The organism is Paracoccus saliphilus (assembly GCF_028553805.1).
GTDB lineage: Bacteria > Pseudomonadota > Alphaproteobacteria > Rhodobacterales > Rhodobacteraceae > Paracoccus > Paracoccus saliphilus.
Genome location: NZ_CP067141.1, coordinates 113,316 through 228,658 on the forward strand (window position 1 = coordinate 113,316; position 115,343 = coordinate 228,658).

Genomic DNA, 115,343 nt, shown 5'->3' on the forward strand with positions numbered 1-115,343 from the left:
AATAGCCTAGCAAGAAACCGGCGACGATCGTGGCCAGCCATGCCCGCATCGGATAGCTTGGCAGTTTCTGGGACAACCCGCCGCTTCGCCACGCGGCCACGACAAAGGCACCGGCGATGATCCCGATATTCGTGAGCGAGGTATAATCGGTCAGGATGCTGGATTGCAGGATTTGCTCGGATCCCCCGGCTCTCCAGAATGCCGATCCGGACAGGTCGCCGCCCAGGGCAGTGAATCCCTTGGCTGCCCAAAGGCCCAACCCGTAGACCACGCCCCAGGGCTGCCCTGCAATCACCAAATTGGCGATAGCCAGGGCGGCAAGGGCGATGGCCGCGATCACCAGACGTCGCGGCAGGCGCCGGGTTCCGGGCTTGCCCAGCCACAGGAACAAGCATGCCACCGCCGCCAGTGCCGCAAGGGTCACGATCAGTCCCGACCAGCCGGACAATGTCAGGATCGGCAGCGCGCCAAGCCCGGTCCACCAGATCAGGTGATAGGCTCCGGCGAAGCTGCCGATGGCAAAGAAGGGCAGTGCCAGCAGACCGACGGGATTGCCCGAACCGGCATTCACCAATGTCCCCGAGCCACAGCCCAGCACCACCTGCATCGCCGCGCCGAAGATGAAGGCGCCGCCGATCATCGCCCAACCGATAGGGGCCTGTGCGCCGGTCAGCTCGCCCGGATGGGCGGCCAGAAGCGGGATGGCGACCGTGGCGACAATCCCGATGGACAGAAGCTGCGCGACAATGCCCGCCGGTTCGCGGCGCAGGATCATCGCGCGCCACGGCCCGGCGAAACCAAAGCGCAGCCCCTCCAGCGCGATGCCGAAGCCGAGGCCGATGGCCAGCATCATCCCGTAGCGCGCACCGGCGAACAGGGCGACAAGCGCGATGCAGACCAGCGCCACCAGAACCAGCCCGCCACGTTTGGCAAGAATGTCGAGGGCCGGGCCTCCCCGGCCTTGCGGGATCGTCGCCTCGCTCATCAGTTGCGCCTGAACTGGTTCAGAAGGTTCTCGAGCAGGCCGGGCACATTGGCCATCTCGTTGCCGCTGGCCGAATATTCGACCATGGATCCGGGATACAGCTTGACGTTGTCGATCCCGGCCAGTTCGGACAGGGCGAACCAGTCGGTCGCGGCCCAATGCCCGGTATTGCAGAAGGACACCACCTCGTCGCCCTCGCCGATCCCGAGCGAGGCTTTCAGCGCATCGACATCATCGACCCCGCTGATCGCGGTCGCATCCGGACGGAAAAAGCTGGAATGGGACAGGTTCTGCGCCCCGGGCACGGTTCCGGGGCGTTCTGCCGCATTATGGGCCTTCTTGCCCTCGTAGAATTCGGGCGGCCGGGCATCGACCAGCACCGCGTCGCGATCGCCCGCAACCACATCGGCCACATCATCGGTCAAGGCCGTCCAGCGATTGTCCCAGGTAATGTCCAATTCAGAGGGTGTCACCCGGACCGGCGATTTGCTCAGCGGCAGACCGGCATCGGCCCAGGCAGCCGTGCCGCCGTTCAGAACCGACAGCTCGGAGAAGCCCGAGCTTTTCAGTGTCCAGTAAACACGCGCGGCGGCGCCGAAATCGCTGTTGGTGTCGCCTTGGGACATGATGACAATGGGGCGGTCCATCTCCAGTCCCAATTCCTCGTAAGTCGCTTCCAGCTCATCCTCGGGGAGGAGTTGGCCGGGGTTCTCGGCCGGGCCGCGGAACAGCGCATAGGGCGCCGAGACCGCGCCTTCGATATGTCCTTCGGCATAGGCCTCGCCCCGGATGTCGAGGATGATCGGCTCCTGTTCCTTGAGGACGGCATTCAATTCGGCAGCCTCGACAACAGGGCCGAGCTCGGCAGCGGCGGCGGCAGTCACGCTCATCCCCGCGAGACCGGCCAGGCAGATGAATGTGAGTGCTTTCATCGGATGTCTTCCTTTGCCTTGTGTTCTCTCTATCAGTTCGGCAGGAAATCGGGCGTTTCAAGCGGTGACGCGTCCTGACGGCCGTGGTGATCGAAAACAGGATTTCACGCGCCATGCAATGGCAAAGCGGTTCATGCCGCTGGCACGAATTCCACGATAACCGAGTTTTCCGGAATGCGGAGCCAGCAGGAATTCCGTCCTTATTTCAGAACCCGTCGCGATACCTCGCCCACGCGCTGGCACGGCCTAGTCATGATCGCCATGCCTCTCATGCCACAGGCCCCAGCATGTGCCCAGGATCACCAGAAGCGCCCCGATCATCGTGCTCCAGGTTGGCTGTTCCAGGAAGAAGATCGCGCCGATCGCGGTGGAATAGATCAGCCGCAGGTAATCGACCGGCGCCAGCGCCGTGGCCTCGCCGACCCGGAACGCCATGAAATTCAGGCTTTGTCCCATGGTGGACAGCAATCCGATGCAGATCAGCAGGATCCATTGCCCCGGCGTGGGCGGCACCCAGTTCAAGAAGGTCGGTACCGCGAGGATCAGGCCCACGCCAACGGCCTGATAGGTGATGACGGTGGCCAGCCTTTCCCGTTGCGCCAGTTTGCGCACGATCACCATGATCAGCGCGACCGCCCCGGCCGAGAACAGCGCCAGCAGGACATAGCGGTCGATCTGCGCGCCGGTGGGATCGGTGATGACGATCACGCCGACGAAGCCGGCGAATATTCCGGTCCATCGATGACGCCCGACGATTTCATGCAGCAGCAGGATGGCAAATATGGCCACGAAGAAGGATCGCGAGAAACTGATCGCCACGGCATCGGCCAGTGGCAGATGCACCATGGCGGTAAAGCCCGCCACCATCGCGATGGATGACAATGCGATCCGCAGCAGGTGCAGATAGGGCGTATCGGTGGCAAAGGCCCGGCGCGGATCGCGCAATATGCCCGGCATCATCGCCGCGGTCATGACCATCTGCCGCAGGAACAGGATCTGGATGACCGGGATCGTCTCGCCGACGGTCTTGATGAGCGCCGTCATGATCGTCAGGACCAGCCCGGCCATCGCGATCCATACGGCCCCTTGCAGGTTGCCCGGCAAGAGCGCCACCCGGCGCTGCACCCGCCCCACCATATCGTCAGTGACGGCCATTCCACTCTCCGAGAGCCGCCGATTGCATCCAACAAGAATCCAATCACGGCTGATGCAAGCATCACGCCTGCAAGCTTAATCAGGATTTGCCCGTTCTTACGAGGTCGCATGGCAGCCTGCAAGTCGGATTGTATACATTCAGGTGAAAGGTGCGCATATGGCACTTTGCCGCCCATGACTTCGCGTCTATATTCGCGTCATGATCAGGAGGTGAGATGGCAACACGCGGGCTGGAAGTGACGCGCGATATCCGCGAGGGCATCGCCGACGGGCGGTATCCCGGCGGATGCCGGCTCAGCGAAGTCGAGATGGCGGCGCGTCTCGGGGTTTCCCGGACCCCGGTGCGCAACGCGCTGTCGGTTCTGGCGGCGGAAGGGCTGCTCGATTACACCCCCAATGTCGGCTATACCGTGCATCGCTTCACCGTCGCGGATATCGAAGAGATATTCCGGGTCCGGATCGAACTTGAGGCCCTTGCCGCCCGGTCAGCTGCGGAAAACGGGCTCAGCCCGGCGCAGGACACAGCCATGCGCGAGTCTCTCGACCGGACGGCGGATCTGGTGGGCAAGTCATGCTGGAATGACGACATTCGCGCGGCATTCCTTCCGCTCAACCGCAGCTTTCACATGACCGTCCGCGAGGCGGCGCAGAACGCGTTTCTCACCTCGATGATCCACAAGACCAACGAAGTGCCGTTATTCGATCTGATCCGCTGGCATCGCTTCACCGCCGAATTGCTGCGCCAGTCGCTGGACGAGCACCGGGAGCTTTTCGACGCGCTCTGCCGCCGTCAGCCCGAACGCGCCGCCCGCATCCAGGCCGAGCACACCTATCGCGCAGGCCGGCGCATGGTGCAGAACTGGTCGCGCACCGGCGCAATGGCCGGCAACCCGACGACTCAGGAATCCCCGTCTGACGCGCAGCTTGGCATCCCGTTTTCGAAGAAATCCTCGGGCACATAGCGGGCCTCGGTGACGATCACGTTCTGCTCGGGAGCCCAGGTCATGTGACGTTCCCAGTCCAGCTTGCCGTCGGGCGTCACCTCCAACACGCGCCCGCCCTCGGCCTCGGTCAGCAGGATATGACCATCCGGCAGGACCTGATGCTTGCCCCGGCGCCAGCTATAGAACGGCAGCTCGTCCGATCCGGTGAACAGCGTTTCGACCTCTTCCTCGCCGGGACGGATCGAAAGGATTCGGCTCGCGCCCGAACCGGTGGCGTTGTCGTAAACCGTGATCCGGCCATCGGGCTGGAAATCGGGATCATGCTGCTTGAACCATGGTCCATAATGCCACCATTTCACGCGCCCGGTTTCCGGATCCACCACGCTGATCATGTTCAGTTCGCGCAGGCTCAACAGCACGTCGCCGGGCTCGAACATCGGGAAGGCATCGGCCATCTCGGCGCGCAGTGGTTCGGCATCGTTGGGATGGAACGGATCGCCCAGATAGGTGACCTCTTCCTCGGCATTTTCCGGCGTGCGTGTCCGGATCTCCAGCATCGCCTTCTGTTCGATGTTCTCGCCCTCGACCATCTCCGCGCGAAGACTGACACTGCTCAGGGTCTCGCCCGTATTCTCGTCGAGCCGGACGATATCGTCATCGCGCAACGTCACGAGACGCCCCTCGCCATCGCGGTTGATGCTATGGTGGAACCGGTCGTTCTGCGTCCAGATCGGCTGGCCGCAGGCATCGATGCGGGTGATAGCCTGCCCGCCATCGAAGGTCAGCGCAAGCGAGCCGTCCTCGAAGACCTCCATGCCGTGCAGCATCACGTTCTGGGGTTTGCGCTCGGTATCATACAGATCGTAATGCACGGGCCAGCGATGCACCTCCTGCCCCGCGCCGTCGTAAAGGCGAACGGTATGAAAAGGGCCGTCCTGCGTCTCGTTCAGCCCGGCAATTAGCGTATAGCCCCCGGCGCTGCTGCCCTCGGGCTTGCCTGACAGCCCGCGCTCGGGATCCGGCTCGCCACCGACCGGCTTGACCAGGTGCCGCGTGGGTTCAAGGCCGATATCGTTCTTCCAGTTTTCCGCGACCTCCTTCACCGTGCGATGCGCCAGACCGATCTGCGGTGCGGGAAACCAGTTCCACCAGGTGGAAACGGTGCCATAGATCATGGCGATGATGGCAAGCGAGACAATGGAAATGGCGGGACCGATGCGGTCAGAGAATTTGCGTTTCAAGGCTCGGTATTCTTTCTTTCATGGATAGCGACGGATCAAAGTGCTCGCGCCAGCAGCGCGGCATGCAGTTCCTCCGCGCGCCGTAGAAGTTCGGCAGAGGCCCCGGAAAGCTCGGGGGGCGATTTCGGGGCACGGAACATGCCGCTGGCCGACAGCAATGCCTTCGGATCCTGCAGTTCCAGCGCCTCGGCCAGACGCGGCAATTGCTCTTGCGGGTTACTGCTGAGTGCCGCGTGATCGACGAAAACCGCATCTGCCGGCGCATGTTCCAGGACGTGGGCATAGGCGGCGTTCCAGTAACGCAACCAATAGTCGGTGGTCCCGGCCTCTTCCGCGCTTTCGGGCGCGCCGGGAAAGGCGATCGGGCGCAAAGCGGCGCCGAATTCGAAATGCCCGATTCCTTCCATATATTGCCGTGCGAAACGGTCGCGTTCATGCAGATCGACAAAGCGTTCATGCTGCCGCATCAGCGAGACGATCTGCGAGGCCGGATCGCGCACCGGGATCACCAGCCGGGCATCCGGGAAAGCGGTTCTCAACAGGGGCAACCGGGCGATGTTGGCGTTGTTCTTCGAGACATAGCGGAACGCGCCGGGCTTGCCCGTCACGATTTTGCGCATGTGGCGGGACAGGAAGGCCTCGAATTCGGCATTGCGGTCGGCCTCGTCCCAAAGCGCGATGCGGCCCCCTTCGTAATGGTCGCGCCAGAAGGCCATCCAGACCATTTCCTCGAATGCTTCGGGGCTGTCGAAATCCACGTCGATACCATCGCCATGCGCGCGCTCGGCCTTTTCCCCGGTCTTGCGGAACAGGCCGGAAAAGCGCCCCCATAGCAGCGGCGACAGGGTGAAGGGCATGTTGCGATAGGTGGCCGAGGCGAATTCCGGCTGCCGGACCAGCAATTCCAGCAAGATCGTCGTGCCCGCCCGTGGCAGCGAGGTGACCAGCACCGGCCGCTCGGCCCGCGTATTCGCGATCTTGCGCCGCCACAACCGGTCCTCGATCCCGGCCAGGCCTTTTTGCAGCCCCGGAGAGGAAAAGGCCTGGTTATGCAGCGCCTGGTCGAGCGCCGAATAGGGCACCTCGTCGCGCGGGGCATCCCCGGTCCGCCCGGCCCCGGCATCTTTCCCGCGCAATCGGCCAATCGCGATCCACAAACCTATACTGCCAAGCGAGGACCACAGGATGAAGGACCAGCTCAGCGCGATATCCATCGCCTCGCCGATGCTGAACAGGCCAAGCAGATCGCCACCGACGACAAAGACCGCCGCCGCCAGGCACCCCACCGCGGCGATGACCAACAGGATGACGCTGCTCTTGACCAGCGAGAAGGTGGCCCGCCGGACCTGCCGCTCCTTGATCTCGTCGCTCAGATCCGGATCGGTGATGGTGCCGAGCGCTTCATGGGCGGTCTGGATCGCCGAACTGGCGCGCTGCTCGACCTCCAGCAGGCGCAAAACGGCGATCAATGCGATCACGCCCGCAACAAGCGCGACGACAGCCATCATCGCGGGTCTTTATTGTCATCGACGGGCTGATTCTTGCGAAGCAGCCGTTTCAGCGGATACCAGACGAAACCGACCACCGCCAAAAGCAACACGGCGATGACCGCGATCATGGTGCCAAGCGCGGTCAGACCCGCCCCCGGCCCGACATAGGCCAGCGCGGGGGCGGCGTTGAGCACGGTTGCAAGCCCCGCAATGGCCAGGCCCCATGTCGTTCGAGAGGAAAGTTGAGTGAGCATCGGAGGAACCTTTCAGGAGATTGTCTTCCCAAGTGGCTGTTACGAATAATGAAGCAACAGGGTTCGTCGAGGCCCGTTCCCTCTTTTGCCGGATAGGAGTGAAGACTGGCGCATCTCTGCCTAAATTCGTCGGCAATTTGCTGCGCAGATACCCTGTCAGCAAGGAACGGATCACCACAAGGTGACCTGCCGGGGCTTGATGAAATGATCTTGAAGCCCACCCGCATGGGCCGGGCGATCCGCTTTTCGCGCCGATCACGCCATGCTGTCACGGGTGAGAAGCGCAGAGGATCGCACGCAATCGGGAATATCCGCGACCGGACATCCCGGCTTGATATCATGTCACGCCTCGCGCCCCGCCATGAGGCGCAGGGGCGTATAGGTGATGACCGTCTCATCGCGTTGATTGACGATGCGGTTGCGGGTCCTGACAAGCCCGCGCCCGGCCTTTTTCGCGGGCCGTGTTTCGGTGACCTCGATCTCGACATGGATCGTGTCACCCTGCAGCACCGGGCCCTCGACATTCATCTCCATATGCAGAAAGGCCAATCCTGTCCCCTGGGCGGTCGCGTTCAGCACCAGCCCCTCGGCCAGCGACAGGACCAGCGCGGCGGGTGCAGGCCGACCGGGTATCGCGGAATGGGCGGCACGATACTCGGCATCGACGAACAGGGATTCCAGCATGCCCGCCGAATTCACGAAATTGACGATATCGGTCTCGGTGATCGTGCGACCGAAGGTCCGGAACCTGTCGCCGACCGTCAGGTCGTTCCAGTGGAATCCCTCACCAAGCAGTTTCATTCGAGGCTCCTTTGCGACTATCGATACAGGGCCGCCATCCGACGATTGCCGGATGGCGGGAATCGCAGATGTCAGTTAGACGAAGCAGTTTCGTCCCCTCCGGCATCCTGCTGTGCCAGCGCGTCGCGGAACGCCTGTAGCACCTCGGAGCCGGGAAGGCCCCGCCCGTCTAGATCCTCGGCCCATTTCTCACCGATGGTGGACATCCGCTCTCCGATCTCGGCCATGTCATCCTCGGGCAGCGATACGAACGTCACCCCCGCATCCGCCATGGTCTGCTTGTCCTTGAGGTCAAGTTCCTCGGCAGCCTTGCAGGCCGAGCCGATGACCTCTTCCGCGGCATCGGTCATCGCCTGCTGGACTTCTGGCGAAAGCTGGTTCCAGCGATCCTCGCTGATGACATAGCTGGCCACGAATGACCCGAAATTCATGCCCTCCGTGCCATAGGCGAGTGCCGGTTCCAGCTCGTATGGCAAGGCGCTGGAATGCGGGAAAAGCACCCCGTCGATGGTGCCGCGGGTTAGCGCCTCGCGGGTTTCGGGGGCCGGGATGTTGACCGGCGTCGCATCCATCAACTGCACCGCGATTTCCTTGGTTCCGCCAGTCGCCCGCAGCTTCATTCCCTTGAAGCTGTCGATATCGGTGATCTCGCTTTCGGCGGTGAAAATCTGGTAGGGCGAAAGGATCATCACCAGCAGCATCCTCACATCTTGCGGGGCCAGTTCGGCCTCGTCCAGAACGCCGCCGGGCCTGGCAATGGACCAATAGGCCTCGGTGCCCTGGCAGGAAGAATTGAACGCCTCGGGCAATTCGCCGACTGCCGAAAGCGGCAGCTTGTCGGCGACATAAGAAACCCCGACATAGCCGATATCGACGGTATTGCTCTGCGCCAGCGACAGAAGATCTTTCGACTTGCCCAGTTGCTCGGCCGGGTAATATTCGAATTCGACCTCGCCACCGGTCAGCTCGGTGACCCTGTCCATCCAGACCTTGGTCATGTTCTCGGCGATATAATGGCCGACGGGGAAACTGTCGGCGACCCGCAGGGTCTCGGCCATGCCAAGCGACGGGATGACCATGGCAGCAGCCATCGCGGTCAGTGTCAGGGTCCTCGTCTTTCCGATATTCATCTCATTCCTCCTCCTGTTGAATTCTCGCGGTCCCGGCCGGCCTCACATGGTCGAGGGCAGCCACAGCACCAGGCTCGGGAACAGCACCAGCAGCGCGATCACCAGCAGATGCGCCCAGACATGCGGCATCACGCCCCGGAACAATTCGCCCAGTGGCCGCCTTGTATAGCGGGCCACGACGAAGACATTCATGCCCATCGGCGGGGTCACCATGCCGACCTCGGCGGTGACGATGACCACGACGCCGAACCAGACCGGGTCAAAGCCAAGCTGCGTGATGACCGGCAGCATGACCGGCACGGTCAGGATCAGGATGGCGATCTGGTCCATGAAGAAACCGAGGATCAGGTAGCCGATCAGGATGATCGCCATGATCAGCAGAGGCGCAAGGCCAAGCCCGCCGATCCAGCCTGCCAGCTCGTTCGTGACCCGCGACAAGGTCAGGAAATAGCCGAAGACATGCGCGCCAAGGATGATGAACAGGATCATCGCCGTGGTATGCGCGGTATTGCGCAGGGCGATCAGCAGGCTCTCCAGGTTCAGCTTGCGCTCTCTCGCGGCCAGCAGCATGGCGACAAAAGCGCCGATCCCCGAGGCCTCTGTCGGGGTCGAGATGCCCGAATAGATCGCGCCGGTCACCGCCAGGAACAGGATCAGCATCGGCCCCACATGTTTCAGCGAACCGATTTTCTCGCGCAGGGTATAGGCTTGGCCTTTCGGGGCAGCGGCAGGGTCGATGCGGACCAGAACGGCGATGGTCAGGATGATCGCCATGGTCACGATGAAGCCAGGAACGACCCCGCCGATCAGCAGGTCGCCCACCGGCAGATCCGCGATGATGCCGTAGAGGATCAGGGCGATGGATGGCGGGATCAGCATCGCCAGTGTGCCCGAGATCGCCACCGCGCCGCCGGCCAGTTTCGGATCATAGCCCTGCTCCATCATCGAGGGGATCGAGGTCGAGGCCAGGGTCGCCGCCGCGGCGGTGCTGGAGCCCGAGATGGCGCCGAAACCGGCCCCCGCGATCGCCGTGGCCATGGCCAGCCCGCCACGCAACCGGCCGACCCAGATGCTGGCCGCCCGGAACAGGTCTTTCGCCACCCCGGACAGTATCACGAACTCGGCCATCAGGATGAACATCGGGATGGTGATGATCTCGTAGGAGCTTGCCGTGGACAACGGAGAGGTGCGCAGGATTCCCGCGACGAAATTCCATCCGCCCAGCAAATACAGCCCGATGGCCCCGGAAACCGACATGGCGAGCGCGACGGGTAGCCCGGTGACCAGGAACAGCGCCAGCAACAGCAGGACCAGTGTGACGGTCATAGGGACTGCTCCTCGTCATGCGGGCCTGCTTCATGCGGCTGCGGCAGATCTGCCAGTTGCCGGCCGCTCCAGCAGGAGAGCAGGTGCTGCAACCCGCGAACCAGGCAGCGCAGGGTGATCACCCCCGCCCCGATCACCACCATCAGGTAAGAGGGCCATGTCGGCCACGGAACCGTCGCGCCGATCAGGTCGCCGCCCTTCCATGCCGATGCCAGACGGTCCCCCGCCTGCAGGGCGATGATCAACAGGATTACCGTCGCCAGCAGATAGCCGAGCCCCTGCGAGGCGTGCATGAAGCGATGCGGCAACCTGTAAAGAAACATGTCGATGGCGATATGGCCATGCTGCTTCATCGTGTCCGACAGCGCCAGGAAGAAGGCCCCAACCATCAGGTAGCTGCCGATCAGGTCATAGGACCAGGTCAGCGGTTGCCGGAACAGGTAGCGCATCGACACATCCGCCACCACAACCAGCATGATGGCGCCGATCGCCAGGCCGGACAGCAGGACCAGCCCGCGCTCTATGCCGGTCAAGACCTTGTCCAGCGGGCCGTCCCTGTCTGCGATCATCATGACCCGCCCTCCCCTTCATCCCCGGCAATGACCGCGCCGGATTGCAGCAGAGCCTCGATCCGCTCGGCGGACAGCCCCCATTCGGCCAGCACCGCCTCTCCGCTTGCTCCCGGTCGCTCGGGAGGGGATGGCGTGGGAGCGGGCGTGGCCGAGAAGCGTGGCGCGGGCGCGGGTTGGACGATCCCGGCGATTTCGACATGATTTTCCCGCGCGGCGTTATGCGGGTGAAGCGCCGCCTCTTCCTGCGACAGGACCGGCGCGACGCAGGCATCCAGTCCTTCGAACCGGGCAACCCATTCGTCCCGGTCATGCTGCCTGATCCGCCCGGCAATCGCCGCCCGGGCCTTGATGCGGGATTCGGGCGAGCCGTCCCGCGGTGCGTCCGCCTCGTCCAGCCCAAGACCCTCCAGCAGGATCTTGCGGAACTTCGGTTCCAGCGCGCCGACCGACAGGTATCGCCCATCCGCGCATTCATAGACCGAGTATTCCGGCAAGCCGCCATCGAGGATATTCGTGCCGCGTTCGCCCTTGTGAATCCCCGAGGCACGCAGCCCCGTCATCGCCGTGCCCAGCAATGCCGCGCCATCGACCATCGCCGCGTCGATGACCTGCCCCTGCCCCGCCTCCTTGGCGTGCAGCAGCGCCGCCAGCATGCCGATCACCAGCATCAGGCTGCCACCAGCGTAATCTGCCAGCAGGTTCAAAGGGATCGTCGGCGGCTGCCCCTCGCGCCCGATCATGTCCAGCAGCCCGGTCAGAGCAAGGTAGTTCACGTCATGCCCCGCCCGCGGGGCCAGCGGCCCGGTTTGCCCCCAACCGGTCATGCGCCCATAGACAAGGCGCGGATTGCGATCCAGACAAGGTTCGGGCCCAAGGCCAAGCCACTCCATCACGCCGGGCCGAAAGCCCTCGATCAGCCCATCCGCGCGGGCGATCAGATCAAGAGCGCATGCCACCGCCTCGGGATTCTTCAGGTCCATGGCGACAGAGCGGCGGCCCCGCGCGGGCAGCTCGAATTCCGGCGGCCGTTCGATCCCCAAACCCGAGGCTTCCGGGCGCGTGATCCTGATCACCTCTGCCCCCATATCGGCCAGCAACATGGCCGCGAATGGAGCCGGGCCGATCCCTTCCATCTCGATGATGCGCAACCCGGTCAGCGGTCCCCGACTATCCATGGATATGGCTCCTGTTTGCATCCCGCATCTTGGCCGCCTCCCCCGCTGCGCTCAGTATGATTTCGGCAGGCCGAGCACGCGTTCGGCCAGGTAGGACAGGCAAAGCTGTGGGCTGACTGGCGCGATCCGCGGAACAAAGGCTTCGCGCAGGTAGCGTTCGACATGGTATTCCTTGGCATAGCCGAAACCGCCATGCGACATCACTGCCGTCTGGCAAGCCTCGAACACCGCCTCCCCGGCCAGGTACTTGGCGGCATTCGCAGCAGCGCCAACAGCCGATACCGGGGCCCCGCTGTCATATTGCCATGCCGCAGACATGACCATCAGCCAGGCCGCCTCCAGTTCGGCCCAGCATTTCGCCAGCGGATGCTGGATCCCCTGATTTTGGCCGATGGGGCGGTTGAAGACGATCCGTTCATTGGCATAGCGCGCGGCGCGCTTGACCGCGAGCATGCCAAGCCCGACCGCCTCCGCCGCGATCAGCACGCGCTCGGGATTCATACCATGCAGGATATATTCGAAACCGCGCCCCTCCTCGCCGATCAGGTCATCGGCGGGGATGCGGAAATCCTCGAAGAACAACTCGTTCGAATCGACCGCCTTGCGGCCCATCTTCTCGATCTCGCGCACCCGGATACGGTCGCGGTCGAAACGGGTATAGAACAGGCTCAGCCCCTGTGTCGGCCTGGACACCTCTTCCAGCGGGGTGGTCCGGGCCAGCAGCAGGATCCGGTCCGCCACCTGCGCGGTCGAGATCCAGACCTTCTGGCCATTGACGACATAACCATCGCCATCACGAATGGCGCGAAGCTTCAGCTGTGTCGTGTTCAGCCCGGTATTCGGTTCGGTCACGGCGAAACAGGCCTTCTCGCGGCCCTCGGCCATCGGCGGGATCATGCGCTGCTTCTGCTCTTCGGTGCCAAACACCGCGACGGGGTTGAGGCCGAAGATATTGATATGCACGGCCGAGGCGCCCGACATGCCAGCGCCCGATTCCGCGATCTCGCGCATCATGATCGCCGCCTCGGCAATGCCCAGGCCCGAGCCGCCATAGGCCTCGGCCGTGCAGATGCCCAGCCAGCCATCGCGGGCCAGCGCCGAATAGAGTTCATGCGGAAACTCGCCAGAGCTATCCAGCCCGAGCCAATAATTATCGTCGAATTGCGAGCAGATCGCCGCGACCGCGTCCCGGATCGCTTCCTGTTCCTCGCTATATGAAAAATCCATGCCGCTTTCCCCGTGACCTGTCTTATTCGCCGGTGACGCCCAGTTCAGCAGAGGCACCCAACGCCCCGCTTTTTGACAGCGCCTCGATCTCGTCATCCGCGAAACCGGATTCGCGCAGTACCTCTTTGCCATGTTCACCCTGCCTCGGGGCGAGCCTCTCGGGCCGGGCCGGTGTGCGGCTCCAGCTTGCCGGAACGGCCATCTGCCGGATGCGCCCTTCGCTCGGATGATCCACCATCTCGAAATAGCCGGTCGCCTGCAGATGCGGATCGTTGAGCATCCCCTCGAAATCATGGATCGGCATCGCGGGCACATCCGCCTGTTCCAGCAGCTCCATCCATTCGGCGGTCGAACGGGTTTCAAAGATCCGGGCCAGCTCGGCATAGACCTCGTCGATATGGGCCATGCGGGCGGTGAAATTGCGATAACGCGGATCGCCTTCGGGCAGGTCGGGGCGGCCGATCGCCTTGAAGAACCGCCGCCAGTGGCCATCGGTATAGATCAATGCGCAAATGGAACCGTCCTGGGTCCGGTAGGGCCGCCGATCCGCCGACAAGTGCCGCGCATAGCCACCGCGGTCCAGGGGCGGATCGAAGGTCAGTCCGCCCATGTGATCGCCCATGACCATGTTGACCATGGTTTCCAGCATCGGCACATCGACGCGCTGTCCCAAGCCGCTACGGTCCCGTTCGACGAGAGCGGCAAGGATGGCATTGCTTGCGGCCAGTCCGACGATCCGATCGACGATGGCCGAGGGCACATAGCGCGGCTCTCCGTCATTGACGCGCGAAAACAGGTAGGGAATGCCGCAAGCCCCCTGGATCAGATCGTCATAGGCGGGGCGATCGGCATAGGGGCCGGACTGGCCATAGCCGAACATGCCGGCATAGATGATGCGCGGATTGACCGCCGTGACCTCGTCATATGACAGGCCCAACCGCGCCATCGCCCTAGCCCGGACGTTATAGACCAGCACATCGGCGTTCTCGCACAGGCGCAGCAGGGCCTCGCGGCCCTCGGGCAGTTTCAGGTTCAATGTGATCGAGCGTTTCGAGCGGTTGGCATGCAGGAACATCGGCCCCATTCCCGCGTGACGCGACGGCCCGACCTGGCGCATGACATCCCCGTCGGGACTTTCGACCTTGATCACATCGGCACCGAAATCACCAATCATCAGCGTCGCGTAAGGCCCCATGAGAACCGAGGTCATGTCGATGATACGCAGCCCGTCAAGTGGACCCATTGCGAGCATCCCTCCCTGTCGAAATTGATATTTAGTCCATATATAAAAACCAACTGTTCACTGTTATGAACGCTAGACTTTGGATCAACCCTCTGTCAAGCTTTGATTGTCCGAGGATTTCCCGCTCTTCAGTTGACGGATACAGCCATCTGGCGCATGGAAATTCATCAGTTATGAGGAATGTCGCAACGATGCCGACTATCGTGAAACAGGCAGCTAACGTCCTTGATCTGTTCGAGTTTTTCGCCTCGACCGGGCAACCGGCAAGCCTTGCCGATGTCGCCGAGCATTTCGGCTGGCCGAAATCCAGCACCTTCAACCTCATCACCACATTGGCGGAGCGGGGATTTCTCTATGAACCCCGGCCCCGCCAGGGCTTCTATCCGACGCCCCGATGGCTGAGCCTGGCGCAAGAGATCGCCCATGCGGAACCCTTGCCGGAAAGCCTGCAGGATCTTTTGCGGGAGCTCGCCCGGCTCAGCGCCGAAACCGTCTGGCTGGCAGGCTCCGCAGGCCAGCATGCCGTCTTCCTGTCTGTCATCGAATCCCCGCAGGCGATCCGCTATACGGCGCAACCGGGCAAACGGGTTCCCATGCACGCGACCGCGACCGGACAGGCCATCCTGAGCCAGATGCCGGATCAAAGACGCGCGGCATTGTTGCGGCATGCGACCTATGAACGCTTCGGTCCCGGCACACCGATGACCGCCAGCGAGGTCGATGGGATCATCCATGAATCGCTCGCCCGCGGCTGGTTCATGAGCGCGTCATCCTACAGTCAGGATCTCGGCGGGGTCTCGATCCCGCTTCCACTGAACGATCGCATGCTGTCGGCCACGGTCGCCGGTCCGTTGTTCCGGATGGACACCCGCATGGAAGAGACGGCCGCCCAGATGCAGGCGGCCATCAAACGGCATTTCGGCAAGGATTATTTCGACAGGCACCTGTCGACCTTGCGGCAATTGCCCTAGGCGATACGATGCGTTGGCGAAGGCCTACCTAGGGCAGTCCGAAAAGGACTTACATATATCTTTGTCACAAAATCCCCATTTCAGTAAATCGACGAGCTTCACTTGTCAGCTATGGTTTATCCGCTAGACTTGTCGGCAAAGTAGTCATTTGACCGACGCGGACTATATATCTGCGGATTACGATTGAGAGGGAAGCTCATGGTATACTGGCCTGGTACCAGTGGAGACGACTGGTATGCCGGAAAAAACGGCGCAGATTTCCTGAAAGGATTGGATGGAGAGGATACGCTCAAGGGGCTCGGTGGGGACGATAAACTCAGCGGAGGTTCGGGTGCTGATTTTCTTCGAGGTGGCGCTGACAATGATACTCTCAATGGCGGAGATGGTAATGACACCCTCTGGGGAGGGACCGGCGGGGATCGGCTGATCGGCGGGAAAGGCCAGGATATCCTTTTGGGGGGGGAAGGCAATGACACTCTCCGAGGTGGCCCTGGCGCGGATAAACTCGGCGGTGGATTTGGCGATGATGAACTCTACGGAGGTAATGGTGCTGGCACCGATACTCTCAGCGGCGGAGATGGTAATGACACCCTCTGGGGAGGGACCGGCGGGGATCGGCTGATCGGCGGGAAAGGCCAGGATATCCTTTGGGGGGAAGAAGGCAATGACACTCTCCGAGGTGGCCTTGGCGCGGATAAACTCGGCGGTGGATTTGGCGATGATGAACTCTACGGAGGTAATGGTGCTGGCACTGATACTCTCAGCGGCGGAGATGGTAATGACACCCTCTGGGGAGAGACCGGCGGGGATCGGCTGATCGGCGGAAAAGGCCGGGATATCCTTTGGGGGGAAGAAGGCAATGACACTCTCCGAGGTGGCCTTGGCGCGGATAAACTCGGCGGTGGATTTGGCGATGATGAACTCTACGGAGGTAATGGTGCTGGCACCGATACTCTCAGCGGCGGAGATGGTAATGACACCCTCTGGGGAGGGACCGGCGGGGATCGGCTGATCGGCGGTACCGGCATTGACCTGTTGTCCTATGCGAATGCCGCGACGGCAGTTGCTATCCGCCTGTACAACAACACCGCGTCGGGCGGTGACGCCCAAGGCGATGTGATCTCGGGCTTCGAGAATGTCACCGGCGGTAGCGGCAATGATACCCTGGCTGGAGATGATCAGGACAATGTGCTGATAGGCGGTGCCGGAGGCGATTTGATCGAGGGTAATGGCGGTGCCGATACGCTTCGTGGCGGTGCAGGTATCGACAAGCTCACCTATGGAGATGCCATAGCGGCAGTGGACATCCGCCTATATAACAACACTGCCTCGGGCGGTACCGCCCAAGGCGACGTAATCTCTGGCTTCGAAAATGTGACCGGCGGTAGTGGCAATGACACATTGCACGGAAATGGTGATGCCAATGAGTTGATTGGCAGTATCGGGAATGATCGCCTTAGCGGCCGAAATGGCAATGATCGCCTTTTCGGTGGCGACGGCAATGACACGCTTTGGGGCGGTGAAGGTGCGGACAGGCTAGACGGTGGTGAAGGCATCGATTTGCTCTCATACTCGGATGCCGTGACGGGAGTGGCCGTTCGCCTTTACAATGGTACTGCTTCGAGCGGGATTGCCCAAGGCGATGTCATTTCCGGCTTCGAGAATGTGACTGGCGGTAGTGGCAATGACACGTTGTACGGAAATGGCGGCATCAATATCCTAGCTGGTCAGGCAGGCGGTGATCAACTACATGGTCTGGAGGGCGATGACCGTCTCTTTGGTGGTGGAGGCGATGATGATCTCCACGGAGGTCATGGGGCTGACATCGTGCGAGGCAATGCAGGCGACGATACGATCTTTGGTGGCGTCGGCGATGACACATTGTACGGCGATGCAGGCACTGACCTGTTGTCCTACTCGAATGCCACGTCGGCGGTAGCCATCCGCCTGTACAACAACACCGCGTCGGGCGGTGACGCCCAAGGCGATGTGATCTCGGGCTTCGAGAATGTCACCGGCGGCGGCGGCAATGATACCTTGGCAGGAGATGACCGGGCCAATGTGCTGACGGGCGGTGCCGGAAACGATCTTATCGAAGGCAATGGCGGTGCCGATACGCTACATGGTGGCACGGGTGTAGACATGCTGACTTATGGGGATGCCACGGCAGCAGTGGCTATCTACTTGTACGACAACACCGTCTCGGGCGACGCCGCTCAAGGTGACGTAATTTCAGGTTTCGAGAATGTGAGCGGCGGTGGTGGTAACGACACCCTGCACGGCGATGATCACGCCAATATTCTAGTTGGCAACGGAGGAGATGACGACCTCGAAGGAATGGAAGGCGATGATCGGCTTTTGGGCGGCGACGGTACCGATACTCTCTATGGTGGGGGCGGTGCAGACACGTTGGATGGCGGTGCCGGTGTGGACAAGATATCGTATTTAGAGGACGATGTTGGGGTGTCTGTAAACTTGAGTAACGGCACTGCATCAAGCGGTGACGCAGCCGGAGATGTCATATCGAACATCGAGAATGTAGACGGCGGCTTCGGCAACGACACACTGGTTGGTGACGAAAACGCCAACTCTCTGAATGGTCGGAATGGGAACAACTTCCTCAATGGGCTGGACGGCAACGACACCCTCTACGGCTCGCCGGGTAATGATACTCTTTTTGGAGGAGGTGGTGACGACATCCTTCACGGCTCGGGCGGAAATGATGTATTTCAGGGTGGCGAAGGCGATGATCTCATGCTCGGCGGCGGTGGCAACGACACTTTTATATTCACCAACGGTAACGGTGAAGACTCGATTCACGGGTTTGATTCGAATGATGCCGAAAAGATCGATTTGTCGGGGATTGATGCGATTACAGGGTTTGCCGATCTGGTAAACAATCATTTGGTAGAAACGTTCTTTGGTGACGCTCAGATCGTTTACGGACAAAATTCGATCGAGCTACTGGCGGTGGATTTCGATTCCTTTGGCGCAGATAAGGCCTACAGCGTGAATGACTTCATCTTTTAACGGGATTGAACTCTTTGCCTCGCATCGGGTCCACTACCCCCGTCGATCACTGCACAAATTAAACGCCTACCATATTCGTACAGTCCCTCGAAAAGTAGTTGAGCAGTTCCCGCATTTTCTGCCACCATAACTACTACGCTGGCATAGCTCTGGGCACGTCAATTCCCGCCATTTACCACATACAGAAATATGATAAGTTTGAGTTTGTCAGGTCAGAGGGTTGGCGTTTTCAGCAAAAGTGGATGTCAGTTTCGCGACGAGAAATGCGTTAAAATAAAAGGTTGCACCGCAAATTGAAACCTGCCGCTTCGTCGGTGAATATGGTGCAGGAGTGATGCAGCCGCAGATAGCTTGCCGGGCAATCGGGACTGACCGGCCCGTCCAGCGCCGCCGACAGGGCGGCTGCCTTGGCCTCGCCCACAGCAAGCGTCAGCAGGCTGCGCGCCGACAGGATCTGCGCGGTGCCCATTGTCACTGCCTCACTCGGCACCGACTCGCCTTCCGCGAAGAAGCGCCGGTTCGCCCGCCGTGTCTCATCGCTCAGCCGGACGACACGGGTGGGCGCGTCGATGGACGTGCCCGGTTCGTTGAAGGCGATATGGCCATTATGACCCACCCCCAGAAGCTGCAGATCGACCGGCCCGATCCGGTCCAAAAGCGCCGCATAGTCGCGCGCCGAGGCTTCTGCGTTCTGATCGCCGCGCGGGATGAAGCTTTGCTCGTGCGGGATGTCCACGTGGTCGAGGAAATGCCGCGCCATATAGCTGTGATAGGAATTCGGGTGATCGGGCGGCAGGCCCATATATTCGTCCAGGTTAACTGTTCGCACCCGCGCGAAGCTCAGCCCTTCGCGATGGGCGCGGACCAGATGCGCATAGACCGGCTCCATCGTGCCGCCGGTGGCCAGGCCCAGAACGGCATCGGGCCGGGTCGCGACCAGTTCCGCAATCTGCCTTGCGACCGCGGCGGCGGCAGTCTCGGCATCGGGCATCAGCTTGAGGGTCAGGGAACGGCTTACGGTCATGCTGTCCGCTTCAAGGATATGGCTGCAAGATCGACCGGCACCTGCCGGCGGGTGAATGCCTTGCCATCCGCCGTGAACAGATGGGCATCGGCGGGATCGAAGCCCAGCATGATGTCTTCTCCCGGCGCGCAGCGGGCGGTGCCGTCCGTCACCATGCAGAGCGGCAAGTCTCCCGGCGCGAGCAGATAGACGACAGAGCTGCTGCCCAACCGTTCCACCACATCGACCCGGCAGGGCAACCCGTCATCGCCAGGGTGCAGGTCGTCGGGACGAATCCCCAAGGTGACCTCGTCGCCCACCGATGCCCCGTCCGGGTCGACCGGAACCGTCACGCGCGGACCGTTTTCGATCTGCACGGCGATGCCCTCGGCCTCGATAGCCTCGATCCGGGCGGACAGGAAATTCATGTTGGGATTGCCAATGAACCCGGCGACGAAACGGTTCGCGGGGCGGTGGAACAGCTCCAGCGGCGTGCCGGCCTGTTCGACATATCCGGCATTCAGCACCACGATCCGGTCGGCCATGGTCATCGCCTCGACCTGGTCATGGGTGACATAGATCATCGTATTGCCAAGATGCCCATGCAGCCGCGACAACTCCACCCGCATCTCGCCGCGCAGGGCGGCGTCGAGATTGGACAGCGGCTCATCGAACAGAAAGACCGACGGCTCGCGCACGATGGCCCGCCCGATCGCGACGCGCTGGCGCTGGCCGCCCGACAACTCGCCGGGGCGATGATCGAGCCGCTCGGTCAGTTTCAGCACCTCGGCGGCGCGGTTCACCTTGGCCTCGACCTCGGCTTGCGGCAGCCCGTCCACGCGCAACGGAAAGGCGATATTCTCGAACACGCTCATATGCGGATAAAGCGCGTAGGACTGGAATACCATCGCGATGCCGCGCTTGGCCGGAGGCAGCTTGTTCACCACCCGCCCGTCGATTTCCAGCGTGCCCGCGCTGATATCCTCGAGCCCCGCAATCATCCGCAGCATGGTGGATTTGCCACAGCCCGAGGGGCCGACGAAGACGGTAAAATCGCCGTCGCGGATATCCAGATCGGTCGGGTGGATCACCCGGGCCGAGCCGAAATCCTTGGTCACTCCGTTCAGTTTCAAATCGCCCATCGGCTTCTCCTGCAGGGGAAAGGCGGGGGCGGCTTGCGCCCCCGGCCATGGTTTCACGCGGGTCTCAGTCCAGGGCGCTCAGATCTTCCTGGATCCGGGTCGCGGCCTCTTCCGGGGTCAGTTCCCCCAGGACCACGCCCTGGATATTCTCGATCGCGATATCCTGCATGCCGACGAAATCGGTCATCAGGGGCTCGGGCCCGCCGGTCGGGATCGCGTCGATAAAGGGCTTCCAGGTCGGATCCTCCTCGATCAGTGCCTCGGTATCGGCACCAAGACGGATCGGCGTCCAGCCGCCCTCCTTGTCAAACTCGGCCTGGCGTTCCGGCGCGGTCAGATACTTGATCAGGTTCTGCGCCGGCTCTTCCAGCCCGGTGCCCTTGAACACCACGAGACTGTCGGTGATCAACAGAGTCGAATGTTCGCCCTGCGGTCCCGCCGGAATCAGCGAGACGCCGAAATTCACGCCCTCGGCCTTGCCGCGACCGGCCGCGTAGGTGGTGTACATCCCGATCTGGCCTTCCTTGAACAGCGGCTCCAGCCCGCCCCGTTCATAGGCCAGCGGCCCTTCCTGCGAATATTTCGCGAGCTCCTGGTAGAAGGTCAGCGTCTCGACATTCTGCGGGCTGTCGAAGACCACATTGCCATCGGCATCCACGACCTGTCCGCCATTCGAATAGAGGAAGTTCAGGAATTCGTGGAAGGTGTTATCCATATCCGCCGCGGGCAAGCCAAAGCCCGCCGCATCGGTGTTTTCCGAGATCGCCTTGGCGGCGGTCAGCATCTCGTCGAAGGTCTGCGGGCCTTCAGGCATGTCCAGCCCGGCCTCGGCAAACAGATCCTTGTTCCAGAACAGCCCCTTGGTCGAGAATGCACGCGGCAGGCCCCAAACCTCGCCACCGATCTGCACCGTCGAGATCACCGAGGGTTCATAGCTGGACAGTTCTTCTTCGGACATCGCGATCGGAACGATCTGCTCGCTGGAGGAGAGCTGCTTGAGCACGCGCGAGCCCATGTAGGCGGCGGCGGGCGGCGTTCCGGCGGCGGCGAGCGTCAGGGTCTTGGCCTGGCATTGCTCCCATGGCAGGTATTCGACGCGGACGGTGTAATCCGGATTCTCGGCTTCCCATTCCTCGATATGTTTCTGCTGCACCGGCGCTTGCGGCTCGGTATCCGAGCCGCAATTGACGATATGCAGCTCTTCTGCCGCCTGCGCCGCCAGTGGCAGGGCCATCAGCGCAGTGGTGGCAAGGATGATTGAACGAAATTTCATTTGCTTACTCCCTAGTTGGACCTTGGATCATCATTCCTTCACCGCCCCGGCGGTCAGCCCGGCGACGATGAATCTTTGCAGGAACACGTAAAGCACCAGTACCGGCAACACGCCGACCAGGCTTGCGGCCATGATCTCGTTCCAGCGGACGGTCTCATGACCGAAGAACTGGAACAGGCCGACTGGCAGCGGGTTCAGCTCGTTCTTCGAATTGAAGGTCAGCGCAAACAGGAATTGCTGCGCATAGGCGGTGATGAAGGTGGTCACGGCGACGACGACCATCCCCGGCACGGCGAGCGGCAGGATCACCCGGCGCATGGTGTAAAGCCTGCTGGCACCATCGACATAGGCGGCCTCTTCCAGCTCGGCCGGGATGCGCATGAAATAACTGCGCATCAGGAAGATGCCTGCGGGCACGGTAAAGGCCGCCCCCGGTACGATCATCGCGGCATAGCTGTTCAGCAATCCGGCCGCCAGCATCAGCTTGTAAAGCGGGATGATCAGCACCGCCGCCCCGACCATCGACACGACCAGGAACACCCCGAGGATGCTGCCACGCAGTCTGAACTCGAACCGGGCGAAGGCATAGGCGGCGGGGATCGAGCAGAACATCGACAGGATCGTCACCGCGACCGCGATGCCGAAGCTGTTCGCGATCCAGCGCAGCAACATCGGCTGCGCTGACCAGATGGTCACGTAATTCTCGAAGCTCATCCCCTCGGCGATGAAGCGGTAGGGAATGCGGAACACCTCGTTCAGAGGCCGCAGCGAGACCATGAAGGCCTCGACAAAAGGCGCCAGCATGAAGACCAGGAACAAGGCCATTCCCGCGTAGATCAGCACATATTCCCACCAGCGGTAACGATTGATCATTTCGCACGTCCTTTCCGCGTCATCCGCAGCAGCATCGCCAGGTAGACCGCCGAGAGAACCGACAGGCAGATCAGGATCATCACCGCCCGCGCCGCGCCCTCGCCATAGCGGAAGCGCGAGATGGCAGTGCGATAGGTGTCGATGATCATCGTGGTGGTCGCGCCGCGCGGACCGCCCTCGGTCAGGATCCAGATGATGTCGAAGCTGTTGAAGGTCCAGATCGTCGACAAGAGCGCCATTGTGGCGATGGACGGCATCAACAGCGGCAGGGTGATCCGGCGGAAACGATAGAAGCGGCTGGCCCCGTCGGTCCATGCGGCCTCGTACAGATCGGTCGGCACGGTCTGCATCGCCGCCAGCAGATAGAGCGCAACCAGCGGCGTGCCGATCCAGACATCGGTGACAACGGTCGAGATGAAGGCCGCCTGCTTGTAGGCCAGGAATTCAAACGGACCGCTGAACAGCCCGATCCGCTGGCCAAGCCCCGAGATCATCCCGAACTGGCCATTGTACAGCCAGGCCCACATGAAACAGCCGACCGCGATGGGCACCACCCAAGGCGGCATGATCAGCACCCGGAACAACGCCCGCCCCGGCACGGCGGCATTCAGCAGCACCGCACCCAACAGCCCCAGGATCAGCTTGAGGCTGACCGACAGCGTCGTCCAGATCAATGTGCGGCTGATGACCGGCCAGAAATCGCGGTTGAAGAACTTGGTATAGTTCTCCATCCCCACATATTCCTGCGTGGGCCGCATCGAGGCGTCAGTGAATGACAGCCGGAATGTCTCGATGATCGGCCATGCTGCGATCAGCCCGACCAGCAGGATCGCCGGGATCAGCAGCAGGTAGGGAAAGGGATCGCGGCCGGTTTTCATACCGCGCTCCTTCCGGCCAGGGCATCATCCAGGCGCGCCCAGAACTCCTCCAGATCGACGATGCGGCCTTCCTTGCGCGCCCGGTCCATGGCCAGCGCGGTCACCCCCGCTTCCAGCGCGTCGGTGATCGTCAGCGGCAAGGCGGGCAGACGGCCAGTGTAATAGGCGCAGAGATCCTCGGCCATGGCCTGATCGGCGCCGTAATGGCCCTTTTGACTGCCATCCGTGCCAATGGCGGGATTATCCTGCAGCACGGCATTGTCATCCGAACGCGTCAGCTTGAAGAAATTGCGGATGAAATCGCCCTCGGCCATGCCATCGGTGCCGATCACCGCGAAACGGCGAAACTCGTCGGGGACATTCATGTTGGTGTGAAAGGACAGCGTCGCGCCGCTTTCATATTCGACCAGCGCGGTCTGGTAGTCGATCAGATCGCCCTCGCCCGAAAACGCATCCCCTGCCCCGCCCCAACGCGGAGCCATTTCCTGCAGATAGGCGGGCGGGGCTGCCGGGCGGCGTTCGGGCAGGTATTTTTTGCGCCCGCCGAAACTGACCACGCGCGCCGCCCGCGCGCCCGCGACGCCCTGGTAAAGATCAAGATCGTGGCAGCATTTTTCCAGCATGAAACCGCCGGACTTGGCGCTGTCGCGCCGCCAGTCCCGCATGAAGAAACTGCCGTGATAGGGACCGATATGCTCGGCGGCCTCGATGGACATGATCTCGCCCAGATGGCCCTCGGCCTGCGCCGCCCTGACGGCGCGATAAAGCGCCGAATAGCGCAGCACCATGCCCACCCCGACGCGCGTCACCCCGTCATGGGCGGCGAGCAGCCGGGCAAGCTCCAGCGTCTCGTCCAGCGAGATCACCACGGGTTTCTCGGCGAATATATGCGGCGTGTCAGAGGCCAGCGCCAGCCGCAGATGATCCAGGTGCAGGTAATTGGGCGACCCGATCATCAGCAAATCGAACTTATGCGCCGCCAGCATCTCGGCCGGATCGGTGTAAACCTGTGCAGGCGCCGCCTCGGCCAGCCGGTCCTGATGTCCGGGACCGGGATCGGCCACCGCCAGCAATTCGAATTCCGGGCAGGCCGCCCGCATTCTTGGCAAGAGCGACGCGATCCTTGCGCCCAATCCGATGATTCCCGCCTTCACGTGACCTCCTCCCCTGTTTGCTCCATGGCGGTGCGCAGTGCCCGGATCTTCGCAACCGAAGTCTGCGCCCGCTCTGACGCGATCCGCAGCCGCCCACCCATGTCCTGATCGACCCGGACCTCGCTGCAAGATCCATGCAGCTCATCCGCCCCGGCCCGCAGCAGCCTGGCTGCATTCCCGGCATCGATACCGCCACCCGCCAGGATCGTGATCCGCCCGCGCGCCTGGCCCGCCAACCGTGCGATATTCTCCGCCCCTTCAATGGCAGATGGCGCGCCGCCCGAGGTCAGGATGCGGCAAAAGCCCAGCTCGATGGCGGTTTCCAGCCCTTCGTCCGGATCCGGGGAAAGATCAAAGGCGCGATGCAACACCATCGGCAGATCCCCCGCTGCATCCCGCAAGCCGGCGATCGCATCGCGATCCAGCCGCCCGTCCGGATGGGTGACGCCCAGCACGATCCCCGCAAGTTCGGCATTCCGGACCGCTGCGATATCCGCCTTGGCCACTGCCAGTTCTTCGGGTGAATAGACAAAACCGCCGGGGCGCGGTCGGATCATGGCGAAAACCGGGACCGCCAATTCCGCCGCCGCCGCAATCAGTCCGGGCGAGGGCGTCAGCCCGCCAAGCGCAAGCGCCGAGCACAGCTCGATCCGGTCGGCACCGCCGGAAACCGCCGCCGACAATCCATGCGGATCATCGACGCACACTTCCAGCAAGGGGGTCTTGGAGGCCTTGGGCATGTCACCTCGGCTGTTGCATTTCCAACAAGGCAACAGCAAAATATTCCTCGTGTAAAGATATTTTTTTCAGCTTTGCTAATATTGAATTGTGCTTATTTTAGTTTGACAAACATTACCGGACACATAACCATAGGCCTTGCGCAAACCTGAAAGACACGCCCATGCAACTGGCCAGCGACACCAAGCCGCTCAGCGGCGCCGCCCTCTGGGCCGCGATTTCCGCCGCGCAGGACAGCATGCCCGCAAAACTGCGCACCATCGCCGGTTTCGTGACCGAGGAACCGGCAGAGTTCATCCGCATGACCTCGCGCGAGATCTGCACGAAACTGGGCACCTCCGAGCCGACGCTGATTCGCTTTTGCCGAAGCCTTGGCTTTGCGGGGCTCGCGGATTTCCGGATCGAGCTGGCGCTGGCATTCGCGGCGCAGGGCGCGGCGGCGTCGGTTCACCCGCAGATCGCCGACCGCCGCCTGTCCAACCCCGATGGCAAACGCCGCATCGCCGAGGCCGCCATCGGGTTGCTTGCCGAGGACAACGCGATCCTGATCGATAATGGCACGACCGTCGAGGTGCTGGCCGAATTACTGGGCAGGCGCGAGGATGTTCCGGCCCTGTCGGTGATGACCTCGGGGCTGATGGTGGCGCAACAGGCGCTGCGCAACGGGCGGCATCGGGTGATGCTGACCGGCGGGGTGATCCGCGCCTCGACCGGCTCGCTGTCGGGGCGGCTGGTGGAGAACAGCCTGAACGGCATGAATTTCAGCAGCTTCGTGATGGGCGCGGACAGCGTCGATCCGGATGGCGGACTGTCCACCTATTCCGAGGACGAGGCGCATGTCACCCGCGCCATGGTCGAGGCCGCCTCGCGCGTCATCGTGCTGGCCGACCACACGAAATTCCGCGGCGCGCGCCTGCACCGCATCTGTGGTTTGCGGCGCATCGCCATTCTGGTCACCGACCGGAACCCGGGAGAACACATCCGCACGGCGCTGGATGCCGCCGGTATCAGGCTGGTGGTCGCTGACGCGCCGGCCTCTGACAGCAAGGACTGATGATGAACAGCTTCACCTCCCAGGAAATCAACGCCCAACCCGAGATCTGGCGGGAATGGGCCGCGCCTCTGGCCAGCCGGGCCAATGAGATCCGCGAATGGATTGCCACGCGCGCCCCGCGCGAGATCTGGCTGTCGGGTGCCGGGACCTCGGCCTATATCGGCGAGGCATTGTCGCGGCAGGTGACCGGCGATGGCCCACTGTTGCTGCTGCTTGCGACGACCGATCTCGTGGCCCGCCCCGGTCTTGGCGCGAACCGTCCCGGCCCAACCCTGGCCATGCAATTCGGGCGCAGCGGCAACAGCTCGGAAACTGTCGGGCTGATCGATCTGCTGGACGCGCATATGCCCGCGGCGGACCGGCTGAACATCACCTGCAACCCCGACAGCGCCCTTGCCACAAGCCAGGGCCCCGGCCCCGGAGAGACGCAGGCGATCACCCTGCCCCCGGCGACGCATGACCGGGGTTTCGCGATGACCTCCAGTTTCACCACCATGTACCTGACCGCGCTAGCCTGCCTGGATGCGGGTTTTGACGCGGGCACGGCCCTGCCCGCCCTGTCGGATGCCGCCGCTGCGATCCTGCCCGGCCTGTGGTCGCTGGACGCGCCACGGCCCGAACGGGCGATCTTTCTCGGCTCGGGCGAGTTGACCGGCATCGCGCGCGAATCGGCGCTCAAGGTGCTGGAGCTGACGGCGGGGCGCACCTTGACGCAATGGGACAGCACATTGGGCTTTCGCCACGGCCCCAAGGCGGCGGTCGATGACAATACGGCGGTATTCGTGATGATCCATCCCGACCCGCAGACCGCCCGCTACGACATGGATCTTGCCGCAGAGATCCGCAGCCAGTTCCCGGATATCAGCGTCACCACCATCGGCGGAAAGGGTTGCGATATTGCCCTGAACCTGACCGGCACGGCGGGGGATGCGGTGCTTTACGTCCTGCCCGCGCAGGTGCTGGCGCATCGCTGGTCCGAGGCTCTGGATCTGCCGGTGGACGATCCCTTTGCCGGGCGGAACCTGACGCGGGTGGTTTCGGGCGTGAAACTCTATGGATGGCAGAGATGAATTGCGGTGCCATCGACCTGGGCGGTACCAAGATCGAGGCGCGGCTCTTCGACGACGCGATGGCGACGGTCGAGACCCGGCGCATCCCCACGCCCCGCGACAGTTTCGACAATTTCATCGCTGCGCTGGCGGGTCAGATCCGCTGGCTGGAGCAGCAGGCAGACGATCCCGCCCTGCCCGTCGCCATCTCGATCGCCGGGGTGATCGACCCGCAGACCGGCATCGCCACGGCCTCTAACATTCCCGTCTCCGGGCGCGGCATCGCCAAGGCGCTGCATGCCGGGATCGGGCGCGACCTGCCGCTGATCAATGATTGCATGGCCTTCGCCTATTCCGAGGCGCATGGCGGCGCAGGCGACGGCGCGGCCTCGGTCATGGGCATCATCCTCGGTACCGGAGTCGGCGCCGGGATCGTCCAGCGGGGCCACCTGCCGCATCGCCATGCCGGGCTTGCGGTCGAGATCGGCCATATCGGCATGCCCGCCCGCGCGCTGGCCCGCCACGACCTGCCGGTCTGGCAATGCGGCTGCGGGCGGGTGGCCTGCCTAGAAAATTACGTCTCCGGCACCGGGCTGCGGCGGCTGGCGGAATGGGCCGGGCTGGCCAATCCCGATCCCGAAAATGTGGCCGCCTCGGTCTCTGACGATCCCGTCGCGGCGAGGGTCATGGATATCTGGGCCGATTTGGCGGGCGAGATGGTTTATACCGCGCAACTTCTGCTGGATCCCGAGGTGATCGTATTGGGTGGCGGGCTGTCGAATATCCCCGATGTGCCGCAGCGGCTGACCGATGCGCTGACCCGGTTGCGGCTTGGCAATTCACGGCTGCCCGCGATCAGGCGCGCGGTCCATGGCGACAGCGCCGGCGCCCGCGGCGCGGCATTGATGGCAAAGGCATATCAGACATGAGCGATCTTCTCACCCCGATCATCCAGGCCATGCGGGCGGGCAACGGCCCCGCGCTTCCCTCGGTCTGTTCGGCCCATCCCGATGTCATCGCCGCCGGGCTGCGGCAGGCGGCGGCGCATGACATGCCCGCCCTGATCGAGGCGACCTCGAACCAGGTGAACCAGTTCGGCGGCTATACTGGCATGACCCCCTCCGATTTCATCGGCTTCGTGAAGGGTATCGCAAAGGCGCATGGGCTCGGCCATGTGCCGGTGATCCTTGGCGGCGACCATCTGGGCCCGCAGGCGTGGCGCGACCGCCCGGCCGATGAGGCGATGACCCTCGCGGCCGAGATGATCCGCGCCTATGTGGCGGCCGGTTTCACCAAGATTCATCTCGATTGCTCGGAAGGTTGCGCAGGCGAGCCCGCGCAACTGGGCGACGATCTGGCCGCCGCGCGCGCGGCGCAACTGGCCGCCGTGGCAGAAGGTGCCGCCACCGACCCGCAAGCGCTGACCTATATCATCGGCACCGAGGTCCCGCCCCCCGGTGGCGCGCGTCATGACGGCGAGGGCATCACGCCAACACCGCCGGAGAACGCCGCCGCCACGCTGGAGGCGCATCGCCGCGCTTTCGAGGCCGAGGGCGCCGGTGCGGCATGGTCACGGGTCCGGGGTCTTGTCGTGCAACCCGGACTGGAATTCGCTCCGGCCAGCCTGTTCGCCTTCGACCGGGCGCAACCGGATCGGCTCAGCCCGGTTCTGGGCGACAATCCCCGGCTCTGTTTCGAGGCCCATTCGACCGATTACCAAGACGCTCCCGTCTATGCCGATCTGGCCCGACGCAATTTCGGCATCCTCAAGGTTGGCCCCGCGCTGACTTTCGCATGGCGCGAGGCGCTCTACGCGCTCTCGCATATCCGCCACTGGCTGGATGGTAGCCCGCATATCTCCGGGCAAATGGAAGCGCTGATGACCGAGGACCCCCGCCACTGGCAGGGCCACTATCACGGCGACGATACGCGGCTGTTGCGCCATTTCGGCTATGCCGACCGGATCCGCTATTACTGGCCCAAGGCGCAGGACGCAGTCGAGGATCTATGCCAGGCAATCGACCGCGCCGATCTGCCGACCCCGCTGATGCAGCAATACCTGCCGCAAGCGACGCTGGACCGGGCGGCAGGGATCGACCTGCCCCGGTCCCGCGCGATCCTGCAATCCCATGTCGAAGAGGCGCTGGCAGATTACTACCCGGAGGCCAGATGCTGATTGCCGCGGATCAGATCTGGATCGATGGCGGGCTGCAAGCCGGACATGCCATCGAAACCGACGGCGAGGTCGTGACGGCATGCCGCCCATTGGGGGGTGATACGCCCGACGCGTATGTTCCCCTGCTGATGTCCGGCTGCACCGATCTGCAGGTGAATGGCGGCGGCGGCACCTTGCTGAATACCGATCCCACCGTCGCGGGGATCGAGACCATTGCCGCCGCCCATCGCAAGCTTGGCACCGCGCGGATCCTGCCCACATTGATCACCGATGCGCCGGAGGTGATGGAGGCCGCCGCTGACGCCATCATCGCCGCAAAGGGACGGCCCGGCATCATGGGCATTCACCTGGAAGGCCCCCATATCGCGCCCGAGAAACGCGGCACCCATGATACCCGTTTCATCCGTCTGCTCGATGATCGGACCTTGGCGGTCCTGCGGCGATTGCGCCAAGCGGATGTGCCGGTGCTGCTGACATTGGCCCCTGAACGCGCCAACCCGGTACTTTTGCGCGAGGCGGCGGCGATGGGGGTGGTGCTGTCGGCGGGACACAGCATGGCAACAGCCGCCGAGGCGCGGACGGCGCTGGATAATGGCGTCACCATGTTCACCCATCTCTACAATGCAATGCCACAGATGAATTCGCGCGAGCCGGGGATGATCGCCGCGGCGATCCTGTCGGATGCCTGGTGCGGGCTGATTACCGACGGCATCCATGTCAGCCCCGAAATGCTGCAAGTGACACTGAATGCCCGGCCCCGCCCCGACCGCTGTTTCATCGTGTCGGATTCCATGCCGACAATCGGCGGGCCGGATCATTTCAACCTCTACGGCATGGATATCCATGTGCGGGACGGTGCGCTGGTGAACAGCGAAGGCTCGCTGGCCGGGGCGCATATCGACATGATCACCTCGATCCGGCGGCTGGTGCGGATGACGGGTATCGCGCCGGACCGCGCCATCGCGATGGCCACCGATATTCCCTGCGCCGCCATGGGCTTCGCCCCGCTGCGGATCGCCCCCGGCATGCCGCTGACGGATCTGGTCGCGCTGGATGACGGCTTGCGTCTGATCGATATCCCTGGCACCGAGCCATAACCGGGACCGGCCGGAATCCGCGTCACGCCATCGCTGTCCAAAGGCGGAACCGTTTCGTTCGGTGATTTTCACGCAACAGCCCCATCGCCTGCATGCAGTCCAGCTGCCGTTCAACTGTCATGTGACTGAATCCGGCGGTATCCAGGCCATGCACAGGGCCACTCGACGCGCGAACATCGAAGCAGACAATTCGTGCGCCCATATTGTTCCAGAGTTAGGCTATACTGCCCCAATCACGTAACCATAACATGAGACTCCTTCCCAACCTCCAACACAGAGTTGAGGCGTTTCGCCGAAATCGGAGCATTTGCAACAGGTATCAACGGTACATCAATCGCGTGTTCAGGCTGTCCAGAACACTGGCCTGTACATCTAGGACATAGCCCTCACCGCTTGGGCAGGCATAAACATCGAAGCGAGCCATCAAAACTGCCTATATCGCTCCAGAGGCAGGCCATGCCTGATCGGCCCATATTTTCGAACTGGCAAGCGCCTTGGCGTTTTCGCGCAGCCATGTATCTGCCTTTGCCTCGGCAACGGCAACGGCAACGGCACGGCGTAGCCCTGCTTCCGCCGCTTGTGAAAGGTTCACACCAAATGATCTGGCTTCATGGAGCAGAGCTTGGTCTAGTGAAAGATCGGTTGGTCTTCTGGGCATGGATTGTGGCGGCATCAACGGACCTTTCTATCATGCGCATGATATATGCACATAGAAGATAGGGCTATGCTGATACCATGATGTTTTCCGGCCACCTAAATCAGGCCATGCAGCAGCGAGCCGTTTGCATCATCGGTATGCGGACCGGAATCGTCATCCGTGACCGGTTGCCCTATGAATGTGACATTGGGGATCAAGGTTCCAAGCAACCCATCGCTCCCTTCCAGCGTCTGGCCGATTGCGGCGAAGATATCCGGACCCTCGCTGCTCTCCGTTTCTGCCGCGATTGCGGTTTGCGAAGTATCCGCCTGAGTCGTGGACACCGTATCGACAGCCGTTTCGACGGTATCGGCGACCGTCGTTTCTTCGTCACCACTCGAAGTGCCTCCAACGAGGCTTCCGACGGTGTCGGTCAGACCACCCAGAAGGCCGTCCTGACCGGTGAGACCGTCAGCGACATTGGCCACAGTGTCGGAGACTGTCTCGACCGTATCGCCAACCGTATCGGTAACGCCCTCCAACACCCCGTCATCGCCCAGTACGGCGTCCGTAGCGTTGGCCAGGGGCGCGGATGCGGTATCTGCGACCGTGTCGACGGTATCGGTTGCCGTCGCCCCTTCATCACCATCGCCAGACAATGCACCGGCAAGGTTCTCGACCGTATTGGTCAATCCGCCCAACAGCCCTTCCTGACCGATAAGGCCGTCAACGACATTGGTTACGGTATCGGAGACTGTCTCGACCGTATCGCCAACCGTGTCGGTAACGCCCTCCAACACCCCGTCATCGCCCAGTACGGCGTCCGTAGCATTGGCCAGGGGCGCGGATGCGGTATCTGCGACCGTGTCGACGGTATCGGTTGCCGTCGCCCCTTCATCACCATCGCCGGACAATGCACCGGCAAGGTTCCCGACCGTATTGGTCAATCCGCCCAACAGCCCTTCCTGACCGATAAGGCCGTCAACGACATTGGTTACGGTATCGGAGACTGTCTCGACCGTATCGCCAACCGTGTCGGTAACGCCCTCCAGCAGCCCGTCATCACCCAGCACGGCATCCGTAACATCGGTTAGCGTTGTTGATACGGCATCGACAGTCGTGTCGACAGTGTCAGCGACCACCTCTACGATATCTCCGGCTACATCGTCTACGCCCCCAACAAGACCACCGACCGCATCGGTAACCCCCCCCAGCAGGCCATCTGTCCCGACGACAGCATCCACGACTGTGACAACAGTATCGGTGACCGTTTCCACCGTTTCTCCGACGCTGTCGACGACTTGATCCACTACACCATCTTCTCCCAGGAGATCGTTGGCCAGATCGGTAACAACTTCCACAGTTCCCCCTACGACCTCTCCAACGCCATCCAATACACCGTCATCACCGGTCAAAGGATCAGTGATGGTGTCGACTGTATCCGCTACGGTATCCTCTGCGGGCTCGGTCACGTCGCCTTCAGGGCTGTGTGGTGTTTCGGAACCGTCTGCAACATCATCCGGGGAGGAAGGCTGACTTGTTGCCTCGGGCGACTCTTCGCCGTTCTGTGCGGTATCTGGCGCATCGTCCTCGGGCTCAGAGTCCATGATATCTGCAGGATCAGTTGGTGTGATATCGGGGACGGCTGTTATCGGCGCCTGGCCATCTCCATCATGGGAAGTGTTTGTCTCTCCGTCTTTACTGATAGACAGGCTGGCGATCGGATTGGCCGAGGCTAATTGGACATGCCCTCCCCCCCCTGCCCCGGCAGATGGGGTCATGTCTTCAGGCGAGGTTTCGATTGCCGCCATCTCCGTTTCGACCGGAATGTCCGTCGCGGAGACCTCAATCTCTGGGCCTTGTACAACCTCGACATTGGCAGCCGTCACGTTCTGTATGGGCAGCTCCACGTTTTCTGCCGGGGGAGGGGGGGGCGTATCCTCGGCCAGATCCTGATCCTTGGCCTCATCCATATCCGGATCAGGGGCTGCGCCGGCCTGAGCCGTTGCGGCCTCGGCCTCGCTTTGCTGCAGCAGGGTCATGCCAAGGCCGACCGCACCGGCGGCCAGGGTTACCAGGCCAGCCTCGGCCGAGGTCCCAGTGGTTTGCCCGTTGGGGTTTCGAATTTCCATGCGCTTGCGAGCTTCGGGACGTGCTTTCATGTCATCATTCGCCATGATCTATTCCTCTCGAAAGGCATGGGTGATTTCATCCAGTAATGGGCCGAGCAAATAGCTTACCACAGTGCGTGACCCCCTGGGGATCACGACTTCGGCGGGCATTCCCGGTCGCAACGGAACTTCAGCCTGTGCGATATCTTCGGTCTTCAGCCCCACCCGAATAGAGAAATAACTGGTGCCTGATTGGCTATCGGTTACCTTATCGGCTGAAATGCTGAGAATTTCGCCTTGCAATTCGGGTCGCTGCTTGCGCGGCACACCAGTCAGACGGATATCGGTCATGTCTCCTACAGCGATGCCGTTGATATCCGATAGGGGCAGGCGCGCCTCGACAATGATCGGATTGTCGTCGGGCACAATATCCATGAGTTTCTGCCCTGGTTGAATGACCCCGCCCTCGGTAAACACCGAGAGGCCGACGATCTGGCCACTGACCGGCGCACGGATCCGGCTACGCTCCTCGACAAAATAGGCAGCATCGAGCCGGGGTTGCGCCTCGGCCAACGCAGAGCGGGTGCTGCGCAACTGGTCGGTGATTTCACTGACCCGTTCATCTTCCAATCGTGCGACGGCAAGCTGCGCCTCGGAAATCTCCTGCTTGGCGCTGGCGATCTCGGCAAGGCGCGCGCCTTCATCGCCCATCACATTGGCGACTGCCCGCTCCAGTTCCATGGTGCGGTTGCGCGATGTCAGTCCCGATGCCTGCAGCTTGCGCGAGGTGGCCAGCTCCTCTTCCAGCAGGCTACGCTGCTGCGAAAGTCCCTGCAGCTGTGCCTCGAGACCGCTGATCTGTTCGTGCAGCTGCGATACGCGAGAGGTGAGCATGTCGGTTTCCGTCTGGAATTTGCGGGCCCGTGCCTGCAACAGTGCATCTTCATTCGCGATAGCTTCGGCCACTTCCGGCTGATCGCTCTTCTCGGCGGACAGTTTGTCGAGGCAGGTAATCGGGTCGCTCTTGTCTCGCTCGCATTCCAACCGTGCTTGCTGGGCCTGTAGCGCAATCACTTCGGCTTGGGCGATGTTGCGTGACGCGCGCGCTTCGGTTTCATCCAGCTCGATCAGCAATGCGCCACGGGACACCGTCTGACCTTCGGCAACATGCAGTTGCGTGATCACACCACCATGCGGATGCTGGACGGATTGGCGCTGGGCCATCACTTGGAGACTGCCCTCAGCCAGGGCCGAACTGGCCAGCGGAGCAGAGTTGCCCCAGACCAACACGGCCAACAGAAAGGCAGCCACAACGCCAAACCCCCAAAGTGCTGGGCGCAACGGATTGCGGTAATCGGCCAGCTTCGGGGGGGCGACGAGATTGCTCATGCACTCTCCCCCAACTTTTCCAGGGCACCGGCCAGCATTTCCTCGGGGGGGCCCAATCGTCTGATGCGCCCGCCATCGAGTGACAGGATGGTATCCACCGTTTCCAGAACTGCCGGCTGATGGGTGATGACGACGATCGTGCTGCCCTGCGCCTTCATTACAAAGAGTGCTTCGCTGAGCGCGCGTTCACCAGTGATATCCAGATGCGCATTCGGTTCGTCCAGCACGAGCAATCGCGGCTTGCCCAGAAGCGCGCGGGCGAGGCCAAGACGCTGACGCTGGCCGCCTGACAGGCCCAGCCCGCCCGGGCCCAGCAAGGTGTCATATTGCTTGGGTAGATCGAGGATCAGGTCATGGATTCCGGCCAGCTTGGCCGATTCAACGACCTGCTCGATCGGAACATCCTGGAAACGTGCGATGTTCTCGCGGACGGTTCCTGCGAACAGCCCGACATCCTGCGGCAGATAGCCGACAATGCGCCCGAATTCCGCGCGGTCCCAATGTTCATAATTGATACCGCCGAAGCGCAGACGCCCATCCGATGGCGACAGCGCGCCGATGAGCAACCGCGCCAATGTGCTCTTGCCGGAACCACTCGGACCAACAACCCCCAGAACCTCGCCGGAATTGATGTTGAAGGACAGGTTATCCAGGACCGGTTTCTTCCGGTTCGCAACGCGGTAGGACAGGCCTTCGACTTCCAGCGCGGTCACGTCACTGGGAACGATCGTGCGGATTTCGAGATCGGGGTTCTCCTTCAGCAATGCAGCGACACGATGATAGGCCGATCTTGCGGCGACAGCATGCTTCCACGCTCCCACCGATTGCTCGACGGGAACCAGTGCGCGCCCCATGATGATGCTGGCGGCGAAGATAGTCACCGGCATGATGGTGCCATCGATGGCAAGCCAGGCACCAGTCCCCAGAAGCAACGATTGCAAAAGCAGGCGCGCAAAGCGGATGCTGGCGGTCACGGCTGCATTGCGGTCGCTGGCCAGTGATTGCTGCGCCAGCATATTTGCCCGATTGCCCTGCCAGTGGCGCTCTACCGACGATAGCATTCCCATCGCATGAATGACATCGGCATGCTGCATGATGTTTTCGGTAAAGACAAACGCGCGTCGAGATGAGGATTGTGCGGTTTCGAGCGCGATCTTGGTCAGTCTCTCGTTGACGAAAACCAAAAGCAGAAGAAGCGCCGAGCCAACCGTGGCGACAAGGCCCAGGACCGGGTGAATCAGGTAAAGCAGCCCCAGATAGATCGGAATCCACGGCAGGTCGAAGGCGAAATGAATGCCCGGACCCGTGATGAAGGCACGAAATTCATCCAGCTCGCGTAATGTCTGAGCGCTGGAGGACATGCCCTGCTTGGCCGATTTTCGCACCAATGCCCCAAAGACCGGGCCGGCCAGCTTGTCATCCAGAAGAACCGAGCAGCGAACCAGTAGCCTACCGCGCAGCGCATCCAGCAATCCCATCACACTGAGGGCCAGCACCAGGATAAGGGTCAGCATGGCCAGCGTCGGAATGCTTTGGCTGACCAAGACGCGATTATAGACCTGCATCAGGTAGAGCGGTGAACTCAGATAAAGCAAATTGATCGCGCAGGAAAAGATGCCCGCGAATGCAAAATACACGCGCAACGATTTCAGCGCATCGGAGATGTAACTGTTTGGCAGATCATCGCCTGCCGCTTGCATTTGGTGGGCCTCGATCGCGGACATATGGCTATTCCAAAACACGACATAATGCCGGGATACTTATCGTTATACACATCACAAATTTGTACACTGAATACAATTCACTCCGTATTCAGTGTACAAATTAAAAGGCCCGAACATAATTATATTGTCCGGACCCTTTGGTGTTCATATGGACCAACTCGCCTTAAAGTAGGCCGCCAAGATCCGGCAATCCATCAGTCAGGCCATCCGCAGTGCCAAGGAGGCCGTCGGCTAAACCAAGCGTATTGCCCAGCAGTCCTTCGACACCCAAGCCGCCGCCTTCGCCAAGGTTGTTCACAGCACCACCAGGACCGATCAGATCGGAATAAACGTCCGACACGGCACCAGTGATGTCGAGTTCGCCAGCATTTCCAAGCAGATCGTCAACAACGCCGTTATCACCGAGCAAATTGCCCGTCAGTGTTTTTCCGTGCATCGAGCCGGGAGCCAGGCCTTCAGCCACGTCCTGAACTCCGTCATAAACCCCCGAGACACCACCAACGATGGAGCCCAAAAGTCCGCTTACAGGTGAGAGAAGTCCACCAAGCATTGGTTCATACCTCTTATTGATACGTTCATTTAAGCCTAATTCAATGAATTAGGGCACCTCAACTTTCTCTCGCCAAGAAAGTAGAGTCAATCGTTTTTTGTTTTTAATGTAAGCATTATAGACTGATCGCGTGAAGTGCCGAGGCATTCGCTTCTTCGGCGTCACCATGAAGGATAGAAAATGAGCACGACTACTTATCGCGCAGGAAAAGTTGCAATCATTAACTTCACGGGGTTTCGCAAGAATTGGGGCTGCCAGGCAACGAGCTGGGGCTTGATCAGTCTTCTGAACGGAGGCCTCGAACTTGAGAAGTTGCCCAAACTTTCACTTATCCCGTTGCTTCCTCGTCATGAGGTAGACTGGCAATTTGGACAGGAACGTATACAAGATATTCATGCCGCAATGCTGGATGTAAGTCATTGCGAACGTACAGCCGGCAAGGCGCTCGATTATCTCGAACGGCTGGTCCTTGAGCGATACGGCAAATATGCGAGCCAGACGCAAAATGCTGACCTCGTCATCTTTCAGGCTGAGGGCACGATGGCGGGAACGGATTTTGTGCGTGGCGCGAGGTTGCTGCTTTTGCCTTTTGTAGCCAAGCATGCTTGGAAAAAGCCGGTCCTGTCGCTCAATCAGACCATTTATTCCTGTGATGAGACCTTCAATCCCGTGATGGCTGCGGCCTTCAACAGCTTCGATCTGGTAGCAGTGCGCGAGAATATCTCGTTCGACGCGGCGCAGAAGGCCGGACTTCGAGAGGTAAGCCATATACCAGACGCTGCGTTTTTGACACGTCCACGATCAACATCACTGAACATCCAGGCGGGGCGACATTTTGCAGTCACTGGCACTGCCTGGACTGGACACGATACTCATGAAGAAATTTTCGCAGCTGCTGACCTTCTTAAGCGAGAAACTGGCCTGATGCCGCTTGTGACAGTATCAACTCCTGCGGACAAAGCGCTGTTTGAACTTGCGCAACGATATTGGGGTAACGACGGATTTACGTACATCCCGTCGAGCGTTTCCTACACAGCAGCAGCTTACGCCTTGCAACAATGCCGTTTCATTCTCAGCGGCCGCTACCACATGACGATCATGGCGCTAGCCGCCGGCACACCCGCGATTCAACTACCAGGCAATTCCTATAAGAATGAGGGGCTATCGGCAATGCTGGGAGGTATAGCTCCCGTTCGGGCCTTTGATGATCGTAGCGCCATCGCAGAGGACGCATCAAGGATCCTGGGCGATCCGAGTACCGCCAATGCAGTTCTTCGAAATGCGCTGCAACCGATCAAAGAGAGACTGCATTGCGCAACAGGCTATTTTGCAGATGTCCAGAAAGGACTACCCGCGACGCTTCCCCATAGCCTTCACATCCCGCCAGGCCGCAAGATTTCAGCCACAGACCATATTGCGCCGTACTGCGCGAACACTATCAAGCAGGTTGAAGACTTCATTTACACCAAATCTACGAATGGTGATCTTGGGAAAGAACCGACGCCGCGTGTGTTGTTCGAGGAGTTGGTCTCAGCCTATCACGCCGGCGACCATGCGGTTTTACCCAGCCTCATCCAGATGATGGGCAGCTTTCCCGGAAAGATCGAGCGAGCTCGTCCGGCATTAAGGGACGAAATTAACCGATTTCCCCTTGAGATCTTCGCAAAGGCAGGCGCTCCACGTCCTGCAGATCCAGAGCATCCGATCATGGGGCTGCAGGATCTGCACCGGATCTGCGGAGGGGATATAGCTGCGATGAAGCTTCGCATTGTGCCGGGTATATCCCCTGCTGTTCCACGCCCCACCAAGGCCAAGGACATCTCATCACATCTCGCAACGCTGCGGGAAGAATTTTCCACAAAATCAGAACTGCTCTTCTATCACGCGGCACTTATTTGCTTGATGCGGCGTGGAATAGAATCAACACAAGCTTATGAATGTTTCCAGGCAATCTGGAGCGAAGAAAATGATTTTCTACGGCGCGAACTAGACAGTAGGTGGCTTGTCTCAGCATGCGACACATTTGCCGATCATGCACAAGATCCTGCAGACCGTGCCCTGGCCATGATAGGCGTCACCCTTGTAAACACGGTGAAGCTATATGAAACAGAAAACTGGGCTATTGGCATACGTGGAAGAACACATGACTATCGTGCTGTTATGTCGCAAAATCAATTATTTGACGGTGTCTTCGCTTTTGGGATAGGTGGCGGAGATATGATGTATTATATGCAAAAACGACTTTCAACCATAGCAGGCAAAGAACATATAGTTTCCGTGATTCTTTCAGAACTGTTTAGTCGTATTCATGCACATGACACCGTCTTTCGTCGGCTCCGAAATATGCACCATGTCAAGAATACACTCTGGGATACTCAATTATAGAATCAATTTTGAGCGGTACACATACGTATATATCCATCCGGATCATACCTGACAGGATCACGTCCCGTGTAACAGTTCAGGACTGCGCAGCGGATTTGAACCTCCGCGACCTGCCGGTCGAACTCTCGCGCCATGAGGCTCTGGCTCAAACGTTTTACACAATGCATCTTTGCCTCGACGCGACTTCGACGGTGATACTGACCCCATCGTCTCCAGATCGCAGGGCCGAGATATTTGACCGCCCGGAGGATTTCGTTGCGGGCGCGCGCCAGCGGTCGTCGGTTTCCATGGCTTGGCATTCTTGCGCGGTGGGTTAATGGCTTCGACATAGCGATCCGCAATCGCGTCATGGCATTTGCGGGTATCATAAGCCCCGTCACCAGTCACGGAGCCGATTTCCTCATCGGGTGGGGTCTGGCTGAGCAGTTCCGGGAACATCGGACGCTCACACTGCCTCTCTGTTCGATACAGATTAATAAATTGATCTGACGCTCTATATAGTTGACATGCAAGCTGTTTATTCGGTCCATCAGAAACCCGAACAATGCAGTGCCCATAAGCGCCAGAAGATTATGATTATAGGATAGATAGGTGGTTCCGAATACGAGAAGCACTAGAATAATCACTATCACCACAACATTGGCCCATACTCTTTGCATGCGCTTGGTTTCTCGCTCGTGTTCGAGGAGGTAAATGGCAGAATTAAAATCGACTGCAAATAACGGGGGGCCGTACATGGATCGTATCGCTCCAAGGGTGTGCCAAATACAGGTAATTTTGCTCAGCAGACTCAATCTACCTACCGTGCTGGGGAGTGCATCATGAAGAAAATGAAACCTATTTCAGTCACTGAAAGCGGAACCGGGGGTGCCTAACCCTCTCCGACCCCCTGTCCTCTTTGGAAATTCGAAGACCTAACCCACTTATACAAACCTATTGGGACTACCAAGCCTGCCTTTTCAGCGGAGTTTTTTTTCAGCAAGAAGCTGCTCGTAATGTGATGTGGTCCATGATGCGCGCTACCGTAGTCACGAATACAGAGAGACAGAAAACCTGCGACGACACGATGAAGTTTAACAGGGTGCTGAAGAAGTCCGCGTGCTGGAACGGTTTCCCTTCGCGGCGACTTTCGGCGTTCGACGCCGGGTCCTGCGAGGCCGGAGGGATGTTTGCCTGACGCCGGTTCTCTTCGTCAGGCTGCCAGCAGCCGGGGCAGTCGGGCGAGGTTGTTGGTGGCCTGCCGAGGGTGGTGTAACAGTACAGGACGGCGCAGCGGACCTGAACCTCCGCGACCTGCCGGGCGAGCTCTCGCGCCATGAGGCTCTGGCCCAGACGTTTTACACAATGCATCTTTGCCTCGACACGACTTCGACGGTGATATTGGCTCCATCGTCGCCAGATCGCAGGACGAGATATTTGACCGCCCGGAGGATTTCGTTACGGGCGCCCACGCCGGCAGTTGTCGGCTTCCAGGGTTTGGCATTCTTGCGCGGTGGAATGATCGCCTCTGCCCCTCGATCCGCAATCGCATCGTGGCCCTTGCGGGCATCATAAGCCCCGTCACCGGTCACGGAGCCGATGTCCTCATCGGTTGGGAGCTGGTTGAGCAATTCCGGTATTCAGAATGCGCTGATCAATATCAAGTATCGTCAGCAAAGCCGGATGGCCACGAAATCATTTCTCCACAACTGCACGCTTGTAGGAATGTTCAAAGCAATGATAAAGTCAAATGTCGACTTGCCACAAAACCGTAGAGCACATCTGACGGCCCTTCAAACCCTCTAAGCGATCTCTGATGACGATACTCTTCCGCCTCATCCTGTGCATCCTGCCGACAGTTGCGTTCTCCGAAGATGGCTGGAGATCTATCGATCTCGCTGGCATCCACTACGCGGTCGAGCGCAGCATCCTACACTCTGGTCGCTGGCAGGAGAGGCTGCATTATAGCTCAGATTGTCGTCCACCTTCCTGCTCCATCGACTTCGATGAGCGTATCAGCGCACTGCATCTGCGTTATAAATGGGCGCATTTAAACCCAGAGAAAGATGTTTATAATTTTACTGAACTAGGCAGTTTGATTGATGAGGCCAACGAAGCTGGAAAATATGTTACAATCAACATAATGGCCGGGAAATATACACCTTCTTGGGTGTTCAACGAAGGCGCTGCGCATCTGAGCATGGAAATGATGAGTGGCGACGATTTCTCTCAGCCACTGATGCCGATTCCCTGGGATCCGACCTTCGAACATGCCTACTTCGAACTCATGAATCACCTTGCGGAATATCTGCGCCAAACACCGCATCGCTACAGAACAGTTGCGTTAATTAAGAATGGCGCATTCGTCGTTCATTCGGGCGAAACTCGCTTGATGCCACCGAAGGCATTTGACAGGGATATCGGTAAAGATGACGATACTAGGAAGGATATGATCCGCAAAGAGCTTTGCGCTGATTGGGCGCAAGCCGGGTACAGTGAAGATAGGGTGGTTCAAGCTATATCCGACATGAATTTAGCGATCGCTAGAGCATTTCCAGATCAGTATATCGGCATATCCTTTGTCGGCGGGTCAAATCGGTTCCCCACTGTTAATAAGAAGGGAGCTTGCGCCTTTCCAGAGAAAAACAAAACAATTTCTCGAATTTTAAAAGACTTCATAGACGATTACGGAAATCGTGCCGTTGTTACAAATACGGTACTGACCGAACACACTGGAAATCCGAATATTATGCAATGGGTGCTGAAGCATGGTGGCAAAACATCATATCAGCTTGAGAGATACGCGATCGGGTGCCGTGAACCTAAAATACGTCAATGCGATGACGACGCAATTAACAAGGCATTTGAATCTGGCATTTCCGCAGGCGGCATTTTTATCGAAATACACGATGGAAATATCCATAGGCACCGAGAATATCTCGAAAAATACAATCGCGCACTTACTAAATGACCGGCTTTGATGATCGGTTGGGTAGCTCCTCCTAACGGCATTTGTGCCACTCAAGAGCGTGTCGCGTTTACTCGGTTCTGTATCCGGCGGCTTTGAAGAAGTTGTAGCATTCCTCTTCGCTGAACCCACCGCAGGCCTGCCCGACAGCCTGTCAAAGTTCGTCGTAGGTCCGTGCGGCAGCTTCCTGATCAGCGCCTTCAGCTTTGAGAAGGCCATCTCGATCGGGTTGAGATCTGGGCTGTAAGGCGGCAGGAACAGGAACCATGCGCCGATGTCGCGCAGGGGCCGAGCGGCGCCGGGGCTTTTATGACTGGACAGGTTGTCGAAGATGACGACATGGCCGGTCTGCAGCGTCGGCGCGAGTTGGGGTTCGACATAGAGATCGAACATCTCGCCGTTCATCGTCCCGTCGATGACCCAAGGTGCGTCCAGCCGGTCATGGCGCAAGGCGCCGATGAAGGTCTGGCCGCGCCAATGCCCAAACGGTGCGTAATCGATCAGGCACCCTCCGTGGCGTATCCGTCGGTTGTGCCCGCACAATCCAGTCGGCGTCCAGCAGCATCAACAACGTCGCTCTCACTACTCCTGCAATTCCACGACAGCAGCATGACCTGCGCATGCGGATTGTACAGCTTGGAACCTCGTACAGAACGTTTCTCCCTTCACAGTCAATTCGCACGTGGCATATGGCAAAAATTCGCGGTTCATTGACACGATTTCATTTGTCCGGCTTTCCCTTTCAAAGATATTCCATTACACCCCCGCTCGATAATGCGGCATCAGAGCAAGGCAACCACATATGCGCACCACGTCTACCCTGTTCGGTCCCATTCCACCACAATCGATCGACCGCCTACAACTCGAAACCTCGCGTATTATCGATATCTACCGGCTTCTGTTCCCTTCACAGAGATTGAATTTCTTCTTCTACGAAGGTGATAACCCGATCTGGGGTGAACCCTCTATAATCGAAGGTGAGGTGACACTTGCTCCGGAACATCTGAGTGCTGAGTTTCTAGGAAGAGTAGAGTGTCAAGGCGCACATGACGCCGCGCCAGTTATCACCATCATGGTTTCGGTGCCGCGAGCTCCTTTTCCGAGTGAAATGAAACTGCAGGATTCTGATTGGAACCCATTCAAGCCCTTGAAAGCCCTCTACGGTATTACCCCACTTTTCTACGAGGAAATTCGCTATAAGGTCGAAATGGCCCGCAAACGACGTGCAAGGCGCGTGCATGCTCACACTAGCCTTCCTCTCGGCAAAGGAACCTCGCTGCTACCACAGCCCCAAGACCCAAACAGCGGCAAACGTCCGGCAATTTTGATTGGCACCCATTGGCTCGAGGTGGGGGGCGCTGAAAAATTGGCTATCGACTCGGTTCGGTGGGCGCTCGAGGCCGGATTGCGGGTTTTTGTTGTAGCTGGAGTTGCCTCATTACAGCGCCTCGCAACAATGCTTCCCGACAGCCCGGATGTCATCTTCATCCGTCTCGACCGTTATCTGCCAGATCATCTGTGGCCACGCTTTGTTGAACAGCTGGTGTTGACTGAGAACATCCGATTGCTTCACATTCACCATTGTCGCGTCCTGTACGATGCTCTGCCGCAAATTCGGGCAAAGACCCCTTGGGTGAAGGTGATCGACAGCACTCATATTATCGAATATGCAGATGGTGGCTACCCAAGAATTTCGGGCGTATGGTCAAATTATATCGATATCCATCACGTCATTAGCCGAGAATTGGTCAATTACTATCGTGATCACTTCCAAATACTGAACAAGGTGACTCTGGGTCGGATGCTGGAGGGCAAGGACATGCGCATGTCCCTGCCTCCGATGACCATGCAAACAGCACAGAAAACCCTGTATGTCAGCTTCATCGGACGGCTATATTACCAAAAGCGCCCAATAGTACTGGTCGAAATATTACGTGCCTTGGCCTCTTGGGCGCAAAAATCCAATGTCGACCTGCGCGGTACGATCGTCGGGGAGGGTCCCTTCCTCAGTGCCATGAAGCAATTGATGCGGCGCTATAGGATTGATGACAAGTTCATCATGAAGCCCGCCGATTGCGATATCCCTGAGCTTCTGAGCCGTTCAGATATCCTGCTCGTGCCCTCGAACAACGAGGGACTCGCTCTAGTCTGCTATGAGGCGATTGAACATGGCTGTATTCCGATCTCGACCAATGTCGGATCACAGAGTGAGGTCATTCCAACAGATCTGCTTCTGCCCCTTTCCCCACGCGCTGCAGTTCACACGAGTGTTGAAATCATCGATAAATTATGGCGGAATAAAGATTTTCTTGCGTACCAGAAAGATGCACTGCATGCAGCTTGGGCTAGACTAGCCGCAGATCCAACCGCTAAAGACGTTTTGATGACTCATTACCGCGCCGCGGCAGGAACCTCGCAGGAATAATAAGCAAATCATGACCGTATTGACCAATACCACCGCCGTTATCGTCACGTACAACCGATCGGCCAAGCTGATGAAGGTCCTAGATGCATTGGAGCGGCAATCTTTGTCTTTGGATACAATCCTAATTGTAGACAATGCCTCTACTGATGATACTCAGGATCGGGTCGAGGCGTATGCCAAGGACATGCCTGTAATTCGCTATTTACGCCTTCCAGAAAATGTCGGTGGCGCGGGCGGCTTCCATGAGGGTATAAAAGCAGCCTATATGCAGGGCGCCCACTACATCTGGGTCTCGGATGACGACGCCTATCCAGAACCAGACGCGCTGCAGAAACTGCAGGAGGCAATTATTGAATTCGAGGACAGCTATCAGTGGCGTCCCAGCTTTGCCTGCTCGCGCGTCGAATGGACAGATGGCAGTCTGTGCGAGATGAACACACCGCATCCCGTTTGGGACTGGGCACGTTTTGTCCGGCCGGGAAAAGCCTGGGCGCTGGTGGATTCCTGTTCCTTCGTGTCGGTGCTGATCCCGCGTTGGGCAGTCAAAGAACACGGTCTGCCGATCGCCGATTACTTCATTTGGTTTGACGATGCCGAATATACGCGCCGATTGTCACGCTCCTATCCCGGTATCTTCTGCCCTGAAAGCCGGGTCACGCATGACACACCGGACAATCGCGGCGTCAATTTCGGCCTCGTCAACGACAAGAGCTTGTGGAAGTTTAAATATGGTGCCCGCAATGAAACCTCTTTCCGGAGACGCGAACAGGGATTTCCCGGAGTTGTAGCCTATATATACAGCGTGCACCAACAGATGAAAAAGGGAAGAATACCCTGGAAATTGCGCTGGAAAATCTTCCGTTCGATTCTGCGGGGTATGGCCTTTCGGCCTAAAATCCAGAACGTTTGAAAAAAGCAACAGACGCTGACCTGCCCGAACATCATCGAACGGCAAACCGTGCTGCACGGATCACGCGTGTCAGCCGACCTTCCTCGGCAGACGCATCTGCCCGGATCGTGACATCGCCGACTACAATATCAATAACGGAACTATCTTGCATAGACGGCGCAGCAGAAACGGGTTCCTCGACCACCAGTTCGGCGAACATCGGCAGGGCCGACACGCTTTCGGGCAGCGCCAGCTTGCCATTGTTGTCAATCGGCGTGCAAAATTGGGTCTGAATCAATTTCGTTGCAGCTTGGGGGCTCGTCTGATCATGATACTGCGATGAGCCTTGCCCTGAGCAACTCGATATTCGCACGGCCATACATCTGGCGTTTCAGCGTCTTCAGGCGATTGATCTGACCCTCGGTCTGCCCGTTCGACCACGGCTCCCGTAACGCGGCTGAACCCCCTTTTTTCGAAGGCTGGCCGCCGTGCGGTGCGCCTTCAGGAAAGTGCTGTCGATCATCAGGGTATCGCTTTGGTTCCCAGGCCGAGCCAGTTCCTGGAATATTCGCGCGAAAACACCCATCCGGGACCAGCGGGCAAACCGATTATACAAGGTCTTGTAGGGGCCATAGACTGCAGGCGCATCCTGCCATCGGAGCCCATATCGCTTGACGTAGATGATCCCACTTAGAACCTTGCAGTCGTCCGATCTGGCCCGTCCTCGGACTTTGGGAAAGAAAGGTTGAATACGCCGCATCTGTTGTGCGCTCAGCCAGAAATATCGCTTGTCTCTTTTGCTCATGACAAGCGTGAATCATCCAACGTGTTGCCATTCAATAGAAATTTATAGGGATGGACCCTAGCAACTGTATCTGTCAGGTCATCATTACCGCCGTGGCCCGTAAACTCGTGACCATCGCGAATGCTCTGTGCAAATCACGCCAATCCTGGGCGGCTCAAATCACCTGACAGATACAGTTGCTAGGAGTTATACTCGGCGAGTTTTTTATTTATGAAGTCACCATTTGGTCTGATCACTTGAGCCGCTTGCATCAATGCCCGCGCCAGTCCTAAATCGACATCTTCAGCTTTCAACGCCAGCTTACGCAAATTGTTTGCTTCCTTCTGATTCACATTTCCCGTTGGCCGCAACGGACGCAACAATCTCGCATAATAATCGATGATAGCTGCTGCACTGAGTTGGCTGGGTCGGATCTCATCTGATAGGTTCGCAATCTGGCTGAACTGCTCATTAATACGCTGTACTTTATTGATAAACTTGCTAATGTTGCCAATCCTGCTGATCGTATAATCATCCAGACTACCCCTACGATCCTTTGCTAATCGGCTGAATTCCAATATTTCTTCCGGTTGAGCTTGTTGAACCAGCTTCGGAGGCTCTTCCGGCAGGGGCATGTCGCAGCCGGCAACCCGCAAAAACTCTGCAATATGATCCCTGCCCACATGTTTGTAGGTCAACAACTTGATATTCTCCTGTCCGAAATGCCGTGCAAAGGCTGACCAGATCGGTTGCTGAGCTAAGAAATCATCATTGAGCTTCATAAAATAAACTGGGAAGGTCCGAGTCGCAACTGGCCCCTTGTTCAGCTCATTAAACCATGACTTAAGTAACGAGAACGGTTCCCGTATATAAAACAGGATCGTAACCTGATAGGTGGCAAGGTGTGCCTTTAGATTAGCGATTGCCAAATCCGGATCATCGCGCATGGCGAGTTGAACAAATTCCTCGCTCGAAAGAATCACTTTGTCTTCAGGCGCCTCGCTCAGTTCTGCATGTAGTTCTCTATACGCATCATCGGCAGAAATGGCTTCACCGTACCACGCAGGTCCCGCAAATCCGTACTCTCGTGCCAAACTTAGAGACAGTTGGCCGTGGTTCGTAGGATTATTTCTGGGCCGCAGGCCGGATGGATAGAGAAATCCGTACTCACGCATTGTGGATGCGTTCTGGCTAAGAAAGCTCTGAAGTGCGGAGGAGCCAGTCTTGTAGTGACCGATATGGAGAAAAATGTGCTTAGTCATGCCTGAGCCAAACGGATAATTTCATGACCGTCTAGCGCTGGCCTAGGCACGACGTCAAGCGGTAGGGAACTGCCGGTTGCAAATTGTTGCTCTCTATAATCCTAACTTCTTCAGCTTCTCCTCATCGAGAACGTCTATCAGTTTGGATTGAACCGGTTTGAAATCCCAGATCATCGCAGAACCTGTTTCAGGATACATCCCGAAATTACAATTGAATTCAATAGGTTGATCATTAATCTCCCAGAGCCTCGCCAAACGGGAATTTGCCTTGGAAAAATATTCCATGAACGTCATTGCTTCGCTCCGAGACGGTAAATACTCACCTTCCGGCGGCAAAGCCGCAACTATCTTTCTACGTTGTGATGCATCAACCCCTGCCTCTAATAGCCTAAGTCCGAGATAGGTCTGATTACCTCCCATTGATATGTTCGTCGTAATTTTTCCTATCGGCTCGAATGCTATATCGGTGGTTTCAGAAAAATCGGTGACTATGTCACCCTTCATCAGGCAGTCTCGTTCAAAAACCCGCAAGATAATGTTATCCTTTCCGAAGGCCGGAGCCCAAATTGTTTCCAACTTACGCGCATAGTTGAAATAGCGTTGGTAATATGGGCGATACCGCGGCAATGCTGTTACATTAGCCCCATAGAACCGCGCAGCAGCATGTCCCTCAATGACTTGTTTGCGATGGGCGAATGCCAACTGGTCCTGCCTACGTAGGTAGCAGATAATATAAATCCGCGTGAAGTATCGTTCGATTATCGCCGCAAATTTTGCCACCGTGACTGGATCATTGAGCCAGAAAAAATCCTCATCCGAGCAGATAAATTTTTTTGTATTTAGACTAGCTAGAGAAACCGCATCTGCAAAGATCGTTTCAGCCCTTTCCAGGTCGATTTGCGCCTGAAAAGCCCTGCGTTTCCCGCGAGAGCGAACCAGTTTGCTGCTCGGCTTACGCAAATCTATAAAGGTGGTATCGCTATCCTTGGCTAGATATCGACGTAATGCATGTTGCAGCGAAGTCGTACCAGTCTTGTGCGAACCTATATGTAGAAAAAGCGTCCGCATGATCCGTTCTATCCTCCATTAACTGCACTTAGTGACTGAGCTTATTGGCCAAAACTGCTTGGATCTCTGCGGCATCAATCGGCTCACCAATAGCATCGAAAACCGGCTTGAGAGCCAAGGAATCGGTGCTGAAATCGGCGAAATTAACCAAACTTGTGCATCTTGGGTGGCGGGAATGATAGTCCTCGAACATCGCATCCATATGAGTCACCATGGCCTGCACTTGATCAGGATCATGATTGGGCCACCAACCCGATTTTGCAACTTGTGTTCCGTCACGTGAGCTCATCACGATATGCGCATTCGGAAAGTCGTTGCGGATGAAATCGAGAAAGTCCGGCATGCGCGCGCCCATGCCATTGTAGCGGATTTCTTTAAAACCGATCCAGCGCGCATCTTCAGGAGGGTTAAGAACATGACGCACGAAAGCATCTCGAAGATCCGCCGCAAATTTGTTCGGGGCGACAGCATCGGCACCATACCAGGGATGGAAGGGAGCCTTACCCCCTTTCTGCCATTTGGTCTTGGTGCGCCGAGCCCGCTGAACGGCATCAAACAATGGCAGGAATGTATTGTAATTTTCTCCCCGAATGGTGCAACCAGGGATCGTCATGAGAAGGTTTTGTAGCAGCGTCGATCCGGAGCGACCATAGGTGACGATAAACAGACAGCCTTTCAGGTTGGGGTAGTCAGAAGCGAGGCGATGCGTCTGGTTCATCATCATTTCCAATTTCATAAATTCTGGCAACATCCTGAGACATGTATCGGTTCTTGATCTTGCGCCGCAAGGGATGTTTTTCTGTAGTAAATATATCACGTGGTTGCTTGCGAGACATAAAAACGCCGTATGTACATGGTGTTACAATGAATTTTGCCTGAAGATCATCTCATCCATTACTCACATTGGGGATGATATAAAGGCGGACATGGTTTTGCCTTTGGCGAGGCAGTTCATGAACGCATCTGCCGTATCCAGCGCTTCTCGGATCGTGACATCCATGTCGAGATAGCGATAGGTGCCCAAGCGACCCACGAAGGTCACGCCTTCTGTCGCCTCAGCCTTGGCAATATACTCCCCCAGCAAGGCTTTCTCCTCGACGAGGCGGATCGGGTAATAGGGAATGTCTCCGGGTTCTGCCGCACGGCTGTATTCGCGACAGCAAACACTGCCTTCATGTGTTTCCCAAGGCGAAAAATGCTTATGCTCGGTGATGCGCGTATACGGTACGTCACGATCACCATAGTTCATCACCGCACAGCCTTGATAATCGCCCTGATAGGTAAAACGCTCAAAATCAAGCGTGCGATAGCCCAAGCGCCCATGTGCGTAACCGAAGAACCCGTCCAGGGGCCCCGACCAGAAGACATGATCGGCTTCGGCAGTCATGTCTGGCGTAAACGGGGTCGATAACTCGACCGTGATGCTGGGATGATCGAGGATCCCTTCAATCATCGGCGTATAGCCATCACGTGGCATCCCCTGGAAGCGGTGGAAGAAGTAATTGTCGTCATAGTTGAAGCGCACTGGCAGACGCTTGAGGATCGAGGCCGGAAGCTCACTCGGCGAACAGCCCCATTGTTTCTCGGTATAGCCTTTGAAAAAGGCCTCGTAGAGGTCGCGGCCGACAAAGCGCAGCGCCTGTTCCTCGAAGGTTTGCGGACCCACTATGGCAGCATCAGCCTGTGACGCGATGAAGGCTTTCGCTTCATCAGGACGCAAAGTCTTGTTGAAGAACTGATTAATTGTCAGAAGATTGATCGGCAGCGAATAGACACCCCCCTGTGCCGTCGCCTTCACCCGGTTCTGGAAGGGCAGGAATTCGGTGAAGCTGTTAACATAACTCCACACCTCTTCGTCATCCGTATGGAAGATATGAGGACCGTAGACATGCATCATCACGCCAGTCTCAGCGTCACGCTCGGTATAACAGTTCCCACCAACATGATCGCGGCTGTCGATGATCCGACAGGAATGTCCCGCTTCGGCCAGCTTGCGACCAATCACCGCGCCGGAAAGCCCAGCCCCTACCAACAATACCTGCATTCTGCTCTATTCAACTTTCTGTCTTTTCCAGGATCGGTCAACTACCTTCCTATATCACGTAGAGCAAGACTGACATCTCATCGCGTTGGCTGATCCATATTGCTCAAGTGCACTTCTATGGCATCTTCAAGCTCATCGTAGTAGGTCATTTGCCCATTTTCCAGCACCGCACCTGCCTGACAGGTCTGGCGTAACATTTTCATCGAATGTGATACAACTATGGCACCGGCCTTGTTCATACGTTCGTTGAAAACGCGGTTTGATTTGGCCTTGAAGGATGCATCTCCCACAGCAGAAACTTCATCGACCAGATAGGTGTCGAAAGGCACCGCCATCGAAACGCCAAAAGCCAGCCGCGCCTTCATACCGGAAGAATAGGTACGAATCGGCATATAAAAATGCGCATCCAGCTCTGCAAAATCCTCAACAAATTCAACCATTTCATCTGTATCCACATCATAGATACGAGCCACAAAACGGCAATTCTGCTCACCCGTCAATTCGCGATGAAAAGATCCCGCAAACCCCACCGGCCAGCTGATCGTACCATCCGATAGGATCTCTCCGGAAGTAGGCAGCATTTCTCCCGAAATCATTCGCAAAAGTGAAGATTTTCCGGCTCCATTGCGCCCCAGCAATGCGACCGAAACACCAGTAGGAAATACCGCATTGATATTATCGGCTACTGTCGTGCGGTGGTTATTCAAGAAATAGGATTTTGTCAGGTTCTGTAGTTGTATCATCGCCGGTCACGTAAACTATAGAAGATCAACACCCCAATAATCCAGATCACCAGCAAAAAGCCGCTTAAAATCATCATCAGTCTGGCACGCTCGGGGTACTCGGCCTCTTGCGCGAGAGTCGGTTTGACATAGGCCGCCAGATAGCGCGATTGACGTGTAGCCTCGGCTCGAGCGGAATCATAGGCCGCCAAGGCAGCTGTGTAAGTACTTTCTGCGAAATCACGATCTACGGCCAAGGATTCATATTGACCAACGACATCCGATAGTGCCTCACCTGTCGCAGTTTCCGAACTGAATTTCTGCCGCTCAGCCTCGATTTGTTCACGAATTACCCTGATACGTAGCTCAGATTGCTCGATACGCGGATCACTGGGTTGAGCATTGGCCTGCAACAGGCCCAGCTGGACCAATGCCTCAGCCAACTGCTGCTGCAAAGAGGAAACAACGCCAGCCTGACTTTGTACATCGGCAGATGGGTCGACCATCTGGTGTCGGTTGCGGAAAGTTGTCACTTCCTGACGAGCTTCTTTGAGCCTCTCCAGCGCATCCTCCAACTCGATCCGCGCATAGCGTAGTGCATCTTCACGAGCAACATCGTTCAACTGGTTTATCAGGATGGTGCTTTCATCATAGATTGCCTGTGCTATAGCATGGGCATCTTGAGCGTCGAATGCCAGCACTCGCAAATCGATCATCCCATTGTCGTAATAGACACGAACCTTGCGATCCCATTCGCTCAGCAAATCTTCCAGCGAGGTATTGCCGGTATAGGAAAACACAGGATCGTCTGGGGCCTTGGACCATATCTCACGCAGGTCCAGCCGAGCATCCACACGCGCAACCAAGTCGTGGCTCTGGATAAATTTATAGAGAATATCTGTATCACTGCTAGAACTATTGGTCATCCCGACTAAAGACGTAATTCCCCCCAGGACCTCACTTGAGGTCGAGCCGGTTTCACTGCGCACCGAAAAGCCCAGATAAGAAGCATATTGATCAGCAGCACGCGTCCACAGATACCAGGCTGAGACTGCTATAGGCAGCAGCACAATCAGCATGAAGCTGAATGCAAGTACAATATGGCGCCGCTGGACATGGGCCTTGCGAGCGGTCGGGCGAACCTGTGGCAGAGGCGCATTCTGGCGCCTCTTCGGCCGGCTATACTTTGTCAAATCGCCACGACCATCCGGGCCCTTCTTGTTGGCCCTCTCACTTTTCTTGCTCTTGACGCTTTGTTGATCAGAATTCTGGCCGTCTTCCACCTTCGCCTCGTTGTTACTGTGCGTCTCTACCGTCTATTCTTCAGGAAGCCTTTTCACTCACAGAGTCGTGATCAACGCAACGCGATGACACGATTGTGAGCAATAACGGGCTATAATTCCGGACGCCTGCGTTGTTCTGGGGAGCCTCTGGTTGCCTCATGAATAACTCCGAGGCGTTTTCTCGGGCAAGCTATAAGTGTCGCTCCAAACCGTCTGTTGATCTCTACGCGAGACTCTCATACATAACTCGGCACAACAGTTCCAGCACCGATCCATCACAAAATCTTGGTCCTTCATGGCAGAAGCCCCGTAGACAGATGCCCAGTTCCGTTACACCAACAGATGAAACGCAACTGCGACCGGCGCACAAACAGCGCCGATTCGCCAGTTTGCGCGCCATCGGGGCACTGATTCTACGCGAGATGTCTACCACGAATGGACGAACAGCACATGGTTATGTGTGGGCTGTGGCCGAGCCAGTTGGTGGTATCATTCTTCTCACTATCATCTTCTCCCTAGGCTTCCGTTCGCCGCCGATGGGCACAAATTTTGCGATTTTTTACGCAACCGGGCTCGTTCCGTTCATGTTCTATATGTCACTGTCGGGGAAAGTCGCGCAGTCAATTCAATATTCGAAATCACTCTTAGCCTATCCAGCCGTGACTTTCATGGACGCGCTACTGGCGCGAATATTCTTCAACACCGTGACGCAAATCTTGGTCTCCTACTTGATCTTCACGGGTATCTACCTCACGCAAGAGACACGCACAGACCCGCAGATTACCGGAATCGCTCTTTCGTTGTTGATGGCTTTCGTCATCTCGGTCGGAGCAGGAACATTGAACTGCTTCCTTTTCGCTGCCTTCCCCTGGTGGCAGTCGGCTTGGTCCATTCTAACACGGCCACTCTTCATCATATCCGGTATCTTCTTCATCTTTGACGACGTGCCAAAGCCGTATCAGGACTATCTGTGGTTCAATCCGCTGACGCATGTCGTCGGGCAAATGCGAAAATCTTTCTATCCGTCTTATATTGGTGATTATGTCAGCCCAGTTTACATATTTTCAGTGGGGCTGACGTTGATGGCCATCGGATTGGCACTATTGGTCCGCTATCACCGCGACTTGCTGAACAGCTGAACTCCTAGAAAAAGCCTGACACACGAACACATGCACGTGATCGGTCGATAATACCCCGCGTAAGATATCGACTTCGTTCTCGCGGCAGACTTGCCGGCAAAATGTCGCGCAATGATCTGTTTGAAGAAGATCTGCAGGGCTTTGCCGCGCTTCCGGCCACCAACTATGGCGACTGGATCACCCGCAACCAGAACATGATCACAACTGGTGCTAGCGGCACTGAAAAACTTGCCTTGCCTGCGCATTGGGACATGCCGCAGTGCACAACGCGAAATCGACGAGATATGTCCGCACATCTCGCCTGGCGGAGGAACTCAATTTTGCGCGGCTGCGACAGCAGCCTGTCAAAGCTGCGCACGAAGCTGACTAGGGCGTGTTAACACTTCATCATGTCGATGATGAGTGCGAAATTGAGGAACGCCCTGAACATGACATCGAGCTTGTCGAAGCGGGAGAAAATGCGCCTAAAGCCTTTCAGTCTGCGAAACAGGCGTTCCACTTCCTCCGGCCTGAACAACCCGGAATGTGTTGATTTTATAGCTTTATGGCAGGATTTTGTTCGCTCTGGATCGCAGGGTTTTATAAGCTGTGGCCGGAAAGCTTGCAATTTCAGGTCGCCCCATGAAGCCTCATTCCCGTGCTCCCGAACAGGATGATCTGCTACGACCGCGATTGGTGGACATGCTCGATGCCCGCCATGAACTGGTGAAGCTGGCTACGTTGATTGACTGGGAGTTTTTCGATCAGGAATGGGCGGGGTTTTTCCCGTCACATCGGGGTCGGCCAGCGACCTCGCCGCGGTTGATCGCGGGGCTGATGTATCTCCAGCACGCCTTCAATCTCTCGGACGAGGCGGTCGTCGCCCGGTGGGTGGAGAATCCCTACTACCAACACTTCACCGGCGAGACCTTCTTCCAGCACGGTCCGCCGATCGATCCGTCCTCGATGAGCCGCTGGCGCAAGCGGATTGGCGAGGAAGGGGTGGAATGGTTGCTGACCAAAACGATCGAGGCGGCACGCAGTTCAGGTGCGGTCACAGACAAGAGCCTGAAACGGGTGAGCGTGGACACGACGGTGATGAAAAGAATATCGCGCACCCCACCGACGCCCGGCTTTATGAGCGGGCCCGCAGGCAGCTGGTCGCCCTGGCCGCCGAGGCGGGGCTGACCCTTCGGCAGAACTATAATCGCCTCGCGCCGAGGCTGGCTCGGCAGGTCGGGCGCTATGCCCATGCCCGCCAGTTCAAACGGATGCGCAAGGCGCTGAAGAAGCTCAAGGGCTACACGGGACGTGTGTTACGCGATATTCGCCGCCAGCTCGATGATATTCCCGCCGGGGCGCTGCGCGAGCGGGTGCTGGATATGCTGGTTCTCATCGGTGGGCTGCTACAGCAGGGGCCGAAAAGCTCCGGAAAAATCTACGCCCTGCATGAACCGCAGGTGGATTGCATCTCGAAGGGCAAGGCGCGGCAGCGCTATGAATTCGGCACCAAGGTCAGCATCACCACCACCATCGACGACGGATTCGTCCTGGGAACCCGCAGCTTCCCCGGCAACCCCTATGACGGCCATACCCTGGCGCCCGCCCTGGAGCAGGTCGCGATCCTGACCGGCGAGACCCCGGAGCTCGCCGTCGTTGATCGCGGCTATCGGGGCCACGGAGTCACAACCACCCGCGTGCTGATCAGCGGCATGCGACGGGGCCTGACGCCGACACTCGCCAGGTTGCTGCGACGACGCAGCGCCATCGAGCCGGAAATCGGGCATATGAAAACCGATGGTCGCCTGGCACGTTGTCCGCTCAAGGGGCTGATCGGTGATGCCATCTTTGCCGTCCTGTGCGGATGCGGTCACAACATCCGAAAGATCCTCGCCCATCTCAGGGAGTTGTGGCTTCTCATCCTGCTGCTCGCCAGTTGCTCCCGTAAGATCAACTGGCGTCGGGCACTCGAAAACTGCCCAGCCTGAGCGCTCTTTCAGGCGCGACTGCTGATCAAAACGCCTTGCTCGAACGCATCTGCAGATTGTTCAAGATCGACCACTTCGTTTCGGCGCTTGTAGAGGCTGCGGTCATATTGCCATGATGCAGCTCTGTTTGCCTTGGGCGGCACGACCGGTTCGAACCCCAGATCGAGCACCAGCTGCCGGGTTTCGTCGCCTTCATAGGCCCGGTCCATCAGCATAGGCAGACCAGTGAGCCCTGTATTCCACTGCTTCAACAGCGACCTGCCTTCGGGCGCATCATGCGCTTGACCGCCCGAAAGGCTGAAAGTCAGGGCTGTTCGTTCATTCGCGGCAACCAGATGAACCTTGGTGTTCCATCCTCCGCGGGATTTCCCGATGGCTTGGGGTCCCTTTTTTCCGGTGCTCCCGTGCCATCGGGATGCACCTTCACACTTGTGCTATCGAGGCCGAGACATTCAACTTTGATGCGGATCAGCCGATGCTCCTGCAGGGCAGCGAATAGCCGGTCGAGAACGCCCGCTTCGACCCATCGCCGCAGCCGGGTATAGACGGTATGCCAGTTGCCGAACCTGGGCGGCAAAGCGCGCCATTTGCAGCCGTTCTCGGTGATATAAAGCACCGCATTGATCATGGTCAGATTGGAAATCCGCACATTGCCACGCTGAACCGGTAGATAGGGGCGAATCAATTCATATTGTTGTTCGCTTATCTCATTTATTTCATGAGTTTAGCAGAACCCGTGCAACATAAATAGCGTTAAAACGCCCTAGGTTGGATCTATTGATCCTGGATGATTTCGCGCTACTTCCGATGGGACGGCAGGAAGCCGTAAATCTGTTCGAAGTGATTGAGGATCGGGACGAGACAGCTTCAACCATGCTGATATCGCAGCGCCCTGTCGCTGACTGGTGCGAAGTCGTCGGCGAGGACCTCTTGGCAGATGCCTTCCTAGACCGGGTTCGCAATCAAACCCACCGAGACCGGACTGTCAGAGTATTGGAATTTTTGCATCCTCGCACTAGCAAAGGGATGCATGATACCTCTCTCAGAGAGCTGGATTGGTATTGACAGGCAAGGGCGATCATGCCAGCAGATCTACCTCCAGTCGCAGGATATGGAAGCAAGGTTGAGCTGACAAGAAATCCAATGCTTAAATCAAAGATCAGAAACAAGCAAACCTGCACCATTATATCCCGCCTTATTGGTATACACAACTAAAATGCACACAACGGCTCAATAAATATTTCTGAGATGAGAATGTCACGATATTGCTTAAAAAAATATATGAAAAAATTTCACCCATACAACAACGCTACGGGAGAACAAGCATGATTATATCGGACGTCGAAAAATTCGTGTTTGTTCACAACCCGAAAGTTGGCGGAATGACTTTCCGGACTGCCCTTATGCCATTTGATACTCGAGAAAATTTTTTTTTCGAATGGAAAGAAGTCGGAGATTTGAAGAAAACACTGGATTTAGCGCATATTACTCCATTTCAACTAAATCGGTTCTTCCCTGATGTATTTGCAAGCATAGAGTCATATTATAAATTTGGTTTTTCCAGAAATCCATACAGCCGGTTCATGTCAGCAATTTCTCAGCATTTAAAGCTATGCACTCCATATATACGAAATGCCGTTTTATCAAATGAGGACCTCTTTTATGGCATTGCAAGCGAATTTGCGTTAACCTCCCTTAAACAGGATATAATTGATCAAGATGTCCGAATGGTTCATTTTCGCAAGCAAAGTAACTTCTTCTATTACTCTGGAAAAATTTGGGTTAACGATGTATTTAAACTCGAAAATTTACATGAGGTAAAAGAAGAAAGTATTGGAAAGTATCTGGGAAATTCCATTGACAATCCGATAAATCAAACAAGCGGATATGGTGGGGCATATGATATAACACGTCTTACTCGTGACGCCATTAGAGCTTTAAATGAATTTTACGGCGTTGATTTTAATAATTTTAAGTATGAAAAATTATCCTGACAGTTATCAAAGGATCCAATTAAGGCACCGAATTGGCCGTTTGATCACATAACAGAGTCATACAGGTATCACGGCTGGTTGATGTTGTAGTTTCGGGACCGTCATTTGCGGTACGGATGAGATCAGGAATTCGAATCTGCCGAGAGATAAAGGTCACTAGCTATCCCGGGAACCCACCCTTGCATCGAGCAACACCGGAGTCCCCATCGAGCGCATCAGATTAGAAGCCGGTCCCATGACCCTGTGACTTTTGAAGGGCTAGCCTTCCAGGGATCAATATCGAAAGAGCTCACAAGCGGGCATTTCTCTGTCAATCGGCACAGCTTGCCATGCTGTGAAGGTTTCGATTGGCGACGACCCGACTGACATGCATCACCCACACGCGTGGAGTGATTTATCCACCTGCTTTGACGTGCGTTTATGGCAACGCCGTACGATCTATGGTAGTAGAGCGCATGTCGAATGACGCCTATTGAAACCGCCAAAATGACCGACTTCGACTCGCGAGCCTACCTCACAATCATCGTCGACCGTATCCATAATCACAAGATAGCAAGAGCGACGAATTACTCACCTAGAATTGGAGCTCAGGACATCTGGCCTGATGTCATAGTCAGACAGTTACGCTAATCGGCACACAAATTGGGAGAATTGATTTGCAATCTGTAAATAATACCACCAAACGCCTCACATCTCCAAAATGGCTGACAGACTTTTCGGTGTCGCCGCACAAGCGGGGTTTCTTTATCTCGGATGATGAATTCGCCTTACAACATACTGATCGAGACTCGAGCACGCTCTATGTTGGTTTTGATAATCTTGCAGGTGCCCGATCATCGTACCGTATTCGAGACCCATGGGGATACACTTTTGCAGAAAAATCAGGTTGGTCATATCTTGGTGGATTCGCTTTTTCTCCAAATTGGTACCGGAACACAAGGTTATTCTATACTCTTCAAAAACTTTCTGACGATGGTTTTTTTGAGAAATATGAGAAAGTGGTTTTTTCAGGATCATCAATGGGAGGATATGCAGCTTGCGCCTTTTCTTCCCTATCTCCCAATAGTATTGTAATCGCATTCTCGCCTCAATCAACGCTCTGCCCAAAGATTGTTGGATGGGAAACCCGGTTTCGGTCTGGCCGTAAAGCGGATTGGAACGGTCCTTATTCAGATGCAGCGAATGAGCTCCAGCACGCCAAAAAAGCGTGGATAATTTATGATCCAAAAACACATCTGGATCAACAGCATGCCATCCGCCTTAGAGCTCCGAATGTAACCCTTCTTAAGGCATCGCGAACTAATCATACCACGATACAGGTTTTGCGAAAGATAGGTATACTTTCAACAATTGTGCGCGAGTGCGTCGATGAAAGCATGTCAGATACGAGGTTCTATGAACTATTCAGAAAACGACGAGAGAGTCACGCCTTTCTTCAGAGATTTGCTGAGGATGTCGGAGCGTCCAAAAGTGTAGTGCGAAAAGAACGTCTTAGGGATATTTTATACCAAATGAAAAAGCCTGCTTTGGCAGATCGGCTATTTAAATAGGGATGGTTAAATATTAACAACGCCGATTTTCGGAGAACCCGACTCCTAAAGAGCGACACTTTCTCACTGAGTTGGCCGCTGGCACAAGTATTACGAGGTATCGGAAGTGATTAATTGAAGGAGCTCAATCGGCTCTAAAAGAAGAATTAACGACTGAGAATAGCGGAGGAACTGAGCTTTACTCGCTATCGCACCTGCATCAATCATTTGCGCAGCGAGGTGAAGATTCCGAGTGCCGTACTCGCCGCGTCCTGATCCCATTACCGGAGCGACCTATATCGAACCTGGTTCACCTTGGGAGTACGGATATTGCGAGAGCTTCAATAAACATCGGCATAGGGGAATAATTTGCCGTATCGCACCCGAACCGTCGGCAAGATTCCCCACCGATCACGGACCTGGCAAGGCCCGGCTGGACAGTCTCAGACGGAGCGCATTATACAATCCTCAGGCATATCGAAAATTCAAGCAAAGGATTGGAACGGCACGTGAAAAAGCTATTTCTGCATATCGGCTTCAACAAAACCGGTTCGACAAGCCTACAAAAGAATTTGGCGGCCAATACCCATGTACTCGCGCGGCAAGGCATTTTTTATCCTCACGATCCGCAGGCTCCATACACGCAGCGCTGGCAGCACGTTCCACTGGCTGCCGCCGTACCCGGCCGCAACCTACCCTGGCTAGTTCCTAAGAAACGCGCCACACTCGCACAGGCTTACGATTCGCTATACACCCAACTGCACCACAGCAACTTCAACACGTTGGTCCTGTCTTCGGAAGGGTTCGGTGAAAGGGCTATGGGAACGGACAAGATCCAATGGTTGAAGGACCAGTTTCCAGATTTTGAGATCACTGTCATCGCTTACATTCGTCGTCAGGATTCCTATTTCCTTTCCACCTATCAAGAAAGTGTCAAAGCCGGCCGCAGCCGACCTTTCAATTTCTCCGATCATGGGAAAGTTAAGGAACTTTACTTCGGTCAGAGACTAGCACCCTGGCGTACAATCTTTGGAGAGCAAAACGTTCTCGTGCGCCCTTTTGATCCAAAATTTTGGCCGGAAGGCGAGCTGTTCTTCGACTTCCTGCAGGCGATCGGGGCAGCTAGAGATGGCACGGCGCTGCAAGCCCCGGAAAACGAGGGCCTCGATTATCGCGCAGTCGAATTCATGCGTCAGATCAATCAGTTCGTTACCGAAGCTGGCCGGGATGCCGGAAATCTGAGGCAACGAGTCCGCGCCAACAAACTGACGGCCACATTCAGTCAACTTTTGGAAACCAAGGGCAAGGTGCAGAAAATGTCACTCTCCACCGAACAGGCCGAAATTCTGCGCCGTCATTTCCGCAACGACAATATTGATGCTCTTCAGGGTAGCGGCATTGATCCCGATGAGTTCTTTCCGACAATCGCGTCTGACCGCGCAGCAATGCTCGCGCCACAAAATCTGGAGCCCCGAGATCTGATGTTGGTGATTTCGCGTATGCAGCTCTCATAACCAACTACAGTTTGATCTTGGAAAAGATAATCTGCAGCCTCAGGCCCGAAGATACTTTATGCCGTTAGTTCCGCCATGGCTCGCGCCCATACCATAAGCAATCTGAATTGCTGGTGATCCAGATGCTGGGTGGCATCAAGTGACTGCGGATGAGGCACGGCTTTTTCTCCCGCCTGCCTGAGCGCATCCTGCATTGGCGTTCCATCAAAGAATGCGCTATCGATCGCTTGCGCGTCTTCGGCATAGGTTGCGGTGATATCGGCGACGAGATTCATATGCAGAGCGAGCCGGGTCGCGTTCCGCTCAGGAAATTCGGCAAAAGACTGAACTAGTCGAATGCCGGCCTGCTCTTGCCGCAATGTCACCTTCCGTTTGCCGCAAGCCTGATGAAAGGCGCGAACCGCTACCAGATCCTCCAGCGAGGGAGAAGCATTCTTACTTGGCACATCAGTCACCGAGCACTCGGCCCCGTCGAGAATCTGATAAAAAAAATCAGTCACGACATCCGCCTGCCTCAACTCGGAGCGAACCATTGGCCTAACCGTTAGTCTATCTCCAAAAACGTCACGCCACAGGTTTAGCCGCGGATAATAATAGAAACCCCTCTGGAGCGCTCCGGTCAAGGGTTTAGTCTGAGCGTGCAAATCATCCATATCACCGCGAAAACTTCCATGCTTCACCCGCTCGGCGAAAGCAGCCAAAACCCTCTCGGCATGGGGGCGCAGGTAAATAATGATTTGCAAGTTGTCCTTGAACTTCCCGAAATGCTTGTTGATCATTTCAGCTAAGACTCTTGGATCGGCATATTCGAATTTCTCTGCCGATATTATACTGACATCCGCATCGACAGTCTCAATATTCCGGGCAATTCGCGAGAAGTGTTCATCCCGTTTGTTATACGCAGGATTCTGCCGAAAGAGTGTGTTTGCCAAAGGGCCATGCTGTCCCCTGATCTTTTCTCGCCCTTCATGCACACCGAGCCCCGGATAGAGGATGTCAAAACCTCTACAATTGTAAGTCTTCAATGCGAGAGTCGACTGAATCGCCGTGCTACCGCTCTTGAAGCTACCAATGTGAAAAACCAGCTTCTTGAGCATGATAGATTCCTCCGAAAGCGAATGGTTTAGTTTCAGGTTAGCGGGTCAGCAATTCAGCCAAGTGCCGCTTGTTCGGCATGATGCGTTGGCGATTATTGTTGGTCGTCACATTAATGATCCATTGGTCGACAATTGATTCCATTGACCGGCAACTGAAGCCTATGCAGAACAACCGGCTGGTTCAAGTAACGGCTGGTGTACCGATCGCTTCCGGTTCGTACTTCTTCCGTGACGCCCAACCACCGGCCCCGGATTTTCCGAGGCCGGCGTCGATCTCACAATCAGATCAGCGCGATGCCCTGAGAATGCGTTCGACCACCTTCTCGGCAGCCTCTTCGGCAGTCAGTTCAACCGTGTTCACGATCAACTCGGCGGTTTCGGGCTCTTCATAGGGGCTGTCGATGCCGGTGAAGTTCTTCAACTCGCCCGAACGCGCCTTCTTGTACAGCCCCTTGACGTCACGCTCTTCGGCCACCTCCAGCGGGGTATCGACATATACCTCGAGGAACTCACCATCGGCCATCAGATCGCGCACCATCCGACGCTCGGACCGGAAGGGCGAGATGAAGGCCGTCAGCACGATCAGCCCGGCATCGGTCATCAGGCGCGCCACCTCGCCGACGCGGCGGATGTTTTCCACCCGGTCGGCATCGGTAAAGCCCAGGTCGCGGTTTAGCCCGTGACGAACATTGTCGCCATCCAGAAGGAAGGTGTGCTTGCCAAGGGCATGCAGCTTCTTCTCGACGATATTGGCGATGGTTGATTTGCCCGAACCAGACAGACCCGTGAACCAGACCACGGCAGCCTTCTGGTTCTTGAGGGCGGCGTGGGCGTCGCGGTCCACATCGACAGCCTGCCAGTGGATGTTCTGGCTGCGGCGCAGGGCGAAACGGATCATGCCCGCCGCGACCGTCGCATTGGTCAGCCGGTCGATCAGGATGAAGCCGCCCAGATCGGGGTTCTGATCATAGGCCTCGAACGGAATCGCCCGGTCGGTCGAGATATTGACCACGCCGATGGCATTCAGCCCCAGGGTCTTGGAGGCCAGTTGTTCCATCGTGTTGACGTTCACCTCGTATTTCGGCTCGGTGACCGTCGCAGTGACACTTTGGGTGCCGATCTTCAGGATATAGGGACGGCCCGGCAGCATTTCCTCTTCGGACATCCAGACCAGCGTGGCTTCGAACTGGTCGGCAACCTCGCAGGGCTCGTCCGACTTGACGATCACATCGCCGCGCGAACAGTCGATCTCGTCCTCGAAGGTCAGCGTGATGGATTGTCCGGCAACCCCCTGGTCGAGATTTCCATCGAAGGACACGATGGACTTGACCTTGGTGGTCTTGCCCGAAGGCAGAACCCGGATCGGATCGCCCGGACGCACTACGCCCGCGCCGATCTGTCCGGCAAAACCGCGGAAGTCGAGATTCGGACGATTTACCCACTGCACCGCCATGCGGAAAGGATGATCCTGCAACCGCGCTTCGCTGATCGGGGCGTCTTCCAGATGGCCCAGCAAGGTCGGGCCCTGGAACCATTCCATGTTCGGGCTCTTGCTGACGATATTGTCGCCTTTCAGCCCCGAGATCGGGATCGGCTGGAAGCTTTCCATACCGATCTGCTTGGCGAAATGCGAATAATCGCTGACGATTTCATAGAACCGCTCGGCCGAGTAATCGACCAGGTCCATCTTGTTCACCGCCAGCACCACGTTGCGGATGCCAAGCTGGTTCACCAGGTAGCTGTGCCGCCGAGTTTGGGTCAGCACACCCTGACGCGCATCGATCAGGATAACGGCCAGATCGGCGGTCGAGGCGCCGGTGACCATGTTACGGGTATACTGTTCATGCCCCGGCGTGTCGGCGACGATGAATTTCCGCTTGTCCGTCGCGAAGAAGCGATAGGCGACATCAATGGTAATGCCCTGCTCGCGCTCGGCTGCGAGACCGTCGACCAGAAGCGCGAAATCGATCTCGCCCGACTGCGTGCCGACATTCTTGGAATCGCTTTCAAGGCTGGCAAGCTGATCCTCGAAGATCATCTTGCTGTCATAGAGCAACCGCCCGATCAGCGTCGATTTGCCGTCATCCACCGAACCGCAGGTGATGAAGCGCAGCATGGTCTTGTGCTGATGCTTCAACAGATAGGCGTCAATGTCCTCGGCAATCAGCGAGTCCGTGACATAAACGGGGTCTTTGGTATCAAGGGTCATCAGAAATACCCCTCCTGCTTCTTCTTCTCCATCGAGGCGGATTGATCATGATCAATCGCGCGCCCCTGCCGTTCCGAAGTGGTGGTCAGCAGCATTTCCTGAATGACCTCGGGCAGGGTGCTTGCCTCGGACTCGACCGCGCCCGTCAGAGGATAGCAGCCGAGCGTGCGGAAACGCACCGATTTCATCTGCGGTTCTTCGCCCTCGCGCAGCGGGAAGCGGTCGTCATCGACCATGATCAACAGCCCGTCACGCTCCACCACCGGGCGAGGTTCCGAGAAATACAGCGGCACGATCTCGATATTCTCGAGATGAATGTATTGCCAGATATCCAGTTCGGTCCAGTTCGACAGCGGGAAGACGCGGATCGATTCTCCCTTGGCCTTGCGGGTGTTATATTGCCGCCACAATTCAGGGCGCTGGTTCTTGGGATCCCAACGGTGATTGGCCGAACGGAACGAGAAGATGCGCTCCTTGGCGCGCGATTTCTCTTCGTCACGGCGGGCACCGCCAAAGGCCACGTCGAAGTTATACTTCGTCAGTGCCTGTTTCAGACCGTCGGTCTTCCACATGTCGGTGTGAAGGCTGCCATGATCGAACGGGTTAATTCCCTTCTCTACGGCTTCGGGATTGTGATGCACGATCAGCTTCATGCCTGCATCTTCGGCGGCACGATTGCGCAGATCATACATGGCGCGGAACTTCCATGTCGTATCGACATGCAGGAGCGGAAAGGGCGGCGGGGCCGGATAAAAGGCCTTCTTCGCCAGATGCAGCATGCAGGCAGAATCTTTTCCAACGGAATACAGCATGACGGGGTTGTCGGCATTGGCCACAACCTCGCGCATAATATGAATACTTTCAGCTTCGAGACGCTGCAAATGGGTCAGCGTGGCCGGGCTGATTTCAGTGTCAGTGGCAGGCTGGGTTGTCATGGCTATGAACTCATTTCTTATACGGGGTGGCATTTGGCAGATCTCGGCGGCAATACCAAGAGGGGCGGCGGAATAACGCCCAACATCCAGCATGAAGCTGTCCATTGCATCGGTTGCGTTGCTCGATCAGCTCCTCATATTGGTCTCAGCACTTAAAACTCCCGTAAAAACTCAAAACGCTGATCCAAATAAATCGCCGCCACCTTACGAACATCAGTTGCGGAAAAACCGGATGTCGCGACGCCATGCCAAAAAATATCAGGCGGCAAATCCTTGAGAAAGATTTTTGATTTTTCATATACCTCATTCAGAAAACCCGGAGGCACATAATTTCCACACCATATAATGTGCTTGAGAAGCCACCCAACATAGGAGTGCAGATGTCTGTCCGTTAATCCGTCTTGATCAAGCTTATCCTTTATTATTCTTGCATGATCAAAAATTTTAATAAATTTTATGCCTTGTTGACCAACCGTTTGACCAGGTCGATTCATTCTGTGTATATGAGTTATTTCATTATAAAACGTAAAAGATTCAGATTTCACTGTAGTCTCCCAGTGGAATGGGTTATCTTCAAAGAAGAAATCCCCAACCGGGAAACGAATCTTATTTCTATTTAAAAAATCCGTTGAATATATCTTCCTCCATGGGAATGGCGCCATTTTTATAAGAATATCTCTCTTATCTTCGAGCGGAAGATCATCGCCAAGAGAAGTCCAGTATGAATCTTCAGGATAGTTAGTATAAACACCGTTGTGATTCCAGTACTCCCCGCAATTGCATACAACGAAATCATTATTACCTCTCCTAAGGATCTCTACTGCTCTCCTTGTCGGACCTGGAACAACCCAATCATCCCCATCAACGAAAAGCGTAATTTCACCCGTCGCAACATCCATACCGGCATTCGCGGCAGCCGCTACTCCCCCTGGAGTGTTTTTCGGAAAGTTTATAGATACAATATTTTTATCCAAGTTGTTGCTATTAATAGTATCAATTATTTCTCTTGTCTTGTCAGTCGAGCAGTCATCGACAATAATTATCTCGCAGTCGTCGAAGTTGCAATCGATAACAGATTGTATTGCTGTTGCAATATACTCCTCAACATTATAGCAAGTTATGATTGCGCTTATCTTCATTCCCGCTGCCCTTTCTCTAATATTATATTGATTCGATAAATTTATGAACCTTATCTATTTCCTTCTTATACTTATCCCTCCAAAATTTTTGCTCCCTTCCAGAGCCATTGCAAACAGTATTTACAAGCCAATCAAATAAATCTTCAGAGAATTCCTTAAATTGCACAACAACTTCTTGCTCTTGGCTCATGTCAACAATGTCTCTGCCAATTTTTTCAAGCAACGGAAAGAGATGCATCCTGTGCTCTCCTATGTAATTCGTTGCTCTATTCCCCGTAATTGACTCAAAATGAGTTATCAAAGGCGGGGCCCATGCAAGCACTCCAAAACGTTTGGCTTTCAAAAAACTCATCCAGTGTGGAGGGATGTCTTCATGCATTCTTAAATCCGGAAAGGATATACCGGAAGCTTTGTAAAAAGACGTTTTATAGACCTTATTCCAAGGGAAGTTTATTGTCTTCAAGACATGAGGTATTTCAGCGAGGGAAAATACTTTATTTGGGAATCCAGAATTGCCAAGCGAGGAGAAAAATGCATTGTCGATCGTATGCATATCATATGTTTTAGTTTCTTCCGGATCACTTGAAAGATGATATTTAATTAGTATAAAATCCGCCCCTGCATGGAGAGGAGATATTTTTATATAATCAAAAAAGCAATCTTGAATTACATCATCCGCATCAATGAACATCATGAATTCTGTTTGCACTTCGCCGGCCCCAATATTCCTAGCGACAGCTGGACCAGAATTCTTCTCTAACCTGATATAATTCAATTTTATGTTGCTTGGAAGCGTGGCAGTATTAATCACCTCCTGCGTATTGTCATCAGAGTGATCATCTACGATGATCAACTCTATTTCTTGCTCTTGTCGAGAGAAGAAATCTAAGTGGCGGGCAATCCCATTCGCATCATTATATGAGGGAATCACAAACCCATAGGAATTTTTCCATGTCATTTTTTCACTCCCACATTTTTTATGGAACTTATTTCCAGATCAAAATGCTCACCGTCAATGAAGTATAAAACTTCGATATGATCTGCCGTTGCCGCCAAATCATCTGATACAGTGAATGAAGTAAGGTTGTCGTTAGCTCCTCCAGGAAAAATTGCCAAGCTTGTGGCTTGTTTATCAATAAACCCGTCCTTATTTATATAACGGATATGTGGCCTGAGCACCGATATCCCTCTACTTACACCCGCAATAGAAATTACGACATACTTTAGATCTCGAACCACCTCTACCGGAAGCGGATAGGACAATGTCAACCAAGAGGCACCTCCACGATCGATCATGTAAAATCTTAAACCTTTTTCCTCTCGGGAAATTTCTAGCTCTGTCTCTCCACTTGGATCAATGTCGACCCAAACGTTTGTGTATATTTCCATTCTCTTTTCTGGTTGTGGAATTTGATCGGCTTTAAGAGCCTCCTCGAGGGAATTGTTAATTTCACCAAAGGTTTTGGAGTGCTCCTCAAGAGCTTCAGATATTTTTTCAAGTAGCATTTTTTGCCTTCATCGTATTATCGCTATGATATGATGCGTCTATTAGTACAAACGCCAACCGACATGGCTCACTATTGAGATCCGGATCATCTCATCCATTACTCACATTGGGGATGATATAAAGGCGGACATGGTTTTGCCTTTGGCGAGGCAGTTCATGAACGCATCTGCCGTATCCAGCGCTTCTCGGATCGTGACATCCATGTCGAGATAGCGATAGGTGCCCAAGCGACCCACGAAGGTCACGCCTTCTGTCGCCTCAGCCTTGGCAATATACTCCCCCAGCAAGGCTTTCTCCTCGACGAGGCGGATCGGGTAATAGGGAATGTCTCCGGGTTCTGCCGCACGGCTGTATTCGCGACAGCAAACACTGCCTTCATGTGTTTCCCAAGGCGAAAAATGCTTATGCTCGGTGATGCGCGTATACGGTACGTCACGATCACCATAGTTCATCACCGCACAGCCTTGATAATCGCCCTGATAGGTAAAACGCTCAAAATCAAGCGTGCGATAGCCCAAGCGCCCATGTGCGTAACCGAAGAACCCGTCCAGGGGCCCCGACCAGAAGACATGATCGGCTTCGGCAGTCATGTCTGGCGTAAACGGGGTCGATAACTCGACCGTGATGCTGGGATGATCGAGGATCCCTTCAATCATCGGCGTATAGCCATCACGTGGCATCCCCTGGAAGCGGTGGAAGAAGTAATTGTCGTCATAGTTGAAGCGCACTGGCAGACGCTTGAGGATCGAGGCCGGAAGCTCACTCGGCGAACAGCCCCATTGTTTCTCGGTATAGCCTTTGAAAAAGGCCTCGTAGAGGTCGCGGCCGACAAAGCGCAGCGCCTGTTCCTCGAAGGTTTGCGGACCCACTATGGCAGCATCAGCCTGTGACGCGATGAAGGCTTTCGCTTCATCAGGACGCAAAGTCTTGTTGAAGAACTGATTAATTGTCAGAAGATTGATCGGCAGCGAATAGACACCCCCCTGTGCCGTCGCCTTCACCCGGTTCTGGAAGGGCAGGAATTCGGTGAAGCTGTTAACATAACTCCACACCTCTTCGTCATCCGTATGGAAGATATGAGGACCGTAGACATGCATCATCACGCCAGTCTCAGCGTCGCGCTCGGTATAACAGTTCCCACCAACATGATCGCGGCTGTCGATGATCCGACAGGAATGTCCCGCTTCGGCCAGCTTGCGACCAATCACCGCGCCGGAAAGCCCAGCCCCTACCAACAATACCTGCATTTTCGTCCTACCTCAAAGCTGTAGTATGGATGTCGAGCCTCTCCAAATTCTGCGTGTTTGCTACATTAATTATTAGCTGCGCAACAAGGGGGCGATACCTCTCTTTCCCCAGGTTGAGAGCGAAACCGCCTATGGGCCCATGTGACACTTGACCTACCCCTGAATATTTCAGCCAGCGACACTGGAGCTCGTTGGTTGGTACGGGCAATGTTGCGCAAAGCAGTCGCGGTTCTTGGTGAACACGGTCGGGCTCCAGACCGGATCGTTGATCCCGAGGCCCACGAACCAGCGGAACAGAAGGTTATACTGCATTTGGTCCATCAGTTGCCGCTCGGAGTGAACTGAAAACAGGATCTGCCACAGACTGGCCCGGATTAGTCGCTCCGGCGGGATCGAGGGGCGGCCGAAATCGGTATAAAGAGCCTCGAATCGGCATCGAGGCTGGCCAGCGCGTCATTCACAACCTGCCGGATCTTGCGCAGCGGATACTGCGCCGGAATAGGTTCTTTCAGATCACATAGCTGAACAGTGACCCACTCGTCTCTTCCGTCCCGCGCACCATCTTCCCCGTATCCGACCTAAAGGGCGTGAATCATGTTTTCAAATCATTGTCGAGGCAGGACCTATTCTTCCGGCACTGAGAACGAGTGTCGAAACATATCGAGGCAGATCACAAGCCGCGAGATGCGGCAGGGTGGTTCGGAGTCAACCTTGACCCCGCATTAGGTGGCGTCTGCATTTAGGCGAGCCATGCCATCGCGCAGGCGAGATCGATGAACGCTTTGAATGAGGATATGGTCTTTTCGCAGCGCAGGGCAATCCTTCCGAACCGTTTGATCCGATTGAAGAAACATTCAACCAAATGGCGCTCCTTGTAGAGCACCAAGTCAATCGGTCGATCTTCACATCGGGTTGGATTGCGCTTGATATGCGCCTCTGCACCGAGATCATTTGCGATGAAGTCCGAAGATACTCGGCATCATAGGCGGCGTCCATGATGACATGACCCACGCCAGACAGCCCTTCGATCAAGCCCTGCGCCTGCGGACAATCGCCCCATTGTCCGGGCGTGATGGTGAACCGGACCGGCAGGCCCAAGGCATCCACGGCAGCATGAACCTTCGTGGTCAGACCACCTTTGGAGCGGCCAATACCGGCAGATTCAAGCCCCCCCTTTTGAGAAGTCGCATCGGCATGCGCTTTACAGATTGTTGCATTCACCAGCACATACTCGAAATCCGGGTCCTTGCGTAAGGCTTTGAAAAGATTCTCCCACACACCCGCCAGGGTCCAGCGGCGGAAACGCGAATGCACCGTGCGCCAGTTACCGAGTTCGGGCGGCAGATCGCGCCAGGGCGTGGCTCCCGTGCCAGCCAGAGGATGGCGTCGACGAAAAGCCGATTGTCGGCACCCGTTCGGCCACGGTCGCCCTTCTTGCCGGGAACCAGAGGTTCAATGATCGCCCATTGTGCGTCACTCAAAGTTCGTCTGCTCAAGATCATCTCCTGTTTTCGATCTTGAATCAGACAGTTGCCAAATTGGGAAATCCGTAAATGCAGACGCCACCTAGAACTGGATCCGAGAACCTTAACTTCGTGCAGCGGCAATCTTCAGGCTCAGGGTTTCCCGTTTTCACTTTGCAATAGCATAAAGATTCTTAGAAAAAATCCACGACCAATATCGACAGCCCGTCGCCATAAACAACTATCGAGCTGACCTTGTTGCCCAGCGAGCAGGCGGGATATCGGTAGTCTGCAAGCATCAAGGCTGCCTGCAAATCCCCGTCTTTACGCGCCTGATCGGGATCGAGCTTTCGAGGCTGGAGACGCAGGCCAGCCGAGTCAGGCGGCTGGTCAGGAAACCCTCGAAGCCCTTCAGCCCGTCGGTGACCACCCGCAACAGATAGTCGCGGTTGCCGGTCATTAGCCAGCAATCCACCACCTCGGGAAAGGTCTCGATCGCCGCTTCGAACTGCGCCAATGCCTGATCTACCTGCCGGTCCAGCTTGACCGAAACGAAGACCGAGACCGGATATCCCAGTGCCGCCTCGTCGATCAGCGCGGCATAACCGGTGATTACCCCTGACGCTTCGAGATTACGGACCCGCCGCGCAACCGGCGTCGGGCTGAGGCCGACGCGCTCGCTGAGTTCCTGCAGGGGCATCCGACCATGATCGCGCAGCAAGCGCAGGATCCGCAGATCGAAATCATCAAGCTTGGTGGATTCCGCCACAATTTTTCTCATTTCATGTAATAACACTCGCGACTTGGCCATATAACGAGTGAAAACGCAAGGACACCCTGCACCTTTTCGCGGCATGATGCCCAAAAGACCACCAGGAGACCGTCCATGCCCAACCAGCCCGAATCCACCCACCTGAAAACCATCGAACAGCGCCTGTTGTGGCTGTCGCATTGGATGATCCATAATGCCAACCACCTGCGCCCCAGGCAGGACGGCATCAAGATCGGTGGGCACCAGGCCTCCTGCGCGTCAATGGTGTCGATCATGACCGCGCTGTATTTCAAGGCGTTGCGACCGGAGGACCGGGTGGCGGTGAAACCGCATGCCGGGCCTCTGTTCCACGCGATGCAATACCTGATGGGCAATCTCGACCGCCAGAAGATGCTGGACTTCCGCGGCTATGGCGGGGTGCAAAGTTATCCGAGCCGGACCAAGGATGCCGATGACGTCGATTTCTCGACCGGCTCGGTGGGGCTGGGCGTCGCGGTGACCTCGTTTGCCTCGATCATCCAGGATTATATCGCTGGCAAACCCTGGGGCGCAGATATGCCGATGGGCCGGATGATCGCGCTGATGGGCGATGCCGAGATGGACGAGGGCAATATCCACGAATGCCTGCAAGAGGGCTGGAAACACGATATGCGCAATGTCTGGTGGGTGATCGACTATAACCGGCAATCGCTGGATGGCGTCGTGCGCGAAGGGCTGTGGAACCGGATCGAGAAACTGTTCGAGGCGTTCGGTTGGGATGTCGTGCGGATCAAGTATGGCGTGCTGCAACGTGCCGCCTTTGCCGAGCCGGGGGGCGAGCGGTTGCGCGAATGGATCGATGCCTGCCCGAACCAGCTCTATTCGGCGCTGACCTTCAGCAGGGGTGCGGAGTGGCGCAAGCGGCTGATGGACGATCTGGGCGATCAGGGCGAGGTCTCGGCGCTGATAGAGCGGCGCAGCGATACTGAGCTGGCGGCGCTGATGGAGAACCTGGGCGGCAATTGCGTCGAGACCATGGCCGAACATTTTGCCGCCATCACCCATGATCGGCCGGTCTGCTTCCTCGCCTATACGGTCAAGGGCTGGGGCACGCCCATCGCCGGGCACAAGGACAATCACGGCGGGCTGATGACCAAGGCGCAGATGCGGGACTGGCAGGCGCATATGGGCGTGCCCGAGGGCGAGGAATGGGAGCCCTTCGCCGCAGTGCGCGATCCGGACGGCCTGCGCGATTTCCTGCGGCAGGTGCCGTTCTTCGCCGCCGGCCCGCGCCGCCATACGCCTGGGCGGATCGCCGTGCCCGCCATGCCCACCATCGGCGGTGCCGAGGGCTCGACACAGGCCGCCTTCGGCAAGCTGCTGGACGATCTGGCGCGCGGCGACAGCGAACTGGCCGAACGGATCGTCACAGTCTCGCCCGATGTGACCGGCACCACCGGGCTCGGGCCATGGGTGAACCGCCGCAAGCTCTGGGCACGGCAGGCCCGCGCCGACCTGTTCCGCGCCCAGAAGATCCCCTCGACCGCCAAATGGGACTTCGCCCCCGAAGGCCAGCATATCGAACTGGGCATCGCCGAGATGAACCTGTTCTTGCAACTGGCGGCGGCGGGGTTGTCGGGTCCGCTGTTTGGCAAGCGGCTGCTGCCGGTGGGCACGGTCTATGACCCGTTTGTCTGTCGTGGTCTCGATGCGCTGAACTATGCCTGCTACCAGGATGCCCGCTTCATGATCGCGGGGACGCCCTCGGGCGTGACGCTGGCACCCGAGGGCGGCGCGCATCAGTCGATCTCCACCCCGCTGATCGGCATGGCGCAGGACGGGCTGGCCAGTTTCGAGCCCGCTTTCGCCGCAGAACTGGCCGCGATCATGGAATGGTCCTTCGACTACATGCAGCGCGATGGCGGGGGCGTGCCCGATCCGCGCAGCTCGCTGGCCGATGAGAGGGGCGGCGCCGTCTATCTGCGGCTGACCACCCGGCCGATCGAGCAGGCCGCCCTGCACGAGGGCTTCCAGCAAGGCGCCATTGATGGCGGTTACTGGCTGCGCCCGCCGGGTCCGAATTGCGAGGTGGTGATCGCCTATCAGGGCGCCGTTGCCCCCGAGGCCATCGCCGCGGCCGGCTTCATCGCCGAAAGCCGCCGCGACGTGGCGGTGCTGGCGGTGACATCGGCCGACCGGCTGCATGCGGGCTGGACCGCCGCGCAACGCATCCGGCGCGGTGGCGCAACCGCGAATTGCCATGCCGAGACGCTGCTGTCGCCCCTGCCCCGGCATTGCCGCCTGGTCACGGTGATCGACGGCCATCCGGCGACGCTGTCATGGCTGGGCGGAGTTGCCGGGCACCGGACCATCGCGCTTGGCGTCGAGCAGTTCGGCCAGACCGGCACCATCGGCGATCTCTATCGCCATTACGGCATCGACACCGCCGGGATCGTCGGCGCCGTCTCGGCCATGACCGAAGGCGCAAGGCTGGCAAGGGTCATGAGATGAAATGTCCCCTCCCCATATCTGGTGAGTGACACCCACCGCCGGAAACGCGCATCCTCACGCCATGGGGCGACATCCATGGAGAGGATGCGATGATCTGGAAAAACCCGGCGGCATTAAGCGAGGCAGGCAGCGGTGTGCTCGGCATCGGTGATGGCAGCAGCCTGCAGGTCGGCGTTGGACGTGCCATGGGTCATCACGGAGAACTGCTGCAAGGCGTGTTCGAGGGTGAAGGTGGACGATTGCTTCGCGGATTGGTGACTTTACCTCTGGACCGCCAGCAATCGCTCGCAACCTTCTGGCCCAGGGACCACGGTGAGATACGCGCCCGCCCACCCGATCGGAAGAAGGCGGCGCGCGCGACCGCATTAACCCTTGCGCATCTCGGTTTCAGCAGGATGGCAGGCGACCTCACCATCGAAAGCGATATCCCGGTCGGTCATGGTTATGGATCGTCCACCGCCGATGTCATTGCCACGATCCGGGCAGTCGGATCGGCTGCTGGCGTGGCATTGCGGCGCTCAACGATATGCCGGCTCGCGATCACGGCAGAAGGAGCAAGCGACGCCATTGCCCATCATGATCAGGCCGTTCTCTTCGCCCATCGAGAGGGAAAGATCATCGAGCATTTCGGAGGAGAGTTCCCGCCACTCATCGTAATCGGTATCCAAACGGATTTCAGCCCGGTCGATACGCTGGCCTTGCCGCCAGCGCGCTACAATCACCAAGAAATCGAACAGTTTCGGGTTCTACGCGGATTGCTGTATCGCGCTGTACGGCAACAGGATCCCGTCCTTATCGGGCGGGTTGCGAGCATGAGTGCACATATCAGCCAGCGTCACTCGCCCAAACCGCGTTTCGACCAGGTCGCGCAACTCGCAAACACATATGGCGCTTGCGGCGTGCAGGTCGCCCATAGCGGCACCTTGATCGGAGCGCTATTCGATGCCGATCAACGCGGGGTCGGAACGCCCATCGCCAGATTCACCCGGGCGCTGGAGCAAAACGGCCTCCATCGGATCACGGCCTTCACCGTGAATGTCGATCGTGGAATTCTCTTATGAGAATACAGCGAGATTTCCTCACCGCCTATGAACTGCCGCGTCCTGCGCGGCTTGCAGCCAATCTCTATGCCGCCTGTTTTCCACTGATGAAGCTCCTGCCGGCACGTTACATCCTTGAGCGCGCCAGAGCTGACGGCAAACTTTTGCCTTGCGGGAAAGTCGCAGAAACAACGTCAGGAACGCTCGGGCTGGCCCTTGCCATGTTATCAGCGACCGAAGGGTTCAAACTGACACTGATCAGTGCGACGAGCCTGATAGACCAATCGCTTACGGATCGTCTGCGGAACCTCGGCGCTCATTTAGAGATTATCGAGGATCCCGAGGGATCGGGGGCGCAGCGCGAGCGCCTCACACGGCTGCAAGCCATTCTCGAGGAGCAACCGGGCACGTTCTGGCCCCGGCAATATGACAATCCAGATAACAGGCTATACGTTACAATGCCTCCGGGTATTATCGCCATGATCCTTGCGTCACACGTTGCTGCCAATCCGCGACTCCCTTCACCTGGAGCGACGTTCGGCAGGAATCTCTGGAAGACGCCGCGATCAAAGTCATGGAAGAGGCACATGAGTTTGGTCTTCTGCAAGGCATCTGCGTGCCTCTCCACACGCCATTCGCTCCACCCGCCGTCGTGAGCATCGCCGGGGAAAACAGCGAGATCGCGCAGCAAACCAAATCGTCCCTGTCCATCATTGCACGCCATGCGCTTGAAACAATCTTGCGCTTCCTATTGAGTACGAACGAGCCGCCCCAATCGCGCCTTTCCAGAAGGGAGCGCGAGGTCTTGCAGTGGGTCGCCGAAGGAAAAACCGCTTGGGAAGTATCCCGGATCCTGTCCCTTTCCGAGCATACGGTGCTGACGCATCAACGTAGTGCCAAGCAAAAGCTGGGGGCTGCAAACACGGTACATGCCGTTGTCAAAGCTGTCCTGAGGCACGAAATCCATCCCTGATCAATCGCCAGATCTCGGTATGGTGACCTGAAACCGCCCCGTCATACTCGTCGGATATGCAGGGGAGAAATGTCATGTTCCATGTCCGCGCTATCGATCGCTCAAACAAGCATCTCTATCTTGATCATCTCGAGCAACATTTCCGGATCAGACATGATATCTTTGTGGGCGACCGTGGCTGGCAGGATCTCAAGCGTCCCGATGGCCGGGAAATCGATGCATTCGACAATGACGACGCCATCTATCTCCTCGGGATCACGGCAGATGACCGGGTGGTCGCCGGTTCACGGCTCGTGCCCAGCCTGAAGCCGCATCTGATGAGCGATGTTTTTCCGCAACTCGCGCCCAACGGGATCCCACGGGACACCGATTTGTTCGAGTGGACACGTATTTTCGTCGTCCCGGCCTTACGCAGGCCAGGTCGTTCCTGTCTCGCGGCAGGCATCATGTATAGCGGTTTGCTCGAATACTGCCTTCAGCAATCCATTCACCGCTTGTCCGGCGTCTGTGAAACCTACTGGATTGCTCGCCTGACCCAACTTGGCTGGCGGCCAGAGCCACTTGGCCCGCCCATTCATTACCAGGGGGAAACCATCATCGGAATCACGGTCGAGATGTCTGTCAATGCCTTTGAGATGACTCGCCGGGCCTATGATATCAATCATACAGTGCTCTGGGAGAAGTATCCGCCGATGTCAGCGACCCGAAGGTCCGAACAAGCATCATGACGGATCTGACCTGGGCGGTGCAAATGCGTCATATTCGCTATGTCCTGGCGGCTGCGGATCATGGCAGCTTCCGCAAGGCGGCCGTGTCCCTCAATGTTCAGGAATCCGCGATCAGTCGCCGTGTTCGAGACCTGGAAGTCTGGCTCGGCACGCCCCTGTTCATCCGCAATCCGGCTGGGGTTCAGTTGACGCCTGCCGGTCATCAGTTCGTGTTTCATGGGCGCAGGACTATTGCTGAAATCAGAACCGTGCAAAGCGAGGTCAGCACGATCGGCAAGGGGCAGAAAGGCAAACTGCATATCGGGATCTTTTCATCTTTGGCATCCGGATTTCTCTCCGATCTCATCCAGAAATTCAGAACCCGGCACAGGGCGATACATCTGTGCTACGTAGATGGAAATTCCACCGGAAACATCGCAGCCGCCCTGCGACAGCAACGGCTCGATGTCGCCTTCGTTATCGCTCCCTCCCGGAGTGAAGGCTGCGAGAGCCAGCGTCTCTGGAATGAACGGCTTTTCGCGGCACTCCCCGTGGGGCATCCTCTCGCAAGGCGCATCGAGATTCATCTCGGCAGCTTGACGGATGAGACCTTCATTATCAGCGACACACCACCAGGTCAGGAGATTCATGATCACCTGATTCAGCGGTTTGCAACTCTCGGCCGCCGCCCGATCGTCCGATATCAGGATGTAGGACGGGATAATCTCATGTTATTAGTCGCCCTGGGTCATGGGGTAACGCTGACAAGTGAAGCCACGACCGGCGCTTATTTTCCCGGCGTCACGTACCGCCCCGTGATAGGGGAGACTCTCCCATTCAGTGTGATGTGGTCGCCCAAAAACACCAATCCGGCACTGCATCTGCTGCTTGACCTCGCCCGATCCATGTCTGAGATCACCGGACGATCAGAGGTTACCTCCTCATCTGCTGGTTCGAGGTTGATCGCTGCGCCTTCGCGAAGCCACGATCCGTCGCGATGAATTTTTCCAGCATGGGCACGATGAGTCGCACAGGCTCAACGGATCCTTGCCCGCCGTCCCGGCCAAGAATATCGCCATAGGAAACAAGGTCCCGATAGAGGCTGGCGGGCAGTTCCACCGTGATTTTCACCGGCTTGTCGTCCTTGATCGGCGCGAGTTTCAGTTGTGTCATGAATCATTCTCCTGCGTTTTCGAATACCAGATCCCGGATCACGAGCACCCGCACAGGAAAGCCCGGCCGGATGGTCAGTGTCGGTTCCACCTGCAATTGCCGCTGGACGATCTGTTGCCCGGTCTCATTGATGGTGTCGACGGCGCCTTCGCGGATGGCGCGGGTCAGGCGGTCCTCGTCGTCACTCGCGAGCTCGGCGCTGGCGGCGAGCAGCGTGGACAAACCGGCCCCTTTCATCAGGTCCCACCAGTGGTAATCGACACCATCCTCCAACCCGGCAAAGCCGCTCGCGTCCGCACCCGGCAGGCGCTCCAGCACGAGGGAGCGGCCATCCGGGAAAATCAACCGGTTCCACACCAGCAGCACCCGGCGCTGCCCGAAACTGACGCTGTCATCATATGCGCCGATGAGCCGCGTGCCCTGCGGGATCAGCAGGATCGACCCGGTCGGACTGTCATAGACGGGCTCGGTGACCTGGGCGGTGATTTGGCCGGGCAGATCGGAACGGATACCAGTAGTCAAGGCGGCTGGAATGACTGACCCCGCCTGCAGGATATAGGGCGAGGCCGGCGGCGTGATCCGATCCGAGGCCACTGCGTGCCGGTCGATGGGGCCATCAAAGAAAGCCTGCTGCCCGTCCTGCACTCCAGCTGAATCGGATCGTCCTGCGAGACCCGCGAAATTCGTGGTGGCGCCTGCCCCATTGCCGGCACCCGGCCCGGTCTGAAAGAACACGCCACTGAGCCGCGCGGCCTCTTCTTCGGCGCGGCGTCGCACTTCCTCGGGATCACCGATGGGCGTGGTGATTGGAGGCAGGTCCACCGGCTTCCCCTGTTCCCGAGCCTTCAGGATCGGGCCGCCAAGATCGCCGGGCAATGCCGGCCCGAGCACCGGGCCGGTATAGTCGGAGGGCAGGTCGGAAAGTCCATCCGCCGTGGTACGGTTTTGGGTCGAATAGAGTTCCTCACCGCCCGGTGCTGCCTCTCGGCTCTTCAGCGCATAGATCAGTGACCCGCCGATCCCCAGCAACACAGCGGCGCCGACGCCGAGGAGCAGCTTTCGGGACAGGCGGGTGACGCGCGGCGGGTTCGGGTGCAATCGCATCCGCGCGGCAATGTCCGCCCTACTCATGACCTACCCCCATAACGCGCAGTACCTGCCTTCGCGGCCTTCACCTGTGTCCTTTCAATCCGGACGATCCGCACCACCTGCTGGCGATCACCACTGCCGAGACGCAGCTCGGCGGTTGCAAACAACCGGTCCACGATCAGGACGTTGCGGGAAACGCGGCTGTTGACGATCTGCGGCTCGCCATCGGGTCCGAGCACGAAGATCGGCGGCATTTCACCCTGCACGATGCCGGGTGGAAAGACCACATAGGCATGGCGGCCATCATCGAAGACGGAGACGGGCCGCCAGGGCGGGCTGTCGCCCGGGATCTGCAGTCCGTAGCGGTAATTCCGGGCCGAGACTGCGGGGATGGCGGGCTGCGCCGGCGTGGTGCTCCGTGTGATCCGCGACTGCGGATAATCCCATGAGACAGCCGGCATCCAGGTCTCCTCGCTGGCGCGCAGTTCGATCATGTAGCTGCGCCGGTCGATGCTGATCACCAGGTTCGTCGAGATATCTGGCCGGGTCGGCTTCACCAGCACGTGGGTGCGGGCACCTGCACCGGAGCCGCTTGTCGTATCGCCGATGATCCAGCGGGTGGTATCACCCGCCGCGATCGGTCCGGCATCGGTGAGTTTCTCGCCCGGCTCCAGCGCGATATCGGTGATTTTTCCAGGCGCGGCATAGACTTGGTAGAGCGCGCCTTCCGACCAGGGATAGATCTGGATGGAATTGTAATAGCCTTCGCGGCGTGGCTCGACTCGGGCGGCGGCATTGGCGTTCGCGACCTGCGAAGCCGGCGCTTTCGCCACCGCGCCGCCCTTTGCCGGTGTCCAGGCGGGCGGTGTGTGCAAGGGTTCGGGCGGCGAGTACGCCTCCGTCACGGCAGGCGACTCCGCCAAGGGCGGCACATGATCGTCATAGCTGAATGGCGGCGGTTTGTTCGCGGCACAACCGGCCAGGACCAGAGTGGCAAACACGATGCTCGATCCATATATGACATGCTGACGAAACAGTCTTAGAGGCAGGGGCAAAAGATGGTGCAACATGGAGATATCGCTGCGAAGTTCTCGCTTTTCTCGGAACATTGGCGCCCGAAGGTGATCGCAAGCCTCAACGGGCAGGAGGTGAAAGTAGTCAAGGTTCAGGGCGTCTTTCCATGGCATCAGCATGAGGATTGCGAGGAAATGTTTCTGGTCTGGAAAGGACGTTTCCGGGTGGAGTTTCGTGACAGGATTTGTGATATGGGCCCAGGAGAGTTTGTTGTCGTTCCGCGCGGTGTCGAGCACCGCACCGCAGCCGATGAGGAAGCGGAAATCCTGATCTTCGAACCAGCTGAGGTCCTGAACACCGGCAATGTCACCGATGAGACATTCACAGCCCCACGAGGCGTGACGATCTGAACCTGTCCTCATTGGCTCATCTCCCGCGACCAGTTGATGGCATTGACATAGATGCCAAGCGGATTGGCGCGCAGGCGCTCGGCATCGCGCGGAGTCTGGATGACGATGGTCAGTATCGCGGTCCAGCGCTCGGTGCCCGAATGCTGGCCGTTCTCGTAGTGACGCTCGGTCCAGGCGACACGGAACGAATCCGGCGAGGCCCGGATCACGGATGAGACCTCCACGGAGATCTGCTCCTCGCCAACACGGGCGAAGGGATCGTTGGCGCGCGCATAATCATTGAGTGCCGCCGCGCCGCGATCGGTGGTGAACTCATAGGCGCGCAACCAGTTCTGCCGCAGGATCACCGGATCGGCAGGCAGCCCACGAGTCTGCTCGATGAAACGGCCGAGATGGAAGGCGATCTGGGGGTCGGTCGGCCGGTAATCGGCCTCGGCGGGTGCCACCGCCTGAGCTTCGCCCAGCGCATCGACCTGCACCACCCAGGGCACCACGGTGCCACGCGCCGATTGCCAGATCAGCGCTGCGGCGAAACCACCTGCCAGCAGCAAGCAGAAGAAGGCCATGAAGCGCCAGTTTTTCGCCTGCACCCGGGCCGAGCCGATCCGCTCGTCCCAGGCCCGCGCGGCCTTCTGATAGGGCGTCACCGGTTCCGAGGCCTTGCCGTAATGCGTGGTCGGGCGTCTGAAGATATTCATGAGCGGGTACTTTCGGAGAGATTGACGGAGGCACCGGAGCCATGGCTGTCACCTGCGCGCAGGGCGTGGGCAGTAACCCGGGCGCCGTGGCCGAGTCCCGGATGGCGGCGCAAGCGCTGCGCCCAACCGGGCGCGTTGCTGAGGGAGGTTGAATTACCGGACGCGGAAGCCTCGCTTCCGCCCAGCGTCCCCATGGTGGAACTGCCGCCAGTCGCCATAACACTGCTTTTGGCACCCTGCGCATAGCTGGTCTTCATGCTGTCTGCGGTGCGGGAGGCCGCATGCTTGAGCGGAGACGAGATCACGCTTCCGGCAGCGCGCCCAATCCCGCCCATGCCCGCGGCGGTGCCGCCAATTCCGGATTGTCCCCCGGTCCCGAGCCGGTAGGCGGTAGATGCGCCGCCGGCAAGGGCCGCTCCACCCCGGGCGGCAGCCGCAGTTCCGGAAAGCGCGGCCGCGCCACCACCAGCCGCGAGCATAGCTGCACCGCCTGCGGCCACAGCCGCGCCGCCCACTGCCAGCCCGGTGCCGGCAGCGGCGCCTGCGCCGAGTTGCGGGCCGCCGGAGACCAGCCCGGTGGCAATGCCGGGGCCGAAGATACCGAGGCCCAGCAGCGACAGCGCCGCCAGCACGATGGCCATGGCCTCGTCGATACTCGGGCTGATGCCGCCGAAGCCTTGGGTGAACTGGCCGAACAGCGTCGAGCCGATGCCGATGATGACGGCCAGCACCAGCACCTTGATGCCGGAGGAGACGACATTGCCCAGCACCCGCTCGGCCATGAAGGCGGTCTTGCCGAAGAGCCCGAAGGGAATGAGCACGAATCCTGCCAGCGTGGTCAGCTTGAACTCGATCAGCGTCACGAAGAGCTGCACCGCGAGGATGAAGAAGGCAAGGATCACTAGCACCCAGGCGAAGAGCAGGCAGGCGATCTGGATGAAATTCTCGAAAAACGCCACCCAGCCCATCAGATCGGAAATGCTTTCCAACAGCGGCCGCCCGGCATCAAGCCCGGTTTGGGCGACCCGGCCGGGGCGCATCAGATCCTCGGCGGAAAACCCGGTGCCGGAGGCCAGAAGCCCGAGCCCGGCGAAACTCTCGAAGACGATCCAGGCGAGATCGTTCCAGTTGGAGATCAGGTAAGCGAAGATGCCGACGAAGAGGGTCTTCTTCACCAGTCTTGCGATAATGTCATCCTCGGCACCCCAGGCCCAGAAGAGGGCGGCGAGCGTCACATCGATGACGATCAGGGTGGTGGCGATGAAGGCGACCTCGCCGCCCAGCAAGCCGAAGCCGGAATCGATATAGGTGGTAAAGACCCCAAGGAACTCATCAATGACACCCGTCCCGCCCATGGATCACTGTCCCTCGTTGTCTTGCGGGAAGGCGGGGCCTGCGTCGCGTCCGAGAAAGCGGTCCCGGGTCTCGGCCCAGAGCCCCAGGCAGTCGGCATCATTGGCCGCTTCCTCGCCCATGCGCTGGCAGCGGCGCAGGCCTTCGCGCAGCGGATCCTCGGGTGGCACGAGGATCTCCGGGCCGGGCGGCGCGGGTAGTTCCTCCCGGCCGCTCATCCGGACCACCGTCGCGGTCATGGCCCCGGCCAGCAGCAGGATGGCGAGCAGGCGTGGCCAGAACCTGTCATGCATGGCTTTCGCCTCCCGCTGCGCATCACTGGTTGAACATTCGGGCGGCACCCGGCTGGTAGCCGCTGCTCGGGGCGAGAAAACGCCCGCGCTGGATGCGGCCCTGTTCGGCGGCGGTGGCGCGTTCGGCCGCCATGAGCGCCTCGGCCCGGCCATTGGCGGCCAGCATGGCGGTGAGATCGCCCAGTTGCTGGGATTGCAGGGCGAGCAACTGGTTGCCGGCCTGGGCTGCCTGCAGCGCCCCCACGGCACCCTGGCTTTCCTCAACCAACGTCTTCATCTCCGCCTGCTGCGTCTCGAGATTGCCGACGACGCCAGCCTGCATGCGCATGGCGTCCTGCAACCCGCCGACCGAGCTCTGCCAGCGGGATCGGGCATCCTCGATCAGTTTGGCCTCGGGCGCATCTGCCGACAGGGTACCGTAATCCTGCCGGAATTTTTGATCGATCTCTTCCACATCAAAGGCGATGTTTCGGGCCTCGCCGAGCAGTTCCTGCGTTCGCGCGACATTCTGCTGCAGCTCCTGCAGAGAGCTATGCGGCAGGCCGGTGAGATTGCGGGCCTGGTTGGTCAGCATCCGCGCCTCGTTCTGCAGCGAGGTGATCTGGTTGTTGATCTGCTCGAGCGCGCGTGCCGCCGAGAGAATGTTCTCGGCATGGTTCTGCGGGTCATAGACAATGAGGGGTCCTCCGCCGAGGCCGAAAAAGGCGTGGGCGGGTGAGGTGATAGCCGGCATGGTGAGTGTCATGGCAAGGACCGTGGCACCCACCACGCGAAATCTGCGGCGTCCGTGATGGAGGTTGGGTTTCCTTTTGCCTGTCATCGATTGATCTCCTCGTCGTTCGTGTCCTCTTCCCCGGCGAAATCGGCGTTGGACTGAGCCGGAATGGCCTCGTCCTTTTCGGGCACCCCTGCATCATCGGACAGCGGTCCGGTTTCCGCTTCAGGTTCCGCAGGTGCGAGATTGGTGAGATCGGGGATGAGATCGGCGGCCCATTCAACGCCTCGAACCATGAGCCAGGCCGCCAGAAACCCCTCACGGCCATGTTCGGCAAGAATCCCGGAGATCAGCGTCTGGTCAGATTTGGACGAGGCGGCACAGAGCGCCAGCCCAACCTCCGAAAGCCCCAGTTCGAAGAGCCGGTTGCCGCGGCGCGACTGGCAGTAATAATCGCGTTTCGGCGTGGCCCGGGCAAGGATCTCGATCTGCCGTTCGTTGAGGCCGAAACGACGATAGACACGCAGGATCTGCGGCTCGATGGCGCGCTCGTTCGGCAGCAGCAACCGCGTCGGGCAACTCTCGATGATCGCGGGCGCGATGACGGAACTGTCGATATCCGAGAGCGACTGCGTGGCGAAGATGACGGAGGCGTTCTTCTTCCTGAGCGTCTTCAGCCACTCGCGCAGCTGATCGGCGAAACCCTCGTCATCCAGCGCCAGCCAGCCCTCATCGATGATCAGCAATGTCGGGCGGCCATCGAGCCGGTCACCGATCCGATGGAAGAGGTAGGAGAGCACGGCCGGCGCCGCGCCGGTGCCGACCAGCCCCTCGATCTCGAACGCCTGGACATCCGAACTGCCCAGGTACTCGAACTCGGCGTCGAGCAGCCGCCCGTAAGCCCCGCCGATGCAATACGGCCGTAGCGCCTGTTTCAGATCATTCGCCTGCAGCAGCACCACGAGCCCGGTAAGGGTCCGCTCGCTAACCGGCGCCGAGGCCAGCGAGGTCAGAGCCGTCCAGAGATGCTCCTTGACTTCAGGAGCGATAGGGATGCCTTCACGCATCAGGATGGCGGTGAGCCAGTCTGCCGCCCAGGCGCGTTCATGGGGCTCGCTGATGCGCGCGAGCGGCTGCAGTGAGATGGAAGCCTCCTCGCTTTCCGTCAGGCCACCGCCGAGATCATGCCAGTCACCTCCCATGGCCAGCGCCGCCGCGCGGATCGAGCCGCCGAAATCGAAGGCGAAGACCTGGGAACGCTCATAACGCCGGAACTGCAGCGCCATCAGCGCCAGCAGCACCGATTTTCCCGCGCCGGTGGGGCCGACGACCAGCGTGTGTCCGACATCGCCGACATGAAGGGAGAACCGGAACGGGGTCGCACCTTCGGTCCTGGCATAGAACACAGGGACGTCATCGAGATGCGCGTCCCGGCCCTCGCCCGCCCAGACGGCGCTGAGCGGGATCATATGGGCGAGATTCAATGTGCTGATCGGCGGCTGGCGGATATTGGCATAGGCATGGCCGGGCAGCGAGCCGAGCCAGGCATCCACCGCATTGACCGTTTCCGGCATGGCGGTGAAATCGCGGCCCTGGATCAGTTTTTCCACCAGCCGTAGCTTCTCCTCCGCAGCATGGACGTCTTCATCCCAGACTGTCACCGTGGCGGTGACATATGCCATGCTGGCCGTATCGGCCCCAAGTTCCTGCAGCGCCATGTCGGCATCGGCGGCCTTGTTGGCGGCATCACTGTCCACGAGGGTGGATTGTTCATTGGTCATCACCTCTTTCAGGATCGCGGCGATCGACTTGCGCTTGGCGAACCATTGCCGCCTGATCTTCGTCAGCAGCCTTGTGGCATCCGTCTTGTCCATGAGAATGGCACGGGCCGACCAGCGATAGGGAAAGGCGAGCCGGTTCAACTCGTCGAGAATACCGGGTGTGGTCGCACCCGGAAAACCGGTGATGGTCAGGACCCGCAGATGATGGTTGCCCAGACGCGGCTCCAACCCGCCGACAAGCGGCTGATCGGCCAGCAGCGCATCGAGATGCATCGGCACCTCCGGTATACGCACACGCTGCCGGTTGGTGGAAATCGTTGAATGGAGGTAGGTGAGCGTCTCGCCATCATCGAGCCAGCGGCATTCCGGCATGAACCCGTCCAGCAATGCCAGCACCCGGCTGCTGCGGTCCTGAAATCCGCGCAGCAATTCCCACGGGTTGACGCCCGAGCTCTCGCGGCCCTCATAGAGCCAGGATTCCGCCCGCGCCGCATCCTCGGCGGGCGGCAGCCAGAGAAAGGTGAGGTAATAGCGGGAGTCGAAATGTGCGCTGTCCTCCTCAAAACCGGCTTTCCGCTCCGCATCGAGCAATGCCGAGGCGGCATCGGGAAACATGCTGTCGGGATAACTGGCGGCCGCGCTGCGTTGTGCCTCGACGAAGATTGCCCAGCCTGAGCCCAGGCGGCGGAAGGCATTGTTGATGCGGCCAGCGACGGCGACCAGTTCAGCCGCCACGGCGGAGTCCAGATCCGGCCCGCGGAACCGCGCCGTGCGCTGAAAGCTGCCATCCTTGTTCAGTACCACGCCCTGACCCACCAGCGCCGCCCAGGGCAGGTAATCGGCGAGCCTCGTGGCATGGCGGCGATATTCGGCGAGATTCATCATGACCACGCCTTCACACCGCCAGATGACCGGGGACACGCAGATGCCGCCGCGCGACCTCGACAAAGAGCGGATCGCGTTTCGCCGCCCAGACGGCGGCGATGTGGCCGAGGGCCCAGATCACCAGCCCGGCGAGCCAGAGCTGGAGGCCCAGGCCGATGGCCCCGGCCAGCGTGCCGTTCAGGATCGCGATGGACCTCGGCGCGCCGCCGAGAAGGATCGGCTCAGTGAGGGCGCGATGCACCGGGACGGAGAAACCCGGCACCGCGTCGAGTTGCTCGAAAACGGCCGCCATTACACCAGGACCCAGCCGCCGAAGCTGAAGAAACTGAGAAAAAAGGAGCTGGCCGCAAAGGCGATGGAGATCCCGAACACGATCTGGATCAACCGCCGGAAGCCGCCGCCGGTATCGCCGAAGGCCAGCGTCAGCCCGGTCATGATGATGATGATCACCGCAATGATCTTGGCGACCGGCCCCTCGATGGATTCAAGGATCGATTGCAGCGGTGCCTCCCAGGGCATGGAGGAACCCGAAGCATGGGCGACCCGGGCCGTGAGGCTGATCCAGGTGGCGGTAGCTGCGGTGGCGATATGATAGCGAATGCGCATGGCATGACGGATCATGCGGGATCTCCTTCCGGATGGATGACGGGGGTGATGCGGTAATCGCCGTCCGGGCCGAGCCCATGGACGCGGGTGAGCTCGGCAAGACGGCGCGCGGCTCCGCGCCCCGAGAGCACGGCGATCAGATCCACAGTCTCAGCGATCAGCGCGCGGGGGACCGTGACCACGGCCTCCTGGATGAGCTGTTCCATCCGGCGCAGCGCGCCGATCGCGGTGCCGGCATGGATCGTCCCGATGCCGCCCGGATGGCCGGTGCCCCAGGCCTTCAACAGATCGAGCGCTTCCGGACCCCGCACCTCGCCGATCGGAATCCGGTCCGGGCGCAGGCGCAACGCCGAGCGGACCAGGTCAGACAGCGAGGCGACGTCCTCCTTCGTGCGCATCGCCACCAGATTGGGTGCCGCGCATTGCAACTCGCGGGTATCCTCGATGAGCACCACGCGATCATCGGTCTTCGCCACCTCGGCGAGCAGCGCATTGGTCAGCGTCGTCTTGCCGGTCGAGGTGCCGCCGGCCACGAGGATATTGGCCTGCGTCGCCACGCCCAATCGCAGCGCCTCGGCCTGCAGCCGGGTCATGATCCCGGAGGCGACGTAATCGTCGAGCGTGAAGACCGCGATGGCAGGTTTGCGGATGGCGAAGCTGGGCGCGGCGACCACCGGCGGCAACAGCCCTTCGAAGCGCTCGCCCGTCTCCGGTAGTTCGGCCGAGACGCGCGGCGCACCAGCATGGGTCTCGACACCGACATGATGCGCGATCAGCCGGATGATCCGTTCGCCATCCTCGGACGAAAGCCACTCACCCGTGTCGCACAGGCCTTCTGAGAGCTGGTCGATCCAGAGCCGCCCGTCGGGGTTGAGCATCACCTCGACGGTCACGGGATCCTCCAGGAACCGGGCGATCGCCGGCCCGAGCGCGGTACGGAGCATTCGCGCGCCCCGCCGTATCGCCTCCGGCTTCCGATGATGGTCGTCCATGCCGTCCCCGTTCCGCTTGCGGGCGCCTTCAACAGGCGACCCTGGATCGGGGACAAGTAAAAGAACCTGATTTTGCGGCGTTTCAACAGGTTTTGGACGGGCGTCGTAGTCTGGCGTGCATTTACAGGAAAACGGCGGTTTTGCCCTTCATCTCGACAATTCACGCATGCGACCAGGCTTCCCGGTTGATTCGATTATCCCGATGATTTCGCGGCTACGCGGATGCTGCCCGATCTTCGCCAATGCATTCCCGGCAATTCTGGAAGGCCACGACGTAAAATGTGATGCTTGCAGCTTGATAATCGCCCGCGCTTGTCAGTTCTCCCCGCAACATTGCTTGTATTTCCGTCCCGAACCGCAGGGGCAGGGATCGTTCCGGCCAGGGCGTTTGCTCCGGACCGGGCCATGGGAGACGTTTCCGGCACCCTTTGCAAGCTCGGGCCGCGACACGAGCAGGATCGCGGCCACGCAGTTGGGAATCAGATCAGGTGCCTGGAGGTCGATCTCATCGATCTCTTCATCGGTGAACTTGCTGATCCCCTCGTTGATGTCCTGCAGGGCAAACAGGAAGATCAGCGATGATCGCGTCTCGTCATCGGCCTGTTCGAGCACGGTCTGCCAGGCTTCGGGACGCAAACGCAGCGCCCAGGCGAAGCCATCGACCCATGGCTCCCAGAGCGTCTCGTCACTGTTCGGATCCACCTCATAGACAGGTTCGATCCAAAGAGTCTTCGTCATCTCCGATGCGACTGAATTGTAATGCGCCATCACGGCCGAAATCGTTTCTTCGGCCGTCGTCAAATCCGGGAAATCGGCCTCACCGTTCTCACCCCAGACATGTGGAAGCCATTCGGAGGGAGGGACAAGATCGGGACAGGCCAGGATTCCAGTCACATAGCCATCAAGTTCGCTCAACGTCATGGGAAAGTTTTCCTGCGGCAAAGCCGACAGGAGCTTATCAAGGCGATCGAGCTCCTGATCAGAACAACTCATGATATGTCTCCCCCAAACGCTTCAGACTTTCAGCAGATCAAGTAGTGGATCAAAGGCATACATGGCGGCGCGACGCCCCGAGGCTGCTTCGATCGTGCGCAACAGGCCAGCTTCGACGAGGCGGCGTGACAGCGCGCGTGCCGAAGATGGCGGGATTCCGGAGCGATCGACAAACCGGTCGTTTCGGAAGATCGGACTGGCGAATACGAAGTCCAATGCCTGATCATGGAACTGCGAGTTCAGCACGTCACGGAAGCGTTCGCGCATCTCACTGTGCAGTCCGAAGATCGCATCTGCCGTCTGGATATTGACCGTCGCTTGCGCGTGCATGGCCTGGAGGAAGAATGTAACCCATCCAGTCCAATCGCCGGTTGCCGAGACCGCGCGCATCCGCTCGATATACTCGTCCTTATGGGCCTCGAAATAGCCCGAGACGAAGAAGTTCGGCTGATGCAGGACGCCGAGCTTCCACAGCATCAGGGTAATCAGCATACGGCCGATCCGACCATTGCCGTCTTCAAATGGGTGTAGGGCCTCGAATTCGACATGCGCTATGGCTGTGCGGATCAGCGGCCGCATCGTGCTTTCGTTGATATAGCGCGCGAGCTCGGCCATCGCTGGGCCAAGATGCTCGGGAGCAATCGGGACATAGGAGATCTTTCCCCGCCGTTCGTCCCCAATATAGTTCTGCTCGACCTTGTAGCTTCCGGGACGCTTGCGGGCGCCGCGGCCAAACGAAAGCAGCTGCTGATGGGCTGTCCGGATCAGGTATTCGCCAAGCGGCGCTCCCTCGGCAAGCGCTTGCTGGGCATTCCGCAGGGCGCGGGAGTAGAGATAGGTCTCGATATCGTCGTTTCTGGCCTCGCGATAGGGATCTGCGCTGCCTGCGTCTTCCTCGGCCTCCAGCCGGTAAAGTTCCTCGATGGTCGAGATCGTTCCCTCCATTCGGGAGGATGTGACCGCATCCTGTCGACGCAGGGGGGCGAGGAACAACTCGCTGTTCACCATGCCTGACATCTTGGCATCGTACCGCGCAAGGGACGCCGCGGCTTCTTCGAGCGGCCCAAGAAGGGACTCGTAGTCGAGGCTGGCCGGGGGAAAAGCGCCGGTATGATAGAATACGGCCTCTGTCAGATCATAGGGTTTGATGGCCATTTTAACGCCAATTCTGTTATCAACGGGTTTTGACGCCAACCTAATCACACCAAGGAAGTTTGGCAACAGAATATGGCCGCATTCTGACATCAAACAGCATTGCCGCCAAGCATCTGCTATCAAGCGCATTTGATAACAGGCATCGGCCAACACGTTCTCATCAAACCGCGACACCATACGAGTTCAGCCCGCCCCTGCCTCATCCTGCGTTAAGCATTATCGGGCGATCGTCTATTTAGAGATCGCTGCGGTGTCCGTTCCTGCCAAATGACGGGTAAGGGGCGAATGATCCCGCAGATAGAGGCCGAAATCGGGTCAGAAGCTTACGAAACGTCATTTCCGTGTTTCAAACCAAATCGAAAGAACGGCAGAAATAGGCTTAGCGGGTAACGCGCGCGTCACGGTTTTCCTCAAGGCAAACCGGACACGCATTACTGATCGAATATCGCGGATCCTTTCATGACTCTGATCCGTCCTTGTCCTCCGATATTTCTTGCCGAAGTTTCGGTCCCTGCGCCAGCCGACGACCAAGCGCGGTGATGAAGGCCTCATATCGCTCGCCAGCCTTGGCGCGCGCGGCCTTCGCCGCCGGTTCGGGCAATGCAGGTGTGGTGGCAAGCCAGAAGCGGATGAACACCGCGAGGCTTTCCACGGCAATACCAAGATCGCGCTCCATCCGCGTGATCCGGCGATCAAGCTGATCCAGGCGTTTCGCGACAATCGCCTCACGGCGCTCCGCATCGTCCGGCGACAGGAACGAGGCGATGGCAGCCTCGGCAATCATCGATTGCGACCGGTCACGGCGCGCCGCGAATTCCGCCAGCATCCGCATCACCTCCGGATCGAGATAGGCGGTGAATTTTGTTTTCTTCCGGGGATTGACCATGTGCTACAGATCCATCCCGTCATCGGGATCCATCGAAACCTGCCGTGCGACACCCCGCATCCGGCGGGACATCTGCTGGTTTCGGATGACCTCCTCAGCCGCATCATCGGCCAAGCCGAACTCGAACTCGCTTTCGATTGGCATTTGTTTCTCCGTAGTGCCTGCCCTGCCAAGCTCGGGCTGTCGGCGTCGCTCGGATGCTGTCGGATCTTCGTCGTCAGAGGAATCCGGAATTTTCTCATCGACATTCTCCGGTCGAGCAGGAGAGAGCACGTGGCTCCACGCATCGACGGCGGGTTTGTCCTCATGGGTCAGGTCGGGCGGCGAGAGCAGGCGCTCCGTGAACCGCGCATCCAGATAATAGCGCGCCTTCTTCGCCCGGATCGGCGGCGTCCCCGCCACCATGACGATCTCGTCATCGGGCGGTAGCTGCATGATTTCACCGGGGGTGAGCAGAGCGCGTGCGGTTTCCTGTCTCGAGACCATCAGATGCCCGAGCCAGGGCGAAAGCCGGTGACCGGCATAGTTCTTCATCGCCCGCATCTCGGTGGCGGTGCCCAGGGCATCGGAGACACGTTTCGCCGTGCGCTCGTCATTGGTGGCGAAGCTCACCCGCACATGGCAATTATCGAGGATCGAATTGTTCGGCCCGTACGCTTTCTCGATCTGGTTCAGTGATTGCGCGATCAGGAAACTCTTGAGTCCATAGCCCGCCATGAAGGCAAGCGCGGATTCGAAGAAATCGAGCCGGCCGAGAGCGGGAAACTCGTCCAGCATCAGGAGCAGACGATGCCGGTCGGCATTCGCCTGCAGGTCCTCGGTCAATCGCCGACCGATTTGGTTGAGCAGCAGGCGCATCAGTGGCTTTGTGCGATTGATGTCCGAGGGCGGCACGACGAGGTAGAGCGTGGTTGGCTGATCGCCGCTGACGAGATCGCGGATCCGCCAGTCGCAACGCCGCGTGACCTGCGCCACGACCGGATCGCGATAGAGACCGAGGAAGGACATGGCCGTGGAAAGCACGCCCGAGCGTTCGTTCTCGGACTTGTTGCGCAATTCGCGCGCAGCGCTGGCGACGACGGGATGCGGACCTTTGGCCCCGAGATGCGGAGTGCGCATCATGATACGCAGGGTCGATTCCACCGGACGCTTCGGATCCGAGAGGAATCGGGCAACACCCGCCAGGGTCTTGTCGGATTCAGCATAGAGGACATGCAGGATCGCACCCACGAGGAGCGCATGGCTGGTCTTCTCCCAATGGTTGCGCCGCTCGAGGCTGCCTTCCGGATCGACCAGGATATCGGCGATGTTCTGGACATCACGCACCTCCCATTCACCGCGACGCACTTCGAGCAACGGATTATAGGCCGAGGAGTGCGGGTTGGTCGGATCGAAGAGCAGGACGCGGCCATGGCGCGACCGAAAACCAGAGGTGAGCTGCCAGTTCTCGCCCTTGATGTCATGAACGATCGCCGATCCCGGCCAGGTCAGGAGTGTCGGCACGACGAGACCGACACCTTTCCCCGATCGTGTCGGCGCGAAACACAACACATGCTCGGGACCGTCATGGCGCAGATAGTCACGTTCGTAGCGGCCAAGCACGACGCCATCGGGACCGAGAAGCCCCGCGGACCTGATTTCCCCTTTCCCCGCCCACCGGGCTGAACCGTAGGTGGCGACGTTCTTTGCCTCCCGCGCCCGCCAGACCGACATGCCGATGGCGACCGCGATCGCGATGAAGCCGCCCGAGGCGGCGATGATTCCGCCCCGGGCAAAGATCGGTGGCGCATAGGCTTCAAAGAAATACCACCACCAGAAGATGGCCGGTGGGTAATAGACCGGTACGCCGAAGATCTCGAACCAGGGCGGACCGAGCTGCGCCTGGTAGCCGAAGTTCCAGGCAACATATTGCGTGGCGCCCCATGTGGTGGTGAGGATGATCAAGAAAACGATGATGATCTGTCCCCAGAGGATTCTGGTCGCGGACATGTGTATGGTTCCTTTCCATTCGCTGTCAGAGGCCGAGCCCACGCTTGCGCCCGAAATCCCAATCGACCCCGCCATCACCGCGGGAGACGCCGGAGACTTCGCGGCCAAGTTGTTTTTCGAGCGACGGTGACCAGGGCACGAGCTGGAATCCGAGGCCATCGCCGATCATAGCAAACCGCCCGGAAGAAAGCGTGAATCGCTGACGATAAGTGCCAGTGACATATTCTCCGGTCTCTGCGCGGTTGAACGGGAGGCCGGTCTCGCGGGCAAGCTTGTCGCCAAGCGCATTGACTTCACGGTCGCGCAATCTCTTGAGCAGGCCGCGCGCGAAGACGACGCGCTCGCCTTTTCGTTCGGCGAGACCTGCGTCGAGCAGGTGATCAGCACGGGTTTTCATCGCCTGCCGGACCTCGGCTCCGAAACCGGATTCCGAAAGTGCTATAGGATCGCGGGACACGGCTCGCCGATCGAGCCATGTCGCTCCAGAGGCACTTACTTGCATGCCGATGTCGAGATCGGAGCGAACAGCAAGCGCGACACGGCGGTTGCCCCGTACGTCATCATAGCTGCGCAGTTCGACGATCGAGCCGGGCACACTGTCACCGGCGGCATCGAGATGCGGCAGCCTGATATGATGGGTCCGACCGTCTACGCCATCGACCACGGCATAGGCGGTGCCTTTCAATTCGTCATCGAGACCACGCTCCACCAACCGCCCGATGACAGGTGTATCAAGGCTTTCCCCCGCCAGCACGTAATCGGAGGAACCACGTTCGATGCCGCGTTCGGTGAGCGCGCGATGCATCCGCTTGATGATATCGCCGCGGGCGCCCAGTTCCCGCAGAACCGTTTCGGCCCGATCCCTGATATACCATTGACCCGGGCCCAGCTGGTCGGCGAGGCCCAATATTTCCAGTTTGCGGAGCCGACCGAGTTTCAGCGCATGAAACTCGGTCGGCTGGCGGTCGGGGCTCGGGGCGAGATCGATGATGCGGGTTTTGCCGGCGTCGCGAAGAAGCTGCCGATCGAGCTGGGTCCAACGCTCCGCAGAGATCTGCCGCTCGAGGCTCTGGCGGATATCGAGATCGGTTCGTGGCCCCAGCTCCAGCGTGATGAGATCACGCGCCCGGTCCCGCATCCCCTCCTTGATGTAGTCGCGGGAGATCACGAGGTCCTGGCCGTCATCGCGCACGCCGCGCACAATCAAATGGACATGCGGATGCGCCGTATTCCAGTGATCTACCGCAACCCAGTCCAGCCCGGTGCCGAGATCCTTTTCCATTTGGCGGGCGAGATCGCGGGTGAAGGATTTGAGATCGGACATTCCCGCCGCATCGTCCGGCGAAACGATGAAGCGGAAATGATGCCGGTCATGCCTGCAACGCTCGACAAAGGCGCGCCCATCGGCCTCCCCCTCGCCCGGCCCGAACAGCCGCGCCTTCTCTCCGTCCCGGGTCACGCCCTCGCGGCGCAGGTAACCGAGATGCGTTCCCAGTGGCGCGGATCGCGCATTCTGACGGACCACGCGCGCCTTGATGACGGCGCCCCGGCTACGCGACGTGATGAGGCGATTGGCCTGGATGCTGGCACGCCGGCCGCGCCCGAAACGGGAGCGATTGCCGGAGACAACGCGGCCGGATCGGGAGACGCCACTACCCGCCTTTTTCGCGGCAGTCAGCGCCTGGGCGATAAAGGGCCGGGCCGCTTGAGCGCGGGTCGAGCGGATGTGCCCCGGACGGATGCGGAATTCGCGCTCATCATTCATGGCACAACCCCACACGGTGCAAAACAGCGCAGAATGTCAAAGAGTTAAGCGTTACGCGCACAGTACGCGAAGGCACCGCACGGTGCGGAACGCGCCGCAAACATGAACCAGAACAACCGCCCGCTTGAGCCGCACCGTGCGGGCTTTTATCCTGCCATGCCCCGGTCGTGACGCCCGCCGGCGCCCCCTGCCCGCTCCATAGCGCGCCGAGATACGATAGGGTACACATAGCCGAAAAAATGCTCACGGCCGGTCCCCACCGGCATTGCGGGCGACGAACAGCACGTCGGTCAGAGACGCGGCAGGTGATTCGGGGGCTGTCGAGAGGGACGCATCGGTACTGTCCGATTGGTTGCCGGGCGACCCTGGCGCCGCATCAGAAACGCCATTCTCGTGCGCAACAAAGAGCGGCGCTTCACGCCAGTCCCGCGGTTTGGCTGTTGCAATAACAGAACCCGACGGCCGTTCGCCACGCAACACGGGCGCCAGCGACGCGACATAGGCGCGGGTCTCAGAGGGCAATGGACGATCCGTGCTGCGGTATTCATCATAGCGCGCCGGACCGGCATTATAGGCCGCGAGCATCGCCACCACATCGCGGTAGCGGTCCCACATCTCGCGCAGATAGGCGGTCCCGGCGAGGATATTGTCGCGCGGATCGAACGGATCTTCGCCAAGACCATAACGGATACGCAGACCCGCCCAGGTCTCGGGCATGACCTGCATCAACCCCATCGCGCCTGCCGATGATAAGGCAGTAACATCGCCCGCACTCTCCACGCGCATCACGGCCGCGATCCATGCCTGCGGAATGCCGAAACGCTGCGATGCCTCGGCGATATATGCGTCATAGGAATGCGCGCCGACTGCGCGGGTCGGCCCGACACTTTGTGCCAGAACCGGCGGCGGTGCGGTGGCAAAAGTCAGGCCGGAAAGAAGAAGGATGAGGATGCGACGGTGCGCACCGCAGCTTCCGGAACCGAAGCGAACGCGGAGATTGGTCATGACCCCTCCCGTTCACCGCGCTTTTTCGGGCGGGTCCAATGCAGGCCCCAATCACGGCCCTCCTCGTCCGACTGGAACAGGCGGGCACGTAATGGCTGCTGGAAGACGGGATCATCGAGCAACACGGCAATGAACCTGCCCGCGCGTTCGCCGGAATGTTTCCAGCCCGCGCCAACTTCCTGTCCGTCCTCATCGCCGAGATGAATCCGGTAGGCTGGCGCATTCTCATTCTCGAGATTTTCGGTCGGAACGAGCGTCAGTTCCAGGTCGAGTGAGAGTGTCCGGATGCGCCCGGAATAACCGGATGGTGTCCGGGTGAATTGGCCGATTTGTGCCATGGTGATGGTCTCCTCTTTGCGGGGTTGGAAATGAGATGAACATGCGGTCACCCGCGCCAGTTGAGACGGCCGGTGCCGTCCGTAAGGGTGAAGATCGGGACAGCCCGGCCGATCACCGACGAGGCAGGGAACGGGCCGAAATAACGGCCGTCGAGACTGTCACCGGCCTCCGGATTCATCAGGAAGATGTCGCCATCGGCGAGTTGCCGGCAGCCCTGCCAGACAGGCAGATCGCGGCCCCGGCTGTCGTGCTCGCGCGCCTCGCCGAGCGGGATGGCGTCGATGGTAACATTGCGGCCAATGCGACAGAGACGCTGCCCGGGCAGCCCCATGACATGTTTCAAGATCGGTGTTTCACGGCCGATATAGCCCCGCTCAACCATGAACCCGACAAACGGCTCAGGCGGCATGACAGCGACGAGATCGTTGAGCGCAAGGGCTTCACTCGGCGCGATACGATAGAACCCGATCGGCACGCTGGCGGTGCCGTTCCAGACCAGTTTCGGGGCAACCGGAAGCACGCTGACGACAGCAATACCGAGCACGGTGACGATCGCGATCATGACGTAACCTCTGCGTGTCATGGGACAATCTCCCGTCGGCGCAGCCATGCCCGATGGCGCGCGGTCGTGTAAGCACGCGGCGCCTCGCCCGCGCGCATCCAATGCGCGACATGACGCCAGTGATCGGGATCGGTCTCGGCGGGATCGATGCCGATGGCCTCGATCCTGTCTACATGCAACAGCACCTCTTCGACTTTCGGCCAACCATGGATCTTCAGCAGGATCTCGGCGCCCGAACGCACAGAAGGAAGCGTCTGATAGGCCGCGCCCGGCGCGACGGCTCGCAGAATATCGATTCGCGAGGTCACCGTGCCGTAATCATTCGCCGCCCAGCGGATGAAGGCAAAAACGGTATTGGGCGGGAAGAAAACGATACGCCGGTTGTGATCGATGACCTGCGTGCCGGCTGCATGACCGAACCTGATCCAGTATTCGATCTTTCCCTCCACCCAGGTCAGTTCGACGCATGTGAACTCATCAGGAGGCTCTATACCGCGACCCACACTGATAACGTCGCTCTGCCGATCGGGGAATCCAGCACTCATGGGTTTCTCCCCGACGGCTTCAGAAGCAGCTGTGGAAATTCGGGCGCTTCGGAAGCCGAAGCATCGCTCTTTTTGCCTGCTGGTTGATCGGAGAGTTCGCTCTTTTTCTCGGCCAGGCCGACGCTTCGGACAGTGCTGCGGCGGGAGTTTTCCACAGCGCGGCCGCCCTCTTCAGTGTTAGACTGTCCGTTAGATTCTAAGTTACGGGCGCGATTTTCCGTTATTCTTTGGTCATTTAACCCCGGTCTCGGCTCCCAATCGCACGTGACCCGGGTTCCGGATGGCACGGGTTCAGGGGTTCCCGTTCGCACGTACGGTTTCACAGGTTTTCCACAGGGCGCGACCGGCTTGAACGCGAGGAACGATCGGCCGCCAGGATCGATCTCGTGCGACAGCCTGTAACCCGGCAATGCCTGACGGCGAATGATGCCGCGCAGATCGAAGGCGAAGCGCTTGAACGCAGACAGGCTGCCGGATTTCTGATGCAGATGATGGAAATCGAAACGCCAGCCGCGGCGTTGCCGACCGCCATGTTTGCGCACGAGACGGTAGAGCCAGCGCTCGATGCCGCCGGTCAGGTCGAAAAATGCCCGATCGATGGTGAGGATCAGCGCGTCATCGAGAACCGCCTGATAGAACCAGTCCGGCAAGATCATCTCGATTCCGTCCGGATTTCCGGTGCCATCCCTGCGATCCTCCCATTCATTGATCCAGGAGAAGCGGTGCTGTCGTCCCTCGGCCAGCTGACGTATTGTCGTGCTCACGGTTGTGGATTGCAGGCGGTCGAGCCCGGCCTTCAGGCGCCGATAATCGCGTACCGAATTGCCTCTACCGATAAAACTCAGGATCTCGTAAGGTGTGGCAACCATCAGTCGGGATGTCCGGAGTCCGGCATCGCGCGCCTCGACGATCTGGCTTGCTGCCCAGATCAGGATATCGGCGTCCCAGATCGTCGCCATGCCATATTCGGGGATCGCCTCGACCCGGATGACCACGTTGCCGGAAACAAAATCGATCGGTGTGATCCGATGGGTCTTTGACAGGGAAAAGAACGGGTAGGTCATGAGATCCTGCGCGTCGCGTGGCGCGAAATCGCCGGGAAGGGCCCTGAACAGATCGAGCTGTCCGCGCTCGGAAAGGGATGGATGTCGTACTGCCATAAGGAAATCCGGCCGTCGTCAGCCTGCATAGCGGCCGGGTTGCGGAACATCCGGAAGTGCCTGGCGCTTCGCGGGCAGGACTGAACCGCGTGGATCGGAGGTTGATGTGACGGTTCCCCGGTCAGCCCAGGCAACAAGCTCGTCGATCGCATAGACGACGCGACCGCCCAGCTTGCGGTAAACAGGGCCTGTCCCGTAGGTGCGGTGCTTTTCGAGCGTCCGGGCCGAAAGGCTCAGGAATTCGGCCGCCTCCTTGGTGCGCAGGAAGCGCGGTGATTGTAGGGCGTGTGCGTGGGACATGGATCGGGCCTCTGTAGCGTTACGGGTGACCGCTGAGGATCAGCGGCGGTTCGCGCCCACGGTGGCGCAAGAGAGTCGGCAAGTTGCAGGGCGAAGTTGGGGGGTATTGAAATCGCCCACCGGCCGGGGCGGAAAAACCTGCTAGGGTCGGCGGCGATGGCGCAGGAGTTTTCGATAACCGCCCGCGATCATGACGCGGGCATCGCGCAGCAGCGCCTTGATGGCGTGACGCGCCGAGGATGCCTGCCATTCGTCACGGTCAAGAAATCCGACTTTCAGGATGGCCTGTGCGATCTCCTGCTGCGTTGCGCCGGCCCTGTGGCCATCGAAAGCGCGCAGCATCCTGCGCTGGCGGGCGTGTTGCTGCCGGGTCAGGCGCGTGTCGGGTGGAATGGCCCGGCCATGCAGGGCCGAGAGAAGTCGATGAACGGCTTCGAGCCGGTCAAAGCCTTCGAGATCGAGCGGAATGACGGCCGCCACGGCCGTCCCATCTTCGATGGCGCAATCGACGATCTGGAGATACTGTCCCTCACCAAGCGCATAGCGAAACAGGGCTGTATCATCGTCATCGAGCGGTGGCGGCGAATGCCAGGATCCGATTGGATCAGCGATCCGACCCCCATCCAACACCGCAGGAGCTTCGGTCAGTACAACTACGCTCGTATCCTCCTCCGGCAGCCAGAAGACCGGCGCATCGGGAGGAGCAGCGAGGGGATCAACCGGGAAATCGCAAACCCCACCGCCGACGGATTCGTTCCGTCAGCGTGGCGGGATCTCCCTGGTCAGCAGCCGAGGCTTCGAAATCCGCGTCATAGGCATCGTTGCGGCGGAGCCACTCCCAGGCCAGATCGGATGACGTCAGTACATCCAGATGATCGTATTCCGCCGACGTACGCCATGTCGATGCGTCGGGTGTCATCGTGGTCCTCCCGGTTTTATTCAGTAAAGGGTGTCGGGAAACCTACGATTCCCGATCGGATCGGGTAGGAGAAGCCAGGCAAGGGTCAACAGGTGATGCCAGACCAGCATCACGAATTCTTCCGCTGGCTTTCCCGGACCAGTTCACGATAACCGCGCTCCGTCATCCAGTGCGCCCGCGCCAGATGCGCATCATGAATGGATCGGCAACGCTCGGGGTCCCGTTCGGGATCGATGCCAAACAGGACATGCACGGCCTCGCGCCAATCAGCGCCATCGCGCTCGGCATCGAGCAGTCGCATATAAAGCTTCATATGCGCGCGATCATAAGATGTGATCGTCTCGCCAGACGGTGGTTCATCCAGATAGGTCTCTGTCGTCTTTGCCATTGATCCCCCATCTTCACGCGCAGCATAGGTGTTGGCTATCCCCCATGGGAGATGCCATTTTCTTTCTTTAGCAGGAAAGTGTCGTTGCGCGATCCGGGCCACGATCGGAAATTCTCGTCGGTACCTCCACTCCCCTGGGAGTTCGGATCAGCACTTGTCCGAGGTGATCATTGGGGCTCTTTCCGCCCGAAAGGCATAGCTATCGATACCCTTCAGTCCGACTATGCAAGGCGGAACGCCTATATCGCCGCTCTACGTGCGGCGGATGGCGGTGATTATGCTCCCTTGCTCGCATTCGTCGGCGCAATCTGATGCTGCCGGTGGAGGTTTCCGGGCGGGTTGCGTAATCCGGCGTGAACGTCGGAAAAACCCGGCGGCTTGCGCCGCTGGGTCTCTTGTTTTCTCGCTCAGAACGGCACGTCATCATCATCGATGTAATTGCCGTCATCACTTTCGGTCTGCTTGGCCCGGCTCAGGAAATCGATCGTCTCGGCGATGATCTCACAGCCATAGCGGTCAACGCCCTGCTGGTCGGTCCATTTCGAGTAGTGGATGCGGCCACGCACCAGAAGCTTCATGCCCTTCTCGCAATATTGCTGGACCGTCTTGCCGAGGCCGTTGAAGCAGGTGATACGGTGCCATTCCGTGTCCTGGACCCGATAGCCGTTCTCGTCGCGGAGGACGCGGCCTTCCGCATAGCGGGGGCGCGAGGTGGCCAGGGTGAAATGGGTGATGGTGGTTCCGCCCTGGGTGGTGCGGGTTTCGGGGGCCTGACCAATGTTGCCGGCGAGGATAACGATATTTTGCATGGGTTTTCTCTGTTGCTTCTTCGGAGGGACCATCCCTCCGATGAGACCCGGCCGAGACCGTCGGGAGACAGCTGCAACCGCCGATCCATCGGCGGCCTGCCCCCAAGGCCCGGAGTGGTGCGGGCAGGCGCGTTCCGCGCCAACACGGTCCGGAGCCGCGGGGGTTGCCGGTGGAAACCGAACGGGCTTAGGGGATCGATCAGGAGGAGGGATTGGTGCATTCGAGAGCAAAACGGGGATGGCCGCAAAATTGGTATCCCTGCCGGAAAGAATGATCAGGTCAGGTCCTGGAAACCCGCAGCATCCGGAACAACAGTATCTGCCCCATTTCCGGCCAGACCCGCGTTTTCCGCGGGAAGGCCGGGTTCTTCGGGGCGGGAGCGATCAAGCAATCGGGTCTTGGGACACGGTCTGGCATTGCCCTGATATCGGCCGTCAGAGGCTCGGTCCGGTGATATTGCGAGAAGATCAACAGAATCTAGCTGCGGCCACCTCCACGGAACGAAATGGGCAGACATGGTAGATATTGACCAGGCCGCTTTTGCGAGATCGCTGCCAATGGTCGAATTACCAACCCGGGCAAGATGGTCCCAAAAGGATGGCAATGCTCCCATGATGTAATGATTTTCCGTTTTGTGTGGAAACCCGTCGGTGCAAGCCGCCGGGTTTTCTGCAGGGAGCGGCCGATCTGGGCTTTCGTTTCAATCAGGACAGATCGACTCGCCAAGCGCATTCAGATGAGCGATGGCAGAGATGCCGATGACCAGACCACCAAGCCCGCCGAGCAGATTGACGGCAAGGACCGAGTCAATGAGATTCCTGGTAATGCCGTAAACAAGCGCATATCCGGCAATCATCGCAGGCACCGCAAATCCGGTGAGTGCAATGAAGCGCAGGAGCGGGTTCCTGGTAAAACCGAGCACCACGATCACAAGCGCGATCGCCAGCAATGCGGCGCCGATGGCGATTATGCCGGACAACAAAACACCGGATCCGCCGGCCCAAGCATATCGGGCGGCAGTGATGGCGACCATAACGGACAAGGCCCAGATCGCGAGATGACAGGCGATGACGCAGGCCACGATGGTTAACAAGATGGCAAGCAGGATCAGGGTCATATGGAAGCCTCCGGACAGACGATTGAGGATCACGTCAGGCTGCCAAAGGATACGCTCCGCCTGTGACTATGCTGCTTCGCCGGTTCTTCGTTCAGAGATGAGACATCCTGCTGGCGCTCCCGTCAAGCGGGCTGGGTTGCCACCCGGCATCGTTTACGAGCTCCGCTTGTTATGTGAAAGTTACATCATGGCCCGACAATCACGGGAGGTGATGGAGAGCGATATCATGGCTGCGAAGGATGTCTCGTTCTGCTCGTTCAACCTGCTGAACCTGCAGCTCCCCGGGAAATCTGTCTATACCGACAAGGACGGCTGGTCCGGCGAGGTCTATGACCGCAAGATCGATTTTACCGCAGGTATGCTTGCCCGCATGGACGCCGATCTTTTCGGCTTCCAGGAGCTTTGGGCGCCAAAAGCGCTGGAGGAGGCGATAGACCGCGCCGGTATGGCCGAAAGCCATCTCCTGCTCGCGCCGCCCGATCACTCGGGCAATCGCATCACCTGCGCCGCCGCCATTCGCCGCGACCTGCTGGTGAATGAGCCCGAATGGATCGTGGATTTCCCGTCCGAGATGGTGCTGCATTCGACCGGCGACGATCCACAGCAACCGGAAATCAGCGTGAACCTCGAGCGTTTCTCGCGCCCCGTGCTGCGATTGCAGCTTCGCCCGTCACCCGACACGCCGATCATCGAGGCCTTTGTCTGCCACTTCAAATCGAAGCGCCCGGCAGAAATTTACCGCGAGAAATGGTATGACCGCGATACGCATGGCGCGCATCGCACCGCCCTGGGCTATGCCCTCTCGACGATTCGCCGCACTGCCGAGGCCGCCGCGTTACGGGTGCTGATAACGGATATTGCCAAGAAGACCGAGACGCCGGTCGTGCTGATCGGCGACATGAATGACGACAAGGATTCCAACACGCTGAATATCCTGTCCGAGCAGCCGCGTTTCCTGACAGCGCTGTCGACGGGCGGTGGCGACAATGCCCTCTACGCCGCGCAAACCCTGCAGGAATACCGCTCGGTTCGGGATGTCTATTACACCCATATTTACCAGGACCAGCATGGCAGCCTCGATCACATCCTGGTCAGCGAACAGTTCTACGACAATTCGCGACGGCGGCTGTGGCGTTTTGACGGGCTCCAGGTCGCAAATGATCACCTGAACTGGGATGATCACAAGGACAGCGGCACCAATGATCACGGCATTATCCTTGCGCACTTCAAGTGGCAGCCCGCCCGGCAGGGGCTGGTTTAGACGCGTACATCGTTTCGGCTTTTCGTTGAAACACCCAAACGATGTAAGTTATTGTTTTTACGCATTTCCGGATACAAACCGGCATCCATTCTTGCTGGAAATGCTCTAGCTGCCCTGCATCCTGTCATGCGGTGCTTGAGAGAGGTCTCGGGAGGTATGAAACACCGCCAATATCGTCACCGTATCAACACCAACTTCGTAGACGATCAGATAGGGCAGCCCCGTAATGCTCAGTTCCCTCGTCTCAGGATGGCGCCCCGGACGCCCCAAGGCTGGGAACTCGGGCAATCGCTCCGCTGCCTGGACGATTTCCCGATACACGTTCTCCGCGGAAGCGGGATTGTCCAATGCGATGTAATCCACGATATGCGCAAGATCGCGGGCAGCAGGCTCGGCAATACCGAGACGCTTCAACGCGTCCAACCATGCCTGGCGGCAATTCCGGCAAACACCTCATCGGCAGGAACAACCTTACCCTCACGGGAAGCCGCAATCCCCTCCTCGATCCGTTCCATCTGCCAGGCGTTCGCCTCCAGATATCGCTCGATCGCTTGATTGACGATATAGTTGCGAGAACGGTCCATGGCATTCGCCAAGGCATCGATTTCGGCCACCTTGGCGGTGCGGATCGTGATCGGTTCGGATGCGGTGCGCTGCGCCATGTTGTGCTCCATTGTAATCACTTGTAATCATAACATCGGCCACCGCTTATTCCAAGCCATGCCCTCGGGCGGCGCATTATGCGCCACCTCGAATTTCATGACCGGGATCCCCAGCTTGCGGGCCTTGTCGGCGAGCTCCAATGTAATCTGCATGACGCACCGTCGGTACGATCCCGAGCGAGGCGCAGCAGAAAGCCGCGTTCATTTCGGCCACGAGTTCCTCGAAGGCATATTTCTTCGTACCGAAAGCGCCGGAAAGGTCTCGGTTCAGCCGATGAGAGGCACCACTGGCATGACCCAGCTCATGCAAGACGGTTCTGTGCCAATTGATCGGCTCGAAATAGGCTTGCGGCGGTGGCACCTGCACATAGTCGAGGGAAGGCATATAAAAGGCGTGGTTCCCGCCGATGCGGAAATTTATCCCGGTGGCGTCGATCAGGGCCTCAATCCTGGGCTCGATCACGCCGGGCGGCGGGGGCGGTGCCTCGAACGCAATCTTGTCGGGAAGCCCCTCGCATTGCGCCGCGTTGAACACGGTGAAGCGTTTCAGGAACGGGATGCTACCGTTCGACCGGGAATCGTTCCTCCGGAGCGACCCCTGACCGGTCTCAACTTTGCCGGTCTCGCGGGTTCGACGTTTCTGGTCTTTCGGCGTGAAGCGATCGGCATAGACGACGGTGGTGCCGCGCTCGCACTTGCGGACATTGCCGCCGAGCGACAGCGCCTGGCGAAAGGTCAGCCAGTGCTGGCTAGGAAAGCCTTGCTGAATGACGGCACCCCAGAGGATCAGCACATTGATCCCGGAATATTGCCGTGAAGTCGCCGCATTCTTCGGCATGGCAAGCGGTGCTTTCGCAGCACCCGTTCCCCAGGGCTGGGCCCAAGGCAGCCGCCCCTCCTCCAGTTCGGCAATGATCTTATCGGTGATATCGCCGTAAAGATTGCTACGAGAACTACCTGTGCGGATGGCACGTTTCTGTCTGGTCATCGGGATGATCTCCGTGACGGGCGCCGGGAGCCACTCTCTCCGGCCTCCAACCCATCACGAAAACTCCACCCCATCCTAACTCTATCGGAAGGCAATTGGTCATCCAATCACGCTATAACGGAGCCATGCGCAACCGCAGCAAACGTCATCGACTCAAGCAAGCAATTGGGTTCCAAATTCTCGTCGCAAGAACGAAAAGGAAAAATAACGCGAACGTCCGTGTGCAATCTGCGCACACGAACCCCCTAGAACCGAGACAATAGCAGAAGGCATCCACCGTTTTATGGTTCAGTACAAAGTTTAGCGTGATTAATCCCTCCGGTCAGGTCTGGAACAGTGTCGTTTGCCGTTTCCAGCAGGATGACGAAAGATTGTTCTTCCTCTTGTTTGAACATGAAGCTGGACATGCCGCCTCCGTACATTCAGACATAGAAAAGCCCCCTCAAAAGCGGGCTTTGTGGTTGGAGTTGTCGGATTGATCGCGAACATCAGCCACCACTTATAACTGCTAGATGCCATTATAGGCCTGCGCTCCTCTGGTGGCCATGAAGGTGGCTGTCCCCCAGAGTGATCATGAGTGAAGGAATTCCCCCGAATATTCGGGGGAATTGGAGAATAGATGATTGGCAATCCTACTATAGTAACGCAAGTTCGCCGGCCTCCGTGGAGGGACGAGCTTGATTAGCTTGTGCTTTCTGCAGCTTCGGCGTCAATTTTTTCCTTGAGTGCCTTGCGCTCTTCCTGAAGTGCTGAAAGCTCGGTCTTGAGACGCGCAAGATCCTCACGTTTGATAGTAATGCGGTGAAAAAGCTGGCGAAGACGCTTGTTATCGTTGCTAGACGTCATGTTGATGATCCTTTGTGTATAGGTCGATTCCGTTATCGACACTTCACCAATTAAAAAAATAATGGGTTGTTTCAAGTGAAGGTTCTGTTACCGGCGATGTTTCGCCACCTCAAGAGTTTTGATATGGGATGGCCTCGCGACTGGCTTTGCAGATCGGCCGCCACGCCCATGTGCAGCAGTTCAACCACCTGCACAAGGCGCTGAAACGCCTCAAAGGCTATACCGCGACCCGGTCCTGCGCGACATCCGCCGCCTGCTCGACGACATTCCCGAGGGCCAGTATCGCGAGCGGGTTCTGGATGCGCTGCAACTGACCAACCGCCTGCTGTCCAGAAGGCGACAAGCTCGGAGAAGGTCTACAGCCTGCAAACGCCCGAGGTGGATGCATCTCAAAAGGTATTGTCGCGCTCGCCCGCAGGCCGGCGGTGATCATGCATCACATGATGAGTGATGGCACCGAGTTCCGCTGGTCACGAGAAGCGTCAACGGCTGCCGCCTGATCGGAAAAACGAAGAAGGAGAACGCGAGGTTCCACCAACCGGTGGAAGGCAGGTCCTTCGCAGGACGATGGATGAGGCGAGTTCGCTTAGGCTCTAGTACCGATCACACATTGCGATCAGGACGACCATAAGATTCGTTCCACCTCATTCTTCTGATCCCATGGTGGGAGGGCGACATGCCGATCCCGAAGAGAAGCAAGGCCCCGCGAAAGACGCCAGCCGACGGTCACACGGAAAGCTCGAAGACGCTTGACTGCAACACGTCGAATAGAGAAGCCTGAACAATCTGACGCCAGCCGACGTGTACTTCGGCCGGGCAGAAGCCATTCTCAGACGACGAAAGGAGAGCAGCGAGCAGACCATCTGGTAACACCGCTTGCTGTATCGAAAGGCCCCAGCATAGAATGCACCAACAACGAGCCAGATTCTCCGGGACCAATTAGGCCAACGTGTTCCAAAGCATCTGATGACGGACAGTCTGAACCATGATAGAAATTGAAGAGACCGCGCTTCCCGGCGTATTGATCATCACGCCTCCACGCCATGCCGATGACCGTGGTTTTTTCTCGGAAAGCTGGAATCGGCAGAGCCTGTCAAAGGCAGGGATCGAGCTACCCGATTTTGTCCAGGATAATCATTGCCTGTCTCATCAGTCTGGAACATTGCGGGGGCTGCATTACCAAGCACCGCCGCATGCGCAAGGTAAGCTGGTGCGCTGCGGGCGAGGGCGAGTGTATGATGTCGCGGTGGATGTGCGCGAAGGCAGCCCGACTTATGGACAACGGATCGGCGAGGAATTGTCCTTCGAGAATGGCCGACAACTATGGATTCCGGCGGGTTTCCTGCATGGATTCGTCACCCGCGAACCCGATACCGAAGTGATCTACAAATGTACCGCCCATTATGACTGTGCCTCCGACGGGGCGGTGTGCTGGGACAGTCTAGGGATCGATTGGGGCATCGCAGAGCCGGTTCTGTCTGAAAAGGATCGTGCTGCGCCCGCCTTTGCCGATTGGAAAACCCCATTCATCTATGAGGGCCATACATGAAGATTCTCATTACCGGGGGGGCTGGCTTCATTGGTTCGGCCGTGGTACGTTCGGCCGTCCGGCGCGGGCATCAGGTCGTTAACCTGGATGCGTTGACCTATGCGGCCAACCTGGCCAATGTCGCGGCTGTTTCATCCAGCGATCTTTATTACCTCGAACAAGCCGACATTCGTGATCGCGATGTGCTCGAACAGATTTTTCGATCCTATTGTCCCGATGCCGTGATGCATCTGGCCGCTGAAAGCCATGTGGACCGTTCGATCGACGGCCCGGATAACTTCATCCAGACGAATATCATCGGCAGCTTCAACATGCTGGAAGCTGCGCGCGCCCATTGGTTGCGCGAAGGCCGCCCCGAAGGGTTCCGCTTCCATCATGTCTCTACCGACGAAGTATTTGGCAGCCTGGGAGAGACCGGGCAATTCAATGAAGAAACGCCCTACAATCCGCGCAGCCCCTATTCGGCCAGCAAGGCGGGTTCCAACCATCTGGTACGGGCCTGGCACGAGACCTACGGGTTGCCGGTGGTTCTGACCAATTGCTCGAATAATTACGGCCCCTATCATTTTCCCGAGAAACTGGTGCCTGTGGTGATCCTCAAGGCGTTGGCTGGTGAACCGATCCCAGTCTATGGCGATGGTGGCAATGTTCGTGACTGGCTCTATGTCGAAGATCATGCAGATGCGTTGCTGCTCGTGCTGGAAAAGGGCCGGAATGGACGCAGCTATAATATCGGGGGCCAGAACGAGGTGAAAAACATCGATCTCGTGCGCATGATCTGCGAGCATATGGACACCCTCCGGCCGGAAGGCGCCCCCCATGATCGGTTGATCAGCTTCGTGCCTGACCGGCCGGGCCATGACAGGCGTTATGCCATCGACCCGAGACGCATCCGTGATGAGCTCGGTTGGCGACCTTCGGTTACCATCGAAGAGGGGCTACGCCGCACCGTGGAATGGTATCTCGCAAACAGCGACTGGTGGCAGCCGCTCCTGTCGCGCGAGGGAGTCGGTCGGCGGTTGGGAACGGCCTGATGGAAGGGCTTCTGGTCTTTGGCCGTACCGGGCAGCTTGCGCGTGAATTGACGCGATTGGCTCCCCGAGCGCAGTTTTTGGGGCGCGACGCAGCCGATCTGGCCGATCCGGCGGCCTGTGCGTCCATGATCAGGAACGCAAGCTGTACAGCTGTCATCAACGCGGCGGCCTATACGGCGGTGGACAGGGCTGAAAGCGAGCCGAAACGGGTCCAGCTGGTCAATGCTGATGCCCCTGCCGCGATGGCTCGTGCGACGGCAGAGAAGAATATTCCCTTTCTACATGTTTCGACTGATTATGTCTTCGACGGAACGGGGAATCGACCCTGGATCGAGAGTGATCCGGCAGGTCCGCTTGGCATCTATGGCGCGAGCAAGCTGGAAGGAGAACGCAAGGTTGCGGCGGCAGGTGGGCAATCGGCAGTATTGCGGACCTCATGGGTGTTTTCAGCACATGGGTCCAATTTCGTCAAATCCATGCTGTGCTTGGGAAAAGAGCGAAGCGAATTGAACATCGTTTCCGACCAGGTAGGCGGGCCGACACCTGCCGCCGATATTGCCGCCGCCTTGCTGGTCACGGCGCGTGCCATGCAAACAGACAGGGGCAAGGGCGGACTTTACCATTTTGCAGGCGCTCCCGATGTCAGCTGGGCGGGGTTCGCGCGTGAAATTTTCGCACAGGCCGGGCAGAACTGCTATGTGAGCGAGATCTCCACGGCGGACTATCCTACCCCGGCGCGGCGACCGGGTAATTCACGGCTGAATTGTGATCGCATCGCGGCGGATTTCGGTATATCACGGCCCGATTGGCGGGTTGGATTGGCCGGAGTTTTGGACAGGTTGAGAGGCAGCGCATGACGCAACGCAAGGGCATCATCCTCGCAGGCGGATCGGGTACTCGGCTCTATCCGATCACCATGGGCCAATCGAAGCAGCTGCTGCCGCTTTATGACAAGCCGATGATTTACTACCCGATCACGGTGCTGATGCTGGCCGGTATCCGCGAGATCGCGATCATTACCACGCCCGAGGATCAGGCCCAGTTCCAACGCCTTCTTGGTGATGGCGGTCAATGGGGGCTCCGCTTCGAGTGGATCGTGCAGCCCTCGCCCGACGGGCTGGCACAAGCCTATCTGCTAGCCGAAGATTTCCTTGCTGGAAACCCGTCTGCCATGATCCTGGGTGACAATGTCTTTTTCGGCCATGGTTTGCCACAATTGCTGGAATCTGCCAATGCACGGACCGATGGCGGTACTGTTTTCGGGTATCGAGTCTCGGATCCGGAACGTTATGGTGTAATCGACCTCGACGATCAGGGACGAGTAAGTGGAATTATAGAAAAACCCGCCCAACCACCTTCGTACTACGCAGTCACAGGGCTCTATTTCCTGGATGGCTCGGCTTCTCAACGTGCGGCACAAGTGACACGCTCGGAACGGGGCGAGTTGGAAATCACAGCGCTTCTGGAAAGCTATCTGGCCGAAGGTATTTTGACGGTTGAAAAGATCGGCCGTGGATTTGCCTGGTTGGATACTGGTACGCATGCCGATCTTCTAGATGCTGGCAATTTCGTACGTATCCTAGAAAACCGTCAAGCCATGCAGACCGGTTGCCCCGAAGAGATCGCCTATGAAAATAGGTGGATCTCTGCCGAAGAATTACAAGCCAGAGCAAAGTTGTTCTCCCAAAACAGACATGGCGCCTATCTTTCGGAATTGATCAATTGATCGCCTTACGAATAAACACTCGCCGATGGATCCACTTTCAACCGTGACCCGACCGGAACCCACCCGAGACATTATAGTGATGATGTCCTGCCCCGATACGGTGGTCCAGTTTCAATCTTAGTGCATGACGGGTCTTGGCGCTACGGTTTGCGTGGCCGGCGTAGCTGCGCCGGATGGCGGAGCCGGCCACTGCACGATCTCGGGGGCTGGCGGCCGGTAGCCCAACGATGAGTGCGGGCGTTTCGTATTGTAGTGGCGCCGCCAGGATTCGATGACGATTTTCGCCTCGGCGAGGCTGTAGAAGATTTCACCGTTCAGGAGCTCGTCACGGATTTTCGCATTGAAGCTCTCGCAATAGCCGTTCTCCCATGGGCTGCCTGGTTCGATGTAGGCGGTCTTTGCCCCGACGGCGGCAATCCAATCCCGGACGACCTTGGCAATGAACTCAGGACCGTCGCCATTGTCGCTCAGACCAATGGCGCTCCAATGGCAACTCGGATCGAATGTGCTCCGGAACGCCGCGCAGGATGAACTGGTCTGACAGCACATCGATGACATCGGTTGAATTGAGCTTGCGATCGACGCGGATCGACAAGCACTCCCGGGTGAACTCGTCAATAAGGTTGAGCATGCGGAACCTCCTCCCATCATGGGTCCGGCTCTCGACGACGTCGTAGGTCCAGACGTGGTTCGGGCGCTCTGGTCTCAGGCGGATGCAGGACCCGTCATTGAGCCAGAGCCGGCCCTTCTTTGGCTGTTTCTGCGGGACCTTCAGCTTCGTCGGGAAAACAGTCCCCCGGACTGTTTCCTGATCCTCCTCAGTCCCGCCGCCAGATCCGTTCGACACGCTTCACGTTCACAGCCCATCCGGCCTCTCGCAGCAAGGCCGTGATGCGGCGGTAGCCATAGCGCCCATACTGGCTGGCGAGTGCGATGATATCCGCGGTCAGCGCGTCTTCATCGGCCCGCTTCCGCGGCACTTTCCGCTGTGTCGAGCGGTGCTGGCCGAGAACCCGGCAGGCAAACCGTTCCGAGACCCGGAACTTCTGCCTGACATGATCGACGCAGGCACGGCGGCGGGCGGGGCTCAGAAGTTTCACGATGCATTCGGCATGTCATTCGAACCAGTGGCATTCCAAACCTCATCCCGCAGGATCAGCTTCTCAAGCGTCAGGTCGGAAACCACCCTCCGCAACCGCTCGTTCTCTTTCTCGAGTTCCTTGAGCCGCTTCACCTGGTCGGTCTTCAGACCACCGAACTCCTTGCGCCAACGGTAATAGGTGAACTGCGTCACTCCGATCGAGCGCACTGATTCAGCGACAGAGCCGCCTTGCGAAACCAATACGTCCACCTGCCGAAGCTTGGCGACGATTTCCTCGGGTTTGTGCTTCTTCTGGGGCATTTCTTCATCCTCCATCTGGCTCAAAAGCCTACTTCAGGGAGGACCACTTTTCAGGGGGCATGCCAATGATAGGTTCACGGTTTCACAGGGGTTCCGAAAAGCGCCTATCAGGATCGTCTTCACTCGGATATAACAATTTCACCTCAATGAGTTGACCACTGTCTTACCTTAGTGTCTGATTCAAAACTGCTTGGGGGATTTCATACCTTTGCGAGGTGACGCATGACGCGTCGAATGTGCGCGATGAGGATCCAGGCCTCGGCGCTTGCGATGGTTTTCTCCCAGTCTTTTGCTAAGCGGCGACAGCGCCCGAGCCATGCGAGGGTGCGCACGACCACCCATCTGCGCGGCAGAACTTCGAAACCATCGGCGGTATCAGAACGCTTGACGATCTGAACCGTCCATCGACCGATGGCCTTCAGCGCGGTGCGCAGTTTGGGTCCTGCATAACCGCCGTCGGCAAAGATGTAGCGTAGCATGGGGTGGCGAGATGCAACAGTTCTCAACACCTCTGGCGCGCCATCACGGTCCTGGATACCGGCGCAGTGGACCGCCAGGCCCACCAACAATCCGATCGTGTCGGTGACGATGTGGCGCTTACGCCCCTTGATCCGCTTGCCGGCGTCATATCCGTTAATCCCGCCACTTTCCGTGGTTTTTACGCTTTGGCTGTCAATGATACCTGCTGTCGGCTGCGCCTTGCGGGCTCCCGCCAGACGCGCAGCCTCGACAAGGGCACGGTTCATCTCATCCAGAAGACCATCATTGCGCCATGCATGAAAATAGCTGCGGACCGTCGAAACCGGCGGAAAATCGTTCGGCAGCATACGCCACTGGCACCCTGTCGTCGCGATGTAAAGGATCGCGTCAAACACATCCCGCAAGCCTGTCGTGCGGGGGCGACCAGTTCTTCTGCGAGGGGGTATCAGAGGCTCGATCATTGCCCATTCCGCATCGGTCATATCGCTTGCGTATTTGCCTCCCGTTCGGGCATGCTGGAGGCGGGTGAGCTCAGTCCAGGCCATTGTGATCTCCGTTCAGATTTGCAACCAAACAGAATCATAAGCCGCTGATTTCACCCAACTCATTTTAGATCAGGCTCTGAGACCCAGCTCGGAGAGGGTCCAGAATATATCGCTCCATCCCGTCCCTCCCTGGCATCAAGCTGCCCGATTCGAGATTCTGCCTCAACTCGTTGAAGAGCAAGCAGTACGCAAAAGCGTGATCTGACAGCAGATCGCGAAGTGATATACGGTGTAGTGGGTGCCGAGATTACTGCACGGGAAATTTTATGATGGGTTCGCTAATGATTTCGTATCCAGAGCTAGCTACGATTCGATTGGGGTATGGTCTATCATCACATATGGTGCAGCCATTTGGACCGGACGAAATTTTGGCGGCCATACATCAGGCTGGTCCGGATGGTGATACTGTCAACATGGAACAATTGCGCAAGTTGCAATTGCGGACAGCCAAACTGAGGCAACGTATCAAGCTAGGAGAAAAACGCGCCCGCGAGGCCTACACGACAGAGCGGCAATATATAGTTCAGCTTGTTCGCAAAGAAATGCAACGGCGCTTCGCCCGAGCCATCGACGATCCAATCGGTTTTGGAGAAAGGCTCGTCCAGTTCTGGGCTGATCATTTCACTGTCGGTGGTGGCCCCCCCCATCAAAGGTTGATGACAGCTTGTTATGTAAACGAAGCGATCCGACCACATATCACGGGCAATTTTGCCGATCTGATGTTTGCCGCCGAAACGCATCCGAGCATGCTGATATATCTCAATCAGAATAGCTCGATTGGGCCGAATTCACGAGCGGCACAAAAAGCGCAAGAAAAGCGTCACACGGGCCTAAATGAAAATCTGGCACGTGAAATGATAGAATTACACAGCTTGGGCGTTGGAGCGGATTATACGCAGAAAGATGTTCGCCAACTGGCCAAGCTACTGACTGGGCTGACATATCGTGCGATGCGAGATGAACTGTTCAACGCTAATCGCGCCGAACCGGGCCCGGAGATAGTATTGGGGAAGCACTATGGAGAACATGGGGCCGCCAGATTGAGCGACATCCGCGCCGTGATCACGGACCTCGCACGCCATCCAGATACGGCGCAGCATCTGGCCCGAAAACTCGCGATCCATTTCGTCACGGATCAGCCGCCGCAGTCGTTGGTGGATCGATTGGCTCGCGTCTATGCGGATACGGACGGTGACTTGAATGCGATGAATACAGAATTGGTCGAAGCTCCCGAACTTACTGCATTCTTCCGACACAAGATAAGGCAACCATTTGATTTCATGGTGGCATCTCTACGAAGTCTCGGAGTAACCGGCAATGAGATTATGGCACTCAAGCCGCGACAATTTCATGGTTGGCTCACCTATCCATTGGCTAAGATGGGTCAGCAATGGGGCAATCCCCCTGGTCCTGATGGTTGGCCCGAGAGCGGCGAAAACTGGGTTACACCTCAGGGAATCGCAGCACGGATCGATTGGGCAATGCGTATTCCGATCAAATTGCGCAAGAATCTACCCGATCCAAGGCAACTATTGCAGGTCGCGCTCGGCGACACGGCCTCTGAAGCGCTGCAATGGGCAGTACCCAAAGCAGAAACTGCCCGTGATGGGGTTGCCATCGTGCTAGCGTCCGCCGATTTCAACCGGAGATAAATCGATGTTTAATCGAAGACTGTTCCTCAAATCCAGCGCATTGATCGGTTGTTCGGCGGCTGCACACCCGCTCCTGTCCAGCATCGCCTTTGCTACCGCACCTAGCGAAAACCGCCTAGTCGTTATCATCTTGCGCGGTGCGATGGACGGGTTGGACGTGTTCCAGCCGTATGGCGACCCGGAACTGCACAAGCTACGGAAGACAATCTCGCTCGGGCCAGACCAGGGCGCATATGATCTTGACGGATTCTTTGCACTGCATCCGACGCTGTCTCCACTGATGCCACTATGGAATGCAGGAGAACTAGGATTTGTGCCGGCTGTCTCTACTCCTTACCGGAACAAACGCAGCCATTTCGACGGGCAAGATATGCTTGAGGCTGGAACCGGTACGGATATGGACTTGGCAAGTCAAAGCGACGGCTGGCTGAATCGTTTACTGCACAATATGCCCGGCGCTCAGTCAGAAACTGCTTACTCGGTTGGAACTGAACAGATGCGGATCCTCGCCGGAACTGCCCCTGCAAGAAGCTGGTCACCGAAAATCGATCTGCAGCTCAGTCCTCAGGCGCAGATGCTTCTACTGCATGCCTACCATGATGACCCATTGTTTCGCGAAGGAAGCGAAGAAGCGCTGGAAATTGCAAATCAAGGGTTAGACAAGATTCGAGAAGAGAGAGGCCCAACACGCGACGCACGGGCTTTGGCTTCCTTTGCCGCAAGCCGGCTGAATGGTGAAACACGGATCGCAACCTTTTCATTGACCGGTTGGGACAGCCATGCCCGTCAATCCACGATCTTGAAACCTTCGCTTTTGGGATTGGCGGATGCAATTCTAACGCTCCGCGAAGGACTTGGAAGAAACTGGTCGAAAACCACCATACTCGCAATGACCGAATTCGGGCGCACTGTGCGTGAGAACGGTAGTGGCGGCACTGATCACGGTACTGGTGGTGCCATGCTCGTTGCCGGGGGGGCCGTGCGCGGCAAGCGAGCAATGGGGAACTGGCCGGGATTGGGAGAAAAAAACCTCTATGCCGGGCGTGATTTGACGCCTGTTGCCGATATTCGTGCTTATGCTGCCTGGGCTTTACGCGATCTGTTTGGAACCAGCAGAAATGTTCTGGAAACAGCTGTGTTTCCGGGGCTCGACATGGGTGCCAACCCTCGCATTCTCGCCTGATTCCTACCTCTCAACAGGTGATTGGTGGCAAGTACCGGTTAGGAGGGCAAGGCAGATCGCAGTCAGTCAATGCTCTCTGGGTGTGTACTCGTGTGCATCCTCCGTCCGATTGCAGCATCTGATCGATTCGCATGTTATCCGCGACCGAAGGATTCAAACTGACACTAGTTAGCGCGACAAGCCTGATGGACGAACCGCTTATGAGCCGACTATGGAAT

Annotated in this window: 106 protein-coding genes and 14 pseudogenes (1 of these 120 only partly in view); 36 read left to right on the forward strand and 84 right to left on the reverse strand. The window is 58.3% G+C overall.

The window, feature by feature from the left end; all coding sequences use genetic code 11:
• From JHX88_RS21565 to JHX88_RS21575, 3 genes are all read right to left on the reverse strand, one after another.
• Window positions 1–985, reverse strand: the 5' portion of a protein-coding gene (locus JHX88_RS21565; RefSeq protein ID WP_084203191.1) for a YeeE/YedE family protein. The gene continues 155 nt to the left of window position 1, outside the view; only the first 985 of its 1,140 coding nucleotides appear in the window; the start codon lies at window positions 983–985; its stop codon lies beyond the left edge, outside the window.
• Window positions 985–1,917, reverse strand: coding sequence for a sulfurtransferase (locus JHX88_RS21570; protein ID WP_076526905.1), 933 nt, complete (start codon window positions 1,915–1,917; stop codon window positions 985–987). The genes JHX88_RS21565 and JHX88_RS21570 overlap by 1 nt, the downstream gene beginning before the upstream one ends.
• Window positions 1,918–2,163: 246 nt before the next feature.
• Window positions 2,164–3,072: a DMT family transporter gene (locus tag JHX88_RS21575; RefSeq protein ID WP_076526906.1), complete on the reverse strand. Its 909-nt coding sequence runs from the start codon at window positions 3,070–3,072 to the stop codon at window positions 2,164–2,166.
• 215 nt (window positions 3,073–3,287) lie between these two features.
• Here JHX88_RS21575 and JHX88_RS21580 point away from each other — a divergent pair, with 215 nt between their 5' ends.
• A complete protein-coding gene (locus tag JHX88_RS21580) occupies window positions 3,288–4,034 on the forward strand; it encodes a GntR family transcriptional regulator (RefSeq protein WP_076526907.1) in 747 nt (248 codons plus the stop codon).
• Here JHX88_RS21580 and JHX88_RS21585 read toward each other — a convergent pair.
• The 10 genes from JHX88_RS21585 to JHX88_RS21630 all read right to left on the reverse strand — a co-directional run bounded on the left by JHX88_RS21585 (window position 3,971) and on the right by JHX88_RS21630 (window position 14,475).
• On the reverse strand, window positions 3,971–5,257 hold the full coding sequence (locus JHX88_RS21585; protein ID WP_076526908.1) for an arylsulfotransferase family protein: 1,287 nt from the start codon (window positions 5,255–5,257) through the stop codon (window positions 3,971–3,973). The two genes, JHX88_RS21580 and JHX88_RS21585, sit on opposite strands and share 64 nt — an antisense overlap.
• 35 nt (window positions 5,258–5,292) lie before the next feature.
• A complete protein-coding gene (locus JHX88_RS21590; RefSeq protein ID WP_084203192.1) occupies window positions 5,293–6,765 on the reverse strand; it encodes a sulfotransferase family protein in 1,473 nt (490 codons plus the stop codon).
• A complete protein-coding gene (locus tag JHX88_RS21595; protein WP_272848316.1) occupies window positions 6,762–7,001 on the reverse strand; it encodes a hypothetical protein in 240 nt (79 codons plus the stop codon). Before JHX88_RS21595 ends, JHX88_RS21590 begins: the two co-directional genes overlap by 4 nt.
• Window positions 7,002–7,343: 342 nt before the next feature.
• Window positions 7,344–7,802, reverse strand: a complete 459-nt coding sequence (locus JHX88_RS21600) for a MaoC family dehydratase (protein WP_076526909.1) — start codon at window positions 7,800–7,802, stop codon at window positions 7,344–7,346.
• A 71-nt stretch (window positions 7,803–7,873) separates the two neighbouring features.
• Window positions 7,874–8,932, reverse strand: a complete 1,059-nt coding sequence (locus tag JHX88_RS21605) for a TRAP transporter substrate-binding protein (RefSeq protein WP_076526910.1) — start codon at window positions 8,930–8,932, stop codon at window positions 7,874–7,876.
• A 42-nt stretch (window positions 8,933–8,974) separates the two neighbouring features.
• Entirely contained in the window at window positions 8,975–10,258 is a 1,284-nt protein-coding gene (locus tag JHX88_RS21610; RefSeq protein ID WP_076526911.1) for a TRAP transporter large permease, read from the reverse strand.
• Window positions 10,255–10,830 carry a TRAP transporter small permease gene (locus JHX88_RS21615; RefSeq protein WP_076526912.1) on the reverse strand — a complete coding sequence of 192 codons (576 nt, stop codon included), beginning with the start codon at window positions 10,828–10,830 and terminating at the stop codon, window positions 10,255–10,257. Before JHX88_RS21615 ends, JHX88_RS21610 begins: the two co-directional genes overlap by 4 nt.
• The gene (locus JHX88_RS21620) at window positions 10,827–12,005 is read right to left on the reverse strand and encodes a CaiB/BaiF CoA transferase family protein (protein WP_084203193.1); all 1,179 of its coding nucleotides are present in this window, start codon (window positions 12,003–12,005) and stop codon (window positions 10,827–10,829) included. The genes JHX88_RS21615 and JHX88_RS21620 overlap by 4 nt, the downstream gene beginning before the upstream one ends.
• A 51-nt stretch (window positions 12,006–12,056) precedes the next feature.
• Entirely contained in the window at window positions 12,057–13,232 is a 1,176-nt protein-coding gene (locus tag JHX88_RS21625) for an acyl-CoA dehydrogenase family protein (RefSeq protein WP_076526914.1), read from the reverse strand.
• Between the two features lie 22 nt (window positions 13,233–13,254).
• The gene (locus JHX88_RS21630; protein WP_076526915.1) at window positions 13,255–14,475 is read right to left on the reverse strand and encodes a CaiB/BaiF CoA transferase family protein; all 1,221 of its coding nucleotides are present in this window, start codon (window positions 14,473–14,475) and stop codon (window positions 13,255–13,257) included.
• A 191-nt stretch (window positions 14,476–14,666) separates the two neighbouring features.
• On the opposite strand from JHX88_RS21630, the gene JHX88_RS21635 reads away from it, so the two are divergent.
• From JHX88_RS21635 to JHX88_RS21645, 3 genes and pseudogenes are all read left to right on the forward strand, one after another.
• A complete protein-coding gene (locus tag JHX88_RS21635; protein WP_076526952.1) occupies window positions 14,667–15,446 on the forward strand; it encodes an IclR family transcriptional regulator in 780 nt (259 codons plus the stop codon).
• A 198-nt stretch (window positions 15,447–15,644) separates the two neighbouring features.
• Window positions 15,645–16,436, forward strand: a pseudogene (locus JHX88_RS22420) (calcium-binding protein); the annotation flags it as partial.
• A 45-nt stretch (window positions 16,437–16,481) separates the two neighbouring features.
• Window positions 16,482–18,476 carry a calcium-binding protein gene (locus JHX88_RS21645; RefSeq protein ID WP_272848297.1) on the forward strand — a complete coding sequence of 665 codons (1,995 nt, stop codon included), beginning with the start codon at window positions 16,482–16,484 and terminating at the stop codon, window positions 18,474–18,476.
• 268 nt (window positions 18,477–18,744) lie between these two features.
• Here the strand turns inward: JHX88_RS21645 and nagB are convergent, their stop codons facing one another.
• From nagB to JHX88_RS21680, 7 genes are all read right to left on the reverse strand, one after another.
• Window positions 18,745–19,500, reverse strand: a complete 756-nt coding sequence (gene nagB, locus JHX88_RS21650; RefSeq protein ID WP_141225860.1) for a glucosamine-6-phosphate deaminase — start codon at window positions 19,498–19,500, stop codon at window positions 18,745–18,747.
• A complete protein-coding gene (locus JHX88_RS21655) occupies window positions 19,497–20,621 on the reverse strand; it encodes an ABC transporter ATP-binding protein (protein WP_076526917.1) in 1,125 nt (374 codons plus the stop codon). Before JHX88_RS21655 ends, nagB begins: the two co-directional genes overlap by 4 nt.
• 64 nt (window positions 20,622–20,685) lie before the next feature.
• Complete coding sequence (locus JHX88_RS21660; protein ID WP_076526918.1) at window positions 20,686–21,894, reverse strand: extracellular solute-binding protein; 1,209 nt, start codon at window positions 21,892–21,894, stop codon at window positions 20,686–20,688.
• Between the two features lie 30 nt (window positions 21,895–21,924).
• Window positions 21,925–22,767 carry a carbohydrate ABC transporter permease gene (locus JHX88_RS21665; protein WP_076526919.1) on the reverse strand — a complete coding sequence of 281 codons (843 nt, stop codon included), beginning with the start codon at window positions 22,765–22,767 and terminating at the stop codon, window positions 21,925–21,927.
• Entirely contained in the window at window positions 22,764–23,645 is an 882-nt protein-coding gene (locus JHX88_RS21670; RefSeq protein ID WP_076526920.1) for a carbohydrate ABC transporter permease, read from the reverse strand. The genes JHX88_RS21665 and JHX88_RS21670 overlap by 4 nt, the downstream gene beginning before the upstream one ends.
• Window positions 23,642–24,799 (reverse strand): Gfo/Idh/MocA family protein, encoded by a 1,158-nt coding sequence (locus JHX88_RS21675; protein WP_076526921.1) that lies wholly within the window; start codon window positions 24,797–24,799, stop codon window positions 23,642–23,644. The genes JHX88_RS21670 and JHX88_RS21675 overlap by 4 nt, the downstream gene beginning before the upstream one ends.
• The gene (locus JHX88_RS21680; protein WP_076526922.1) at window positions 24,796–25,539 is read right to left on the reverse strand and encodes a copper homeostasis protein CutC; all 744 of its coding nucleotides are present in this window, start codon (window positions 25,537–25,539) and stop codon (window positions 24,796–24,798) included. Before JHX88_RS21680 ends, JHX88_RS21675 begins: the two co-directional genes overlap by 4 nt.
• A 161-nt stretch (window positions 25,540–25,700) precedes the next feature.
• Between JHX88_RS21680 and JHX88_RS21685 the strand changes: the two genes are divergently transcribed.
• Genes JHX88_RS21685 through JHX88_RS21705 form a run of 5 tightly spaced genes read left to right on the forward strand, consistent with a single transcriptional unit; the run spans window position 25,701 to window position 30,913 of the window.
• Entirely contained in the window at window positions 25,701–26,591 is an 891-nt protein-coding gene (locus JHX88_RS21685) for a DeoR/GlpR family DNA-binding transcription regulator (RefSeq protein WP_076526923.1), read from the forward strand.
• Window positions 26,591–27,661, forward strand: a complete 1,071-nt coding sequence (locus tag JHX88_RS21690) for an AgaS family sugar isomerase (protein ID WP_076526924.1) — start codon at window positions 26,591–26,593, stop codon at window positions 27,659–27,661. Before JHX88_RS21685 ends, JHX88_RS21690 begins: the two co-directional genes overlap by 1 nt.
• The gene (locus JHX88_RS21695; protein WP_084203194.1) at window positions 27,649–28,569 is read left to right on the forward strand and encodes an ROK family protein; all 921 of its coding nucleotides are present in this window, start codon (window positions 27,649–27,651) and stop codon (window positions 28,567–28,569) included. The genes JHX88_RS21690 and JHX88_RS21695 overlap by 13 nt, the downstream gene beginning before the upstream one ends.
• Window positions 28,566–29,816, forward strand: coding sequence for a class II D-tagatose-bisphosphate aldolase non-catalytic subunit (locus JHX88_RS21700; protein WP_076526925.1), 1,251 nt, complete (start codon window positions 28,566–28,568; stop codon window positions 29,814–29,816). Before JHX88_RS21695 ends, JHX88_RS21700 begins: the two co-directional genes overlap by 4 nt.
• On the forward strand, window positions 29,810–30,913 hold the full coding sequence (locus JHX88_RS21705) for an N-acetylglucosamine-6-phosphate deacetylase (RefSeq protein WP_076526926.1): 1,104 nt from the start codon (window positions 29,810–29,812) through the stop codon (window positions 30,911–30,913). Before JHX88_RS21700 ends, JHX88_RS21705 begins: the two co-directional genes overlap by 7 nt.
• A gap of 433 nt (window positions 30,914–31,346) precedes the next feature.
• On the opposite strand, the gene JHX88_RS21710 is transcribed toward JHX88_RS21705, so the two are convergent.
• The 5 genes from JHX88_RS21710 to JHX88_RS21730 form a co-directional block, all read right to left on the reverse strand.
• Window positions 31,347–31,586, reverse strand: coding sequence for a type II toxin-antitoxin system CcdA family antitoxin (locus JHX88_RS21710; RefSeq protein ID WP_336389971.1), 240 nt, complete (start codon window positions 31,584–31,586; stop codon window positions 31,347–31,349).
• Between the two features lie 80 nt (window positions 31,587–31,666).
• Complete coding sequence (locus JHX88_RS21715) at window positions 31,667–33,727, reverse strand: autotransporter outer membrane beta-barrel domain-containing protein (RefSeq protein ID WP_076526928.1); 2,061 nt, start codon at window positions 33,725–33,727, stop codon at window positions 31,667–31,669.
• Window positions 33,728–33,730: 3 nt separating this feature from the next.
• Window positions 33,731–35,050, reverse strand: coding sequence for an HlyD family type I secretion periplasmic adaptor subunit (locus JHX88_RS21720; protein WP_076526929.1), 1,320 nt, complete (start codon window positions 35,048–35,050; stop codon window positions 33,731–33,733).
• On the reverse strand, window positions 35,047–36,774 hold the full coding sequence (locus JHX88_RS21725; RefSeq protein ID WP_272848298.1) for a type I secretion system permease/ATPase: 1,728 nt from the start codon (window positions 36,772–36,774) through the stop codon (window positions 35,047–35,049). The genes JHX88_RS21720 and JHX88_RS21725 overlap by 4 nt, the downstream gene beginning before the upstream one ends.
• Window positions 36,775–36,937: 163 nt before the next feature.
• Complete coding sequence (locus JHX88_RS21730; protein WP_141225861.1) at window positions 36,938–37,324, reverse strand: hypothetical protein; 387 nt, start codon at window positions 37,322–37,324, stop codon at window positions 36,938–36,940.
• A 180-nt stretch (window positions 37,325–37,504) separates the two neighbouring features.
• Between JHX88_RS21730 and JHX88_RS21735 the strand changes: the two genes are divergently transcribed.
• The gene (locus JHX88_RS21735) at window positions 37,505–39,709 is read left to right on the forward strand and encodes a polysaccharide pyruvyl transferase family protein (RefSeq protein ID WP_084203195.1); all 2,205 of its coding nucleotides are present in this window, start codon (window positions 37,505–37,507) and stop codon (window positions 39,707–39,709) included.
• Between the two features lie 2 nt (window positions 39,710–39,711).
• Here the strand turns inward: JHX88_RS21735 and JHX88_RS21740 are convergent.
• Window positions 39,712–40,156: pseudogene (locus JHX88_RS21740) on the reverse strand (transposase); the annotation flags it as partial.
• Window positions 40,157–41,046: 890 nt separating this feature from the next.
• Window positions 41,047–41,280, reverse strand: coding sequence for a transposase (locus JHX88_RS21745; protein WP_272848299.1), 234 nt, complete (start codon window positions 41,278–41,280; stop codon window positions 41,047–41,049).
• Window positions 41,281–41,504: 224 nt separating this feature from the next.
• Here JHX88_RS21745 and JHX88_RS21750 point away from each other — a divergent pair, with 224 nt between their 5' ends.
• Window positions 41,505–42,659 (forward strand): hypothetical protein, encoded by a 1,155-nt coding sequence (locus tag JHX88_RS21750; RefSeq protein ID WP_272848300.1) that lies wholly within the window; start codon window positions 41,505–41,507, stop codon window positions 42,657–42,659.
• A gap of 240 nt (window positions 42,660–42,899) precedes the next feature.
• Here the strand turns inward: JHX88_RS21750 and JHX88_RS22425 are convergent.
• Window positions 42,900–43,199: pseudogene (locus JHX88_RS22425) on the reverse strand (transposase); the annotation flags it as partial.
• 259 nt (window positions 43,200–43,458) lie between these two features.
• Here JHX88_RS22425 and JHX88_RS21760 point away from each other — a divergent pair.
• Window positions 43,459–45,081 carry a glycosyltransferase gene (locus JHX88_RS21760; RefSeq protein ID WP_076526932.1) on the forward strand — a complete coding sequence of 541 codons (1,623 nt, stop codon included), beginning with the start codon at window positions 43,459–43,461 and terminating at the stop codon, window positions 45,079–45,081.
• A gap of 10 nt (window positions 45,082–45,091) precedes the next feature.
• Entirely contained in the window at window positions 45,092–45,991 is a 900-nt protein-coding gene (locus JHX88_RS21765) for a glycosyltransferase family 2 protein (protein ID WP_076526933.1), read from the forward strand.
• A 31-nt stretch (window positions 45,992–46,022) separates the two neighbouring features.
• Here JHX88_RS21765 and JHX88_RS21770 read toward each other — a convergent pair whose 3' ends face one another.
• The 9 genes and pseudogenes from JHX88_RS21770 to JHX88_RS21810 form a co-directional block, all read right to left on the reverse strand.
• Complete coding sequence (locus tag JHX88_RS21770; protein WP_076526934.1) at window positions 46,023–46,268, reverse strand: hypothetical protein; 246 nt, start codon at window positions 46,266–46,268, stop codon at window positions 46,023–46,025.
• A gap of 28 nt (window positions 46,269–46,296) precedes the next feature.
• A pseudogene (locus JHX88_RS21775) lies at window positions 46,297–46,428 on the reverse strand (transposase); the annotation flags it as partial.
• A pseudogene (locus JHX88_RS21780) lies at window positions 46,404–46,775 on the reverse strand (transposase); the annotation flags it as partial. The pseudogenes JHX88_RS21780 and JHX88_RS21775, both read right to left, overlap by 25 nt.
• Window positions 46,776–46,954: 179 nt before the next feature.
• Window positions 46,955–48,016, reverse strand: coding sequence for a hypothetical protein (locus JHX88_RS21785; protein ID WP_076526936.1), 1,062 nt, complete (start codon window positions 48,014–48,016; stop codon window positions 46,955–46,957).
• A gap of 93 nt (window positions 48,017–48,109) precedes the next feature.
• Window positions 48,110–49,084 (reverse strand): hypothetical protein, encoded by a 975-nt coding sequence (locus tag JHX88_RS21790; RefSeq protein WP_076526937.1) that lies wholly within the window; start codon window positions 49,082–49,084, stop codon window positions 48,110–48,112.
• Window positions 49,085–49,112: 28 nt separating this feature from the next.
• The gene (locus tag JHX88_RS21795) at window positions 49,113–49,808 is read right to left on the reverse strand and encodes a sulfotransferase (RefSeq protein ID WP_076526938.1); all 696 of its coding nucleotides are present in this window, start codon (window positions 49,806–49,808) and stop codon (window positions 49,113–49,115) included.
• A gap of 174 nt (window positions 49,809–49,982) precedes the next feature.
• A complete protein-coding gene (glf, locus tag JHX88_RS21800) occupies window positions 49,983–51,128 on the reverse strand; it encodes a UDP-galactopyranose mutase (RefSeq protein ID WP_076529228.1) in 1,146 nt (381 codons plus the stop codon).
• A 77-nt stretch (window positions 51,129–51,205) separates the two neighbouring features.
• Window positions 51,206–51,871, reverse strand: coding sequence for an ABC transporter ATP-binding protein (locus tag JHX88_RS21805; RefSeq protein WP_076529119.1), 666 nt, complete (start codon window positions 51,869–51,871; stop codon window positions 51,206–51,208).
• Entirely contained in the window at window positions 51,868–53,133 is a 1,266-nt protein-coding gene (locus tag JHX88_RS21810) for a KpsE/RkpR family capsule polysaccharide export protein (protein WP_141225962.1), read from the reverse strand. Before JHX88_RS21810 ends, JHX88_RS21805 begins: the two co-directional genes overlap by 4 nt.
• 317 nt (window positions 53,134–53,450) lie before the next feature.
• Between JHX88_RS21810 and JHX88_RS21815 the strand changes: the two genes are divergently transcribed.
• Window positions 53,451–54,272: an ABC transporter permease gene (locus JHX88_RS21815; protein WP_076529124.1), complete on the forward strand. Its 822-nt coding sequence runs from the start codon at window positions 53,451–53,453 to the stop codon at window positions 54,270–54,272.
• A 21-nt stretch (window positions 54,273–54,293) separates the two neighbouring features.
• Here the strand turns inward: JHX88_RS21815 and JHX88_RS22430 are convergent.
• A pseudogene (locus JHX88_RS22430) lies at window positions 54,294–54,371 on the reverse strand (IS200/IS605 family transposase); the annotation flags it as partial.
• A gap of 2 nt (window positions 54,372–54,373) precedes the next feature.
• Here JHX88_RS22430 and JHX88_RS21820 point away from each other — a divergent pair.
• Window positions 54,374–54,652, forward strand: coding sequence for a hypothetical protein (locus JHX88_RS21820; RefSeq protein ID WP_272848301.1), 279 nt, complete (start codon window positions 54,374–54,376; stop codon window positions 54,650–54,652).
• On the opposite strand, the pseudogene JHX88_RS21825 reads toward JHX88_RS21820, so the two are convergent.
• A pseudogene (locus JHX88_RS21825) lies at window positions 54,649–54,774 on the reverse strand (IS5-like element ISCARN85 family transposase); the annotation flags it as partial. The gene JHX88_RS21820 and the pseudogene JHX88_RS21825 sit on opposite strands and share 4 nt — an antisense overlap.
• Window positions 54,775–54,893: 119 nt before the next feature.
• Between JHX88_RS21825 and JHX88_RS21830 the strand changes: the two are divergent.
• Window positions 54,894–56,239, forward strand: a pseudogene (locus tag JHX88_RS21830) (IS5 family transposase).
• A gap of 35 nt (window positions 56,240–56,274) precedes the next feature.
• Here the strand turns inward: JHX88_RS21830 and JHX88_RS21835 are convergent.
• Window positions 56,275–56,954 (reverse strand): annotated as a pseudogene (locus JHX88_RS21835) (IS5 family transposase); the annotation flags it as partial.
• A gap of 62 nt (window positions 56,955–57,016) precedes the next feature.
• On the opposite strand from JHX88_RS21835, the gene JHX88_RS22435 reads away from it, so the two are divergent.
• The 4 genes from JHX88_RS22435 to JHX88_RS21855 all read left to right on the forward strand — a co-directional run bounded on the left by JHX88_RS22435 (window position 57,017) and on the right by JHX88_RS21855 (window position 61,276).
• Window positions 57,017–57,304 (forward strand): ATP-binding protein, encoded by a 288-nt coding sequence (locus tag JHX88_RS22435; protein ID WP_176011512.1) that lies wholly within the window; start codon window positions 57,017–57,019, stop codon window positions 57,302–57,304.
• Between the two features lie 260 nt (window positions 57,305–57,564).
• Window positions 57,565–58,233, forward strand: a complete 669-nt coding sequence (locus tag JHX88_RS21840; protein WP_076529132.1) for a sulfotransferase family 2 domain-containing protein — start codon at window positions 57,565–57,567, stop codon at window positions 58,231–58,233.
• A 656-nt stretch (window positions 58,234–58,889) separates the two neighbouring features.
• The gene (locus JHX88_RS21850) at window positions 58,890–59,783 is read left to right on the forward strand and encodes a hypothetical protein (RefSeq protein WP_141225964.1); all 894 of its coding nucleotides are present in this window, start codon (window positions 58,890–58,892) and stop codon (window positions 59,781–59,783) included.
• Window positions 59,784–60,271: 488 nt separating this feature from the next.
• Window positions 60,272–61,276 (forward strand): hypothetical protein, encoded by a 1,005-nt coding sequence (locus JHX88_RS21855; RefSeq protein ID WP_141225965.1) that lies wholly within the window; start codon window positions 60,272–60,274, stop codon window positions 61,274–61,276.
• A gap of 56 nt (window positions 61,277–61,332) precedes the next feature.
• Here the strand turns inward: JHX88_RS21855 and JHX88_RS21860 are convergent, their stop codons facing one another.
• The 10 genes and pseudogenes from JHX88_RS21860 to JHX88_RS21905 form a co-directional block, all read right to left on the reverse strand.
• Window positions 61,333–62,373 carry a hypothetical protein gene (locus JHX88_RS21860; protein ID WP_076529138.1) on the reverse strand — a complete coding sequence of 347 codons (1,041 nt, stop codon included), beginning with the start codon at window positions 62,371–62,373 and terminating at the stop codon, window positions 61,333–61,335.
• 286 nt (window positions 62,374–62,659) lie between these two features.
• Complete coding sequence (gene cysN, locus JHX88_RS21865) at window positions 62,660–64,582, reverse strand: sulfate adenylyltransferase subunit CysN (RefSeq protein WP_076529201.1); 1,923 nt, start codon at window positions 64,580–64,582, stop codon at window positions 62,660–62,662.
• Window positions 64,582–65,517 (reverse strand): sulfate adenylyltransferase subunit CysD, encoded by a 936-nt coding sequence (cysD, locus tag JHX88_RS21870; protein ID WP_076529199.1) that lies wholly within the window; start codon window positions 65,515–65,517, stop codon window positions 64,582–64,584. The genes cysN and cysD overlap by 1 nt, the downstream gene beginning before the upstream one ends.
• A 152-nt stretch (window positions 65,518–65,669) precedes the next feature.
• On the reverse strand, window positions 65,670–66,656 hold the full coding sequence (locus JHX88_RS21875; RefSeq protein WP_076529203.1) for a glycosyltransferase family 2 protein: 987 nt from the start codon (window positions 66,654–66,656) through the stop codon (window positions 65,670–65,672).
• Between the two features lie 22 nt (window positions 66,657–66,678).
• Entirely contained in the window at window positions 66,679–67,614 is a 936-nt protein-coding gene (locus JHX88_RS21880) for a glycosyltransferase (RefSeq protein WP_076529205.1), read from the reverse strand.
• Window positions 67,611–68,162: a hypothetical protein gene (locus JHX88_RS21885; protein ID WP_076529207.1), complete on the reverse strand. Its 552-nt coding sequence runs from the start codon at window positions 68,160–68,162 to the stop codon at window positions 67,611–67,613. The genes JHX88_RS21880 and JHX88_RS21885 overlap by 4 nt, the downstream gene beginning before the upstream one ends.
• A gap of 102 nt (window positions 68,163–68,264) precedes the next feature.
• Window positions 68,265–69,410, reverse strand: a complete 1,146-nt coding sequence (gene glf, locus JHX88_RS21890) for a UDP-galactopyranose mutase (RefSeq protein ID WP_076529228.1) — start codon at window positions 69,408–69,410, stop codon at window positions 68,265–68,267.
• Between the two features lie 222 nt (window positions 69,411–69,632).
• Window positions 69,633–69,969: pseudogene (locus JHX88_RS21895) on the reverse strand (transposase); the annotation flags it as partial.
• 180 nt (window positions 69,970–70,149) lie between these two features.
• Window positions 70,150–70,906: pseudogene (locus tag JHX88_RS21900) on the reverse strand (IS5 family transposase).
• 265 nt (window positions 70,907–71,171) lie between these two features.
• Complete coding sequence (locus JHX88_RS21905; RefSeq protein ID WP_076528613.1) at window positions 71,172–71,642, reverse strand: Lrp/AsnC family transcriptional regulator; 471 nt, start codon at window positions 71,640–71,642, stop codon at window positions 71,172–71,174.
• 117 nt (window positions 71,643–71,759) lie between these two features.
• On the opposite strand from JHX88_RS21905, the gene JHX88_RS21910 reads away from it, so the two are divergent.
• The 6 genes and pseudogenes from JHX88_RS21910 (at window position 71,760) to JHX88_RS21930 (ending at window position 77,856) form a co-directional block, all read left to right on the forward strand.
• Entirely contained in the window at window positions 71,760–74,135 is a 2,376-nt protein-coding gene (locus JHX88_RS21910) for a transketolase (protein WP_076528615.1), read from the forward strand.
• An 89-nt stretch (window positions 74,136–74,224) separates the two neighbouring features.
• Window positions 74,225–75,196 carry a GHMP family kinase ATP-binding protein gene (locus tag JHX88_RS21915; RefSeq protein ID WP_076528616.1) on the forward strand — a complete coding sequence of 324 codons (972 nt, stop codon included), beginning with the start codon at window positions 74,225–74,227 and terminating at the stop codon, window positions 75,194–75,196.
• Between the two features lie 86 nt (window positions 75,197–75,282).
• Window positions 75,283–75,564 (forward strand): annotated as a pseudogene (locus JHX88_RS22270) (hypothetical protein); the annotation flags it as partial.
• A 59-nt stretch (window positions 75,565–75,623) separates the two neighbouring features.
• Entirely contained in the window at window positions 75,624–76,148 is a 525-nt protein-coding gene (locus JHX88_RS21920) for an autoinducer binding domain-containing protein (protein ID WP_272848318.1), read from the forward strand.
• 74 nt (window positions 76,149–76,222) lie between these two features.
• Window positions 76,223–76,876, forward strand: a complete 654-nt coding sequence (locus JHX88_RS21925; RefSeq protein WP_076528620.1) for an acyl-homoserine-lactone synthase — start codon at window positions 76,223–76,225, stop codon at window positions 76,874–76,876.
• Window positions 76,873–77,856, forward strand: a complete 984-nt coding sequence (locus tag JHX88_RS21930; RefSeq protein ID WP_076528622.1) for a LysR family transcriptional regulator — start codon at window positions 76,873–76,875, stop codon at window positions 77,854–77,856. Before JHX88_RS21925 ends, JHX88_RS21930 begins: the two co-directional genes overlap by 4 nt.
• Here JHX88_RS21930 and JHX88_RS21935 read toward each other — a convergent pair.
• The 3 genes from JHX88_RS21935 to trbG are packed head-to-tail and all read right to left on the reverse strand — an operon-like array spanning window position 77,789 to window position 80,187.
• On the reverse strand, window positions 77,789–78,028 hold the full coding sequence (locus tag JHX88_RS21935) for a DUF2274 domain-containing protein (RefSeq protein ID WP_076528624.1): 240 nt from the start codon (window positions 78,026–78,028) through the stop codon (window positions 77,789–77,791). The two genes, JHX88_RS21930 and JHX88_RS21935, sit on opposite strands and share 68 nt — an antisense overlap.
• Before the next feature lie 3 nt (window positions 78,029–78,031).
• Window positions 78,032–79,159 carry a TraB/TrbI/VirB10 family type IV secretion system protein gene (locus JHX88_RS21940; RefSeq protein WP_076528626.1) on the reverse strand — a complete coding sequence of 376 codons (1,128 nt, stop codon included), beginning with the start codon at window positions 79,157–79,159 and terminating at the stop codon, window positions 78,032–78,034.
• Window positions 79,156–80,187 carry a P-type conjugative transfer protein TrbG gene (trbG, locus tag JHX88_RS21945; protein ID WP_084203318.1) on the reverse strand — a complete coding sequence of 344 codons (1,032 nt, stop codon included), beginning with the start codon at window positions 80,185–80,187 and terminating at the stop codon, window positions 79,156–79,158. The genes JHX88_RS21940 and trbG overlap by 4 nt, the downstream gene beginning before the upstream one ends.
• Between trbG and JHX88_RS21950 the strand changes: the two genes are divergently transcribed.
• The gene (locus JHX88_RS21950; protein ID WP_141225940.1) at window positions 80,176–80,541 is read left to right on the forward strand and encodes a cupin domain-containing protein; all 366 of its coding nucleotides are present in this window, start codon (window positions 80,176–80,178) and stop codon (window positions 80,539–80,541) included. The two genes, trbG and JHX88_RS21950, sit on opposite strands and share 12 nt — an antisense overlap.
• Before the next feature lie 8 nt (window positions 80,542–80,549).
• Here the strand turns inward: JHX88_RS21950 and trbF are convergent, their stop codons facing one another.
• From trbF to JHX88_RS22070, 24 genes are all read right to left on the reverse strand, one after another.
• Window positions 80,550–81,239 carry a conjugal transfer protein TrbF gene (trbF, locus tag JHX88_RS21955; protein ID WP_076528630.1) on the reverse strand — a complete coding sequence of 230 codons (690 nt, stop codon included), beginning with the start codon at window positions 81,237–81,239 and terminating at the stop codon, window positions 80,550–80,552.
• Complete coding sequence (gene trbL / locus JHX88_RS21960) at window positions 81,236–82,594, reverse strand: P-type conjugative transfer protein TrbL (protein WP_076528632.1); 1,359 nt, start codon at window positions 82,592–82,594, stop codon at window positions 81,236–81,238. Before trbL ends, trbF begins: the two co-directional genes overlap by 4 nt.
• Window positions 82,595–82,597: 3 nt before the next feature.
• Entirely contained in the window at window positions 82,598–82,885 is a 288-nt protein-coding gene (gene trbK-alt, locus JHX88_RS21965; protein ID WP_076528634.1) for a putative entry exclusion protein TrbK-alt, read from the reverse strand.
• 22 nt (window positions 82,886–82,907) lie between these two features.
• Window positions 82,908–83,618: a P-type conjugative transfer protein TrbJ gene (gene trbJ, locus JHX88_RS21970; RefSeq protein ID WP_419182375.1), complete on the reverse strand. Its 711-nt coding sequence runs from the start codon at window positions 83,616–83,618 to the stop codon at window positions 82,908–82,910.
• 83 nt (window positions 83,619–83,701) lie between these two features.
• Window positions 83,702–86,266, reverse strand: coding sequence for a conjugal transfer protein TrbE (gene trbE / locus JHX88_RS21975; RefSeq protein WP_076528638.1), 2,565 nt, complete (start codon window positions 86,264–86,266; stop codon window positions 83,702–83,704).
• 10 nt (window positions 86,267–86,276) lie between these two features.
• Window positions 86,277–86,558 (reverse strand): VirB3 family type IV secretion system protein, encoded by a 282-nt coding sequence (locus JHX88_RS21980; protein WP_076528640.1) that lies wholly within the window; start codon window positions 86,556–86,558, stop codon window positions 86,277–86,279.
• Complete coding sequence (locus tag JHX88_RS21985; RefSeq protein WP_076528642.1) at window positions 86,558–86,887, reverse strand: TrbC/VirB2 family type IV secretion system protein; 330 nt, start codon at window positions 86,885–86,887, stop codon at window positions 86,558–86,560. Before JHX88_RS21985 ends, JHX88_RS21980 begins: the two co-directional genes overlap by 1 nt.
• The gene (gene trbB, locus JHX88_RS21990; RefSeq protein ID WP_076528645.1) at window positions 86,884–87,864 is read right to left on the reverse strand and encodes a P-type conjugative transfer ATPase TrbB; all 981 of its coding nucleotides are present in this window, start codon (window positions 87,862–87,864) and stop codon (window positions 86,884–86,886) included. Before trbB ends, JHX88_RS21985 begins: the two co-directional genes overlap by 4 nt.
• 315 nt (window positions 87,865–88,179) lie before the next feature.
• Window positions 88,180–88,785, reverse strand: a complete 606-nt coding sequence (locus JHX88_RS21995) for a UPF0149 family protein (protein WP_419182376.1) — start codon at window positions 88,783–88,785, stop codon at window positions 88,180–88,182.
• Between the two features lie 93 nt (window positions 88,786–88,878).
• Window positions 88,879–90,012 (reverse strand): Fic family protein, encoded by a 1,134-nt coding sequence (locus JHX88_RS22000; RefSeq protein WP_076528648.1) that lies wholly within the window; start codon window positions 90,010–90,012, stop codon window positions 88,879–88,881.
• Between the two features lie 457 nt (window positions 90,013–90,469).
• Entirely contained in the window at window positions 90,470–90,898 is a 429-nt protein-coding gene (locus JHX88_RS22005) for a CopG family transcriptional regulator (protein ID WP_076528650.1), read from the reverse strand.
• A 3-nt stretch (window positions 90,899–90,901) separates the two neighbouring features.
• On the reverse strand, window positions 90,902–92,887 hold the full coding sequence (locus JHX88_RS22010; protein WP_076528651.1) for a conjugal transfer protein TraG: 1,986 nt from the start codon (window positions 92,885–92,887) through the stop codon (window positions 90,902–90,904).
• A gap of 25 nt (window positions 92,888–92,912) precedes the next feature.
• On the reverse strand, window positions 92,913–94,652 hold the full coding sequence (locus tag JHX88_RS22015; protein ID WP_076528653.1) for a relaxase/mobilization nuclease domain-containing protein: 1,740 nt from the start codon (window positions 94,650–94,652) through the stop codon (window positions 92,913–92,915).
• 243 nt (window positions 94,653–94,895) lie between these two features.
• Complete coding sequence (locus JHX88_RS22020; RefSeq protein ID WP_076528655.1) at window positions 94,896–95,657, reverse strand: lytic transglycosylase domain-containing protein; 762 nt, start codon at window positions 95,655–95,657, stop codon at window positions 94,896–94,898.
• Window positions 95,654–95,995: a DUF736 domain-containing protein gene (locus tag JHX88_RS22025; protein WP_076528657.1), complete on the reverse strand. Its 342-nt coding sequence runs from the start codon at window positions 95,993–95,995 to the stop codon at window positions 95,654–95,656. Before JHX88_RS22025 ends, JHX88_RS22020 begins: the two co-directional genes overlap by 4 nt.
• Window positions 95,996–96,042: 47 nt before the next feature.
• Window positions 96,043–96,579 carry a S26 family signal peptidase gene (locus JHX88_RS22030; protein ID WP_076528659.1) on the reverse strand — a complete coding sequence of 179 codons (537 nt, stop codon included), beginning with the start codon at window positions 96,577–96,579 and terminating at the stop codon, window positions 96,043–96,045.
• Entirely contained in the window at window positions 96,576–97,103 is a 528-nt protein-coding gene (locus JHX88_RS22035) for a DUF2840 domain-containing protein (RefSeq protein WP_076528661.1), read from the reverse strand. Before JHX88_RS22035 ends, JHX88_RS22030 begins: the two co-directional genes overlap by 4 nt.
• Window positions 97,100–98,263 carry a replication initiator protein A gene (locus JHX88_RS22040; protein ID WP_076528663.1) on the reverse strand — a complete coding sequence of 388 codons (1,164 nt, stop codon included), beginning with the start codon at window positions 98,261–98,263 and terminating at the stop codon, window positions 97,100–97,102. Before JHX88_RS22040 ends, JHX88_RS22035 begins: the two co-directional genes overlap by 4 nt.
• A gap of 18 nt (window positions 98,264–98,281) precedes the next feature.
• Window positions 98,282–98,563, reverse strand: coding sequence for a helix-turn-helix transcriptional regulator (locus JHX88_RS22045; RefSeq protein ID WP_076528664.1), 282 nt, complete (start codon window positions 98,561–98,563; stop codon window positions 98,282–98,284).
• Window positions 98,564–98,704: 141 nt separating this feature from the next.
• Window positions 98,705–99,193, reverse strand: coding sequence for a DUF2285 domain-containing protein (locus JHX88_RS22050; RefSeq protein WP_272848302.1), 489 nt, complete (start codon window positions 99,191–99,193; stop codon window positions 98,705–98,707).
• A gap of 85 nt (window positions 99,194–99,278) precedes the next feature.
• On the reverse strand, window positions 99,279–99,482 hold the full coding sequence (locus JHX88_RS22055; RefSeq protein ID WP_076528668.1) for a transcriptional regulator domain-containing protein: 204 nt from the start codon (window positions 99,480–99,482) through the stop codon (window positions 99,279–99,281).
• Between the two features lie 109 nt (window positions 99,483–99,591).
• Window positions 99,592–99,870 (reverse strand): DNA -binding domain-containing protein, encoded by a 279-nt coding sequence (locus JHX88_RS22060; protein ID WP_076528670.1) that lies wholly within the window; start codon window positions 99,868–99,870, stop codon window positions 99,592–99,594.
• Window positions 99,871–100,277: 407 nt separating this feature from the next.
• On the reverse strand, window positions 100,278–100,679 hold the full coding sequence (locus tag JHX88_RS22065; protein WP_076528672.1) for a single-stranded DNA-binding protein: 402 nt from the start codon (window positions 100,677–100,679) through the stop codon (window positions 100,278–100,280).
• A 701-nt stretch (window positions 100,680–101,380) separates the two neighbouring features.
• Window positions 101,381–101,797, reverse strand: a complete 417-nt coding sequence (locus JHX88_RS22070) for a hypothetical protein (RefSeq protein ID WP_076528674.1) — start codon at window positions 101,795–101,797, stop codon at window positions 101,381–101,383.
• A 187-nt stretch (window positions 101,798–101,984) separates the two neighbouring features.
• Between JHX88_RS22070 and JHX88_RS22075 the strand changes: the two genes are divergently transcribed.
• Window positions 101,985–103,058 (forward strand): endonuclease/exonuclease/phosphatase family protein, encoded by a 1,074-nt coding sequence (locus JHX88_RS22075; protein ID WP_301546308.1) that lies wholly within the window; start codon window positions 101,985–101,987, stop codon window positions 103,056–103,058.
• 105 nt (window positions 103,059–103,163) lie between these two features.
• Here JHX88_RS22075 and JHX88_RS22080 read toward each other — a convergent pair whose 3' ends face one another.
• From JHX88_RS22080 to JHX88_RS22100, 5 genes are all read right to left on the reverse strand, one after another.
• Window positions 103,164–103,481: a type II toxin-antitoxin system RelE/ParE family toxin gene (locus JHX88_RS22080; protein ID WP_272848303.1), complete on the reverse strand. Its 318-nt coding sequence runs from the start codon at window positions 103,479–103,481 to the stop codon at window positions 103,164–103,166.
• Window positions 103,469–103,720, reverse strand: coding sequence for a CopG family ribbon-helix-helix protein (locus tag JHX88_RS22085; RefSeq protein ID WP_272848304.1), 252 nt, complete (start codon window positions 103,718–103,720; stop codon window positions 103,469–103,471). Before JHX88_RS22085 ends, JHX88_RS22080 begins: the two co-directional genes overlap by 13 nt.
• Before the next feature lie 76 nt (window positions 103,721–103,796).
• Window positions 103,797–104,708, reverse strand: coding sequence for an ArdC family protein (locus JHX88_RS22090; protein ID WP_084203319.1), 912 nt, complete (start codon window positions 104,706–104,708; stop codon window positions 103,797–103,799).
• A gap of 281 nt (window positions 104,709–104,989) precedes the next feature.
• Window positions 104,990–105,115, reverse strand: coding sequence for a hypothetical protein (locus JHX88_RS22095; protein WP_272848305.1), 126 nt, complete (start codon window positions 105,113–105,115; stop codon window positions 104,990–104,992).
• A 274-nt stretch (window positions 105,116–105,389) separates the two neighbouring features.
• The gene (locus JHX88_RS22100; RefSeq protein WP_141225941.1) at window positions 105,390–105,629 is read right to left on the reverse strand and encodes a hypothetical protein; all 240 of its coding nucleotides are present in this window, start codon (window positions 105,627–105,629) and stop codon (window positions 105,390–105,392) included.
• Between the two features lie 53 nt (window positions 105,630–105,682).
• Between JHX88_RS22100 and JHX88_RS22105 the strand changes: the two genes are divergently transcribed.
• From JHX88_RS22105 to rfbA, 6 genes and pseudogenes are all read left to right on the forward strand, one after another.
• Entirely contained in the window at window positions 105,683–105,868 is a 186-nt protein-coding gene (locus JHX88_RS22105; RefSeq protein ID WP_076528678.1) for a hypothetical protein, read from the forward strand.
• 60 nt (window positions 105,869–105,928) lie between these two features.
• Window positions 105,929–106,054 (forward strand): annotated as a pseudogene (locus tag JHX88_RS22110) (IS110 family transposase); the annotation flags it as partial.
• Between the two features lie 488 nt (window positions 106,055–106,542).
• On the forward strand, window positions 106,543–107,103 hold the full coding sequence (rfbC, locus tag JHX88_RS22115; protein WP_076528693.1) for a dTDP-4-dehydrorhamnose 3,5-epimerase: 561 nt from the start codon (window positions 106,543–106,545) through the stop codon (window positions 107,101–107,103).
• Window positions 107,100–108,137, forward strand: a complete 1,038-nt coding sequence (rfbB, locus tag JHX88_RS22120) for a dTDP-glucose 4,6-dehydratase (RefSeq protein ID WP_076528680.1) — start codon at window positions 107,100–107,102, stop codon at window positions 108,135–108,137. The genes rfbC and rfbB overlap by 4 nt, the downstream gene beginning before the upstream one ends.
• Window positions 108,137–108,994: a dTDP-4-dehydrorhamnose reductase gene (gene rfbD, locus JHX88_RS22125; RefSeq protein ID WP_076528681.1), complete on the forward strand. Its 858-nt coding sequence runs from the start codon at window positions 108,137–108,139 to the stop codon at window positions 108,992–108,994. The genes rfbB and rfbD overlap by 1 nt, the downstream gene beginning before the upstream one ends.
• The gene (rfbA, locus tag JHX88_RS22130; RefSeq protein WP_076528683.1) at window positions 108,991–109,863 is read left to right on the forward strand and encodes a glucose-1-phosphate thymidylyltransferase RfbA; all 873 of its coding nucleotides are present in this window, start codon (window positions 108,991–108,993) and stop codon (window positions 109,861–109,863) included. The genes rfbD and rfbA overlap by 4 nt, the downstream gene beginning before the upstream one ends.
• A 117-nt stretch (window positions 109,864–109,980) precedes the next feature.
• Here the strand turns inward: rfbA and JHX88_RS22135 are convergent.
• Both JHX88_RS22135 and JHX88_RS22140 read right to left on the reverse strand, forming a co-directional pair.
• Window positions 109,981–111,265: pseudogene (locus tag JHX88_RS22135) on the reverse strand (IS3 family transposase).
• Window positions 111,266–111,465: 200 nt separating this feature from the next.
• Window positions 111,466–112,290 (reverse strand): IS5 family transposase, encoded by an 825-nt coding sequence (locus JHX88_RS22140; protein ID WP_272848306.1) that lies wholly within the window; start codon window positions 112,288–112,290, stop codon window positions 111,466–111,468.
• A 266-nt stretch (window positions 112,291–112,556) separates the two neighbouring features.
• Here JHX88_RS22140 and JHX88_RS22145 point away from each other — a divergent pair, with 266 nt between their 5' ends.
• Both JHX88_RS22145 and JHX88_RS22150 read left to right on the forward strand, forming a co-directional pair.
• On the forward strand, window positions 112,557–113,942 hold the full coding sequence (locus JHX88_RS22145) for a DUF1800 domain-containing protein (protein ID WP_272848307.1): 1,386 nt from the start codon (window positions 112,557–112,559) through the stop codon (window positions 113,940–113,942).
• Window positions 113,943–113,946: 4 nt separating this feature from the next.
• The gene (locus tag JHX88_RS22150) at window positions 113,947–115,125 is read left to right on the forward strand and encodes a DUF1501 domain-containing protein (RefSeq protein WP_076529191.1); all 1,179 of its coding nucleotides are present in this window, start codon (window positions 113,947–113,949) and stop codon (window positions 115,123–115,125) included.
• Window positions 115,126–115,343 lie beyond the last annotated feature (218 nt).

Coding starts and splice junctions, on each gene's coding strand:
- JHX88_RS21590 (WP_084203192.1), bottom strand. CDS start 6,765: ATGATGGCTGTCGTCGCGCTTGTTGCGGGCGTGATCGCATTGATCGCC.
- JHX88_RS21700 (WP_076526925.1), top strand. CDS start 28,566: ATGAGCGATCTTCTCACCCCGATCATCCAGGCCATGCGGGCGGGCAAC.
- JHX88_RS21985 (WP_076528642.1), bottom strand. CDS start 86,887: ATGATCCGTCATGCCATGCGCATTCGCTATCATATCGCCACCGCAGCT.
- cysD (WP_076529199.1), bottom strand. CDS start 65,517: ATGACAACCCAGCCTGCCACTGACACTGAAATCAGCCCGGCCACGCTG.
- JHX88_RS21925 (WP_076528620.1), top strand. CDS start 76,223: ATGTTCCATGTCCGCGCTATCGATCGCTCAAACAAGCATCTCTATCTT.
- JHX88_RS22145 (WP_272848307.1), top strand. CDS start 112,557: ATGATGGGTTCGCTAATGATTTCGTATCCAGAGCTAGCTACGATTCGA.
- JHX88_RS21915 (WP_076528616.1), top strand. CDS start 74,225: ATGATCTGGAAAAACCCGGCGGCATTAAGCGAGGCAGGCAGCGGTGTG.
- trbL (WP_076528632.1), bottom strand. CDS start 82,594: ATGGGCGGGACGGGTGTCATTGATGAGTTCCTTGGGGTCTTTACCACC.
- JHX88_RS22095 (WP_272848305.1), bottom strand. CDS start 105,115: ATGTCCAGCTTCATGTTCAAACAAGAGGAAGAACAATCTTTCGTCATC.
- JHX88_RS21735 (WP_084203195.1), top strand. CDS start 37,505: ATGAGCACGACTACTTATCGCGCAGGAAAAGTTGCAATCATTAACTTC.
- JHX88_RS21805 (WP_076529119.1), bottom strand. CDS start 51,871: ATGATACAACTACAGAACCTGACAAAATCCTATTTCTTGAATAACCAC.
- JHX88_RS21655 (WP_076526917.1), bottom strand. CDS start 20,621: ATGGGCGATTTGAAACTGAACGGAGTGACCAAGGATTTCGGCTCGGCC.
- JHX88_RS22105 (WP_076528678.1), top strand. CDS start 105,683: ATGGCCTCGCGACTGGCTTTGCAGATCGGCCGCCACGCCCATGTGCAG.
- JHX88_RS21680 (WP_076526922.1), bottom strand. CDS start 25,539: ATGCCCAAGGCCTCCAAGACCCCCTTGCTGGAAGTGTGCGTCGATGAT.
- JHX88_RS21630 (WP_076526915.1), bottom strand. CDS start 14,475: ATGGGTCCACTTGACGGGCTGCGTATCATCGACATGACCTCGGTTCTC.
- JHX88_RS21685 (WP_076526923.1), top strand. CDS start 25,701: ATGCAACTGGCCAGCGACACCAAGCCGCTCAGCGGCGCCGCCCTCTGG.
- JHX88_RS22025 (WP_076528657.1), bottom strand. CDS start 95,995: ATGGCACAAATCGGCCAATTCACCCGGACACCATCCGGTTATTCCGGG.
- glf (WP_076529228.1), bottom strand. CDS start 69,410: ATGCAGGTATTGTTGGTAGGGGCTGGGCTTTCCGGCGCGGTGATTGGT.
- JHX88_RS21995 (WP_419182376.1), bottom strand. CDS start 88,785: ATGACGTTGAGCGAACTTGATGGCTATGTGACTGGAATCCTGGCCTGT.
- JHX88_RS22140 (WP_272848306.1), bottom strand. CDS start 112,290: ATGGCCTGGACTGAGCTCACCCGCCTCCAGCATGCCCGAACGGGAGGC.
- JHX88_RS21635 (WP_076526952.1), top strand. CDS start 14,667: ATGCCGACTATCGTGAAACAGGCAGCTAACGTCCTTGATCTGTTCGAG.
- JHX88_RS22005 (WP_076528650.1), bottom strand. CDS start 90,898: ATGGTCAATCCCCGGAAGAAAACAAAATTCACCGCCTATCTCGATCCG.
- JHX88_RS21980 (WP_076528640.1), bottom strand. CDS start 86,558: ATGGCGGCCGTTTTCGAGCAACTCGACGCGGTGCCGGGTTTCTCCGTC.
- JHX88_RS21575 (WP_076526906.1), bottom strand. CDS start 3,072: ATGGCCGTCACTGACGATATGGTGGGGCGGGTGCAGCGCCGGGTGGCG.
- JHX88_RS21940 (WP_076528626.1), bottom strand. CDS start 79,159: ATGAGTAGGGCGGACATTGCCGCGCGGATGCGATTGCACCCGAACCCG.
- JHX88_RS21720 (WP_076526929.1), bottom strand. CDS start 35,050: ATGAGCAATCTCGTCGCCCCCCCGAAGCTGGCCGATTACCGCAATCCG.
- JHX88_RS21710 (WP_336389971.1), bottom strand. CDS start 31,586: ATGCCGCCACAATCCATGCCCAGAAGACCAACCGATCTTTCACTAGAC.
- JHX88_RS22070 (WP_076528674.1), bottom strand. CDS start 101,797: ATGACCCTGATCCTGCTTGCCATCTTGTTAACCATCGTGGCCTGCGTC.
- JHX88_RS21815 (WP_076529124.1), top strand. CDS start 53,451: ATGCCCAGTTCCGTTACACCAACAGATGAAACGCAACTGCGACCGGCG.
- JHX88_RS22020 (WP_076528655.1), bottom strand. CDS start 95,657: ATGACCAATCTCCGCGTTCGCTTCGGTTCCGGAAGCTGCGGTGCGCAC.
- JHX88_RS21610 (WP_076526911.1), bottom strand. CDS start 10,258: ATGACCGTCACACTGGTCCTGCTGTTGCTGGCGCTGTTCCTGGTCACC.
- JHX88_RS21730 (WP_141225861.1), bottom strand. CDS start 37,324: ATGCTTGGTGGACTTCTCTCACCTGTAAGCGGACTTTTGGGCTCCATC.
- JHX88_RS21840 (WP_076529132.1), top strand. CDS start 57,565: ATGATTATATCGGACGTCGAAAAATTCGTGTTTGTTCACAACCCGAAA.
- JHX88_RS21660 (WP_076526918.1), bottom strand. CDS start 21,894: ATGAAATTTCGTTCAATCATCCTTGCCACCACTGCGCTGATGGCCCTG.
- JHX88_RS21615 (WP_076526912.1), bottom strand. CDS start 10,830: ATGATGATCGCAGACAGGGACGGCCCGCTGGACAAGGTCTTGACCGGC.
- JHX88_RS22090 (WP_084203319.1), bottom strand. CDS start 104,708: ATGACCAGACAGAAACGTGCCATCCGCACAGGTAGTTCTCGTAGCAAT.
- JHX88_RS21625 (WP_076526914.1), bottom strand. CDS start 13,232: ATGGATTTTTCATATAGCGAGGAACAGGAAGCGATCCGGGACGCGGTC.
- JHX88_RS21705 (WP_076526926.1), top strand. CDS start 29,810: ATGCTGATTGCCGCGGATCAGATCTGGATCGATGGCGGGCTGCAAGCC.
- JHX88_RS22010 (WP_076528651.1), bottom strand. CDS start 92,887: ATGTCCGCGACCAGAATCCTCTGGGGACAGATCATCATCGTTTTCTTG.
- JHX88_RS21670 (WP_076526920.1), bottom strand. CDS start 23,645: ATGAAAACCGGCCGCGATCCCTTTCCCTACCTGCTGCTGATCCCGGCG.
- trbG (WP_084203318.1), bottom strand. CDS start 80,187: ATGTTGCACCATCTTTTGCCCCTGCCTCTAAGACTGTTTCGTCAGCAT.
- JHX88_RS21725 (WP_272848298.1), bottom strand. CDS start 36,774: ATGTCCGCGATCGAGGCCCACCAAATGCAAGCGGCAGGCGATGATCTG.
- JHX88_RS22035 (WP_076528661.1), bottom strand. CDS start 97,103: ATGAGTGCTGGATTCCCCGATCGGCAGAGCGACGTTATCAGTGTGGGT.
- JHX88_RS22150 (WP_076529191.1), top strand. CDS start 113,947: ATGTTTAATCGAAGACTGTTCCTCAAATCCAGCGCATTGATCGGTTGT.
- JHX88_RS21950 (WP_141225940.1), top strand. CDS start 80,176: ATGGTGCAACATGGAGATATCGCTGCGAAGTTCTCGCTTTTCTCGGAA.
- JHX88_RS21600 (WP_076526909.1), bottom strand. CDS start 7,802: ATGAAACTGCTTGGTGAGGGATTCCACTGGAACGACCTGACGGTCGGC.
- JHX88_RS21785 (WP_076526936.1), bottom strand. CDS start 48,016: ATGACTAAGCACATTTTTCTCCATATCGGTCACTACAAGACTGGCTCC.
- JHX88_RS22045 (WP_076528664.1), bottom strand. CDS start 98,563: ATGTCCCACGCACACGCCCTACAATCACCGCGCTTCCTGCGCACCAAG.
- JHX88_RS21695 (WP_084203194.1), top strand. CDS start 27,649: ATGGCAGAGATGAATTGCGGTGCCATCGACCTGGGCGGTACCAAGATC.
- JHX88_RS21595 (WP_272848316.1), bottom strand. CDS start 7,001: ATGCTCACTCAACTTTCCTCTCGAACGACATGGGGCCTGGCCATTGCG.
- JHX88_RS21885 (WP_076529207.1), bottom strand. CDS start 68,162: ATGCTACTTGAAAAAATATCTGAAGCTCTTGAGGAGCACTCCAAAACC.
- JHX88_RS21875 (WP_076529203.1), bottom strand. CDS start 66,656: ATGAAGATAAGCGCAATCATAACTTGCTATAATGTTGAGGAGTATATT.
- JHX88_RS22060 (WP_076528670.1), bottom strand. CDS start 99,870: ATGGCAAAGACGACAGAGACCTATCTGGATGAACCACCGTCTGGCGAG.
- JHX88_RS21580 (WP_076526907.1), top strand. CDS start 3,288: ATGGCAACACGCGGGCTGGAAGTGACGCGCGATATCCGCGAGGGCATC.
- JHX88_RS21665 (WP_076526919.1), bottom strand. CDS start 22,767: ATGATCAATCGTTACCGCTGGTGGGAATATGTGCTGATCTACGCGGGA.
- JHX88_RS21690 (WP_076526924.1), top strand. CDS start 26,591: ATGATGAACAGCTTCACCTCCCAGGAAATCAACGCCCAACCCGAGATC.
- nagB (WP_141225860.1), bottom strand. CDS start 19,500: ATGACCGTAAGCCGTTCCCTGACCCTCAAGCTGATGCCCGATGCCGAG.
- rfbD (WP_076528681.1), top strand. CDS start 108,137: ATGGAAGGGCTTCTGGTCTTTGGCCGTACCGGGCAGCTTGCGCGTGAA.
- JHX88_RS21760 (WP_076526932.1), top strand. CDS start 43,459: ATGCGCACCACGTCTACCCTGTTCGGTCCCATTCCACCACAATCGATC.
- trbF (WP_076528630.1), bottom strand. CDS start 81,239: ATGAATATCTTCAGACGCCCGACCACGCATTACGGCAAGGCCTCGGAA.
- JHX88_RS21620 (WP_084203193.1), bottom strand. CDS start 12,005: ATGGATAGTCGGGGACCGCTGACCGGGTTGCGCATCATCGAGATGGAA.
- JHX88_RS21715 (WP_076526928.1), bottom strand. CDS start 33,727: ATGGCGAATGATGACATGAAAGCACGTCCCGAAGCTCGCAAGCGCATG.
- JHX88_RS22040 (WP_076528663.1), bottom strand. CDS start 98,263: ATGGCAGTACGACATCCATCCCTTTCCGAGCGCGGACAGCTCGATCTG.
- JHX88_RS21860 (WP_076529138.1), bottom strand. CDS start 62,373: ATGCTCAAGAAGCTGGTTTTTCACATTGGTAGCTTCAAGAGCGGTAGC.
- JHX88_RS21935 (WP_076528624.1), bottom strand. CDS start 78,028: ATGACACAACTGAAACTCGCGCCGATCAAGGACGACAAGCCGGTGAAA.
- JHX88_RS21930 (WP_076528622.1), top strand. CDS start 76,873: ATGACGGATCTGACCTGGGCGGTGCAAATGCGTCATATTCGCTATGTC.
- JHX88_RS21820 (WP_272848301.1), top strand. CDS start 54,374: ATGTCGCGCAATGATCTGTTTGAAGAAGATCTGCAGGGCTTTGCCGCG.
- JHX88_RS21765 (WP_076526933.1), top strand. CDS start 45,092: ATGACCGTATTGACCAATACCACCGCCGTTATCGTCACGTACAACCGA.
- JHX88_RS22000 (WP_076528648.1), bottom strand. CDS start 90,012: ATGGCCATCAAACCCTATGATCTGACAGAGGCCGTATTCTATCATACC.
- JHX88_RS21605 (WP_076526910.1), bottom strand. CDS start 8,932: ATGAATATCGGAAAGACGAGGACCCTGACACTGACCGCGATGGCTGCT.
- trbE (WP_076528638.1), bottom strand. CDS start 86,266: ATGATGAATCTCGCCGAATATCGCCGCCATGCCACGAGGCTCGCCGAT.
- JHX88_RS22030 (WP_076528659.1), bottom strand. CDS start 96,579: ATGACACGCAGAGGTTACGTCATGATCGCGATCGTCACCGTGCTCGGT.
- JHX88_RS22055 (WP_076528668.1), bottom strand. CDS start 99,482: ATGACACCCGACGCATCGACATGGCGTACGTCGGCGGAATACGATCAT.
- JHX88_RS22065 (WP_076528672.1), bottom strand. CDS start 100,679: ATGCAAAATATCGTTATCCTCGCCGGCAACATTGGTCAGGCCCCCGAA.
- trbB (WP_076528645.1), bottom strand. CDS start 87,864: ATGGACGACCATCATCGGAAGCCGGAGGCGATACGGCGGGGCGCGCGA.
- JHX88_RS21880 (WP_076529205.1), bottom strand. CDS start 67,614: ATGACATGGAAAAATTCCTATGGGTTTGTGATTCCCTCATATAATGAT.
- cysN (WP_076529201.1), bottom strand. CDS start 64,582: ATGACCCTTGATACCAAAGACCCCGTTTATGTCACGGACTCGCTGATT.
- JHX88_RS21790 (WP_076526937.1), bottom strand. CDS start 49,084: ATGCGGACGCTTTTTCTACATATAGGTTCGCACAAGACTGGTACGACT.
- JHX88_RS22015 (WP_076528653.1), bottom strand. CDS start 94,652: ATGAATGATGAGCGCGAATTCCGCATCCGTCCGGGGCACATCCGCTCG.
- JHX88_RS22075 (WP_301546308.1), top strand. CDS start 101,985: ATGGCCCGACAATCACGGGAGGTGATGGAGAGCGATATCATGGCTGCG.
- JHX88_RS22085 (WP_272848304.1), bottom strand. CDS start 103,720: ATGGCGCAGCGCACCGCATCCGAACCGATCACGATCCGCACCGCCAAG.
- rfbB (WP_076528680.1), top strand. CDS start 107,100: ATGAAGATTCTCATTACCGGGGGGGCTGGCTTCATTGGTTCGGCCGTG.
- rfbA (WP_076528683.1), top strand. CDS start 108,991: ATGACGCAACGCAAGGGCATCATCCTCGCAGGCGGATCGGGTACTCGG.
- JHX88_RS21750 (WP_272848300.1), top strand. CDS start 41,505: ATGACGATACTCTTCCGCCTCATCCTGTGCATCCTGCCGACAGTTGCG.
- glf (WP_076529228.1), bottom strand. CDS start 51,128: ATGCAGGTATTGTTGGTAGGGGCTGGGCTTTCCGGCGCGGTGATTGGT.
- trbK-alt (WP_076528634.1), bottom strand. CDS start 82,885: ATGCATGACAGGTTCTGGCCACGCCTGCTCGCCATCCTGCTGCTGGCC.
- trbJ (WP_419182375.1), bottom strand. CDS start 83,618: ATGCCGGCTATCACCTCACCCGCCCACGCCTTTTTCGGCCTCGGCGGA.
- JHX88_RS21570 (WP_076526905.1), bottom strand. CDS start 1,917: ATGAAAGCACTCACATTCATCTGCCTGGCCGGTCTCGCGGGGATGAGC.
- JHX88_RS21795 (WP_076526938.1), bottom strand. CDS start 49,808: ATGATGATGAACCAGACGCATCGCCTCGCTTCTGACTACCCCAACCTG.
- JHX88_RS21910 (WP_076528615.1), top strand. CDS start 71,760: ATGCCCAACCAGCCCGAATCCACCCACCTGAAAACCATCGAACAGCGC.